The following is a 113,572-nucleotide window of genomic DNA, read 5'->3' on the forward strand; positions in this document are numbered from 1 at the left end:
GTCGGCGGCGGAGGCGTCACCGGCGGGGGCGTCACCGGCGGAGGCGTGACCGGCGGGGGCGGGCAGTTGGGCGGGGGCGGAGGGGGCGGGCAGTTCTGAGGCGGTGGCGGCGGGCAGTTCGGGGGCGGGGGAGGGGGGCAGTTCGGCGGCGGTGGCGGCGGCGGCGGTGGCGGCGGGCTGTCCGCGGCCGGGGGCGGCGGCAGCTGCACCACCGGGACCGGCGTCATACCGGTTCCGCATTCGTTCCCCGCGCTGGTGTTCCCGACCGTCACCACGCCCGCGGTGATGCCGCAGAGTTCGAGCGGCAGGTCCGTCGGGAGCTGGCCGACGTTGCCGGTCAGCAGGCCGGGCTCGTCGCTGGTGAGGGCGCTGGACCGGGTGCCCGGCGCGCCGCCGGACTCGTTGGCGCACACGTTCCCGGCGGCCGGGTTGCCGACGCCGACCACGTCGGCGGTGATCCCGCAGAGCTCGGTCGGGATGTTGATCGGCACCTGGGCGACGTTGCCGGAGGCCACGCCCGCGTTGCCGTGGGCGATGCCGCGCGCCGCGGCCCCGCCGGCGGTGTGGTTCACACACAGGTTGCCCAGCGCCGGGTTGCCGGCACCGATCACGTCGAGCGTGTCGCCGCAGACGTCGAGCGGGGCCTGGACCGGCACCTGCACGATGTTGCCGTCGGCCAGGCCGCTGGAGTCGGCGGTGCTCGCGCCGGCGCCCGCGCCCACGTTCGGGCCGGAGGCCGTCGCCGGGCCGCCGTTGACGCAGGCGTTGCCTGCGGCCGGGTTGCCGAAGCCGACCACGTTCGCGGTCACGCCGCAGACGTTCAGCGGCACGTCCAGGGGCGCCTGGACGATGTTCCCGTTCCCGATGCCGTCGGCGTTCGCGGTGTGGGCCAGCGCCGTGGAGGACGTGGCCGGTCCCTCGTTCGCGCAGAGGATGCCCTCGACGCCGTTGTCGGCGCCGGCCACGGTGACGCTGTCGCCGCAGACGTTGGCCGGGATGGTGACCGGGACCTGCACGACGTTGTCGTTCAGGGCGCCGGGGGAGTTGGCGGCCACGCCGACCGCCGAGGTGGTGGTGCCGCCGCTCCCGGGGCCGTTGACGCAGGTGTCGCCGAGCGCGCCGTTGGCGCCGCCGAGCACGGTCACGGCCACACCGCAGACGTTCAGCGGCGCGTGGATCGGGACTTCCAGGACGTTGCCGGTCAGCACGCCGCCGCCGTCGTCGGTCACGCCGACGGCGTCGACGCTGCCCGGGGCCAGGGCCGGTGCGCCCGGCGCCGGCGGCAGCATCGGCGCGGCGGCATGCGTGGTGCCGTGCTGCGGTGCGCTGCGCTGCGGTGCGGCGGCATGCGTGGTGCCGTGCTGCGTCGCGAGGTGCTGGGCCGCGGGGTGCTGCGTGGTGCTGTGCTGCATCGCGGGGTGCTGCGTGGTGCCGTGCTGCGGTGCGGCGTGCTGCGTCGTGCCGTGCTGTGTCGCACCGTGCTGCGTCGCGGCGGCGGGCCGGGCGGCGGGCGGGGCGGCATGCCGGCCCGACTGCTCCTGGGGCGCCTTGTGCTTGCCGCTGTACGGCTGGTCGACCTGCGGGCTGCTGACCGAGATGGGCGCGGGGTGCGCCGCCTGGTGGGAGGAGCCTTGGTGGTGCTGGCTTCTCTGGCCGGCGGCGTCCTGGTGCTCGGGGTGGTGCACCGCCGAGAGCGCAGGCGCGGCTCCGGTGATCAGCAGGCCGCCGGTCGCGACCGCGAGCGCGAGTCCGCGCTTGGTCACGTCGTGCATGCCAGACCTCATTCTTCATCGGAACGGGTTCAGGAGAACCCGGGGGAACGACGGGCGGCTGCGGGCGCCGACGGCGACAAGGCCCGTCACCGCCGAGAACGGCCCCGGGGCCGCCGCGTCACGCCGGACTCCCCCGTGCGGATGAATAGTCGTTATATGCGATGAATCACCCGGGATTGCTGAAGACGCGCAGGTCACCGCCGTCACCGGGGGCGGGTTGTGGACGCCCGGCGGGGGACGGGAGAATCCCCTGCATGACGGCTGATCCGACTAACGACCCGGCGGCGATCCGCGAGCGCGCCCTCAGCGCCGCGGTCGAGGCCAAGAGCGCCCTGTTCGCCCTCGGCGGCGATTACATGTCCTCCCAGGCGGCCCGCGTCGCCGCGAAGGACCTGGGGATGAAGGGCTGGCCGTTCTACTTCGGCGGCCGGGTCGGGGTGCTCGGGTCGGTGCCGCCGGAGGTGGTCCACGCCATCGTCGGGTTCTACCCGCTGGAGCACGTGGTCGCGAGCTGGGACGTGGCGCGGGACCCGCGCCAGAGCCCGCCGCTGGAGCGGATCGTCGACCGGTACCGGGACCTGCAGCGCAAGTGGGCCGACGAGTTCCTCGCACCGCTGCCGGAGACCGACGCCGACGAGCTGGCCGACCTGCTGCGGGCCGTCGCGACCAGCTCCGAGACCGGGCTCTCGCCGCTGGCCGCGGCCTGGGGCGCGATGCCGGAGCCGATCGCGCCGCGGCACCGGGTCGTGCACTGGTCGCACGTCATGCGCGAGCAGCGCGGCGGCCTGCACATCGCGGCGGTGCAGATGGCCGGGCTGAACCCGCTGGAAGCGATCGTCACCGGGCCGCTGGCCGAGGGCGGGGCGCGCTTCTTCCGCTGGTCCGAGCCCTATCCGCAGCCGGACGACGCGATGCGCCTGTTCCGCGAGGAGGCCGAGGAGATCACCGACGAGCTCGCCTCGCGGGCCTACCGCGGCCTGACCGAGGCGCAGGCCGAGCGGCTGGTCGCGCTGCTCGCCCGGGCCCAGGAGGCGGCCTCCGGGGGCGGCGGCGTGCCGCTGCTGCTGGCGGAGAAGCGGGCCGAGAAGGAGAAGGCGGCCGCCGGGGCCTGAGCGCCCGGACCGCGCCGACGGGTCGGCGCGACCGCGTCGGTGCGGCTCCGCTCGGCGGTATCGGGCCGGCGCGGCGGTACCGGCGCCGACAGCTCAGCGCGGGTTCTGCCAGGGGCCGTCGGGGTGCAGCTCCGGCGGCAGCCACAGCTGCGGCTGCACCGTCCGGCACCGCAGGCCGCAGCCCGGCTGCCAGGGGAAGAGTCCGTGGCTGTCCGGCCACACCAGCTGCACGAACGGCGGCACCGCGCCGCGGTAGAACCCGACCGCGAACCCGAACAGCGTCGGGTACCAGCCCGGATGCACCCGCTTGGCGACCACCGGCTGCGCGTCCAGGATGCCGTCGACCTCGATGTCCAGCCCGAACGGCTTGTTGTCGCGGATCAGCCGCCCGGCCCGGTTCACCCGCTGCTGCATGTCCGGCAGCAGCAGCCCGAACAGCGAGACCTCGGGCGCGCGGTAGCTGTGCCACAGGCCGACCGAGAACGCCCAGCCCGGGGTCCGGGTGCCGGGCATGATCCCGATCGAGGTCCAGCCGGTGCGCCGGACGTGCGCGGCGGCCTCGCCGAACCAGCCCGGGACCAGCGCGCGCACCGAGTCCTCGGGCTCGTCGTCGAGGGAGTCCTCGTCGCCGAACGCCTCGTTCTCGGCGACGGTCAGGGTCTGGCTGACCGCCGTCTCGCTGTCGCAGATGACGCAGTGGCACGGCGGGATGTCAGCCGTGATCCGCCGGCGTTCCTCGGGATCGCCGGCCGGTTCCGCGCCGCCGTTGTGGGCAGGACTGTCCGCCATGATGCTCACGATATGCGATGAGTGCATGAGAGTACCTATCCAGGACGCCCGCGGTTCACCTTTCGGCCGAAACCAAACCGTACGGTGCGCGCCTGATCACCCTGGGTGTGCCGACCGGGTGGCCCCGCTCACGCGCCGCCGAGCGTCACGATCGCGTCGGTCAGGAAGCCGGCCACCAGACCCAGCAGGATCCCGTAGGAGGTGAGCTCCTTCAGCCCGGTCCGGCGGGCCACCGCCAACAGCTCGATCACCACATAGAGGATCGAGCCGGCGGCCAGCGCCAGGAACGCGACCGAGACCGCCGCGGACGTGAACTGCTCGCCGACCAGCGTCCCGACGAACGTCGGCCCGCCCCCGATCAGCCCCAGCACGCCCAGATAGCCCCACGACGGCCGCTCGCCGGACGCCGCCATCGGCGCCACGATCCCGAAGCCCTCGGTGGCGTTGTGCAGCCCGAACCCGATGATCAGCAGCACCGCCAGGGTGAGCTCGCCCCCGGCCGCCGAGTTCCCGATCGCCAGCCCCTCGGCGAAGTTGTGCAACCCGATCCCGATCGCGATCAGCATCGGCAGGCTCGCCAGCCGCGCCACGAACGGCCCCCGGCCGCCCGCGTCCAGCTCCGCCGCCGCGGCCGCCCCCGGCCCCTTCGACACCCGCTTGGCCACCCAGCGGTCGAAGCGCGTCAGCCCGCACAGCGCGATCCCCAGGCCGGCCGCCAGCAGCAGTCCGTACCCGATCGCCGAACCGACGCGGTGCGGCTGCTCGCTCAGCGCCGAGTCCACCGGCTCCCACGCATGGCTCAGGACGTCGAACAGCAGGAACAGCAGAATCCCGATGGCGACCGCGTTCAGCAGCGCGCGCAAGCGGGGCAGCGGCGCTCGCAGCCGTCCCAACGGGAGCCCTAGATAGATCGTGAAGCCTGCGATCGCGCCAAGGATCGCGATCTGGGTCGAGGACATGGCAGCACCTGGATTCTGGTCGGACCGGCCCCGTGACGATTGATGAGGTTAGCCTTACCTGCCTTGCTGCCACAAGGGTGCCCAGTGGGGTGCGGTCTTATGCGTGCTTCGCCGAGTTTTGGCGACTGGCCCGCGCGGCGCGGCGTGGGGCGGCGCGGCGTGGGGCTCGGGCCGCGCCGCTCCTGGCTTCAGGCCGCCGGCAGCCCCGCCGCGACGGCGAACCCCGGCCAGAACGCGTCGGCCAGCAGAGCCGCGGTCTCCCGGGGCCGGATGCCCGCGCCCTCCCGCAGCCGCCAGCGCGCGACCCGCTCGCTCGCGCCGATCAGGCCGTGGGCGTAGACCGCGACGCGCTCCGGGGAGGCCGACGGCAGCCACCGGCTCAGCGCCGACTGGATCAGCAGCGTCTGCTGCCCCCGGATGGCCTCGATCGCCTCCTCGGCCGGGCCGGCGATGATCACCGACTCGTTCAGCAGCACCGCCCAGGCCCGGCCGTGGCGGTCCGCGAAGTCGAAGTACGCCTCCAGCCCGGCCTCCAGCACCGCGCGCGGGCCGTCCGCCTCGGCCTTGGCCACCGCTTCCAGCGTCGCGGTGTGCAGATCCGCCCGGATCCGGGCGACGCAGGCCAGCAGCAGGCCCTCCTTGGACGTGAAGTACTCGTAGAGCATCGGCTTGGAGACGCCGACGCGCAGCGACACCTCGTCCATGGACGTGGCCTGGAACCCGCGCTCGGCGAAGACCTCCTCGGCGGCGGCCAGGATCTGCTGCTCGCGTTCGGCGCGCGGCATGCGTTTGCGGCGCGGGGCGGGGCCGACATCTGTCATGTCCCGGGACTCTATCGACTTCGGTACCTACTCTCAGTAGGCTACCGGCCGGTAGCTGGTTGGGGCTGGTCCGGACCGAGGGCAGGGGAGCATGGCCGATCCGCGATTCCACATCGTCGTCGCCTTCGACGGCGCCGAACTCCACGTCGAGGAGGACGGCGCGGCCGACGCGCCGGTGACCGTCGTGCTGGCGCACGGCTGGACGCTGTCCGTCCGGGCCTGGCGGGCCCAGGCCGCGGCGCTCGCGGCGACCGGTCAGGTCCGGGTCCTGCGCTACGACCAGCGCGGCCACGGGTTCTCCACGCAGGGCGGCGCGTGGTTGGAGGGCGTCACCGGCGCCGCCGCCGACCGCTTCGGCCCCGGGCCCTCGGTCGACCAGCTCGGCCGCGACCTGGCCGCGGTCCTGGACGGGCTGGTGCCGTCCGGGCCGGTGGTGCTGGCCGGGCACTCCATGGGCGGCATGACGATCATGGCGCTGGCCGACCAGCGGCCCGACCTGTTCGGGGGCAGAGTGGTGGGTGTGCTGCTCACGAACACCAGCAGCGGCGGCCTGGACCGGCTGACCCTCGGCTTCCCGCAGTTCGTCGCCAAACCCGTCCGCGGTTCGCTGATCAAGACGATGCGCCGGATCGCCGCCCGGCCCGGCAAGGCCGACGCGGTGCGGGCCAAGCAGGCCACGAGCAGCCGGCTCGCGGTCGCCCAGACCCGCTGGCTGCTGTTCGGCCGCCGCGCGCCCCGGGCCGCGATCGTGGAGTGCAACGAGATCGTCAAGGCCTGCCCGAGCGCGACGCTCGCCGGCTTCTTCCCGGCGCTGCTGGCCCACGACAAGCGCGCGGCGCTGAAGGCACTCGGCGGCGCCGAGGTCGAGGTGGTGGCGTCGTCCCGGGACCGGCTGACGCCGGCCGGCCACTCCCGCAAGCTCGCCGGCGCCATCCCCGGCGCCCGCCTCACGGTCGTCGCCGGCACCGGGCACATGCTGCCGATGGAACGGCCGGAGGCGGTCACCGAGCGGCTGACCCGGCTGGTGGCCGCGGCCGCCGCGCGGACCGAGGGCGCGGCATGACCCGCGTCCCCGAGGACCGCGATCCGATGGACCTGTCGGAGGCCCCGATCACCGGCGGGCATCCGGCGCGCGAACTCCCGGCGAATACGAGGTTTGTCATCGTCGGCTCCGGATTCGCGGGGCTCTGCATGGCGATCAAGCTGAAGCAGGCCGGGCACCACGACTTCGTGATCCTGGAGAAAGGCGACGACGTCGGCGGAACCTGGCGGGAGAACACCTATCCGGGCGCGGCCTGCGACATCCAGTCCCACCTTTACTCGTTCTCGTTCGAGCTGAATCCGAAATGGAGCCGGATGTTCGCCCGGCAGCCGGAGATTCTCGATTATCTCCGGCATTGCGTGCGCGAATACGAGCTCGAAGACCACCTGTATTTCGGCGTGCGGTTCGACAGCGGCACGTGGGACGACGCCGCGCGCCGGTGGCGGGTGAAGCTCGGCGGGGCCGGCGTCGGGGGCGGCACTGGCACCGGCACCGGCACTGGTAACGGGACCGGGACCGGGACCGGCACCACAGAGCTCACCGCGGACTTCGTGGTCCTCGGCATGGGGCCGCTGCACCGCCCGCTGCTGCCGAACGTGCCGGGCATCGCGGATTTCCAAGGCCCGTCCTGGCATTCCGCCGAGTGGCGCCACGACGTCGACCTGACCGGCAAGCGGGTCGCGGTGATCGGCACCGGCGCCTCGGCGATCCAGTTCGTGCCGCGGGTGGCCGAGCAGGCCGCGCAGGTGGTGCTGTTCCAGCGCACCCCGGCCTGGATCATGCCCAAGCGCGACCGGCACATCTCCGGCCCGACCAAGGCGCTGTACCGCAACCTTCCCGGCTTCCAGCGGGCTCATCGGACCCTGATCTACTGGACCGCGGAGTCCCGGGCCATGGGCTTCGTGAACCCGAAGTTCATGAAGGTCGCCGAGGGTGTGGCCAACGCCCATCGCAAACGCCAGGTCCGCGACCCCGACCTGGCCCGCCGGCTCAAGCCGGACTACACGATGGGCTGCAAGCGGGTCCTGATCTCCAACGACTTCTACCCGGCCCTGGGCCGGGACCACGTGACCCTCGTCGACCAGGGCGTGAAGGAGATCCGCGGGAACTCGGTGGTCGCCGCCGACGGCACCGAGCACGAGGTCGACGTCATCATCTACGGCACCGGCTTCCACGTCACCGACGCCTTCGACGCGATCGACATGGTCGGACCGGCCGGCCGCAGCCTCAAGCAGGACTGGTCCGGCGGGCTGGCCGCCTACTACGGCATGACCGTCGCCGGATTCCCCAACATGTTCATCCTGGTCGGCCCGAACACCGGCCTGGGCCACAATTCCATCGTCTTCATGATCGAGGCGCAGACCGCCTATCTGATGAAGCTGCTCGCTCTGGCCCGGGAGCGAGGGGCCGCCACGGTGGCGCCGACCGAGCGGGCCCAGCGCCGGTTCAACGAGGGCATCCACCGCGCCCTGGCCACCCAGGTGTGGAGCGCCGGCGGCTGTCAGAGCTGGTACCTCGACGAGAACGGCCGCAACACGACGATCTGGCCGGGCTTCACGTGGCGGTATTGGAGCCGCACACGGAAGCCCGACCAGAGCGCTTACTGCTTCGAACGCTGAGCTGCCACCCGATCGCGGGATCGACCGGGCGGCCAGCCATGTCCGCTCTTAGGCCGCCAGCCGGTCACCGGTGGTGACGAGCACTGCCAGCACCGTCCGGGACGGGATGGACAGCTTGGCGAAGATGCGAGACAGATGGGCTTCGACTGTCTTGGTCGACAGGCCGAGGGCCCGCGCGATCTGCCGGTTGGTCCGGCCATCGCGCACCAGCCGGGCGATTTCCATCTCGCGTGCGGTGAGTCGGTCCAGCGAGCCGGAACGCTGCTGTCCAACAGTCATGGTGCTCATTCCCTGTTCCCCCCAGGTGTTCGTTGTGATGGAACCACCGTAGAAGGCAAGACGGTGGTTTCGCGTCGGTAGAACCACGTACTCGACAGGCGTATTCGGGGGTTCATTCCCTCTGGCCTGCGAGCAACGTCGCCAGCTGCACCCGGTTGGCCACACCGAGCTTGGCCAGGATGCGCTGGACGTGTGTGTCGACCGTCCGCTCGGAGATCACCAGGTCCTCGGCGATCCGGCGGTTGGTCCGGCCCAGGGCGACATGGCCGGCGATCTCCTGCTCGCGCGGCGTCAGCGCCCCCAGGGCGGCGGAGGGCGCCTTGGCACCCGGCGCCGCGATGATGTGGTCGGAGCGGGCTGTCAGGCCCGTGTCCGGCTGGCGTCCCGGGAGTTCCGGGCGTGCCGGACCGTCGTCGGGGCGTGCCGGACTGTCGTCGCGGCGCACCGGACCGTCGTCGCGGCGCACCCTGCCGTCCGGGCGTGCCGGATCGTCCGGGCGCTCGCGGCGGTCCCGGGACTCGGGGGCGTCCCGGTGGTCGTGGCGGGCCCGGTGTCCGGGGCGGTCCGGAGGTCCGGGCTCCAAGCGGTCGTGGCTTCCGGCGCGTGGGGCTGCGACGGGGATCACGACGGTCTCGGAGGCGGACGCTCCCGGTCGGCCCGGGGGCCCGGGTAAGCCCGGCGGGTCCGGCGGATCGGGGGGACCCGGTGGCGGACCCGGTGGGCCTAAGAGCCCGTTCGGCGGGCCCGACCGGGCCCAGGCCTCCGGGGCCGCCCGGGCCCGCGCGGCCGGGGAGTCGGCGGCGTTGTAGGCGCTGTGCGCGCCGTCGGTCCCGAACGGGCAGTCCGGCTCCCAGCACTCGTCGCCCAGCCGCACCTGGTCCGACAGCGCCCGCGCCATCTGGTCCCAGGTGAGCTTGCTGCCGGTCCGCACCGCGGCGCCGTAGGCGTCGTCGCCGAGGCGGGACCGGACCTGCGCGGCGGCCTGCGCGATCTGCTCGGCGAACACCGCCAGCGGACCGCTGCCGATCCCGGCGTAGGCGGCCTCGCACTTGCCGATCAGCATCGCGGCCACCCGCGCGTCCTCGTCCCAGCGCAGATGCGCCAGCAGCCGGGTGGACAGCGCCAGCAGCCGGCCGTAGCGGTCGCCGACGTCCTGGAAGTCCTGGTAGGCCGCGTTCAGGGTGCTGATGGTCTCCTGCGCCCGCTCGCCGCCGAGCTCGCTGAAGGACATCATCACCCGCAGGTAGGCCAGCAGTCGGCGGTCGCCGGTGCCGGAGGTCAGGCGCCAGGAGTGCGCCACCCGCTCCGGGTCCGGCTCGCCGTCGTGCAGCAGCACCGGCATGTGGCTGGCGAACGCCTGCTGCCACAGGCTGCCGCTGCGCCGCGCGGTGTGCTGGGCGCGGTCGGCCAGCTCGGCGGTGTCGCCCTCGGGGTCCCCGATCATCAGGGTGTTGACGGCGAGGATGCGCAGCGCGTAGGCCTCGGTGGTCGGGTCGTCGCACAGCTGGGCCAGCCGCACCGCCTCGCGCAGCGCGTGCATCGCCTCGAAGCCCTTGCCCTGCAGCTCCAGCAGCGCGCCCAGGCCCAGCACCACCCGGGCCCGGGTGACCGACGGCGCGGTGAGCCCGGCCCGGTCGGCGTGCGCCAGCGCCCCGCGGGCGAACCGCACCCCCTCGCCGAGGTGACAGCGGCAGCAGTAGAAGTCCCACAGCGCCGCGGCCAGCCGCAGGCCCTCGGCGGCCAGGTCCGGGTCGGCCAGGAACCAGCGGCCGGCGGTGCGGATGTTGTTGATCTCGACGTCCAGCACGTGGAACGCCTGGGCCTGCCCGGGGCCGTAGAACCGGGGGTTCAGCCGCTCGGCCAGCTCCAGGAAGTAGGCGGCGTGCCGCTCCCGCAGCTCCGCGGTGCGGCCGGAGCGCTCCAGCTCGTCGGCGGCGTAGGCGCGCAGCGTCTCCAGCATCGAGTAGCGCTGCCCGTCCGGCGTCGGCTCGACCGCCACCAGGGACTTGTCGACCAGCCGGGTCAGCGCGTCCACCGCGCGCGGGCCGATGGTGCCCTTGGCGGCGTCCAGGCTCCAGCCGCCGGAGAACACCGACAGCCCGGCGAACAGCTCCTGCTCCTCGGCGGTGAGCAGCTGGTGGCTCCACTCCACCGAGGTGCGCAGGGTACGGTGCCGGGTCTCGGCGAACCGGAACGGCCCGGACAGCAGCGCGAACCGGTCGGACAGCCGGGCCTCGATCTCCTCCACGCTCAGCGCCCGGACCCGGGCCGCGGCCAGCTCCAGCGCCAGCGGGATGCCGTCCAGCCGGCGGCAGATCGAGGCCACGGTGCGGGCGTTGGCGTCGGTGAGGCGGAAGCCGCCGGCGGCCTGCTTGGCGCGCAGCGTGAACAGCCGCACGGCGCCGAACTGCGCGGCCCACTCGGCGTCCCGGACCGGGACCGGCTCCGTGGCGTCCCCGGGGCGCTCGGCGGTGCGGTTGGCGGCGCGGTCGTCGCGGTCGGCGGCGCGGTCGTCGCCGGCCCGGCGGACCGTGGCCGGATGGCTCAGCGGCGGCACCGTCCACACCGTCTCGCCGGGCACGCCGAGCGGCTCGCGGCTGGTGGCCAGCACGGTGAGCCGGCGGCAGCCGGTCAGCAGGCGCAGCGCCAGCCCGGCGGCCGCCTCCAGTCGGTGCTCGCAGTTGTCGAGCACCAGGATCAGCCCACGACGACGGAGCACCTCGACGAGGTGCTTCTCGGCGGCGGCGGTGTCGTCGCCGACCCCTTCCAGCCCGGAGAGGTCCAGCGCCGCCGCCACCGCGCGGGCCACGTCGACCCCGGCGGCCAGCTCGGCCAGCGGGACGAACACGGCGCCGTCGGTGAGTTCCGGATCCGGGTCGGGGTTCGGCGAGCCGTCGACGCCCAGTGCGGCGGCGGCAGCGGCGATCGCCAGCCGGGTCTTACCGATCCCGCCCGGCCCGGTGAGTGTGATGAGTCGCGACGTGCGCAGCAGACTTCGCACCTCGTCGATCTCTGATTCCCGATCGACCAGTTCCGACACAGGGGTCGGCAGGCCAATTCCCCCATCCTGGCCCATGGACTGAACTATAGGGTGGCGGATCTGGGCGCGATAGTGGTTCTCCCACTTTCAACAAGGTGAAGTTGTGGAACTCACTGCCGAAGACGCGCCGGAAGCGGTTACGACTACGTCAATGTAGGGAGACGGGCACATTCCGTGCACATCGAAACTCGCCGGGATGTCGTAGGACGTCTTGCCGGCCAGCGGGTAGCTGGTGCTCTGCGCACCCGCCGAGCCGGACGAGCCCGAACCCTGAGAACCCCCCATGGTGACGGTGACCGTGACCGGGCCCGTCCCCTTGGTGACGACATGGATGTGCGCCGTGTAATTGTAGGAACCGACCTGGTCCGGGGCCAGCGATGAAACACTCAGGGAGCTGATACCGCTGCCGCCTCCGGCCGGGGCCGCGTGCGAGGACGGCGGCGCGGCGGGGGACGACGGCGGGGCCGCCGCAGACTTGCTGGTGGTGCTCGGCGGCGCGGCGGTCGTGGACGGCGGCGGAGCCGGGGTGCTGGACGGCACGCTGGTCGACGGGGCCGCGGGCGTGTCGGTCGCGGTCGGCGCGGTCACCGCGCCGGCGCCGACCGAACTCGGGCTCGCCGAGGGGCTCGGCGAGGTCGCGCCGGCGCCGGGAGCGGCCCCGGCCCTGACCGTGCTGGAGGCCGTGCTGGGCGGCGGCGAGGCCGTGGTGCCCGAGCCCTTCTGGTTGGCGGCGTAGACCACGAGCACGCAGCCGGCGGCGACCAGCACCGCGCCGGCGGCGTAGCGCACGATGCGCGCGCGGTCGACCGGCTCGGCCGGAGGGTTCGAGGTGAAGATCGGCGGAGGCCGGTCGTCGCCGGGTTGGAAGTGCTCGAACTCGTCGGGCTCGGTGCTGGCCGTCAGGCGCGCCGGGACGGACGCGGCGGCGCCGGCGCCGATCCCGGCTCCGATCCCGGCGGCGGCCGCGGCACTGCGACGGGAGGCCGGCGCTTCGAGCCCGACGGACCGGCGCGGCTCGTCGCGGAAGAGGGCCCGGGTACTGGCCGCCAGGTCCTCCTCGGGGAGCAGCGGCGCGATGTGGGTGGAGTCGGCATCGTCGGTGAGGCGGTCGGCGACCGGGGCCGGCTTGGGAACCGATCTGGGCGCCGGCTTTGGAGTGGGTCTCGGCGCGGGCTTCGGCGCGGGCCGGGGGACGGGCTTCGGGCCCGAGTTCGGCGGCGTCCGCGGGATGAAGAGGAGATCGGCGCCCGGGTCCTCGGGAGGGGTGCGGTCGGAAGCGGTCTGGTCCACCGGCCCCGGGTTCGGGGGAGTGCGCGGGACCTGCGTGGGCTGTGTCGGCTGCGTTGGCTGCGTCGGCTGGGCCGTCTGGACTGTCGGGCCGGTGAACGGCGGAATCCGCGGGACGCGCGGCGCCTCGCTGTGCGCGGTCTCGTGCTCGACGTCTTCGAAGTCGATCGGCCCAGTCGTCAGCCCAGTGATCGGCCCAGCGATCGGCGGGGTCCGAGGGACTTGAGGAGCGGCAGGCTGATCGGCGCCGGAGTCTCGGATCTCAGGGACCTCAGGCACATCGAAGGCATTGAAAGCCGTCGGCCCGCCGACCGGCCCAGTGATCGGCGGCGTCCTGGGGACGTGGGTCTCGCCCGGATCGCCGAGGAACGGGTCGCTCTCGAAGTCGTCGAAGGTGTCGAAGGTGTCCGGACCGGTGAACGGAGGCGTGTGCGGCACCCCGAGGTAGTCGTCCCGCTCCACCGGCGCGATGTGCGTCTCGTCGGGCGCACCGTACGAAGGACTGTCGTCGAAAGTCCCCTGAGCCGGATCCGGGTCGTAGGGCGGCGGCAGCGGAGCCGATCGCCCGCCAAGATCCGCGAAGCCGATATTCGTCGCGTCGCCCTCGCCGTCGCCGCGAGCCTGGCCAAGACCGATGTGCGTCGCGTCGGCGTCGTTGTGAGCCCCGCCGGTGTAGTCGTCGAAGGTGCCCGAACCAGTGCCCGAGCCAGTGCCCGGCTCTGCCTGGTCCTCCTCGCGCGGTCCGGCCCCGGCGCCCATCAAACTCGCCGCCGCACCCGCTCCCGCCGCACCCGCTCCCGCCGCACCCGATCCGGCCTCCACGGCCGCCGCCCCACCGCCACGGATCGGCATGATGCGCGCAGTGCGCTCACCCCGACCCTTGCCGCGGGCATGCCGCGCGGACCGTGCGTCGGACGCGTCGTTCTCGACCCTCTCGGCCTTCTCGACCCTCTCGACTTTCTCAGCCTTCTCAGTCTCCGGCACCGCGCCCGCGGCGCTCGTCGCCGTCTCGTCGCTGGAAGCGGTTTCTGTCGCGTCGCCGGGCCCGGAGCCCTCGAAGCCCGCCGCGGCGGCGTCCGTCGCCGCCTCGGTGTGCCCCTCCGCGGCGTTGTCGTCCGCTTCGGGATCGGGCGTCTTGCCCCGCCGTAGCTGCGTCACGGAGGCCATGCGGGTCGCCGGGGGCGCGCCCTGCACCATCTCCAGGGTGCGCACGCGCTGGGCGTCCAGGCGCTTGACCCAGTCCGCGTAGCCGTCCGCCGACCACGAGGGCCAGGACTGCGCCGACTTCCCCTCCAGCCGCGGCAGCCACCACGAGGCGAAGTACTGGGCGTCCACCGCCAGCTGTTCCACCGCCGGCAGCCAGTCCAGATCGCGCCGCCGGCCGCCGCGCGGGGCCTGCGCCAGCTTGGACAGCACCGGACGCAGCCGCACCGCCAGATCCCTGGCCTCGCGCGCGGTCTGCGTCGCCTCCTGCGGGTTGTCGGCCGGGTGCCACTCGGTGCCGGCCAGGATGCCGGTCACCAGGGTCCGCGTGCCGCCCCGCCTCCGTTCGTCTCCCCTGTCAGGCATGCCAACGAACGTATCCGTTATGGATGTTCGCGTACAGATACCCGACTGTGAACCTTGAGACGGTTTAGGCAGCCCGCTCAGGCAGCCCGCTCCGGGGCCTAGTGGCCCGGTTCGGAGATTCGTCGCCACCTGCTTACCGGCGGCCGGCCAGGTGTGGTGATGCGAATCGGTTCAGACGCCGCGCTGGGCGTGCCGGGCGTGCAGTGTCATCCTGGTTGGCTGGTGCTGCGCGACCGGTGCGTCCAGCGTGGATGGCTGGGCCGATTCGCGCGGCGAATCTCCGAACCGGGCCACTAGAAATCCTTGATGAGCTTGGCCAGCGCCTCGGCGGTCAGGGCCGGGGTCAGCGCGGTGACGCTGATCCGCTCGATCACCTGCAGGTAGACGTCCACGTCGTCGCGCTTGTCCAGGTACAGCGCCCCGGCCAGGTGCTCCAGGTAGACCACGTCCGGCAGGTCCGGCTCGGCGAACCGCAGGATCGTGAAGGCTCCGGCCTCGGCGGCGTGCGCGCCGGACTGGAACGGCAGCACCTGCACCGTGACGTTGGGCCGGTCCATCATCTCCAGCAGGTGCGAGAGCTGTTGCCGCATGATCTCCGGGTTGCCGACCGGGCGGCGCAGCGCCGCCTCGTCGACCACGGCCCACAGCCGCGGCGCCTCCTGCTCGCGCAGCAGCACGTTCTGCCGCTCCATCCGGACCTGGACCCGGCGCTCGGAGTCGCTGTCGAAGACCCCGCGCCCGGCCATCACCGCCCGCATGTAGTCGGCGGTCTGGAGCAGGCCGGGTATGTACTGCACCTCGTAGGTGCGGATCAGCGAGGCCGACTCCTCCAGCCCGATGTAGCCGGCGAACCAGCTGGGCAGGACGTCGTGGTAGCCGTGCCACCAGGTGGTGGCGTTCGCCGCCTTGGCCATCGACAGGAACGGTTCGCGGGCCGCCGGATCGGTGACGCCGTACAGCGACAGCAGGTCCTCCACGTCGCGCATCTTGAACCCGACGCGACCCAGCTCCAGGCGGCTGATCTTGGACTCCGAGGACCGGATCTCCCAGCCCGCGGTCTCCCGCGAGATGCCCGCCGCCTCGCGCAGCCGGCGCAGTTGCGAGCCGAGCATGATCCGGCGCACCGTGGCGCCGCCCGCACGGGTCGGCTCCGGCTCCGAATCGGTGGTGTGGGGCCCACTCATCGCTTTCCTCGCTCCTTCTCCGGCCCCGGCCCGCGAACGCGTGCCGGGCGGTGGATCAGCTGCCGATTGTGCCACTTGGCCGTCCGCTTGTGAACACCGCAGGCCCCGGTCGCCCCGGCCGTCGGGGCCCCCGGCGCACCCGGCAGGGTCCTGAGTCGTTTCGTCAAAGTCTTTGCCCATCCGAGACCCTGCGCGCGCCTTCCACGCTGTAGCATGCACGTGCATCCGCTACTTGCATAGGAAAACTCTGCGATTGCACGTGCCGCCGCGCATGCGGCGGTGCCCGAGGGGGAAGACCCGATGGTCGCGTCCAGCTACTCCTACTCCCTGCTCCATGCCGACCTGCCGGTCTGCATCGGATACCAGGCCGTGGGGCGCAGCGCCTCGACGCGCCACTGTGTGCTCCCGGCCCGGGCCGAATCGGTCTCGGCGGCCCGGCGGTTCGTCCGGGACGTCGCCGAGGACTGGCGCGGCGAACCGGGACGATTCAACACTCTACTGGAGAATCTGGGCATCGTGGTCTCGGAGCTCGTGACCAACGCCCTGGTGCACGCCTATGAAGCGGTGCGGCCCGATCGCGGCCACCTCGGCGCGCATCCGGAGGCCGACCTGATATCGCTGTGCCTGGTGCACGAACCCTGCGACATGGGTGCCGGCGAATCAGGGGTGGAACGAGTGCTGTTCGCCGTCGCCGATCCCTCGGCCGCCTCGCCGGTGGCACCGAACCCGGCGCGGGCGGCCGACGGTTTATGGGGGCTCGACGAGTCCGGCCGGGGCATGTACTTGGTGGAGGCGCTGGCCGACGACTGGGGCTGGCGCCGTTTCCGTGCCCCGGGGGCGGCCGAGCCCTCGGGCAAAGTGGTGTGGGCCTTGTTCGAGCTTGCTTGCTGAGACGGCTCCGTCCGGCTTGAGGGACCCGGATCCGCTTGAGGCGGCCCGGATCTGCTTGAGGCGGCGCCGGCCGCGAGTCCTCCCCGCGCCGGTTTCCCGGCTTTCCGGCGGTGGACCGTAACCGCTTACCGTGTCTCTCCTCACACCGGGTCCGCACCCGGTCACGTCCGGCGTCGGCCGATTTGGTTGCCGGTCTCAGGGCACGGATTCATATCGATCCGGTATCGATGCCGCCGCGAACGCATGCCTTGGAACTGCGGGGAGAACCTTTACCCGCTCTTTGAACGTTTCACACGCGAAACCTCTGCGCGTGCGGCTGCCAGACCGCTAGCATCCGTTTACTGCCATGCATCAGCGAGTGCTGATTCAAACGCGGATGCACGTGCATTGGATCAAACCCTTCCCACCGTACATGTAAGGGGAAACCGAGAATGAGCGAGTTCGAGCCGTACAACGGCATGCCGGCCGCCCGGGTCGAAGCCGGTTGGCGCAAGAGCAGCTACTCCAACTCGCAGGGCAACTGCGTCGAGTTCGCGGCCCTGGCCGACGGCTCGGTCGCGGTGCGCAACTCCCGCGACCCCCAGGGCCCGGCCCTGGTCTACACCCGCGCGGAGATCGAGGCCCTGATCAGCGGCGTCAAGGACGGCGAGTTCGACGACCTGGCCCGCTGAACAGGTCTGGAGCCGACTGCTCCCAATAGTGGTGCCCGCTGGCACCCGGCCCGCCGGATCCTCTTGGCCCGCGCCCCGCGCGGCGCGATGATGCAGGGATGGCTGGTCGGAGTGCGAGCGGTGAGGAAACCCTGACGGCCGCCGAGATCTCGGCGGCCGTTCGGCATGAGCGGCGGGAGCTGCGGGAGCAGCGGGAATCGGGCGGTGCGGACAGCGCCGGTGGTGCGGACAGCTCCAGCCGTGAGGACAGCGCCGACCGTGAAGACAGCGCAAGCCGTGCGGACAGCGTCGGCGGTGAGGATTCCCGCGACGGGGCGCGCGGCGTGGCGGCCGGTACGGCGGCCGTCACTGTGCGCGGCGTCGTCCAGGAGGCGCTGGACCGGATCGCCGCCGCGGACCCCCGGATCGGGGCGTTCCGCAAGGTCCGGCGGGACGCGGCGCTGGCCGAGGCCGACGCCCTGGCCGCCCGGTCCGATCTGTTCGGCCTGCCGCTGGCCGGCGTCCCGATCGCGGTCAAGGACAACGTCGCGGTCGCCGGCGAGCAGTGCCGCCACGGCTCGGCCGCCACCGCCGACCGGCCGCCGGAGCCCGAGGACCATCCCGTCGTGGCCCGGCTGCGGGCCGCCGGCGCGATCGTGGTCGGGCTCACCCACACCCCGGAGCTGTCGCTGGTCGGCATGACCGACAGCGCGCTCGGCCTGGTCCGCAACCCCTGGGAGCTGACGCGCACGGCCGGCGGGTCCTCCGGCGGCGCGGCCGCCGCGGTCGCCGCCGGCCTGGTCCCGGTCGCGCACGGCAACGACGGCCTCGGCTCGATCCGCGGTCCGGCGGCCTGCTGCGGCGTCTTCGGCTTCAAACCGGGATACGGGACGGTTCCCGCGCTGCTCGGACGCGACGCGTGGTGGGGCCTGGCCGAGAACGGTGTTCTCGCGACCACCGTCCGGGACGCGGCGCTGGTCCTGGCCGTGATGGCCGACGACCCGGAGCTGGCCGGGGCGGCCGGCGGCCACCCCACCGGACTGCGGATCGCGGTCTCGACGGCGCCCCCGTCGCCGGGCTACCGCGTCGACCGCGAGCACCGCCGCGCCGTGGAGGACCTGGCCGGGGCCTTGGAATCGGCCGGCCATCAGATCGTCGAGGCGCCGCGCTATCCGGCCTACGTGGGCCCGGGCGCGGCGTTGACCTGGCTCGCCGCGGCCGCGCAGGAGGCCGAGGCCCACGACCGCCGGGCCTTGGAGCGCCGGACGCGGTCGCTGGCCTCCGCCGGACAGGCCCTGTCCCGGGTCGGGCTGACCGGTGCCTGGGCCCGCCGGCGGTGGCGGGCCACGGGAGCCGAGCGGTTCTTCGGCACGGCGGATGTGGTGATGACCCCCACGTTGCTGCGGCCCCCGCCGGCCGCGCTGCGGTGGGGACGGCGCGGCCTGGTGCGGAACTTCGCGGCCAACACGGCGTACGCCGGGCTCTGCCCGCCGTGGAACCTGGCGGGCTGGCCGGCGATGAGCGTCCCGGCCGGGACGCACAGCTGCGGCACGCCGATCGGTGCGCAATTCGCCGCGCGGCCGGGGCGGGAGGCGTTGCTGCTGGGGCTGGCGGCGCATATCGAGGCGCTGCGGCCGTGGCCGCGGACGGCGCCCGTGCGGCGCACACCGTGACACACACGGTGACGCGCCGCGTGACGCGCCGCGTGACGCACGCGATCACGGTCGTGACCTGAGCGGTCACTGAACCCCGATAGACTTGACCGCATCATGGAGCAGCCTGCCGACACCGTTCTTGTCATCGACTTCGGGGCCCAGTACGCGCAGCTCATCGCGCGCCGGGTCCGCGAAGCCCACGTCTACAGCGAGATCGTGCCGCACACCGCGACGGTGGCCGAGATCCTCGCCAAGAAGCCCAAGGCGGTGATCCTCTCGGGCGGGCCGTCGTCGGTCTACGCCGAGGGCGCGCCGAACGTCGGCGCGGAGCTGTTCCGCGCCGGGGTGCCGACGCTCGGCATCTGTTACGGCTTCCAGGCGATGGCCCGGGCCCTGGGCGGCGTGGTCGACAAGACCGGCGGCCGGGAGTACGGACGCACCCAGCTGGAGGTGAGCGACACCGACTCCACGCTGTTCACCGGTTCCGCCGCCGAGCAGCCGGTGTGGATGTCGCACGGCGACGCGGTCGTGGCCGCGCCGGAGGGCTTCAAGGTCACCGGCACCACCGCCAAGACCCCGGTCGCGGCCTTCGAGGACGACGAGCGCCGCCTCTACGGCGTCCAGCACCACCCCGAGGTGCTGCACTCGCAGTTCGGGCAGCTGCTGCTGGAGAACTTCCTCTACAAGGGCGCCCGGATCGAGCCGAACTGGACCACCGGCAACATCGTCGAGGAGCAGGTCGAGTCGATCCGCGAGCGGGTCGGCACCAAGCGCGCGATTTGCGGGCTGTCCGGCGGCGTGGACTCGGCGGTCGCGGCCGCGATCGTGCAGAAGGCCGTCGGCTCCCAGCTCACCTGCGTGTTCGTCGACCACGGGCTGCTGCGCCAGGGCGAGGCCGAGCAGGTCGAGAAGGACTTCGTCGCCGCCACCGGCGTGCAGCTGAAGGTGGTCGACGCCGAGGAGCGCTTCCTGTCGGCGCTGGCCGGGGTCAGCGACCCGGAGGAGAAGCGCAAGATCATCGGCCGGGAGTTCATCCGGGTCTTCGAGCAGGCCGAGCGCGAGATCGTCGCCGAGTCCGCCGACGCCGGCGAGCCGGTGCGCTTCCTGGTGCAGGGCACGCTCTACCCGGACGTCGTGGAGTCCGGCGGCGGCACCGGCGCGGCCAACATCAAGAGCCACCACAACGTCGGCGGGCTGCCCGACGACCTGCAGTTCGAGCTGATCGAGCCGCTGCGCAAGCTGTTCAAGGACGAGGTCCGCCAGGTCGGCCGGGAGCTGGGGCTGCCGGAGGCGATCGTCGGCCGCCAGCCGTTCCCGGGCCCGGGCCTGGGCATCCGGATCGTCGGCGAGGTCACCAAGGAGCGCCTGGACCTGCTGCGCGAGGCCGACGCCATCGCCCGCGAGGAGCTCACCGCGGCCGGCCTGGACCAGGAGATCTGGCAGTGCCCGGTGGTGCTGCTGGCCGACGTCCGCTCGGTGGGCGTGCAGGGCGACGGCCGGACCTACGGGCACCCGATCGTGCTCCGCCCGGTCTCCAGCGAGGACGCGATGACCGCCGACTGGTCCCGCCTGCCGTACGAGGTCCTGGCCCGCATCTCCACGCGGATCACCAACGAGGTCGCCGACGTCAACCGGGTGGTGCTGGACGTGACCAGCAAGCCGCCGGGGACGATCGAGTGGGAGTAGGCGCGCCGATCGCGGTGACGCTGTGACGGCGGCCGCCTGACGACGCCGCGAGGGCCGGGTCTTCGGACCCGGCCCTTCGCTGTGCGGTGTGCGGTGTGCGGTATGCGGTGTTCGGGCTCTGCGTATTCGGCAGGCCTGGCTGCGGGGCTTGTTCGGGCTGTGCGGCCTGCTCGGCCTACTCGGCCTCGAACTCCAGCGCCTCGCGCAGCTTGCGGTTGACGTGCTTGAGGCGGTCGATGGTCCGGTGCGCCTCGCGCAGCTCGTAGCGCAGCCGGATGATCTCCTCGAACGCCGCGAAGTCGGCGACCGGCACGGTGGCCTCGATCTCCTCGGCGTACTCCGGCTCCGGCGGCGTCGGGATCGCGAGTTCGGCGGGCGGCGCGACGGCGCCCTGGGGGTCGGCGGTCCAGGAGCTCTGCGCGGCCTCGGATTCCGGGGTGCGGCGCACGAACTCGTGGATGACGGCGCCGACCGGCTCGGGCTCCGGTGCGGATTCGGGTTCTATCTCGGAGTCGAGCTCGGTGTCGGTGTCGGACTCTGTCTCGGGCTCGGTTGCGAGTGCGGCGTTCGGCTGCGCGACGGCGATCGGCTGCGCGGCGATCGGCTGTGCGGCAGCCATCGACTGTGCCGCCACCGACTGTGCAGCATTCGACTGTGCAGCATTCGACTGTGCAGCATTCGACTGTGCAGCATTCGACTGTGCGGCAGCCGCCGGCGCGGCTACCGGCACCTCAGTATTCGGCACCGCAGCATTCAGCACCTCAGCATTCGGCTCCGCGTCGGCCACTGCCTCTGCGGCCGCTGCCGTCGGATCCGCCTGCCCCTCGCCGCTCAGGACCGGCTCCTCGCCCCCCAGCAACGGCTCCTCGTCGTCGGCGACCCCCACCGCCGGCCAGGCCTCGGCCACCGCCTCGGCGGCCGGCCACTGCCGGGTCACCAGCTCGCTCGGCTGCTCGTCGGCCAGGTCCTCCTCCGACTCCCGCATCATCGCCGCGGTCCAGCCCGCGGCCTCGCACGCCGCGTCGCGGAACTCCCGCAGCTGCCGCAGCATCCCCTCGCTGGAGGGGAACAGCCGCCGGGCCTGCACGACGTTCGTCACCGCCAGCGGAGCGGCCTGCATCGTGTCGCCGAGCTCGGAGTAGGCCTGCGCCAGTTTGATCCGCGCCATCAGCACGTCCCGCGGCCCGGAGCCGATGCCCTGCTCGGCCCGCTCCAGATCGGCGATCAGGCCGCTGATCCACTGCTGCGGGTCGGCGTCGAGGTACTCCTCGACCGGCTCGCGGTCGTCGTCGTCCGGATCCGCGGTCGCGCCCAGGCCGTCGTCGGAGTCCAGCGAGTCGTCGGAGTTCTTGGCGGCGCCGTCAGCGAGCCCGGCCCCGTTCGAGGCCGCCGAGGCCGAGCTCCTCGGGGCCGCCGGCACCGCGCCGTCCCCCGCCTCGGACCGCTCGAACCACGGCTCGTCCGCGCCGGGCCGGGCCTGCGCCGTCCCGGCCCCCGTCCCGGCCGCGCCGTCCGCCCCGGTCTCCCGACTGACTCCGTACTCTGACATACATCCCCCTGACAACGTCGAAGGGCGCCGACGTGGAAGTCGGCGCCCCGCGGTTGGCTCGCGGCCCGGTCGCTATGGCCGGACGATCTTTGCGATCGGCATCGAGGTCACCGACGCGTACTGCACCACCGTGCCACTGTACGGGGCGTGGATGATGCTGCCGCCGCCCACGTATATCCCCACGTGGTGCATGCTGCCGTAGTAGATCACCAGGTCGCCCGGCTGGATGTCCTTCATGCTCACGGCCGGGAACTCGTAGGCCTGGTCGGACGACCCGTGCGACATCGACACGCCGGCCGCGGCCCAGGCCGCCATCGTCAGGCCGGAGCAGTCGAAGCTGCGCGGGCCGGCGGCGCCGTAGACGTAGGGCTTGCCGATCTGGGCCTTGGCGAAGTTGACGGCGATCTGCGCGCGGGCGTTCGGCGCCGGCGGCAGGTTCACGGCCGGCGGCTTCACCTGCTGCGTGGTCTGCTGCTTCTGCTGCGTGTCGTACTGCTGGCGCTGCGCCTTGGTCAAGGTGTTCAGCAGGTCCTGCGCCTGCTTCTCCTTGGCGTTGACGTCCGCCATGTTCTGGGCCATCAGGTCGCGGGTCTTCTGCAGCTGCGCCAGGTCGGTCGAGGCCTCGGCCTTGTCCTGGTCCAGCTGGCGTTTGATCTCCTGGGCCGACTTCATCGAGTCCGAGGACTTGTCGGTCACCTCGCTCATCGCCGTGGCCTGCTGCAGGAAGGTGTCGGGGGACACCGAGAGCATCAACTGCAGCGAGCTGTCCACGCCGCCGGCCCGGTACTGCGCGGCCGCCAGGCTCCCCAGAGCGGACTGCGCCGTGGTCAGCTGCGTCTGCTCGGCGGTGATCCGCGCCTGGATCTGGTCGACCTTGTGCTGAAGAGTGGCAAGGTCCCCGGAGGCCTTGTCGTACGCCTCGGATGCCGCCTCGGCCTGCTCGTGCAGGTCCTTGACCTTGTTCTGAACGTCGTTCAGATTCGCGGTCGGGTCGGCGTGAGCAAACCCGGGCACCAGGGCTATGGAACCGACCGTAGCGCTCGCCAGCGTCACCGCGGTACGGGTCGCGGTGATGGTTTTCTTGGACGCGCGATGGGTGGTCACGGTTTTGTGAGACGCCACGAGGGCGGCACTCCTCTTCTTCTCGCGGCCGCCTACCGGGTTAGCTGTCGGGTTCGGGCTGAGAAGCGTGCCCTACGGCGCCGCGAGGGGGGTACGCGGCGGACCGATTCACCCCTGGCCCCAATGGATGCGGGCCGGTGGGACTTGTGGGTCCCCGGCTCCGGGTCCACGGTCTCCGCCTCGGCTGCTGTGAGCCTCCAGCCGCGGACACCGCTTCGCCAGACTCGGCGGTGAACCCCCGCCACCGTCCGGGTGGGTGGTGTGTGTACGAAGGTCCGGCCGTAACCATAGCGAGATCTCGAACGACAAAACGGACCGCTCCAGCGCGCTATACCAGGATTTTACCTTCGCTCGGGTTTAGTGGTCCTGGTTGGGCAGCCGGTGTCCGGATTCGTACTGGGCCGTGTGGACGTTTTGAAGCGACAGGCTGTCGGCAAAGCGGCCCGTGATCGTAGGATGCGGGCGTGAAAGTACTGCAAGAGTGCCTGTTGGTCCTGCATTTCGTCGGCCTCGCGTCGTTGCTCGGCGGCTTCCTGACGCAGATGTCCGCGCCGGTCAAGCGGATCGTGCCGGCGATGCTGCACGGCGTGGCGACGATGCTGGTCACCGGCCTGGCTTTGTATGTGGTGGACAAGAACGGACTGCACCACGAACCGCCCTCGGCGAAGATGGCGGTCAAACTCATTGTCCTGGTGGTGATCTCGGCACTGGTGTGGACCCAGCGGGCCAAGGAGGAGATCGACAAGGGCGTCTACTTCGCCATCGGCGGTCTGACGCTGGCGAACATCGTCATCGCCGTGTTCTGGCACTGACGGCCGCACGCATACGGAGCTGCGTAGAGGCGAGAGGGCGGCGGGCAACCCCTTGACAGGGTCTGCCCACCGCCCTTTTGAGTTCCCTGCGACCGGGGCTCCGCCGGACTGCCGGCCGATGCTCCAGCGGCACGTCGAGCGGGGCTCAAGCCGGTATTTGAGGGGTGTTTGAGGGGTGTCTTGGCGACGTCTTGGCGACACCCGAAGCGGTGACCGATCTATTCGATGGCCCGACGCTGTGGCGTCAATGGCCCGACCCTGTGGCGCGACCGATCGACCCGGTCGCGCCCTGGCTCACTTGCTCACTCGCCTGCTTGCTTACTTGCTCACGCCGAGGTCGCCAGCGGCCGCGTCGGCCACTCCGGCTCCGCGTACGACTTCTCCCCGCGCCGCTCCCGGTACGCGGCCCGGTCGGCCTCCTGCTCGGCCTTCCACCGCGCCTGCGCCTCGTGCAGCCGCACCGCGTCCAGCGTCCCGACCGCGGCGTAGCTCGCCCCGATCACCTGCGCCAGGTTCAGCGCGGCCAGCGCGTCGGCGGCGGCGTCGTGCGCGTGGGTGATGGTGACCCCGTAGAACTGGCACTGCGCCTCCAGCGTGCGGGCGCCCCGCCGGAACTTGTCCATCTGCCGGTCGATGACCAGCGGGTCGATCACCGGTGCGACCGGCGCCCGGGCGGCCAGCGGCGTCAGCCCGTGCCGGGCCAGCTCGGCCTCCAGCAGCGTCAGGTCGTAGGGGGCGTTGAAGACCACCAGCGGCGTGCCGGCCCGCAGCTCGGCGGCCAGGGTGTCGGCGATCTGGTCGAGAGTCTCGCGCGGGGCGGTGCCGTGCGCGCGGGCGTACTCGGTGGTGATGCCGTGGATCGCGGTGGCCTCGGCCGGGATCTCGACGCCGGGGTCGATGAGGAAGCGCTTCTCGGTGCCGTCGGAGGCCACCAGCGCCGCCGAGACGATGCGCACGGTCCGCGGGTCCCGGCCGGTGGTCTCGGTGTCGAACCCGGCCAGCCGGCGGCGGTGCCAGCCGTCGTGCGCGCCGCGCTGCGGGGGGACCGGGGCCGGTCCGTGGCCGGCGCCGTGACCCGAGCTGTGACCCGAGCCCTGACCCGCGCCGTGCCCCGCGCCCTGGCCCGGCGCGGCTCCCGGCCCGGCCGCGCCCTCGGCCGCCGGCCGTTCCGGCTTCCACTCCGGTGCGCACTCGTGGTGATAGGTCTGCCACGCGCCGTCCACATTGGCGCGTGTCCCGGCCTCTGCCGCCACCAGCCCCTTGCACGCGGCGCACGTGCCCGCGTACTTGTTGACCAGAGTCACTGTGCTGTTCTCCCTCACCTCGTATTGACTCCATCGTGGCGCACCGTACTGACAACATTCCTCGGACTCGGGAGTCCGCCACGTCAGCGGCTACCCTGGTGGACTACGGCGGTTATCAATCCGCCCGATCTGTTGATTTCCGCGCGAAGGATGAATACGACGTGTTCGACACGCTCTCCGATCGGTTGTCCGCGACCTTCAAGAACCTGCGCGGCAAGGGTCGGCTCTCCCAGCAGGACATCGACGACACGCTGCGCGAGATCCGCCGCGCGCTGCTGGAGGCCGACGTCTCGCTCCAGGCCGTCCGCCCCTTCGTCGCCGCGGTCCGGGCACGGGCCGAGGGCGCCGAGGTCTCCAAGGCGCTGAACCCGGCGCAACAGATCGTCAAGATCGTCAACGAGGAGCTCGTCGGGATCCTCGGCGGCGAGACCCGGCGGCTGCGCTTCGCCAAGAACCCGCCGACCGTGATCATGCTGGCCGGTCTGCAGGGTGCCGGTAAGACCACGCTGGCCGGCAAGCTGGCGCGCTGGCTCAAGACCGAGGGCCACACCCCGATCCTGGTGGCCGCCGACCTGCAGCGCCCGAACGCCGTGACCCAGCTCCAGGTGGTCGGCGAGCGGGCCGGCGTGCCGGTGTTCGCCCCGGAGCCGGGCAACGGCGTCGGCGACCCGGTCAAGGTGGCCAAGGACTCCGTCGACTTCGCCAAGACGAAGATGCACGACGTGGTGATCGTCGACACCGCCGGCCGGCTGGGCATCGACGCCGAGCTGATGCAGCAGGCCGCCGACATCCGGGACGCGGTCCGCCCCGACGAGATCCTGTTCGTGCTCGACGCGATGATCGGCCAGAACGCGGTGGAGACCGCGCTGGCCTTCCAGGACGGCGTCGGCTTCGACGGCGTGGTGCTGACCAAGCTCGACGGCGACGCCCGCGGCGGCGCGGCGCTGTCGGTCCGGGAGGTCACCGGCAAGCCGGTGATGTTCGCCTCCTCCGGGGAGAAGCTGGAGGACTTCGACGTCTTCCACCCCGAGCGGATGGCCGGCCGCATCCTCGACATGGGCGACATGCTCAGCCTGATCGAGCAGGCCGAGAAGGCGTTCGACGCCCGCGAGGCCGAGGACATGGCCATCAAGCTGGCCCGCAACGAGTTCACGCTGGACGACTTCCTGCGGCAGATGGAGCAGCTGAAGAAGCTGGGCTCCATGAAGAAGCTGATGGGCATGCTGCCGGGCATGGCCGACGTGAAGCAGCAGCTCAACGAGATCGACGACAAGGACGTCGACCGGATCGCGGCCATCATCAAGTCGATGACCCCGGGCGAGCGCGACGACGTCAAGATCATCAACGGCTCCCGGCGGCAGCGCATCGCCAAGGGCTCGGGCACCACGGTGCAGGAGGTCAACAACCTCATCGAGCGCTTCCTGGAAGCCAAGAAGATGATGTCGCAGATGGCCCGCGGCGGGATGCCCGGCATGCCGGGCCTGCCCGGCGTCGGCGCCCTGGGCGGCACCAAGCGCAAGTCGGCCAAGGCCAAGGCGGCGGACAAGGCCTCCAAGTCCAAGGGCCGCTCGCGTTCGGGCAACCCGGCCAAGGCCAAGGCCGAGGAGGCGGCGCGGCAGGCCCGCAAGGACGGCAACGGCTCGGCGTTCGGCGACGACGGCGGCCAGTTCGAACTGCCGGCCGAGTTCAAGAACCTGCTGCCTCCGCAGTAGTACCGGGAGTACCGGTAGCACCGGTAGCACCGGCAGCACCGGCAGCACCGGCAGCACCGGTCATACCGGCCGGAGGCCGCGGACCGGAGGGCTCGGACCGGAGGCCGCGGACCCGCCCCGGCAGCACCCGGCCCGGGGTGCGCCGGGGCGGTCCAACCAGCCCCGACGGTCTGGCACAATGGAAGCTTGTACCGGTCGCGCATGGCCCTCTCTCCTGCGCTAAGCCGTGTCCATCCGGCTGCTGCCGATGCCATGTCCCCACGTGGCGGCGCGGCGGCACCACCCGCAGTCGACAAAAAGCAGGAGACACCACACCGTGGCAGTCAAGATCAAGCTCAAGCGCCTGGGCAAGATCCGGAACCCGCAGTACCGGATCATCGTGGCCGACGCCCGCACCAAGCGGGACGGCCGCGCGATCGAGGAGATCGGCAAGTACCACCCGAAGGAGGACCCCTCGTACATCGAGGTCGTCTCCGAGCGGGCGCAGTACTGGCTGGGCGTCGGCGCGCAGCCGACCGAGGCCGTCGAGGCGATCCTGAAGATCACCGGCGACTGGCAGAAGTTCAAGGGCCTGGACGCTCCGGCGCCGATGAAGGTCGCCGCGGCCAAGACGGACCGCAAGGCCGTGTTCGAGGCCGCCGCCAAGGAGGCCGCGGACGAGCCCAAGGCCGGCGCGACCACGCCGAAGAAGAAGGCCGAGAAGAAGGCCGAAGAGACCCCGGCGACCGAGGCTCCGGTGGAGACCCCGGCCCCGGCCGTCGAGGCTGAGATCGCTTCCGAGGGCTGAGCATGCTGGAAGAGGCCCTGGAGCACCTGGTCAAGGGCATCGTCGAGCACCCCGATGAGGTCCGGGTCCGCGAGCGCGACCAGCGCCGCGGCAAGGTCCTGGAAGTCCGGGTGCATCCGGACGACCTGGGCAAGGTCATCGGCCGCGGCGGGCGCACCGCCCGCGCGCTGCGCACCGTGATGGCCGCGCTCGGCGGCCGGTCGCTGCGCGTCGACCTGGTCGAGGCGGCCGGCTACCGGTGAGCCCCGAAACCGAGAACGACCCGGCCGGCCGGCCCGAGGCGCTGCGCCTCGTGGTCGGCCGGATCGGCCGGGCGCACGGGATCCGCGGCCAGGCCACGATCGAGGTCCGCACCGACGATCCCGACCTGCGCTTCGCGCGCGGCGCGCGGCTGCTGACCGAGCCCGCCGAGCGCGGGCCGCTGGTGGTGACCGACGCCAAGTTCCACAACGGCATCCTGCTGCTGTCCTTCGAGGGCGTGGCCGACCGCGACGCGGTCGAGGCGCTGCGCAACACCGTCCTGGTGGTCGAGGCCGATCCGGACGAGAGCCCGCAGGACCCCGAGGAGTTCTACGACCACCAGCTGGTCGGGCTGGCCGTGGAGCTGGCCGACGGCTCGGTGCTCGGCGAGATCGCCGATCTGCTGCACCTGCCGGGGCAGGACGTGCTGGCCGTGAAGCGGCCCGACGGCCCCGAGGTGCTGATCCCGTTCATCAAGCAGTTCGTCCCGGTCGTGGACGTCGCCGGCGGCCGCGTGGTCGCCGATCCACCCGCCGGGCTGCTGGACCTGGACAGCGTCGAGTAGCCGGGCCGGATCCGCCATGCGCATCGACATCGTCACCATCTTCCCGGAGTACCTGGCGCCGCTGGACGTCTCGCTGATCGGCAAGGCGGCGGCCGCCGGGATCCTGGACATCCGCGTCCACGAGCTGCGGACCTGGACCCACGACCGGCACAACACCGTGGACGACTCGCCGTGCGGCGGCGGGCCGGGCATGGTGATGAAGCCTGAGCCCTGGTGGGAGGCGCTGACCGGGCTGGTCCCGCCGGGGACCGAGGCCGGGACCCGGCTGATCGTGCCGACGCCGTCCGGGCGCCCGTTCACCCAGCGCGTGGCCGAGGACCTGGCCACCGCCTCGCACCTGGTGTTCGCCCCGGCCCGCTACGAGGGCATCGACCGCCGGTTCGTCGAGGCGGCGGCCGAGCGGATGCCGGTGGAGGAGCTGTCCATCGGTGACTACGTGCTGGCCGGCGGCGAGGTCGCGGTGCTGGTGATGGTCGAGGCGGTGGGCCGGCTGCTGCCCGGAGTGCTGGGCAACGCCGAGTCGGCCAAGGACGACTCCTTCGGCCACGCCTCCGAGGGCGGCATGGCCGGCCTGCTGGAGGGTCCGGTCTACACCAAGCCCGCCACCTGGGACGGCCGCGAGGTCCCGCCGGTGCTGCTGTCCGGCAACCACGCGGTGATCGCCCGCTGGCGCCGGGACGAGGCGCTGCGGCGGACCGCGGCGATGCGTCCGGACCTGATCGAGGGGCTGGATCCCGACGCCCTGGACAAGAAGGACCGGGCTCGGCTGGCGGCTTTGGGCTGGTCGGCGGGCCCGGGCGGATTTCGTTTCGACCCGGACGCTGTGGCAGACTAGGCCGGTACTGCTTGAGCAGGTGCCGCTTTTCGTGAGCGCATCGCCTGCCCCGCCGGACGCGCCCTGCCACAGGGGGACCCGCCCACGGCGTCTCAAGCCCATCGTAGGTTCACCACGAAGCCGTGGCCGACCTGTGGCGTCCACGAGGAGAGACCATGGACAAGCTGTCCATCATCGACGAGCTGTCGATGCGCATCGACGTCCCGGACTTCCGTCCCGGTGACACCGTCAACGTGCACGTCAAGGTCGTCGAGGGCAACCGCTCCCGCATCCAGCAGTTCAAGGGCGTCGTCATCCGCCGCCAGGGCTCGGGCGTGCGCGAGACCTTCACCGTCCGCAAGGTCAGCTTCAGCGTCGGCGTGGAGCGCACGTTCCCGCTGCACACCCCGATCATCGAGAAGATCGAGGTCGTGACCCGCGGCGACGTCCGCCGGGCGAAGCTGTACTACCTGCGCGACCTGCGCGGCAAGAAGGCGAAGATCAAGGAGAAGCGCGAGTCGGTCGCCGGCCACTGAGCCGGGTCCGCCCGCCGCGTCCGCTCCCAGCCCAGGCCGTACCCTTTCTCAGGGTACGGCCTGGTGCCGTTTACACAATCCTCAGGCTCGTCCGATAACTTTGATGCGCTGGGGAACTGCTGTTCCCGTCCTGCTGTAGCCAACCGGGTCGCTAGGCCCCTCGACGACGAACGGGCAAGGGTGCGGCCGGTGGCCAGAGGGCGCAGGCGCCGGCTCAAACCGGTGAAGTTGTGGAAGGAACTGCCGATCCTGTTCGGCGTGGCCCTCCTGCTGGCGCTGGTGATCAAGACGTTCATGGTGCAGGCGTACTTCATCCCGTCGCAGTCGATGCAGCACACCATCGAACCCGGGGACCGGGTGCTGGTGAACAAGCTGACCCCGTGGTTCGGCTGGACCCCGCAGCGCGGGCAGATCGTGGTCTTCAAGGATCCCGGCGGCTGGCTGGACCCGTCGCAGGTGAAGAAGGACAACGCGGTGGTGGGCGCGATCAAGACCGCCTTCACCTGGGTCGGGCTGCTGCCGGCCGGCAACGAGCAGGACCTGATCAAGCGGGTGGCCGGGGTGCCGGGCGACGTCATCGAGTGCAAGGGCGCCGGCAGTCCGGTGACGGTCAACGGCGTGGCGCTGGACGAGCGCACCTACCTCTACAAGGACGCCGGCGGGCGCCTGGACGACCCCTCGCAGGCCGCGTTCGGCCCGATCACGGTGCAGCCGCGCACGATCTTCGTGCTCGGCGACCACCGCAGCGACTCCGGGGACTCCCGGGTGCACCTCCAGGAGAAGTCTCAGGGGCTGGTGCCCTACGGCAACGTTCAGGGCCACGCCTTCGTGCGCATCTGGCCCTTGACCCGCATGGGCGGGCTGGGCACGCCTTCCACGTTCTCCTTGAACCATCCCGCGCAGGCGCTGCGGGGCGCCGCGGCGGCGCCGCCGGTGCTGTGGGGGTTCACCCTCGCGGTGCCGCTGCGGGCCGGATGGCTGCGCCGCCTGCGCCGACGGGGGACGTCGCTGCCGGCGGTCGGCCGCGCGGTGGTTCTTCCGGCCCCCGGAGGCGTAACCAATCGGCTGCGGAGGCGGTTGGGTACGGAGCGGCCGGTTGGCTGAACCGAACGTGCGAGGCACTGCGAAGGGAACAGCGACATGGACCGGGCAGCGAAGCGGAGCGGGCCTGGCAGGTCAGCGGAAGGGCAGACTGTGACAGTGGACGAGAGCTCCGAGACGGCCGAGACGGCCGGGCGCGGCGAGGGGATGGTCCCGCGTCCCGACCAGGCGGCGCACGACCAGTCCGGGACGTTCGGGGAGCCGGGGAGGTCCGGCAGGTCCGGGAGGTCGGAGAACGGAGAGTCCTGGAACGGGGCGCGGGGTTCCTCCGTCTCCGCGGATTCCGAGGATGCTTCGGGTTCGTCGGATACCTCGGGTTCCTTCGATTCCTCCGATTTCTCCGATTCCTCGGGTTCCTCGGGTTCCTCGGACGAGCCGGTGGTCGGACCGCCGCGGCCGCCGGCGCCGCGCGCGTGGTGGCAGTGGCTCTACGCGCCGTTCGTCGCGGTCTGGCGCTTCGCCTTCCCGAAGAAGCCGCGCCCGTTCATCGTCGAACTGCCGTTCCTGTTGGCGATCGCGCTGGTGCTGGCCTTCGTCATCAAGACCTTCCTGGTGCAGGCGTTCGTCATCCCCTCCGGCTCGATGCAGCAGACGCTGGAGATCAACGACCGGGTGCTGGTCAACCGGTTCTCGAACTGGATGGGCCACGAGCCCAACCGCGGCGACATCGTGGTCTTCCAGGACCCGGGCGGCTGGCTGGAGTCCGAGCCGGTGAAGCCGAAGAACCTGGTCAGCAAGACCCTGACCGCGATCGGGCTGCTGCCCGAGGACAACGGCGACCTGATCAAGCGGGTCATCGGCGTCGGCGGCGACCACGTCGAGAGCAAGGGCAACGGCCAGCCGGTCACCGTCAACGGCGTGCCGCTGAAGGAGGACGGCTACCTCTACCCGAGCAACCTGCCCTCGATGGAGCCGTTCTCGGTGGACGTCCCCAAGGACCACATCTGGGTCATGGGCGACCACCGCGAGGTCTCGGTCGACTCCCGCGCCCACATCAAGGGCCCGACCGGCGGCTTCGTGCCGGTCGGCAACGTGGTCGGGATCGCGGTGCTGAAGGTGTGGCCGCCGGACCACTTCGGGACCCTGCCGGTGCCGTCGACGTTCAAGCAGAGCTTCCAGGCCCTGGCCGCGCCCGGCGCCGTGCCGGCCACCGCGGTCGCGCTCGCCATCCCGGTGACGATCGTCCGGCGGCGCCGCAAGCTGCGCAAGCTCGAGGCGCTGGACGCACTAGGGCTGTAGTACCACCACCTCGCCGACCACTGCGTTTCCGCAGGCCGGGGCGGTCGCGGCAGGGACTTCCTGACGCGGCCGCCATTGTCGTCCCCGGGCAGTTGTACGTTAGAGACGATGACCACCACGCCGACATCCACGCTGCCGCGCGGCGTAGCCATCCGCTCCGATGCGGGCATCTACGGCTACGAGCGCGCCCTGGCCCGCGCCGGGCTGTCCCCGGTCGCCGGAGCCGACGAGGCCGGTCGCGGCGCCTGCGCCGGCCCGCTGGTGGCGGCGGCCGTGATCCTGCGCCCGGGCATGTCGGGCCGGATCGCCGAGCTGTCCGACTCCAAGCTGCTCACCGAGAAGGCGCGCGACCGCGTCCGCATAGAGATCGAGCGGCGCGCGCTGTCCTATGCCTGGGTCGCCATACCGCCGGCCGAGGTGGACCGCCGGGGCCTGCATCATGCGAACATCGAAGCGTTGCGGCGGGCCGTGGCCCGGCTCGACGTCGCCCCCGCCTACGTGCTCTCGGACGGGTTCCGGGTGGACGGCCTGCCCTGCCCCAGCCTGGCCATGTGGAAAGGGGACCAGGTGGCGGCCTGCGTGGCGGCCGCGTCGGTGCTGGCCAAGACCGTCCGGGACGCGATGATGACGGAATTGGCCCGAGAACACCCGCATTATGGTTTCGAGATCCACAAGGGGTACTCGACGCCGGCCCACCAGGCGGCGCTTGAGGAGTACGGGCCATGTCCGGAGCACCGGTTCACATATGCCAACGTGGCGAACGTTTCCCCGCGTTGTGGGTGACAATGACTGTGATTGAAGACCGACCAAGGGGAGCGTGGGCATGAGCGCTGAAGACCTCGAGAAGTACGAGACCGAGATGGAGCTTCAGCTCTATCGCGAGTACCGCGACGTGGTCGGCCTGTTCAAGTACGTGGTCGAGACCGAACGGCGCTTCTACCTGACCAACCAGGTGGACCTCGCGGTGCGCTCCGCGGACGGCGAGGTGTACTTCGAGGTGACGATGGCCGACGCCTGGGTCTGGGACATGTACCGGCCGGCGCGGTTCGTGAAGAACGTCAAGGTCGTCACGTTCAAGGACGTGAACGTCGAGGAGCTGGCCAAGAGCGACCTCGAAGTCCCGACCGACTGACTTGCGCCCCTGGGCCCCACCCAGGCTCGGCGGCGACCATCCAATCCACCCGGCGACACCAACGCCCGTCACGCGGGGCCACTAGGCCACCCGAGTGACGGGCGTCCCTCTTTCCCCCCACTTATCCACAGCCTCCCCATTCCTCCTGGCCCCCTCCCGCCCCGCTGCGCGAACCTCGATCCGTCAGCCCCGCCACCGGGGAAGCCGAACAATCGGGAGGAGCGCACCATGGCCGGCACGGTCCCACCCCTGAGCCCGCCCCCGAGGCCGCCGCTGAACCCGGCCCTGAGCCCGGCCCTGAGCCCGGTCCTGAGTCCGCCGCCGAGCTCACCCCTGAGTCCGCCCATGGGGGTCGAGCACTACCTCACACAGTTCCCCTCACCCGTCGACCACAGCACGCTCTCCCCGAGCCGCCTCGGCCGCGAAGGCGAGCACCTCGCCGCCTCCTACCTCACCGCCTGCGGCTACCGCGTCGTCGACCGCAACTGGCGCTGGCGCGGGCCCGACGTCCGCGGCGAGCTCGACATCGTCGCCGTCGCCGCCGACCTGCTGGTCACCGTCGAGGTCAAGACCCGCCGCGACGGCACCGGCGGCCGCCCCTTCGACGCCGTCACCGAGGCCAAGCGCACCCGCCTGTGGAAACTCACCAACCGCTGGCTCGCCGAACACCGCCTCGACCCGGCCCTGCGCCACCATCTGCCGCGCGGCGTCCGCGGCATCCGCCTGGACGTCATCGGCCTCCTCTTCCCCGCCGACGGCCGCACCGAACCCGCCATCGACCACCTCCAGGCGGTCTGACATGCCGGCCCTGCACCCGCCCGCCCGCGCTCGCGGCCCGGTCCACGTGCCCGCTCTCGACCCTGCGCTTGAGCACCTCGACAGGACCCAGCACCCCGACACCGGCCAGCACTCTGCCGTCGCTCAGCACCCCGACACCGCCCTCCCCGGCTGGTTCCTCGCCCCCCGCCTGCGCGCCCACACCCCCGGCCCCCGTCGCATCGCGACCCTGCCCACCTGCTCCGGCCGCTGCACCGTCACCGACCTCGACGCCGAACGCGCCACCGACCACGGCCGCGTCGCCCAGGCCTTCATCGCCGCCGCCCTCCGCCTGCTCGCCTCCCGGGAGCGGCCGTGAGCGTCGCCCGCACCCACTCCGTGGCCCTCAACGGCACCCAGGGCGTCGTCGTCGAGGTCGAGGTCAACGTCACCCGCGGCGCGTCCCGGACCCAGATCCTCGGCCTGCGCGACACCGTCCTGTCCGAATGCCGCGACCGCGCCCGGGCCGCCACCCACAACTCCCAGTACCGCTGGCCCGACGGCAACGTCATCGTCGGCATGTCCCCGGCCTGGGTCCGCAAGGAAGGCTCGGCCTTCGACCTCGCCGTCGCCACCGCCGCCCTCGCCGCCGAGGGCACCATCAGCCCGCTGGCCCTCCACGACACCTTCTTCTTCGCCGAACTCTGCCTCGACGGCCGCCTGCGCCCGGTCCGCGGCGTCCTGCCCGCCGCCCTCGCCGCCAGCCGCCTGGGCCTGGCACGCGCCGTCGTCGCCGAACCCAACGCCCTGGAAGCGGCCCAGATATCCGGCCTGGAAGTCCACGGCATGCGCTCCCTGTCCCAGGTCGTGGCCCTGCTCCAGGGCACCGAGATCCCCGACGCCGAACCGCTGCCCCAGGACACCGGCCCCCGCACCGGCCCCACCCGCCGCCCGGGCCCGCTCCCCGACCTCGCCGACGTCATCGGCCAGTACGAAGCCCGCCAGGCCCTCGAAGTCTCCGCCGCCGGCGGCCACCACCTCCTGCTCGCCGGCGCGCCCGGCGCCGGCAAGACCCTGCTGGCCGAGCGCCTCCCCTCGATCCTGCCGCCGCTGGACCAGCAAGCCGCCCTCGAAGTCTCGGCGCTCCACTCCATCGCCGGCACCCTGCCCCGCGACCGCCCGCTGATCACCGACCCGCCCTACCAGAGCGTCCACCACACCTGCACCGTCGCCGGCATGGTCGGCGGCGGCAGCACCCGCATCCTGCCCGGCGCCATCAGCCGCGCCCACCGCGGCGTCCTGTTCGCCGACGAGATCGCCGAAATGCAGCGCACCGTCCTGGAAGCCCTGCGCGAACCCCTGGAAGCCGGCGAGATCGTCATCGCCCGCGCCTCCGGCACCGTCGTCTTCCCGGCCCGCTTCCTCCTGGTCGCCGCCATGAACCCCTGCCCCTGCGGCCGCGCCGGCACCGCCGGAGGCAACTGCACCTGCTCGCCCGAGACCCGCCGCCGCTACACCCAGAAACTCTCCGGCCCCTTCCTCGACCGCATGGACCTCCGCCTCGCCATCCACCCCGTCGGCCGCGCCGAGATGTTCACCGCCACCGCCGGCGAACCCAGCACCTCCGTCCGCGACCGCGTCCTGGAAGCCCGCGCCCGCGCCACCCACCGCTTCGCCGACCACCCCTGGTCCACCAACGCCCAAATCCCCGGCAACGCCCTCCGCTCCGACTTCGCCCCGGCCCCCGACAGCCTCACCGACCTCGAATCCCGCTACCAATCCGGCACCCTCACCGCCCGCGGCTACGACCGCCTCCTCCGCGTCGCTTGGACCCTCGCCGACCTCACCGCCCGCCCCCGCCCCGGCCCCGAAGAAGTCGGCATCGCCCTCGCCTTCCGCCAGGGCCTCCCCGGCCAACTGGCGACCTGACACGCCCCCGGACCTCCCTGACCCCCGACCGCCCCCGCCCCACTTCCACCCCGTCCCCGCCCAGACCCCGGAGCCACCATGAACATCCTCGCCACCCGTCCCGCCACCCCGCCGAGCCCCGACCTGTCGACCACCGTCCAGCTCTCCACCCTCAACGACGCTCCCAAAGCCCACAACGACCCCCCTGGAGCCCCACCACCCGCCACCACCGCGAGGCCGGCATCCGCCGCACCGCCAGAAGCTTCTCTTGCCACCGACGCGACCTCGCCCGCAACTACGAACGCCAGCGCTGTTGCTTTGCTCTCCACGGCTGCCGGGCCTGCCACCTCGCCCCTTACCGACGCACCAACCACCTCGCGCGCCATTTCCCCCCGCGCCACCGCCCTCTCCAGCAACCCAGCCTTCGCGACCCTGATCGTTTCGCGCCTTGCCGCCGCAGCCGAACTCGCCGCGCTCCCCACCGACTCACCCTCCGCGCTGCTCACTGACTCTCCCTCCGCGCTGCCCACCGACTCACCCTCCGCGCCGCCTCATGTCACCAACGCCACCACGCCTGCTGCGCTGCTTCCCGTCGCAGCCTCCCCGCCAGCTCCACCTGCTTCAGACATTTCAACGCTGCCAACATCGCCATCCGCCGCCCCCGCCACGCCGCCGCTCGCCTTGCGGTTCACGACACGCCCGGCCGCCATGGCCTGGGCCGCATCGTCTGCCCTGACCGCACCCCACATCGCGCGCCACGCCGCCTCCACCACCAGCCCCCCAACCTCACCGCTGCCCGCGCCCGACTCCCCATCGGCCACCTCGGAGGCCGCTCCCACCAACCCGGCGCCCCCCGAGGCCGAGCTGCCTCATCAGGCGGCCACCGCCGTCGACCCCACTGCCGCTGACCAGCTGAAACCCGCCATCATCCGTCGCATTCCCGAACCGGTGCTGGCCACCGACTCCCCACAGGACCCCGTCCTCGCCGACCGCAACGCCCGCCTGGTCCTCCACCACGCGGCCGAGCCCGGCGACCCCCTCCTCTGCCGCCTGGTCGAGCGCTTCGGCGCGGTGGCCGTCGCCACCGCGATGCTGGCCGGCAGCGCCGCCGACCTCCTCTCCTCCCACGACGTGGAGTTCGCCGCCGACCGCGTGAGCCTGCTCGAACGTGCCCACACGCTCCAGACCCGCTGCTACCGCGCCGATCCGGATGCCGACCTCGCCGCCGCGCGCAAGATCGGCGCTCGCTACGTCATCCCCGCTGACCCCGACTGGCCGTCGGCGCTCGCCGATCTCGGCGATTCCGTCCCGCTGGGGCTGTGGCTCCTCGGCGACGCCGACCTGGCCGCCGCCTCCACGCGCGGCGTGTCCATCGTCGGCGCGCGGATCGCCACCGGCTACGGCACGCACGTGGCCAGCGAAATGGCCGCCGGCCTCGCCGACCGTGGCTGGGCCGTGATCTCCGGCGCTGCCCGGGGCATCGACGGCGCGGCCCACCGTGGGGCGCTCGCTGCCCACGGCACCACGGTCGCTGTGCTGGCCTGCGGCATCGACCTCGTCTACCCCCGTGGTCACGAGGCCCTGATCGGGGCGATTGCCGCCGATGGCCTCGTCGTCTCCGAGCTGCCGCCCGGTACCAACGTCAGCCGTTTCCGCTTCCTGGACCGCAACCGCGTGATCGCCGCGCTCGGACGCGGCACGGTGGTCGTCGAGGCGGCGTCGCGCAGCGGTTCGCTGGTCACCGCGCGTCTCGCCGACGAGTTGGGGCGTCCGGTGCTGGCCATGCCTGGTCCGGTGACGTCAGAGGCATCGGAGGGCACGCATCAGCTGATCCGCGACGGAGCACTGCTTGTCACCCGCGCCGCCGAAGTGGTCGAACACCTCGGCGAGTTGGGTGTGGACCTGGCTGAGCAGGGCAGCTGGGATCGCTCCTCGTCGCGCCGCCCCCGGGACGCCCTGAGCCCGGTCGACGCCCGGGTGCTGGACGCGCTGCCGCCTGAGGGGCGCGATGCGCTCGACACCGTCGAAGCCGCCCTGGCCGCAGGGCTCGAACCCCGTGTTGTCCACGCTGCGCTCGGCCGACTGTCGGCCTCCGGTTGGGCCCTGCGGGACGAGAAGGGGTGGTCTGCCCGTCGGCGCCCCTGAGTGACTCAGTATGCGAAAGGCCGCGCTGTCCCTTCTCTGAACCGCTCTGTCCCGCCCACGCCGCGCCGCGCCCGGTACGGATTCTGTACATCGTTTCCGTGACCTGGCGTGGTCCGGGATCCCGACGGAGTTTTCCCGGCTCGCCGACCTGCTTGCCGAGCGTCATCCGACGTAGGCTGGTGGGGTGGACGACGCGTACCGGGCGGCCCTGGACCGCTTTGAGGACGATCTGCGGGCGCGCCGGTTGTCCCCGCACACGGTGCGTGGGTATCTGGCCGACGTCGCTGACCTGTTCGCGTTCGCCGAACGTGCGGGCGTGAGCGTGGTCGGGGGTGCGAGCGAGGGCGATGGCGCGAGTCAGGGCCAGGGTCAGGGCGCGGATGCGGATGCGGATGCGGATGCGGACGAGTTGGCTGGGCGAGACGTATCGAGCGTTGGCAGTCCGGGCGGCATAGGGCTCGACGTCGCAAGGTCCTGGCTCGCCGAGTCGGCCGCCGCCGGTACCGCCCGGGCGACGCTCGCCCGCCGCACGGCGGCGGTGCGGGCGTGGGGACGCCACGCGTCGGTCCCTAGCCTCGCTCGCCTGGCCACGCCGAAACCACGCTCGCCATTGCCGGCGGTGCTGTCCCAACGTCAGATGTCGGATGCCCTCAGCTCCGCGGCCAGTGCGGCGGTCGGCGCCGACCCCTTGGCCCTCCGGGACCTGGCCATCCTGGAGTTCCTGTATGCGACGGCCGCCCGCGTGTCGGAGCTGTGCGCTCTGGATGTGGGCGACCTCGACTTCGAGCGTCGTACTGCCCGCCTCGCCGGCAAGGGTGGTCGTGATCGGGTGGTGCCGTTCGGCGTGCCCGCCGACCGCGCCTTGCGGGCGTGGCTCAACGAGAATGCGCGCGGTGCTGTGCTTGCTGGGCGGGTGGGTGGGGGAGGGGGAAACCAGAAGACTGTCACCAGCGCCGCCACAAGCGACGCCCGCTCCGCCGCGCCCACCGCCACCCCGGTCCCGGCGGCCCTCTTCCTCGGCGCTCGCGGCTCCCGCATCGACCCCGCGGTGGTCCGCCGAGTCGTCCATCGCCGCCTCCGCGCCACCCCCAACACCCCGGACACCGGTCCCCACGGTTTCCGCCACACCGCCGCGACTCACCTGATCGAGGGGGGCGCGGATCTTCGTGACGTTCAAGAGCTCCTCGGTCACGCTACGCTCGCAACAACCCAGATCTACACCCATGTGACGGCAGAGCGGATCAAGGCACGGTATGCCCAGTCCCACCCGCGGGCGTGAGGACAGCGTCCTCGACCAGGCTCCCGCAGCGGCCCCCGACGTCGCCGAGGCGGCGCCCCCGGTCGCGGCTGCGCCGAGGCCCCGCGCGGCGGAGCCGGAGACGGGTGTGGTCGGCATTCCGAGGCATCGGGAGGGTGGTGGCGCGGGGGGCGGTGGCGCTGCTGGAGCTGGCGGCGGCAGCGGTGGCGGCGGTGGCGGCGTAGGCCAGGGCGGCGCTGGCGGTTGTGGAGTAGGCGAGAGCGGCGCTGGCGGTGGTGGCGCTGGTGACGCCGCTTCGCTTGGCCATGCAGTCGCTCGTGCCACGCTTGCGGATGTGAATGGTGCGGCTCCTGCTGCTGATGCTTCTGGTCTGCCGGTCGCTGGTGACGCTGACACTGCGGGTTCTGGTCTACGCGCTGCCGCCGCCGCTGCTGGCCCGCCGGCCGCCCCCCAACCGCCGCGCCCAGTCGACACGCCGCTCGACATCCTCTGGGACGACTTCAAGCGCACCGGCGACCTGAACCTCCGCGAGCGTCTGATCCTCCACTACTCGCCGCTCGTCAAGTACGTCGCCGGCCGCGTGCGTGTCGGCCTGCCCGGCGCGCTGGACTCCGCCGACTTCGTTTCGTCCGGCATCTTCGGGCTCATCGACGCGATCGAGCGGTTCGAGCCGCATCGGCATGTGAAGTTCGAGACGTACGCCATCGCGCGGATTCGGGGCGCGATCATCGACGAGCTGCGGGCGTTGGACTGGATTCCGCGGTCGTTGCGGCAGAAGGCGCGGGAGATCGAGCAGGCTTCGGTGCGGTTGGAGCAGGAGTTCGGGCGGACGCCCAGTGAGGTGGAGATCGCGCGGGAGTTGGGGATCGGGCTGGGGGAGCTGCGGGGGATCTTCAGCAAGTTGTCGTTGGTGAACGTGGCCGCGTTGGATGAGTTGTTGGCGTTGCCGACGCAGTCCGGGGACCGGATTCCGCTCATGGAGACGCTGGAGGACGGCGACGCGCCGGATCCTGTGGCGTTGTTCGAGGGCAAGGAGACGCGGGCGCTGTTGGCGCGGGCGGTGAACTCGCTGCCGGATCGGGACAAGACGGTGGTCACGCTCTACTACTTCGAGGGTATGACGTTGGCACAGATCGGTGAGGTGTTGGGGGTGAGTGAGAGTCGGGTGTGTCAGATTCACACCAAGGCTGTGCTGACGTTGCGGGGGAAGTTGTCCGCGAAGGAGTGAGGGTGGGGAGTCCAGGCATGGAGGACTTCACGCTGGGAGGGCCTTGAGCCGGGAGGGCCGCGACGACCTCAAGCCGCGAGGACCTCAACCGGACGGTTTTCAGGTCCCGCTTGTGGAGGAAGGTGTCCAGAAGGCACCTTAGTGCGCATGCCGAGGATCCGTGCCGCCACTGTTGTCGAGCATCGGGAGATGCAACGCCGCGCTTTGTTGGAGGCGGCGCGGGATCTGGTGGCTGCTGATGGGGTCGGTGCGTTGACGTTTCCGGCGCTGGCGAAGGCTACGGGGCTGGCGCGGTCGAGCGTCTATGAGTACTTCAAGTCGCGGGCCGATGTGATCGAGGCGCTGGTCGCGCATGAGTTCCCGGCGTGGATCGGCGAGGTGCGGGCCGCGATGGCGGCTGAGAGTACGGCGGAGCGGCAGTTGGCGGCGTATGTACGGCGGCAGTTGGGGCTGGTGTCGGAGCCGGGGCATCGTGCGCTGCTCGCGTTGTCGGGGCAGGAGCTGGACGGGGAGGCCCGGGATCGGATTCGGGCTGCGCATGGGTGGCTGCTTGATTTGGGGATCGGGGTGTTGCGGGCGCTGGGGCATCCGGAGCCGCGGTTGGCCGCGTCGCTGGTGCAGGGGACGGTTGATGCCGCGGCGAAGCGGATTTCGATGGGGGCGGATCCTGCGGAGGTTACGGAGACGGCGGTTTCGATGGTTTTGTTCGGGGGGTTGGGGTCGGCGCGGAGGCATACGCAGGCTATGAGTGCGCAGGCGGGGCAGATGCGGCCGCAGCCGGGGGGGACTACGCGGCAGCGGGCGAAGCCGGTTTCTTAGGGGTGGGGGGGTGGGGGGTGGATGGGTAGTTGGGGTGGGTGGGTGGTTGGGGTGGTTGGTTGGGATGTTTTTGGTTTTTTTGGGGTTTTTGGGTGCGGTTGGCGATGGGGTTGAAGGCTTTTTTTGACGACCTTCGGCCACAGTGCTGACTGGTCTGTTGCGGTCCTCGGGTGGGTGGTGCTGTCAGGCTCCGAGAACTGTTGCGCTGTGGGTGGAACCCAAGATCAAAAGCCAAAACAAGGGCCAAAGGCCAGATCAAAGTCAACTGCGCCTCCGGCGGCCCCTCCGGGGAGGACCTCGCTCTGGAAAGAGTGGGGCCCGCGCTGTGATCCCACCTTTGGTCGGTGGTTCCGGTTTCGGTTCCGGTCTTTCCGTCGCATCGTCGCCTGAAGGAATCACACCGCCCAGGCGGTATCAAGGCGACCCTTCAGGCTTGTGCCCCGGCTGAGGCGAGCCTTGACACCGCCTGGGCGGCGCGATTGGCTGCGCCCGCCGAAGCGACGGAAAGACCGGAACCGAAGACCTAACTTTTGGGCAAAGCAAAAACCGGGGCGGCCGGTCGCGAAGCTGGTGCGGCGATGCTGGCCGCTGGCGGTCGAGCGGCTGGTCACTTTGGTGGTGGCGATATGGCTGGCCGGTGGCGGTTGCGGTCGGCGATCATGCGCGACGGTGCTGGCCGAGTTCGGTCTCTTCATACAACCCCCCAATTCCCCCAACCGCATGACCTCCCCGCTCTCGCCCATGACACGCCCGCCCGCCACCCGCCATCCTGGCTCGATGCGCCTCATCAAGACCCTGGCGCCCGCCGCCGCCATCGCCGGCCTCTCGCTCGTTCTCCCGGCCCTGGTGCACTCCGGGCCGCGCCCCTCACTCGCCCTAGCCCCCGCTGCTGCGGCGACGCCTGGTGGTGCTGGTGTGTGGACCTGGCCTCTTGTTCCGCCGGTGGGGGCGTCCAGGCCTGTTGTGGTGCGGGGGTTCGAGCCGCCTGCTGAGCGGTGGCGGAGTGGGCATCGGGGGGTGGATCTGCTGGGGGGTGGTGGGCAGGAGGTGGTGGCGGCTGGGGCTGGGGTTGTTAGTTTTGCTGGTTCTTTGTTCGGGCGGGGGGTTGTTGCTGTGGAGCATGGTGGTGGGCGGGGTGGGCTTCGTACTACTTATGAGCCGGTTGATCCTGTGGTGCGGGTGGGGGAGCGGGTGCGGGGTGGGCAGGTGATCGGTCATTTGGTTGGTTCCGGGGTCAGTCATTGTGCTCCGCGGGTGTGTTTGCATTGGGGGTTGGTGCGGGGGGTCGGGCATGGGGTGCGGTATCTCGATCCGGGGGTGTTGGTGGGGCGGGGGGTGGTGCGGTTGTTGCCGGTGTGGGGGGTGGGGTAGGTGCTGACCCGCAAGGGTTAGTGGGCGGGCGGGGGGCTTTTGTCGGATTTAGCGTCTATCGCAGGTCGGAGAACCGGCTGGTGGTTGCGAGAGATGGGGTTGAGTCGATGAGCCTGGGCAAGAAGCTGGAGCGGTTGGACGCCAAGATGGACGCGGTGCTGATGCATCCGACTGCTCCGGCGTATCCGAATGCCGATCGGTTGGAGATCACCTATCCCGGGGACGACGCGGTGTGGAGTCCGGCGGAGGAGATCGATGTCACCTGGGATCTGCTCGGGGAGGTCAGTCAGCCGTTGGAGGTCTCGTTGGTGCGGCAGACCGGGGATCAGTCGGGGGCGAATTTTGGGCAGTTGGCGTTCTTCCTGTTGGCTTCGGGGATCGATCCGGGGAAGAAGCGGGTCACCATCGCGGTGCCGGATGTGCCGCCGGGGGCCGATTACGCCATCAGCATCTCCAATGGGGATCCGTTGACGGTGTACAGCCAGGCGATCACCATCGCCGAGTCCGCGTAGGCGGCGGCCGGCGTCACGGTCTGTGTCCACTCGGTTCCTGGCCGCGTGGGGAAACTCGTCCCCGCGGCCAGGTAGACTCTTTCCAGCAGCCGGAGGCCTCTTCGGCTGACTTCGCGTGTCCGGCAGTCTTCCAGCCGTCAGGCCGGTCGACCTCGCGGCGCCTCGGTCCGCCTTCTTCAGCGCAAGCGTGGCAGAGCGGTACAGCGTCGTGGTTCCCCTCGTCGCGTGGGGGTCGGTCACCAGGGACAACCGAGAACCGATCAAGGAGGACACGGCATGGCCGTCGTCACGATGCGCCAGCTCTTGGAGAGTGGCGTGCACTTCGGGCACCAGACCCGGCGCTGGAACCCGAAGATGAAGCGTTTCATCCTCACTGAGCGCAACAGCATCTACATCATCGACCTGCAGCAGTCGCTGTCGTACATCGACCGCGCCTACGAGTTCATCAAGCAGACCGTCGCGCACGGCGGCACGGTGATGTTCATCGGCACCAAGAAGCAGGCTCAGGAGGCCATCTCCGAGCAGGCGACGCGCGTGGGCATGCCCTACGTGAACCACCGCTGGCTGGGCGGCATGCTGACCAACTTCAGCACCGTCCACAAGCGCATCCAGCGGCTGCGCGAGCTGGAGGAGATCGACTTCGACGACGTCGCGTCCTCCGGTATGACCAAGAAGGAACTGCTGGTCATGCGCCGCGAGAAGGAGAAGCTGGAGCGCACCCTGGGCGGCATCCGGGACATGTCCCGCGTTCCGTCGGCGGTGTGGATCGTGGACACCAAGAAGGAGCACATCGCTGTCGGTGAGGCGCGCAAGCTGCGCATCCCGGTGGTGGCGATCCTCGACACGAACTGCGACCCGGACGAGGTCGACTACAAGATCCCGGGCAACGACGACGCGATCCGCTCCGTCGCCCTGCTGACCCGCGTGGTCGCCGACGCCGTCGCCGAGGGCCTGATGGCCCGCGCCGGCAGCAAGTCCGGCGACGGCGAGCAGGCCGGCGCCGTGGCCGTCGACGAGCCGCTGGCCGACTGGGAGCGCGACCTGCTGGCCGTGGACGACGCCAAGGCCGCCGAGGTCACCGAGGTTGCCGAGGTCGCCGAGCCGGCCGAGGCCGTGCAGGCTCCGGTCGCCGAGGCCGCTGCCGAGCCGGTCGCCGAGGCTGCCGCCGAGCCGGTCGTCGAGGTCGTCGAGGTCGTCGAGGTCGCCGAGGTCGTGGAGGCCCCGGTCGCCGAGGCCGCCGCTCCGGCCGAGGGCGAGCAGGCCTAGTCCGCTCTCCCGAGGTCAACCGAGGTTGAACTCAGCCGTGGGATGCCGGGCGGCCGCCCCGCCCGGCGTCCCCGCCGATCCACTCCTTAAGGACTAACAATGGCGAACTACACCGCCGCCGACGTCAAGAAGCTTCGCGAGTTGACCGCCGCCGGCATGATGGACTGCAAGAAGGCGCTCGAGGAGACCGACGGCGACATCGAGAAGGCCGTCGAGTTCCTGCGCGTCAAGGGCCTCAAGGGCGTCACCAAGCGGGAGGGCCGCTCGGCCTCCAACGGCTTGGTCACGGCCGCGGTCGACGGGGTGTCCGGCACCCTGATCGAGCTGAACTGCGAGACCGACTTCGTCGCCAAGGGCGAGGCCTTCCAGACCGTCGCGGCCACCGTGCTCGCGCACGTCGTGAACGCCAAGCCGGCCGACGTGGACGCGCTGCTGGCCTCCGAGCTGGAGCCCGGCAAGACCGTCCAGAGCTTCCTGGACGAGGCCAACGCCACCCTCGGCGAGAAGATCGAGCTGCGCCGCTTCGCGCAGTACCACGAGGGTTTCGTCGCCTCCTACCTGCACAAGACCTCCCCGGACATCCCGGCCCAGATCGGCGTCCTGGTCGAGCTGGACAAGGAGAACGCCGAGGTCGCCAAGGACGTCGCGCAGCACATCGCCGCGTTCTCGCCGTCCTACCTGACCCGCGACGAGGTCCCGGCCGAGGTCGTGGAGACCGAGAAGCGCCTGGCCGAGGAGACCTCCCGCGAGGAGGGCAAGCCCGAGGCCGCGCTGCCGCGGATCGTCGAGGGCCGGGTGAACGGCTTCTTCAAGGAGAACGTCGTCCTGGAGCAGGCCTTCGCCAAGGACCCGAAGAAGACCGTCAAGGCGATCCTCGACGAGGCGGGCGTTTCCCTCAAGCGTTTCGCTCGTTTCCGCGTCGGTGGCTGACCCGGACCTGAAAAACTAAAGAGCACCAAATAGCTACGTCTGAAGGAGCCGCTGCTGTGAAGGAAGCCAATAAGGAAACCGACACGGCGGCGGTTCCTTCGCGTGACGAGAAGAACCGCAGAGTCCTCCTCAAACTCTCCGGCGAAGTGTTCGGCGGCGGGCAGATCGGGGTGGACCCGGAGGTCGTCAAGAGCCTGGCCAAGGAGATCGCCGACGTCGTCTCCGAGGGCGGCGTCGAGGTCGCGGTGGTGGTCGGCGGCGGGAACTTCTTCCGCGGCGCCGAGCTGTCGCAGCACGGCATGGAGCGCTCCCGCGCCGACTACATGGGCATGCTCGGCACCGTCATGAACTGCCTGGCGCTCCAGGACTTCCTGGAGAAGCTCGGCATCCCCACCCGGGTGCAGAGCGCGATCACGATGAGCCAGGTCGCCGAGCCCTACATCCCGCGCCGGGCGGTCCGGCACCTGGAGAAGGGCCGCGTCGTCATCTTCGGCGCCGGCGCCGGCATGCCGTTCTTCTCCACCGACACCACCGCCGCGCAGCGGGCGCTGGAGATCCAGGCCGAGAGCGTGCTGATGGCCAAGCAGGGCACGGACGGCGTCTACGACTCCGACCCGAACAAGAACCCGGACGCCGTCAAGTACGACACGCTGTCCTACGACGAGTTCCTGGCGCGCAACCTGAAGATCGCGGACGCCACGTCGGTGTCGCTGTGCCGGGACAACGGGATGCCCATCGTGGTGTTCGGCCTGCAGCCGGGCAACATCGCGCGCGCCATCCGCGGCGAGAAGCTCGGCACCGTCATCGGCCCGGCGCACTAGCGCCCGGTGTGTTCGAACTGATACGTGCCGGCCGAAACGCACTAAGCTGCGCTTGAGCTTTGTATTGAACACGGCAGAGCGCGAAGACTTCTAGGGAGCCCCCAAGTGATCGATGAGACCCTCCTCGAGGCCGAGGAGAAGATGGACAAGGCCGTCGAGGTCGCCAAGGAGGATCTGTCGGGGGTCCGCACCGGCCGTGCCAACCCGGCGATGTTCAACAAGCTGACCGCGGAGTACTACGGCACGCCCACTCCGATCAGCCAGATGGCGTCGTTCCAGGTCCAGGACGCGCGCATGGTGGTCATCTCCCCGTACGACAAGTCGGCCCTGGGCGCCATCGAGCGCTCGATCCGCGACTCCGACCTCGGCGTGAACCCGAGCTCGGACGGCGTCGTGCTCCGCGTGGTGTTCCCGCAGCTGACCGAGGAGCGCCGCAAGGAGTACATCAAGGTCGCGCGCGGCAAGGGCGAGGACGCGAAGATCTCCATCCGCAACATCCGCCGCCACGCCAAGGAGTCCCTGGACAAGCTGGCCAAGGACGGCGACGCCGGCGAGGACGACGTGCGCCGCGCCGAGAAGCACCTCGACGAGCTCACGCAGAAGCACACCGCCCAGATCGACGACCTGCTCAAGCACAAGGAAGCCGAGCTGCTGGAGGTCTGAGCGGCGGCGGGCGCGGCGACGCGGCGCCTGCCACGGGCCGGCGGCGGCTATGATCGCTGCCGGTCCGTCGCGTTTTCGAACAGTGCCCCAACGCGTGGTGGACGGCTCATCCACAAACGGGGTCGACTAGGGGATCGGTGCGGGCCATGGCATCCACGCAGACCAGGCGCGGCGAGTCGCCGCGCACGCCCGGCGGCGGGCCCGGCGGCGGCGCGTCCGGCGGCCCCGGCGGGGGGTCCGGCGCCCCGAACGCCAAGCCCAAGGGCCGGGCCGGACGCAACCTGCCGGCCGCCATCGGCGTCGGCGTCGCCCTGGGCGCGCTGCTGCTCGGCACGCTGTTCGTGCGCGGCGCGTTCGCCGTCGTGGTGGCGATCGCCGTCGGCCTGGGCGTCCGCGAGCTGGCGCAGGCGATGGCCCACAAGGACGTGCGGGTGCCCTGGGTCCCGGTCGCGGTCGGCGGCCTGGGCATGATCGTGGCCTCCTGGTTCGGCGGCCCGACCGCGATGGTCGCGGTGCTGGCGATGACCGCGCTGGCGACCCTGGTCTGGCGGATGGCCGAGGGCGCCGAGGGCTTCGTGCGGGACGCCACCGCCGGCCTGTTCACCCTGGTCTACCTGCCGATGCTGGCCTCGTTCGCGGTGCTGATGCTGGCCCAGGACGCCGGCTACAAGCGCGTGATCCTGTTCCTGACGCTGCCCATCGCCAACGACACCGGCGGCTACGCGACCGGCGTGTTCTTCGGCAAGCACAAGCTGGCGCCGAGGATCTCCCCCGGGAAGACCTGGGAGGGCCTGGTCGGCTCGCTGATCGTGACCGCGGTGGTGGCCGCGGTCGGCATCACCACGATGCTGGACGGCAAGGCCTGGCAGGGCGTCGCGCTCGGCGCGGCGGCGGTGGCCTCGGCGACCCTGGGCGACCTGATCGAGTCCGTGATCAAGCGCGACCTCGGGATCAAGGACATGGGGAACCTGCTCCCCGGCCACGGCGGCATCATGGACCGGCTGGACTCGATGCTGGCCACGGCCCCGGTGGCGTGGCTGCTGCTCAGCGCGTTCCTCGGCTGGAAGTAGCGCGCGCAGCGCCACGGAACAGCGCTTAAAAGCTGGTAGTACTGAGCGGTGCCGAGCCAGGCCTGGCTGCTTGGGGAGCTGCCTGATCTGCGAAGCCGGCCAGCTCCGCGGCGAGCACCTCCGCCACGAACCGCTCCGGATTGTCCAGCATCATGTTGTGCCCGCAGTCCGGCACCGCGAGGACCCGCACCCCGGCCGCGATCAGCGCGTCCGCCCCCAGAAGCGGCCCGTCAGAGGCCGGATACAGGTAGGTCCTGGGCGCTGTGAGCTCCTTGAGGATCTCGCGCCCTTCGAACTTCGCCAGGTTCTCCGCGCTCCGATACAGCGCCACCGGCCCGGCCAGCCGCATCGTCGAGGCCCACGTCGGCCCGACGCGCTCCAAGGTCTCCGCGTAGCCGCCGCCTCGCAGGAAGACCGTCTCCCCGTACCGGGCGATCTGCGCGGACCCGGGCGTGGGCACCTCCGGCGCCGGATCGAGGTTGGAGTCCACCAGCACCAGGCTCGCGACCAGCTCCGGATGCCGCCGCGCCAGCAGCGTCGCGATCGACCCTCCCATGCTGTGCGCGATGATCTGCGCGCCGGCGACCTCGGCGGTCCGCAGCGCGGAAGCCACCCAGTCGGCGTGTTCCTCCAGCGTGTATCCGGCGTCCTCCGGGCGGTCGCTGACGCCGTGGCCCAGCAGGTCCAGCAGCAGCGAGCGCCTTCCGCGCAGCGCGTCGCAGGTGGCGACCTCGGCGTAGTAGTGGGCCGAGCTCGATCCGAGTCCGTGGAGGTAGACGCGGGTCGGAGCGGATCCCGGCAGCTCGACCCAGCGGATCGAGGAGCCCGGGCGGACCTCGGCGGCGTGCAGCGTCATGGCGTACCCTCCCGTCTGGATACCTCGCCTCCGAGGTATCGCGGCGCGAGAAACATACCTCGCCTCCGAGGTATCCTCAACCCGTGTTGGAGTTCGCGATCCTCGGTTTCCTCGCCGACGCCCGGCTGCACGGCTACGAGCTGCGCAATCGGCTCGCCGCCCTGACCGGCCACATCCGCCCGATCGCCGACGGCACGCTGTATCCGGCGATCAAGCGCCTGGAGAAGGCCGGGTTCGTGACCAAGGACCTGGAGCCGGGAATCGTCTTCGCGCCGCGCCACATGCTGACGCTGACCGATACGGGCCGCGCCGAGCTGCTGCGCCTGTTACGGGACCCGAAGGACGTCTCCATCACCGACGAGAACCAGTGGTTCTGCGTGCTGGCGTTCCTGCGCCTGCTCGACGACCCGGCGGCCCAGGCCGCCGTCCTCAAACGCCGCCTGGAGTTCCTGACCACCCCGGCGAGCTTCTTCTACGACGGCGACCGGCCGCTGAGCGCGGAGGACGTCGACGATCCCTTCCGCCGCGGCATGCTCGAAATCGCGCGTGTGACCAGTCGCACCGAATTGGAGTGGCTGCGGCGCACTATCGAGGAGCTCGGGGAGCGCGAAGATAAGAGTGACCAGCCAACCGTGCGAGACTAGTAACACTATGTCTGCCGAAGCCCCTGAAACCCCGTTGGTCGACGTCGAGATCGCGCCGAAGCCGCCCCGCCCCGGTGAGCTCACCTTCACCGCTCCGCGCCGCGGCAAGCCGCCGCGCCATCTCGCCGACCTCACCTCGGCCGAGCGCAAGGCCGCGCTGACCGAGCTCGGCCACCAGGGCTTCCGCGCCGCGCAGATCTCCCAGCACTACTTCGGCCACCTGGCCGACGACCCGGCGGACTGGACCGACGTCCCGGCCGCCAAGCGCGAGGAACTGGCCGGCATCCTGACGCCGCGGCTGCTCACGCCGATCAAGGTGCAGACCGCCGACGCCGGCACCACGCGCAAGACCCTGTGGCGGCTGTTCGACGGCGCCACGGTCGAGTCGGTGCTGATGCGCTACCGCGACCGCACCACGATGTGCGTCTCCTCGCAGGCCGGCTGCGGCATGAACTGCCCGTTCTGCGCCACCGGCCAGGCCGGGCTGACCCGCAACATGTCCACCGGCGAGATCGTCGAGCAGGTCGTCGCCGGCGCCCGGACGATGGCCCGCGGCGACGTGCCCGGCGGCCCGGGCCGGGTCTCCAACGTGGTGTTCATGGGCATGGGCGAGCCGCTGGCCAACTACAAGGCCGTGATCGGCGCCGTGCGGCGGCTGACCGAGCCGGTGCCGGACGGCCTGGGCCTGTCCGCACGGCACATCACCGTCTCCACCGTCGGGCTGGTCCCGGCCATCGAGAAGCTCACCGAGGAGCGGATCCCGGTCACCCTCGCGGTGTCCCTGCACGCCCCGGACGACGAGCTGCGCGACACCCTGGTGCCGGTCAACACCCGGTGGAAGGTCGCCGAGGTGCTGGACGCCGCCTGGCGCTACGCCGCCACCACCAAGCGCCGGGTCTCGATCGAGTACGCGCTGATCAAGGACATCAACGACCAGGCCTGGCGCGCCGACCGGCTGGGCCGGATGCTGCGCAACAAGCTGGTGCACGTGAACCTGATCCCGCTGAACCCGACGCCGGGCTCGAAGTGGACCGCCTCCCGTCCGCAGGACGAGGCCGAGTTCGTGCGGCGCCTGGAGGACTGGGGCGTCCCGGTCACCGTGCGCGACACCCGCGGCCGGGACATCGACGGGGCTTGCGGTCAGCTCGCCGCGGCTGTGAAGTAGGGGCGGTACACCGCTTTATACGGGGAGGCCCCATGCCGCCGGCAGGATTCCATCACGTCGAGATCTGGGTGGCGGACCTGGCGTTGGTCGAGCCGTCCTGGAAATGGCTGTTCGGCGAGCTGGGCTGGGAGCCGTACCAGAACTGGCCGGAGGGCCGCAGCTGGCGGATCGGCGACTCCTACCTGGTGGTCGAGCAGTCCTCGGCGGTGCGGCCCGGACTGCCCTACGACCGCATGCGCCCGGGCCTGAACCACCTGGCCGTGCACGCCCCGGACCGCGCGGCCGTGGACCGGGTCCACCGGGTCGGCCCGCAGCACGGCTGGCGCCGCCTGTTCGCCTCGGCGTATCCGCACGCCGGAGGGACCGCGCACTACGCCGCCTACCTGGTCGACGCCGCCGGTTTCGAGGTCGAGATCGTCGCCCCGGCCGGCGACGAAGTCACAGAGGGCTGATTTGTCCTAACCTGGAGATCGTGTCCGCCGCCGTGTCCCAGGCCGACGCCGGCCTTCCCGTGCCGGCGCCGGAATCCCTGCTCTCGCCCCGGTATCTGGCCCTCACCCTCGGCATCGTCTCCTCGGTCCTGCTGACCGCGTTCGAGATGCTCGCGGTGTACGCCGCGCTGCCGGTCGCGGTCGACGCCGTGCACGGCACCGCCGCGCTCCCGTTCTGCTTCAGCGCTTTCACCACCGCCGGCCTGGTCGGCATGGTGGTCTCCGGCGTGCGCTCCGACACCGCCGGCCCGGCCCTGCCCTTCCTCGGCGGCACCACGGTCTTCGGGATCGGGCTGCTCGTCGCCGGGACCGCCGGCACCATGGCGCAACTGGTCGCCGGCCGCGCGATCCAGGGCTTCGGCTCCGGCCTGGTGCTGGTCGCGCTCTACGTCATCGTCGGCCGCGCCTATCCCGAACGGCTGCGGGCCGCGGCCTTCGCGATGATGGCCTCGCTGTGGGTGCTGCCCTCGGTGGTCGGACCGGTCGTCGCCGGGATCCTGACCGAGCGGGCCTCGTGGCGGTGGGTCTTCCTCGGCGCGGCGCTGCTGGTGCCGCTGCCCGTCGCGCTGATGGCCGGACCGGTGCGCCGGCTCACCGGATCCGTTGCGGGGCCCCGGGATCGGGAGGTCGGCGCGCGCCGCCTGGTCTGGTTCGCGGTGCTCGCGGCGGCCGGCGCCGGGCTGGTCCAGTACGCCGGCCAGCGCCTCGATCCGCTCGGGCTCGTGGTGGCCGTGGCCGGTGTCATGCTTCTGATACCCAGCGTCCCGAAGCTGCTGCCGAAGGGCACGCTCCGCATCGCCCGCGGGCTGCCGGCCGTGATCGTGCTGCACGGCCTCATCGGCGGCGCCTACTTCGGGGCCGAGAGCTACGTCACCGCGATGCTGGAGGACGAGCGGGGCCTGTCGCCGACCGTCGCGGGCCTGACGATGGTCGGCGTGACGTTCAGCTGGACGGTGATGTCCCAGGCCACGGCTCGCGAATGGCTGCCGTGGTCGCGCGCGGGGATGATGCGGGTCGGGCCGTTCGTCGTGGTCACGGCGATCGCGGTGGTCGCGTCGGCGGTGCTGCTGCCGGAGCCGGCGGCGGTGGTCACGGCCGGGTTCCTGGTCGGCGGCTTCGGGATGGGGATGGTCTTCCCGACGTTGAACCTGTTGCTGCTCCACTACTCGCCGCCGGAGAGTCAGGGTTCGAGTTCCTCGGCGATGCAGATCTGCGACAGCCTCGGAGCCATCGCCCTCACCGGCGGGTCCGGCATGGTCTTCCACGCGTTGCACCACGCCGGCCGGGGGAATCAGGGTTTGTATCTGCTGGTGTTCGCGATGATGGCGGTGGCCGCGGTCGCCACCGCCGTCATCGCACCTCGGGTCGGTGCCCAGGTGCTCAGCGCCTGAGGAGCAGTGCCCGGCGCCAGGGACCCGGCCCTCGGCGGCGCCGGTCAGGCGTCGCGTCGCTCGAACATGATCGCTCCGATGACCAGCAGCACCAGGACCTCCAGGAGGAACACCGCGAAGCCGGTCCACGGCGCGAACGACTTGTCCGCGTTGCGGGTCGACTCGCCGAACTGGGTGATCACGCTGCCGGCGTTGCCCGGCATCACCTTGAACAGCCAGCGGCCGATCGAGCCGGGGATCAGCTGCACCAGGCCGCCGATGATGAAGATCAGGGCCAGGCCGATGGTGATGGCGCCGGCGGTGTGGCGCAGCAGGAAGCCCAGGGCCAGGCCGAACACCGACAAGCCGGCCAGATACAGGGCGCTGCCGAAGATCGCGCGGGTGACGCCCGGATCGGACAGCTTCACGCCGACGTGTTTGGCTTCGAGCGGGATGTTGCCCAGATAGAAGCAGGCGAACGCGGTCGCCAGCCCCACCACGAAGACGATGACGGCCAGCAGGATCGCCTTGGCCACCAGGATCTCCACCCGGCGCGGCATCGCGGTCAGCGTGGTGCGGATGCCGCCGGTGGTGTATTCGGCGCTGATGGCCATGACGCCCAGCACGTAGGCGGCGATCTGGCCGACGAAGGCCAGGCCCAGCATGACGATGTCGCCCGCGGCGTCCGGGTTGCCGGCCGCCTTGTCCTTGGCGTACTGGTCGGCGGCGGCCAGGCAGATCAGGAAGCTGACAGCGGCCGAGCCGGCGAACAGGGTGATCAGGGTCCAGAAGGTGGAGCGGACGGTGCGCAGCTTCATCCACTCGCTGGACAGCACGTTGCCGAAGCCGGCGCGGCCCAGCGGGGCGGTGGCGGTGGCGGTGGTCATCGGCGGGCCTCCCCGGCGGAGGGGTCGGTCGGTCCGGTTTGGCTGCTCGCACCGGACGAGCCGCTCGGGCTGCTCGCGCCGGTCGGGCTGCTCGGGCCGGTCGTACCGGCAGTGCCGGTTCCGCGGTTCCAGCCCGGTCCGCCGGTCGGATCCGTCAGCCCGTCCAGTCCGGCGTGGTACTCCACGCTGTCCGCGGTCATGCTCATGAACGCCTCCTCCAGGGACGGCTGGACCACCGCCAGCTCGTGCAGCCACAGCCCGTTCCGGCCCGCCAGGTCGCCGATCGCGTCCGAGGTGGCGTCGAAGACCCGCAGCGCGCCGTCGTCGTCGGGCAGCGCCTCCACCCGCCAGCCGCCGCCGACCATCAGCTCCTGCAGCTTGCCGATGTGCGGGGACCGGACGCGGACGTGCGTGGTCGCGTTCTGGGCGATGAACTCCCGCATCGTGGTGTCGGCCTTGATCTGCCCGCGCCCGATGACGATCACCCGGTCCGCGGTCAGCGCCATCTCGCTCATCAGGTGGCTGGAGACGAACACTGTGCGGCCCTGCGCGGCCAGCGACTTCATCAGGTTCCGGACCCACAGGATGCCCTCCGGGTCCAGGCCGTTGACCGGCTCGTCGAACAGCAGCGTCCCGGGGTCGCCGAGCAGCGCCGCGGCGATGCCCAGCCGCTGCCCCATGCCCAGCGAGAAGTTCTTCGAGCGCTTCTTCGCCACCTGCTCCAGGCCGACCAGCGCGATGACCTCGTCGACCCGCTTGAGCGGGATGCCGTTCGACTTGGCCAGGCAGGCCAGGTGGTTGTAGGCGGAGCGGCCGCCGTGCACGGCCTTGGCGTCCAGCAGCGCGCCGACCTCCCGCAGCGGCACCGGCAGCTGCCGGTACGGCTTGCCGTCCACGGTGACCGCGCCCTCGGTCGGATGGTCCAGCCCCAGGATCATCCGCATCGTGGTGGACTTGCCGGCGCCGTTCGGCCCGAGGAACCCGGTGACGGTCCCGGCCTCCACGGTGAACTCGGCGTGGTCGACGGCGACCCGGTCGCCGTACCGCTTGGTGAGCCCTACAGCCCGGATCATGCGCTGCTCCTCGCGCTCAGGCGGCGCCCGGCCGCGGCGGCCACTCGGCGGCCGAGCCGCCGGAGCCGCTCCCGGTGGACGATGGCGGCCTGGACCGCGGCCAGCACCAGCACGGCGGCCAGGACGGTGGGCAGCACGGTCGACCACAGGCCGCTCCAGGCGTCGGCCGGGGCCTGGGCGAGGCGGGCCCCCTGCCGGCCCGATGGCAGGCCCGATGGCGGGCTCGATGGCGTCGCGGCGACGAGCGGCACGGCGGCGGTGACGAGCGCGGCCAGGCAGGCGGCGCCGAGCGCCGGGGCGCCGAACCACGACCGGCGGACCACGAGCGCCGCGACGATGCCCATGACGACCGGTGCGAGAGCCTGCGTGCCGGTCCGGCCGAGCGCGGCGGACCCGACGATCCCGACCAGCGCGCCGAGCCCGGTGGCGCACAACGGCCCGGCCGCCTGAATGACGGCCGTGTCGGCGCGGCGCGCGCCAGCGGCGGCCAGTGCCTCCCGCCGGGCGTCGAGACCGTCGAGGTGGTGCCGGATCAACGCCGCGAGCGCCAGCAGCGCCGGAACCATCACCAGTGCGCCCCCGAGCGGCCACGCGGCGGCCGCCGAGGTCACCACCATGCCGCCGACGACCAGGTGCTCGCGGCGCGGCGCGGCCCGCAGCAGGGTGGCGGCGATGCGGACGCGGTAGTCGAAGCGGGTGATCGGGGTGACGGAGGGCATGCTCATCGCGCCTCCTCGTTCGCGCCGGTCCCGGACTTCGAAGCTTCGGAAGCGAAGGCCTGCGTCTGTCGGCGGAGCATGCTCACCGTCCACGCTCCGAGCCCGAGCCGACCGGTGTGCCGCGGTGCTCGCTGCGCGCGTGCCGTCCGATGCGGTGCGGCATGGCGCGGGCGGCGTGGCCGAACAGTGAGATCGGTTCGGGGGCCGGCTGGAGCGCGGGTTCCCGCACCGGCTCGGCGGTCGGCTCCGTGCTGGGTTCGGTAACCGCTTCTGCAACCGCTTCAGCGCCGCCGACCTTCACCGCGATCCGCCGGTCCGCCCACGCCACAACGTCCGCGTCGTCCGAGGCCACCACGATCGTCAGGCCGTGCGTCCCGCACGCCGCGCGCAGGATCCGCAGCAGGTGGAACCGCTCGGAGCTGCTCAGTCCCTCGGTCGGGTCCTCGGCCAGCAGGATCGCCGGTTCCAGGACCAGCGCGCGGGCCAGCGCCACCCGGCGCATCTCGGCCAGGTCCAGGTCGGCGACGCGCAGTTCGGCGCAGGCGATCACGTCCAGGCGCTCCAGCCAGCGCAGCGCGCGGCGGCGGGCCTCCTGCCGGCCCAGCCCGGTCAGCAGCAGCGGCAGTGCGACGTTCTCCGCCACCGTCAGCTCCGGCAGCAGCTTGCCCACGCGCGGGGCGACGGCGCAGCGGCTGTGGGCGTAGCGCAGGCGGGCGGCGGGGCGCTGGGTGTGCAGCGGCTCGCCCTTGAGCCACAGCCCGCCCGGCCAGGCCGGGTCGGCGCCGGACAGCGCGCGCAGGAACGCTTCGTCGCAGGCCGCGCTGAGGGCCACGATCTCGCCTTCGCCGACAGCGAGGCAGACCTCGTCGGGCCCGAAGTCGCGGGCCAGCAGGATCGGGTTGTCGGACGGGATGCTCACGAGCACCCGTGTGCCCTGAAGGGCGCAACGGACTAACCAACGTTGCGCCGGACGTGCGAACGGCCGGCGGCCCGGTCCTGGTCCCGGGCCCCGAGCCGCTAGATCCCGTAGAAGACCCCGGTGAGTTTTTCCGACTCGTCCCACAACCGGGCCGCGACCTGCGGGTCCTGGGCCAGTCGGCTGGGCTGGACGAGTTCGGGGCAGCCCCGGCTCTCGAAGAGGGACGGCGAGCCGTAGTACTGGCCGCCGACCGCGTCCGGCGCGACCGCCGCACGCACTTCGGCCAGCGCGCCGATCGCGGGTTTCTGGGCCATCAGCGGGTTCGCGACATGCATCAGCGCTTTGCGCCACCCGGTCGGCCCGGCGAACTGCAGGTTCGTGTTCGAGTATCCGGGGTGCGCCATGAGCGAGCGCACCGGCGAGCCGGCCGCGGTCAGCCGCCGCTGGAGTTCGAATCCGAACAACAGGTTCGCGACCTTCGACTGCGCGTAGGCGGCGGTGGGGGAGTAGCCCTTGGCGTGCATCAGGTCGTCGAAATCGATCTTCCCCTGCTTGTGGAACGTCGAGGAGACGGTGACCACCCGCGGGTCGTCGCCGGCCGCCAGCAGGTCCAGCAGCAGCCCGGTGAGCGCGAAGTGCCCCAAGTGGTTGGTGCCGAACTGCATCTCGAAGCCCTGCTTGGTCGTGCGCTGCGGCGTCATCATCACGCCCGCGTTGTTGATCAGCACGTCCAGCCGCGTCGCGTCGTTGCGCAGTCCCTCGGCGAAGGCGCGCACCGACTCCAGGTCGGCCAGATCCAGAATCCGCAGTTCCAGCGAGGCTCCGGGCACGTCCTGGCCGATCCGCGCGAGCGCCGCCTCGCCCTTGAGCCGGTCGCGCGAGGTCATCACGACGTGCGCGCCGCGCGCCGCCAGCATCCGGGTGCTCTCCAGCCCCAGCCCGCTGTTCGCGCCGGTGACGACATACGTCCTCCCGGTCAGATCCGGTATGGCTTCAGCGGTCCACTTGCCCATGACGTCCTCCGGTGGTCGGCATCCCTTCCCTGCACACGATGCCGTACATGACACTGAGTGTCAATCGCGGCGCGCAGGCGCTGATACCGTGGCAGTGTGCGGCGCAGAACGGAACCCCAAGGCCTGACACTGGCTGAGCGCAAACGCCAGCTGGTCCGCGACGAGCTCGGCGACGCCGCGCTGCGGCTGCTCGCCGTGCGGGGCTTCGAGGAGACCACCGTCGACCAGCTCGCGGCCGCCGCCGGCGTCAGCCGCCGCACCTTCTTCCGGTACTTCGCCTCGAAGGAGGACGTGGTCATCTCCTTCCTCAGCCTGCTCGGCGACGAGATCGTGGCCGAGGTCGAGGCCCGTCCCGCCGCCGAGCCGCCGGCCGTCGCGATCCGCGAGGCGGTCAAGGCCGTCGCCGCGGAGCACTTCGTCGACAACCGCGAGAAGGCCGTGGCGCTGATTCGCCACACCCTGGAAATCCCGGCCCTGCGAGCCCGGTTCGCCGAGCGCCAGGACCTGCTCCGCGACGACGTCGCCGAGGCCCTCGCCCGGCGCCTGGACCTGCCCGGGCCGACGCCGCGCCTGCAGTTCACGGCGGGTCTGGGCCTGCTGGCCTTCGCCGGCGCGCTCAAGCACTGGGCCGAGGGCGGGGGCCTGGAAAACCCCGTCCTGATCCTGGACGCGAGCTTCGACGAGGCTGGCAAAGCTTTCGTGCTTTGATATACATTCCCCCGGTGCATGGCTACGGTTCATGACGACCGAGGGGGGCACATGGAATTCGCGGACTGGGTGGTCTCAGGGCTCGAACAGCTCCGGGCCGGACAGCTGCCCGGCGGGCAGGGGCTCTACCAGGCGGTGGCGTCCGGGCTGCCCGACACCACGGCGCTCGACGCGTTCATGAACGGCGGCGACGACACGGCACGCGCCGCGCTGGTGCAGGCCATCGCGCAGGCGGTCGCCGTGAACCCGGCCTTCGAGCAGCAGCTGCGCCAGGCCGCCGCGAGCAGCCAAAGCGCTCAAGGCGTCCAGAGCCCCGGCTACGGCGCCGCCGGCAAGCCGCCGTTCCTCAAGACCACCAACGGGATCCTGGTGGCGGTCGCGGCCGGCGTCATCGTGATCGGCGGCGGCGTGGGGCTGGGCCTCGGCCTGTCCGGCGGCGGCAGCCTGGGCGGCGCCTTGAAGGGCACGTGGAACTGCACGACCGTCGCGCACTCGGCGGACGAGGGCGACCAGCCCGGCGCCGGTACCCTCACCGTCGGCGACAGCACGTGGAAGGTCACCGGCAAGGACGGCCAGGGTCCGGGCGGCACCTGGAAGCAGGACGGCGGCAAGGTGATGCTGACCGAGGACGACGAGCCGGGGGTCACGGCCACGATCAACGGAGTGCCGACCGGCACCGGATCGGTCGACACCCAGCTGTCGTCCGACCAGTCCAGCCGGTTCGCGGTCCATCTGAAGGGCTCGATCTCGTCGTCCACGATCGACCTCGTCGCGGCGCAGGGTACCGACACCATCAAGATCAGCTGCAAGAAGTAGCGCCGGCCCGGGCCGGCGGCCTCGGCCGGGCCGGATCCGAAGCCTGATTCAGTGCCCGAGGAACCGCCCGAACACCTTCGCCCGCACCGACGGCCGCCCGGTCCGCGCCTCCTCGGCGTCGGCCGCGTCCATCGTCCGCAGCCCGAGGTTGGCGCCGATCCAGCGCAGCGGCTCCGGCTCCCAGCGGCGGGACCGGTGGTTCACCCACGGCAGCCGCGTGAGCTCGGTGTCGTGCCCGACGAGCAGGTCGGCCAGCGTGCGCCCGGCCAGGTTCGTGGCGCCGACGCCGTCGCCGACGTAGCCGCCGGCCCAGGCCAGCCGCCGCTCCGGGTCGTAGCCGACCGAGGCGAACCAGTCGCGCGGCACGCCGAGCGCGCCACCCCACGCGTGCGTGAACCGGATGTTCTTCAGCACCGGGAACAGCTCTATCAATGTGCGCCGGATTTCGGTGTGCACACGCGAGTCCCGATCGAAGCGCGGCTCGATCCGCGATCCGAAGTGATACGGCGCGCCCCGGCCGCCGAAGGCCAGACGGCCGTCTGCCGTGCGCTGGCCGTAGATGATCAGGTGCCGGAAGTCCGAGAACGTCTGCCGCTGCGCCAAACCGATCTGTTCCCAGACCTCGTCGGACAGCGGCTCGGTGGCCACCATCAGCGAATACACCGGTGCCAGGTCGCGGTCGAAGCCCTCGATCGAGGACGTGTAGCCCTCGGTCGCGCGCACCACCTTGTCGGCGGTGACGTGCGCACCTTGCGCGGTGCTCACGACACCGTCGGCGATCGCCGTGACAGCCGTGCCCTCGTAGATCGTGACGCCGAGCCCCTCCACGACCTCCGCGAGGCCGCGGGCGAGCAGGGCGGGCTGGATCGCCGCGCAGTGCGGCGTGTAGGTGGCGCCGAGGACGTTGGTCGCGCCGACCATCCGGGTCGCCTCGACGCGATTCAGCAGCCTGATGTCCTCTTCGCCGAAGCCGTACGACCGCTCCTCGGCGACCGCCGCCTTCGCCCGCTCGTACTGCACCTGCGTCCGGGCCAGCACCACGGTGCCGCCCTTGGCCCAGTGGCAGTCGATGCCCTCCGCGGCCACGACCCGGCCGACCTCGTCGACGGTGTCGTTCATCGCGCGCTGCAAGGCGATCGCTCGTTCCCGGCCGTTCTTGGCCCCGGCGGCCTTCGCCACCGACGCCACCTTCGCCAGCGACGACGGGAACAGCGCCGAGCACCATCCGCCGTTGCGTCCCGACGCGCCGAAGCCCGCGAACTCCTTCTCCAGCACCACGATCCGCAGCGACGGATCGGCCTTCGCCAGGTAGTACGCGGTCCACAGGCCGGTGTATCCGGCCCCGACGATCGCGACGTCGGCGTCGAGGTCGCGGTCCAGCGGCGCCCGCGCCCCGGATGCGGACGCGGACCCGGACCCGGGCTCGGACGCGGACCCGGATCCGGAACTGGCTCCGTCTCCGGCCCCGCTCCCCGCCGCGGCACCCGCCGCCTGGTCCAGCCACAGCGACAGCTTCCCGTTCACCTGGCTCATCGGCGCCAGGTCCGAACCGAGGCCGGCACGTCGATCCCCGGCGCGAGATCCGCCGCCGGCACCGGGTCGCAGTACACCTCGTGCAGCGGCACCACGCCCGCCCACACCGGGGAGTCCAGGTCGTCCGGATCGTCGGTGGGGCCGCCGTCGGAGATCTTCACCGACGCCTCGGTCAGCGGCAGCGCCAGCACCACCGTCGCGGCGAGCTCCTTGCGCTTGGGCGCCCGCAGCTCCTTCCACCGCCCCGGCATCAGGTGCTCGGTGATCAGCTCCAGGGCCCGCTCCTTCTCGCCCTCGGGCACCATCCGGCACGACCCCAGCACCATCGCGCCGCGGTACTGCATGGAGGACTCGAACGCCGAGCGGGCCACGACGAGCCCGTCGAGCAGGGTCACGGTCAGGCACGTCGGCGCGCCCTCGGCCAGGCCGCGGAACAGCCGCGAGCCGGTGGAGCCGTGGAACAGCACCCGCTCGCCGTCGCGGGCGTAGGCCACCGGCAGGATGTAGGGCTGGGCCGCGCCGTTCGGACCGGAGCTGTCGGTGACCGCGACGTGCGCGACCAGGCCGGCGTCCAGCACCGCGTGCAGCGCGGCGCGGTCGGTGGCGGCCTTCTCCGGGAGGCGGCGCAGCCGGGTGCGGGCGGTGGAGCCCAGCGGCTCGGCGACGGGCTGGTTCATCGGTTATCAGGGCCTTCGGGTCGGGGTCGGAAACGGCGCCCGCGGACCGGGGTCCGGGGGCGCCGCGTACCGCCGGCGGAGTTACAGGCGGGTCCAGGCCTCGGTGAGCACCGAGCGCAGCGTCTGCTCGATCTCGTCGAACTCGGACTGCCCGATGATCAGCGGCGGCGCCAGCTGCACCACCGGGTCGCCCCGGTCGTCGGCCCGACAGTACAGGCCCGCGTCGTACAGCGCCTTGGACAGGAAGCCGCGCAGCAGCCGCTCGGACTCGTCGTCGTCGAAGGTCTGCTTGGTGTCCTTGTCCTTGACGAGTTCGATGCCGTAGAAGTACCCGTCGCCCCGGACGTCGCCGACGATCGGCAGGTCCTTGAGCTTGTCCAGGGTGGACCGGAACGCGCCCTCGTTGTCCAGCACGTGCTGGTTCAGGCCCTCGCGCTCGAACAGGTCGAGGTTCGCCATCGCCACCGCCGCCGAGACCGGGTGGCCGCCGAAGGTGTAGCCGTGCGGGAAGTAGTTGGTGCCCTCGTAGAACGGCGCCGCGATCCGGTCGGAGACGATGGCCGCGCCGATCGGGGAGTAGCCCGAGGTCATGCCCTTGGCGCAGGTGATGATGTCCGGCACGTAGCCGAACTTGTCGCAGGCGAACATCGTGCCCAGCCGGCCGAACGCGCAGATCACCTCGTCGGAGACCAGCAGCACGTCGTGCCGGTCGCAGATCTCGCGCAGGCGCTGGAAGTACCCGGGCGGCGGCGGGAAGCAGCCGCCGGAGTTCTGCACCGGCTCGACGAACACCGCGGCCACGGTGTCCGCGCCCTCGGCCAGGATCATCGACTCCACCTGGTCGGCGCACCAGCGGCCGAAGGCCTCCAGGTCCTCGCCCAGGGCCGGTACGCCGGTGATCTCCGCGGCCCGGTAGAAGTTGGTGTTCGGGACCTTGAACGCCCCGGGCACCAGCGGCTCGAAGTACTTCTTGGCGTCCGGGATGCCGGTGATGGACAGCGCGCCGTGCGGGGTGCCGTGGTAGGCGATGGCCCGCGAGATGACCTTGTGCTTCATCGGCTTGCCGACCAGCTTGAAGTACTGCTTGGCGAGCTTCCAGGCGGTCTCCACGGCCTCGCCGCCGCCGGTGGTGAAGAAGACCTTGTTCAGGTCGCCGGGGGCGTAGTCGGCCAGCCGGTCGGCCAGCTCGATGGCCTGCGGGTGCGCGTAGCTCCACAGCGGGAAGAAGGCCAGCTCCTGCGCCTGCTTGTAGGCGGCCTCGGCGAGTTCCACCCGGCCGTGCCCGGCCTGCACCACGAACAGGCCGGCCAGGCCGTCCAGGTAGCTCTTGCCGGCGCGGTCGAAGATGCGGGCGCCCTCGCCCCGGACGATGGTCGGTACCGGGTTGTCCCGGTAGCCCGACATCCGGGTGAAGTGCATCCACAGATGGTCGTAGGCGGCCTGGTCCAGGCTGTCTGTGCTCATTGCTGCTTCCTCAGCTGATGGGGGATCGTTCGGGGACGGGCCCGGTGGAGCGCCGTTCTTACCGCTACAGGGCGCCCCAGGTGTAAGTTTGTTTGCGAAGCTTCAGATAGACGAAAGATTCCGTGGAGCGCACCTGCGGCAGGCTCCGGATCCGCTTATTGATGATCTCCAGGAGGTGGTCGTCGTCCGCGCAGACCACCTCCACCAGCAGGTCGAAGGACCCGGCGGTCATCACCACGTAGTCCACCTCCGCCATGGCGGCCAAAGCGTCGGCCACCGGCTCCAGGTCGCCCTCGGCGCGGATGCCGATCATGGCCTGCCGGTGGAAGCCGACCGTCAGCGGGTCGGTGACCGCCACGATCTGCATTACACCGGCGTCGATCAGTTTCTGCACCCGCTGGCGCACGGCGGCCTCGCTGAGGCCCACCGCGCGGCCGATGGTGGCGTAGGCGCGGCGGCCGTCCTGCTGCAGCTGCTCGATGATCGCCTTCGACAGCGGGTCCAGGTGGAAGGCGGCCCCGGAGTTGGTTCGGTCCGCCCGGTCGGTCCTGTCGGTCACAGGTGGGATTGTGGCAACCGGAACGGTATCTTGGCAAGGCTTCAGCGATGGAATCCGTACGCGAACGCGTTTTTGGGAACTGAATCCATCGTCAGCACCGGGGTCGGCGTGTAGGCTCGAAGGGCGGGGGACCACCGTCGCAGGCGGCCGTCCCGCTCGTATCGAGCCTGGCCCGGCGCGCACCGTGCTGTGGGTACGAAACATGTCAGATGCCGCGACGAGGAGGTCGCGGCGGCACAAGGGAGCAACTCCGTGGAACCCCGTCAGCTGCGCAACTACGTGGGCGGCAAGCCGGCCGGCACCGTGTCCGGCCGGACCAGCCCGATCATCGACCCGGTCACCGAGCAGGTGATCGCGCACGCCCCGGTCTCCGAGGCCGCCGACGTCGACGCCGCCATGAAGGCCGCGGCCGACGCCTTCCCGGGCTGGCGCGACACCACGCCGGCCGAACGGCAGCGGCTGCTGCTGAAGGTCGCCGACGCCATCGAGGCGCGCGCCGAGGACCTCGTCGCCGCCGAGTCCCTGAACACCGGCAAGCCGCTGGGGCTCACCGCCTCCGAGGAACTGCCCCCGATGGTCGACCAGATCCGCTTCTTCGCCGGCGCCGCCCGGATGCTCGACGGCGCCGCCTCCGGCGAGTACCTGGCCGGGCACACCTCCTGGGTCCGGCGCGAGCCGGTGGGGGTGTGCGCGCAGGTCGCGCCCTGGAACTATCCGGCGATGATGGCGGTGTGGAAGTTCGCCCCGGCGATCGCCGCCGGCAACACCGTGGTGCTCAAGCCCTCCGACACCACCCCGGTCTCCACGCTGCTGATGGCCGAGATCATCGGCGAGATCCTGCCGGCCGGCGTGTTCAACGTGATCTGCGGCGACCGCGACACCGGCCGGGCCATGGTCGAGCACCGGACCCCGGCGATGGCCTCCATCACCGGTTCGGTGCGGGCCGGCATGGAGGTGGCCAGGAGCGCCGCCGCCGACGTCAAGCGGGTGCACCTGGAGCTCGGCGGCAAGGCGCCGGTCATCGTCTACGCCGACGCCGACCTCGACGCCGCGGTCGAGGGCATCTCGGTCGCCGGGTACTTCAACGCCGGACAGGACTGCACCGCCGCCACCCGCGTGCTGGTGGAGGACTCGGTGCACGACGCGTTCGTGGCCAAGCTGGCCGAGGCCGCGCGCAACACCAAGACCGGCAAGCCCGATGACGAGGACGTGCTCTACGGGCCGCTGAACAACGCCAACCAGCTGCGCCACGTCACCGGCTTCATCGAGCGGCTCCCGGCGCACGCCACGATCGAGGCCGGCGGCGCGCGGGTCGGCGACACCGGGTACTTCTTCGCCCCCACCGTGGTCTCCGGCCTGAAGCAGGACGACGAGATCGTCCAGAACGAGGTCTTCGGCCCGGTGATCACCGTGCAGCGGTTCTCCGGCGAGGAGCAGGCGCTGGCCTGGGCCAACGACGTCGAGTACGCGCTGGCGTCCTCGGTGTGGACCAAGGACCACGGCAAGGCGATGCGCGCGGCCCGGGCGCTGGACTTCGGATGCGTGTGGATCAACACCCACATCCCGCTGGTCGCCGAGATGCCGCACGGCGGGTTCAAGCACTCCGGCTACGGCAAGGACCTGTCGCTGTACGGCTTCGAGGACTACACCCGGATCAAGCACGTGATGAGCAACATCGAGGCCTGAGTCGCCCGGTCCGGAGGGCGGACGCGCGATCGCCGCCGGCGGGGCCCGGCCCGGAAATCCCGGGCCGGGCCCCGCCGCCGTCCCCGATGATGGTCGGCATGCGTGACGACGGCTCCGCCGAGCCCCATCCGACGAAGGTCCGGCCCGACGCGCGGGACCTGGCCGCCCTGTGCCCCCGGTCCCGGCCGGTGCCGCTCGGCGGCGGCGCCCACTTCGCGCGGCGCGCCCTCGTGATCAGGGGCCTGATGGCCGGCTCGCTGGACGCCGCCGACGCGGTGCTGCTGACGCGTCCGGCCGCTGAGCTGCTCGGCCTGCTGGTCCCGATCGACGGGCTGGCCGAGCAGTACCTGGGGGGCCGGCAGCCCGCCGGGCTGGCGATCACGGCGAGCGATTTCGAGACCTGCCGGCGCGCACTGCTCGCGGTGGTCGCCGGGATCCTGGACCGGTGGTTCGGCGAGGACCCGGAGCTGTGGCTCGCGGCGATCGCGCGCGCCGGCTCCTGGGGCGGCACGGTGCCCGCCCTGATCGAATCGGTCGCGCTGCACGAGGACCGCGGCGAGTACGACCGGATACCCGGACATGCCAAGGACGAGGGCCGCGCGCCGCGCTGGCCGCGCGGCATCGACGCGTCGGCGGTGCTGTTGGCGATGGCGCCGCCGACGCTGGTGGATCTGTTCCTGGACCAGTGCGCTTCCAGCGAGCCGTCACGGGGCATCCTGACCCGCGTCATGGACCGCGGCCCGATCGTGCCGAAGCTGGTCGCCTACGCGCTGGGCGGCGAGAAGTCCACACCGGCCATGCTCCAGGCCTACTTCCGCAACCCCGGCATGCTCGCCGCCGGACTGCGTGAACGAGTGCTGCGGAAACCGGCCGACGTCGAAGTGCTCCAGGAGGTCTATCTCGACAGCGCGGCCGACCGGACGCTCCGGGTCGGATGTGTGCGGCGCGCCGAGGCGGCCGGCGGCTTTGAGCCCGGGTTCCGCGACGGTCTGGTCCGTGGCCGGTTCCGCGACGGCTCGGTCAGCGGCGGCTCGGTCGGCGACGAGGACGACACCCGGCTGATGGAACCGCTGCTGGCGTCCGGCGATCCGGTCCTGGTGCACTGGCTGTTGAAGCGCCTCAACAGCCGGCTGTCGCTGCCGGCGCTCCGCTGGGCCGGGTACGCCACGCTGGCCCGCACCGCCGGACCAGAACCCGTGTGGGCGCTGGAGCAGGAGCGCGTCGGGCGGCTGGAGAAGATGGCCGGTCCGGTACGCGCCTCCATGGCGGACGGGGATATCGCGCCGATCCTGGCCGCCGCGGAGGCGGTACCGCTGACGATCGGGGTGCCGGGAACCGCTATGGAACTCGGCGCGCCGATGATCGAGCCCTGGCCATACACCGACCTGATCAGCGAGCATGTCGAAGGGAACCCGCGCCGTCTCAAGGCAGTCGCCCTGCTTCGGGACTGGGTGGATTAGAGCGCGCCGCGAAGGGCGAGGACAGAGGCGACCACTTAAGGGCGACTGAACGCGACTGCTCAGGTACTCGGGACTACTGCTGACGGCCGGAACCACGAATGCCGCCGGGATGAGGCCGCAGGACGCGAACCGACGGGACGGAGCTACGGATGGGCGGCATGGCGGTCCCATCGGCGGTCCGGCCATGACCGCTGCCGGTGCTGCTCGATTGCTGACCCTGCTGGCCTCGGCGCGCGCCGACGACGTCGTCCGGGTCCTGGCGCTGGTCGACGCGGCCGAACTCGCCGAGGGCGTCGTCGATCCGCGCGCCGAGCTGTGCCCGATCGTCGCCGAGCAGCTGGCGGCGCATCCCGCCGAACGCGTCGCGCGCGCCGTGGCCCGCCGGCTGGCATTCGGCGACGCGGCCGGACCGGCCCCGGACGCCAGCGGCGGCGTCACCCGGCTGCTGCGCGAACGGTTCGGCACCGAGGCGCGCGGCCGACGGCCGGTGGTGATGGCCGGCCGTGGTCGCAATATCCTGATGCACCCGGCGCCGGACCTCGCGACCGCCCGCAGCGCCTTCCACGACTACCTGCTGCCGCAGCCGTGGGTGCAGCCGGAGGTGACCCGCGCCGCGCCGAGCTACCGGGCGCTCCTGATCCGCGGCCTGGAACGCGGCAGCATCGACGCCGCCACCCTGGTCCGGGACGGCCAGCCGGGCGCGGCGATCGTCGAGCTGGCCGCCCACGACCGGACCGTCGGCCCCGACGGCCGCGTGGACCGGGCCCGCCGGGCGCGCGCCGATCTGGCGTGGGAGCTGCGGCGGCTGGTCGGCGAGGAACTCGGCGCGCAGGTCGGGCGCTGGCACCGGGTCCTGACCGGCGTGCAGGAGACGTTGCAGTCCTTCGGGCGGCTGGCCCACGAGCGCGTGTTCCTGCGCGGCGTCGACGTCTTCAGCCGCCGCGGCCTGTGGGACCGCTGGGTCGTCACCAACGCCCTGCTGTCCCTGGCGCCGCCGACGGTGGTCGCGCAGCTGCTGCGGGAGTCCGACGACTTCCCCTACGGCCCCTCCGCCGAGCACCCGCCGTCGCTGGCCACCATCAACCGCGACGACGACGCCGTGTTCGCCGTCGCGGTGGCGCACAACGCGCCGCTGCCGCGCGCCGTGGTCGACTTCGTGCTCACCGACGAGCCGAAGGCCGAGGCCCATCGGCACCTGCGCGACCGCCAACGCGAGGCGCTCGCCAGCAACCCGGCGACGCCCGACAGCGTCCTGCGAAGCCTGCTGGCGCCCGGCCTGGTCACCGGCGACCTGTGCCGCCGGGTGTTCCAGCGCCCGGACAGCGACGAGGCACTGTGCACCGCGATCTTCCGGATGGCGCCGTACCCGGAGTTCGACACCGAGTGGTACGCCTCCATGCTCTCCGCCCGGCCGACCCCCGCGCAGCTGGCGCCGCTGTGGAGCGCCACCGACGCGGAGTGGGTGCACGAGGCGGTCCGGCAGGCCGCGGTCCGCATCGAGGGCCCGGGCCTGCTGTCCTGCTACATCCGCCTCGCCGAGCTGGCCGGCCTGGAACCGGTATGGGCGCTGGAACTGGACCGGGTCGGCACCCTGGACCGGATGCACCCGGCAGTGCGGGCCTCGATGGCCGCGGCCGACGCCGCCCCGCTGATTACCGCCGCGCAATTCCCGCCGGATGACGCCCCGAAGCCGGTACCCGGCCGCCGGACCGACACGGTCGTGGACGATCCGCTGGCCTGGCCGCTGGAGGACGCCGTCCGCGCCACACTCGACGGCCGACCGGAACGCTGGCGCGCAGTAATCAATGCTCTGATGTCAGGGGCCGACGACCCGCTGCCCGACGTGGTGGCAGGTTGCGCGGCCGGCCTCTGATCGGCCAAGCTCGACCCGGCTCGGACGTAGCGCAGATGGTGGTCGCGCTCGGTCTCATAAACTGAGAGGACGCCGGTTCGAATCCGGCCGTTCGCGCCGCTCATCCCGGGTGTAGTGCAGTGGAAGTCACACCGGTTTGGCAAAAACTGGAAGACGTCGGTTCGAATCCGGCCGCCCGGGCTGTTAGCGGTGCGTCGCAAGCTACGTTGGTCCCCATCCCGGGTGTAGCGCAGATGGTGGTCGCGCTCGGTCTCCAAAATCGAGAGGACGCCGGTTCGAATCCGGCCGCCCGGGCCGCCTGAGTCTTGTGTCGCGGGCTACGGTTGACCCCATCCCGGGTGTAGTGCAGTGGAAGTCACGCCGCCCTTCCAAGGCGGAGGACGTCGGTTCGAATCCGGCCGCCCGGGACCCACCAGGTGTAGCGCAGAGGTAGTCGCGCCCGGACTGCGGATCCGTGGAGGACGCCGGTTCGAATCCGGCCGCCTGGTCTCTTTCGTCGCGCCCTGCGCCCCCGCCTTGCGCCTCGTGCGTCGCCGATCGCCGTGTCGTGCGGCGTCCGGTCCCGCGTGCCACGATGGTCGTCATGGTGAGCGAGCTGTGATGGCCGGATCCCCGTCGGCGGTGGCGGGCACGGTCCGTCTCGGCACCCCGGTCGGGCGCGGTGTCCTGGCCACCACCATCCTCGGCTCGGCGATGGCCTTTCTCGACGGCACCGTCGTTAACATCGCGCTGCCGGCCATCGGCAAGCAGTTCGGGGCCGCGCTGGCCGGCTTGCAGTGGACCGTCACCGGCTACACCCTCACCCTCGCCGCGTTCGTGCTCGTCGGGGGTTCGCTCGGCGACCGGTTCGGGCGGCGGCGGGTGTTCCTCATCGGCGTGGTCTGGTTCGCGCTGGCCTCGCTGGCCTGCGGGCTGGCGCCGAGCATCGGCTTCCTGGTGGCGTTCCGCGCGCTGCAAGGCGTCGGCAGCGCTCTGCTGACCCCCGGCGCGCTCGCGCTCATCCAGTCGGTGTTCCATCCCGACGACCGTGCCAAGGCGGTCGGCGCCTGGTCCGGGCTGGCCAGCATCGCCGGCGCCGCCGGGCCGCTGGTCGGCGGGTGGCTGATCGAGTACGCCTCCTGGCGGTGGATCTTCCTGATCAACCTGCCGCTGGCCGCCGCGGTCGTGGCTATCGCGCTGCGCTACGTCCCGGAGTCGCGCGAGACCACCACCGGGCACTTCGACGTGCCGGGGGCAGTGCTCGGCGCCGTGGGCCTGGCCGGCGTCACCTACGCGCTGGTGGAGGCCGGGGCCAAGGGGCTCGGGGCGCCCAGCGTGGTCCTGACCGGGCTGCTGGGCGTGGCCGGGTTGGTGGCCTTCGTGCTCGTCGAGCGCCGCTCGCCGGCGCCGATGATGCCGCTGTCGCTGTTCGGCTCGCGGGAGTTCAGCGCCGCCAACGCGCTGACCCTGACCGCCTACGGCGCGCTCGGCGCGGTGTTCTTCTTCTTCGCCACCTACCTCCAGGTGGTCGGCGGTTACAAGCCGTTGGCCGCCGGTCTGGCCTCGCTGCCGACCACGATCGTCATGATGCTGCTGTCCTCCCGGGTCGGCGGGCTGACCACCAAGATCGGCCCGCGCCGCCTGATGACCGCCGGCGGCGCGCTCACCGCGGTCGGCACCCTGATCCTGGCCACCGCCGGCCACCACCCGAACTACTGGGCCCACATCTTCCCGGCGCTGCTGGTGTTCTCCCTCGGCCTGGTGATGATCGCCGTGCCGGTGACGGTGACCGTCCTGAACTCCACCACCGTCGAGCGCGCGGGCATCGCCAGCGGCGTCAACAACGCGGTGGCGCGGGCCGCCGGGGCGCTGGCGGTCGCGGCGTTCCCGCTGCTGGTCGGGCTGAAGGGCGAGGGCTACGCCGACCCGGCGGAGCTGGAGCCGGCGTTCAGCAAGGCCATGATGCTCTCGGCGCTGCTGTTCGCGGTCTCCGGCGCGATCGCGTGGTTCGGGATCCGGGACCGCGTCGTGCAGCCCACGCCCGAGCACCCGGTCGAGGAGCCGCAGTGCCAGACGTGCCTGCCGATCGGCAGCCCGCCGATGGAGCCGCACCGGGACCGGGACGCGGACCGGCAGCGCGCGGGGGCCTGAGGCGCGCGCCGGACGCGGTTCAGCCTTCCGCCACCTGCTCGCGCGCCGGGGCCGCCCCCTGCTCCCGCGCCCGGGCCGCCTGCTGCTCCCGCGCCGCAGCCGCCCGCTCCCGCGCCGCGGCCACCAGTTCCCGCCCCAGAGCGGCCTCAGGCGACCCCAGGGCCTCGTACAGGGCCACGGACTCCTCCAGCGCCGCCAGCGCCTCAGCGGGCCGCTCACGGGCCGTCAGCACCCGCGCCAGGGCCCGCAGCGTCTCCGCCTCCGTGGGGCGGTCCCCGGCCTCCCGGGACGCCGCCAGCGCCAGCCGGAAGTCGTCCTCGGCCTCGGCCGTCCGGCCCAGATCCACGCAGACCTCGGCCCGGTTGAAGACGATGATCGCCTCGTAGCGGCGGTTCCCGGCGGCCTGCGCCGCGGCCTGGGCCTCGACATAGGTGGCGTGCGCCTCGTCGTTCCGCTTGGCCTCGTGCAGCAGCACGCCGTAGTTGCACAGCGAGGAGGCCAGGTTCTGCGGCAGGCCGACGTCGCGGAAGATCTCCAGGCTCTCCTTGATCACCGTCTCGGCGGTGGCCAGGTCGCCGAGCCGGCAGTGGCAGTCCCCGATGTTGCCCAGGATCGAGGCCACCTGCGGCCGGTTGCCCACCTCCTCGGCCAGCGCCAGCGCCTCGCGGTAGACCTCGATCGCCGCCTCGTACTCGCCGACGTCGAACCGCACCAGGCCCAGACCGTTCAGCAGCCGGCCCTCCGCCGCGCGGTCCTCCAGCCCGCGCGCACTGGCCAGGCCGGTCTCGTAGCCGGACCGCCAGCGGACCCAGTCCTTGCGCAGCTGGTAGCAGCCCAGCAGCGTGACCGGCAGCCGCAGCGCCACGGCGTGGTGGCCGGCCTCGGCGGCGGCGGCGATCACCGCGCCGAGGTTCTCGCGCTCGGCGTCGTACCAGGCCATGGCCTCCGGCGCGGTGGCGAAGAACGGCGGCTCCGGCTCGCCGGGGCGCGGCTCGACCGTCTCCAGCAGGCGGCGGGTCTCCACTGCGCGGGAGAGGTTCTCCACGGTGTGCAGGTACCAGGACAGCAGCCGGGCCAGCGCCTCGGCGCGCTCCGGCCCGGCCTCGTCGGCCCCGGCGCGCTCCAGGGCGTAGGCGTGCAGCAGGTCGTGCAGCTCGTAGCGATCGGCGGTGCGCTGCTCGACCAGGCTCTCGTCGAGCAGGACCTCCAGCATCGCGCGGGCGTCCGCCTCCGAGGTGCCGGCCAGCGCCGCGACCGCGCCGGCGGTGACGCCGCGTCCCGGGTGCAGGCTCAGCAGCCGGAACGCGCGCGCGGTGTGCGGCGGCAGGTCGCGGTAGGACAGCTCGAACACCGGGCGCAGCTCGCGGCCGCCGGCCCGGACCGCGTCCAGGCCGCTGTCCCGCAGGTACGCGGCCAGCCGGGCCAGGCCCCACGCCGGGCGCGAGCGCAGCCGGGCCGCGGCCAGCGAGACCGCCAGCGGCAGCAGCCCGCACCGGCGCACCACCTCCTCGGCGGCCTCCGGCTCGGCCACCACCCGCTCGGCCCCGACCACCCGGCCCAGCAGCTCCAGCGCCTCGCGCGGGGCGAAGACGTCGAGCCGGACCAGGTGCGCGCCGTCCAGCCCTGCCAGGTTGCGTCGGCTGGTGACCAGCACCAGGCAGCCCGGTCCGGCCGGCAGCAGGTCCGTGACCTGGGCCTCGTCGGCGGCGTTGTCCAGGACCAGCAGGGCCCGGCGGCCGGCGATCCGGTCGCGGAACATCGCCGCGCGCTCGGCGCGCCCGGCCGGGATCTGCCGGGCCGGGACCTCCAGCTGGCGCAGGAAGGAGTCCAGGACCTCGGCCGGGTCGGCGGGCGCGGCCTCGGCGTCGAAGCCGCGGAGGTTGACGTAGAGCTGGACGTCGGCGAAGCGGCCGGCGCGGACCAGCTCGTGGGCGGTGCGGATGGCGAGCTGGGTCTTGCCGACGCCGGCCATGCCCTCGATGGCGGCGACGACGACCCCGGAGGCGCCGCCGTCCACCGACTCGCCGGCCGGCTCGGCCCGCTCGGTCCGCTCGGCCCGCTCAGCCAACTCATCCCGCTCGGCCCGCTCGGCCCGCTCAGTCGGCTCGGCCCGCTCGGCCCAGGCCAGCAGCTCGGCCACCTGCTCGCGGCGGCCGGTGAAGGTGGCGAGCTCGGCCGGCAGCTGGCGGAACACGCCGGCCGCGCCGGCCGGCCGCTCGGCGGCGTGCGCCTGCACGCAGGCCGCGCGCCACAGCGGCACCTGCGACTCCGGCACGCCGAGCGCGAGCACGATCGCGGCCACGAGTTCCTGGTTCAGGCGGCGGCGGCTCGGGTCGAAGACGTCGCTGACCGTGGAGTGGGTGAGCTCCTGCGGCGGCCGCAGCAGCGGGCCGACCCGCTTGGCCAGCGTGCGAAACGACGGATTTCCGGCATGTGCTCGCAGCAGGCGGAGCTGTTCGATGAACTCCGCCAGTCCGGCGACTCCGGTCGGGTCCGGCGCCGTGGAGATCGCCGTGTCCGTCACCGTGCCCTCCTCCGTATCTCCTCCGTACGCCGCTCACCGCAGAAGCCGCAGGTCTGAGGCCTGCGGAACGAGTGTACGGAGTTGTACGGGATTCTCGCTTCCGTGTCCGGCAATGCCTAATCTCGACCATGCGAGCCGAGAAGTTCGCAACGGATGTGCGGCGGTGCCCGGCTGCGTGGGGCGGAGTCCGGGCCCCGCCGCCACTGTCCAACGGGTGGTTGTGACGCTCGGTCGTGTCGCGTCTTGCGGAACTCGTGGGGGGTTCCGCAAGGCGCGTTGACGTTTCTCCGGCAGCGGTTCCCGCAGTCCCGCCGCCGGTCAAGCGGAGTGCCCCGGTCGTCGAAGGACGGCCGGGGCACTTGTCTGTGCGCGGGGCGGGCGGCGGCCCGCTCGCGCGGGCCGCCGGAAGGCTAGGCCTCCCCGCCGGTCGGGCCGGCGCCCGCGGCCCGCACGTCGTGCAGCTGGTACTTGCGGATCGCCTCGGCCGGCGCCTCGCGCTTGACCTCGCCGCGCTTGGCCAACTGCTGAAGGACCGCGGTCACCACCGACTCGGCGTCGATGTGGAAGAACCGCCGGGCCGCGCCGCGGGTGTCGGCGAAGCCGAAGCCGTCGGCCCCCAGCGAGCTGTAGCGCTGCGGGGAGACCGCGTCGCCGGGCACCCACTGGGCGATCTGGTCCGGAACCGCGCGCATCCAGTCCGACACCGCCACGATCGGGCCCTCGGTGCTCCCGAGCGTCCGGGTGACGTACGGTACTCGGGCCTCCTCCTCCGGGTAGAGCAGGGCGCGCTCGTCGGCGGCCAGCGCGTCCCGGCGCAGCTCGGTCCAGGAGGTCGCGGACCACACGTCGGCGGCCACGCCCCACTCCTCGGCCAGCAGCCGCTGCGCCTTCAGCGCCCAGGTGACGCCGACGCCGGAGGCCAGGATCTGCGCCTTCGGACGGTCGGCCGGGCCCTCGGGGGCCGCCTGGTAGCGGTACAGGCCCTTGAGGATGCCCTCGGGGTCCACGCCGGCCGGCTCGGCCGGCTGCTGGTACGGCTCGTTGTAGACGGTCATGTAGTAGAACACGTCTTCGCCGTGCGGGTGCTGCTCGGAGGACCCGTACATGCGGCGCAGACCGTCCTGCACGATGTGGCTGATCTCGAAGGCGAACGCCGGGTCGTAGGCCACCACGGCCGGGTTCGTCGAGGCGATCAGGTGCGAGTGCCCGTCGGCGTGCTGCAGGCCCTCGCCGGTCAGCGTGGTGCGGCCGGCCGTGGCGCCCAGGACGAAACCGCGGCCGAGCTGGTCGGACATCTGCCAGAACTGGTCGCCGGTGCGCTGGAAGCCGAACATCGAGTAGAAGATGTAGACCGGGATCGTGGCCTCGCCGTGCGTGGCGTACGCGGTGCCGGCGGCGACCAGGGACGCCGTCGAGCCGGCCTCGCTGATCCCCTCGTGCAGGATCTGGCCCTGCGTCGACTCCTTGTACGACAGCAGCAGGTCGCGGTCCACGGCCTCGTAGGTCTGCCCGTGCGGCGAGTAGATCTTCGCGGTCGGGAACAGCGAGTCCATGCCGAACGTGCGGGCCTCGTCCGGGATGATCGGCACGAACCGGGCGCCGATGTTCTTGTCCCGCATCAGGTCCTTCAGCAGCCGGACGAAGGCCATGGTGGTGGCCAGCTCCTGCTTGCCCGAGCCCTTCTTGAGCTGCCCGTAGACGTCGTCGCCGGGCAGGATCAGCGGCTTGGAGCGGATCTGCCGGCGCGGCAGGTACCCGCCGAGCGCGGCCCGGCGCTCCTGCATGTACTGGATCTCCGGGGAGTTCTCGCCCGGGTGGAAGTACGGCGGCAGGTCCGCCTCCAGCTGGGCGTCGGTGATCGGCAGGTGCAGCCGGTCCCGGAACGCCTTCAGCTCGGCCTTGGTGAGCTTCTTCATCTGGTGCGTGGCGTTGCGCGCCTCGAAGTGCTCGCCCAGCGTCCAGCCCTTGATGGTGTGGGCCAGGATCACCGTCGGCTGGCCGGTGTGCTCGCGCGCCGCCTTGAACGCCGCGTACACCTTGCGGTAGTCGTGGCCGCCGCGGGAGAGCAGGCGCAGGTCGTCGTCGGACATCCCGGCGACCATCTTGCGCAGCCGGGCGTCGTCGCCGAAGAAGTGCTCCCGGATGTAGGAGCCGGTCTCCACCGAGTAGGTCTGGAACTGGCCGTCCGGGGTCGTGTTCATCTTGTTGACCAGGGCGCCGTCGGTGTCCTGGGCCAGCAGCTGGTCCCAGTCCCGGCCCCAGATCACCTTGATGACGTTCCAGCCGGCGCCGCGGAAGGTGGACTCCAGCTCCTGGATGATCTTGCCGTTGCCGCGCACCGGGCCGTCCAGGCGCTGCAGGTTGCAGTTGATCACGAAGGTCAGGTTGTCCAGCTCCTCGCGGGCGGCCAGGCCGATCGCGCCGAGCGACTCCGGCTCGTCGGTCTCGCCGTCGCCGAGGAAGGCCCAGACATGGCTGCGCGAGGTGTCCGCGATGCCCCGGGAGTACAGGTACTTGTTGAACCGGGCCTGGTAGATCGCGCCGATCGGGCCCAGGCCCATCGAGACGGTCGGGAACTCCCAGAAGTCCGGCATCAGGCGCGGGTGCGGGTAGGACGGCAGCCCGAACGGCGCCTGCGAGACCTCCTGGCGGAAGCCGTCCAGGTGCTGCTCGGTGAGCCGGCCCTCCAGGAACGCGCGCGCGTACACGCCCGGGGAGGCGTGGCCCTGGATGTAGATCTGGTCGCCGGACTCGCCGTGGTCCTTGCCGCGGAAGAAGTGGTTGAAGCCGACCTCGTAGAGCGAGGCCGCCGAGGCATACGTGGCGATGTGGCCGCCGACGCCCAGCCCCGGCCGGTTGGCCCGGGACACCATGATGGCGGCGTTCCAGCGGATGAACGCCCGGATCCGGCGCTCGATGTCCTCATCGCCCGGGAACCACGGCTCGGCTTCCGGCGGGATGGTGTTGATGTAGTCCGTGGAGCGCAGGCCAGGCACGCCGACCTGTTTCGCGCGGGCTTCCTGGAGCAGGCGCAGCATCAGGTACCGCGCACGCTGGCGGCCCTGCTCGTTGACGACCGAGTCCAAGGACTCGATCCACTCAGCCGTCTCGTTGGGGTCCACGTCCGGCAGCTGAGTGGGCAGGCCGTCACTGATGATCGGGAAACGCTCTTGTCCGGGTGCCACGTTCGTCCTTCAACCTAGACATCGATCTTGTAGATCTTCTCGGTCTTATCGTCCACCATCTTCTGACGTGCAGGCAGTGGGCGTCACATCTACTGGGTGGTAACCAGGATAAATGCGTGCAGGAGGGTGGTCCGACACCGGTTCCGGGAGCCGGAATCGCGCCCGCCGCACCCCGCGCGCACCTGGTCCGATCCGGGCGCCGGCGCCCGGGACCGGCGCGTTCGCGGCCCGGTCCGGCGGGGTGGAGCGGGGCTCGCGGCGACACCCCGCCGGACTCGCCGCCCAACGGGTAGTTGCGTCTTGGGCTTTCGGCGTATGGACTAGGGGAATGCAGAACGACATGAAGGAGGACAGTTCCGTGGGCGCGGTCGCGGACTCGGTTCCGGCCGCCGCCAACCCGCTGGCGGCGCGTCTGGGCTTCCAGGCGGGCGAAGTGGTGCAGGAGCTCGGCTGGGACGAGGACTGCGACGAGGAACTGCGTCAGGCCGTCATGGAGGCGATCGGCGCGGACCTGGTCGACGAGGACTTCGAGGACGTGGTGGACGCCGTCGTGCTCTGGCACCGCGAGGACGACGGCGACCTGGTGGACAACCTGGTCGACGCCCTGACCTCGCTGGCCGACGGCGGGCGGATCTGGCTGTTCACGCCCAAGGCCGGGCGCCAGGGCCACGTCGAGCCCAGCGAGATCGGCGAGGCCGCCCCGACCGCGGGGCTGACGGCGGCCTCCAGCATCAGCGCCGGCACGGACTGGAACGGCACGCGCCTGGTCGGGCCGAAGGCCGGGGCCAAGGCGGCGAAGTCGGCGGGGCGGGTCAAGGCCGACGGCGCGTCCCGGTAGCGCCGATGTCCTCCGATTCCGGGCCGCCGGCCGGCGGCCCATCTCCCCGTCCATCGACCGGCGGGTTGTCCGTCGGCCTGTCCGCCGGACCGGCCATCGGGCCGTCCGTCCGATCGTCCATCATCAGCCCGTCCATCGGCCGGTTCCTCGGGCGGTTCGTCGGGCCGTCCATCAGCCGGTCCATCAGACCGTCCATCGGACTGTCCATCAGCCGGTCCCTCGGACCGTCCGGTGAGTCGACCGTCCTGGCCCTCCCCTCCCTGGTCGCCGCACGTGGCGGCTCGGAGGGCGCCACGAATGGCGCAGCGGCGGTCGTCGCGGGCGGTTCGGTGGCGCACGCGCCGCCGGCGTCCTCGTCTCCGCCGACGGTGACCGCGGTGGCCATGGTGACCAGAGCGGCGGCTGCGACGTCCGGGGCGGCCGTACCGCCCGGGGTGTCGGCGCCGCCGGGCTCGGCCGGACCGCCCGGCCGGCCGGCGTCCCAGGTCGAGGCCGAACAGCCGCCGGTGCCCGCCGTCGGCGACCAGGCCCCGGACTTCACCCTCACCGACCAGCACGGGCAGACCGTCGCCCTCGCGGACTTCCGCGGGGAGCGCGCGGTGTTGCTGGTCTTCTATCCGTTCGCCTTCTCCCGGGTGTGCGGCTCGGAGTTGCAGGCGATCCACGAGAGCGTCGAGGACTTCCAGAACGAGCGGGTGCAGGTCCTCGCGGTGTCGTGCGACGCGCTGTACTCGCTGCGCGCGTACGCCGACGAGGCCGGCTTCGGCTTCCCGCTGCTCGCCGACCACTGGCCGCACGGCGCCGCGGCGCGTGCGTACGGGGTGTTCGACGAGGGGCGCGGTTGCGCCGTCCGAGGGACGTTCCTCATCGACCGTGCGGGCGCGGTGCGCTGGACCGTGGTGAACGGCCTGGCGGACGCGCGCTCCCTGGACGACTACCGTGCCGCGCTGGCCGCGGCCGGCGTCTGACGATCCACTTTCCGGCCCTTCCAGAACCTGTATAGGACCCACGCCATGCCCTGCCACCGCTGCGGCGCCCGCCAGACCGACCCGGTCAAGGGGGCGTCGCCGTGGCGGCGGGGTGTGCGTGCGGGGGAGCAGGTGCTGGTCTGCCCGCAGTGCCAGAGCGGCCGGGACTGGACCGCGGACCTGGCGCACTGCGCCGAATGCGGCTCGGCACGGCTGGTGCGGATGCTGGGCAGCACGCAGTGCAAGGACTGCGGCGCCGAGGACAGCGTCCGGCCGGAGCAGGCGCCCGCCGATCCCGGAACCACCCCCGACGCACCGGCCACCCCCGCCGGCAGCGCCGCCGCCTCCCTGTCGGACGACGTCCGGGCCGCCCTGGAACGTCATTTCCGAGACAGGAACGACTGAGAGTTCCCTGTCGGGCCCGCTGGGTAGCACACTGGAGTCGACACACAGGGAAATCAGACAACTTCATCACGCAGGGGGTTCCGCGATGCGCCTGAACCGCATGATCATCAGGGCGTCCGACGACGGTGAGGGGGGCAACCGCGTCGAGAAGATGACGGCCACCCGCCCCGTCCAGTCGCTGACGAGCCGAGGAGCCGCCGCCGGGACGCTCCGCGTCAACCTCATCTGGGACCAGCTCCCGATGATCCCCACCCCCCGCCCCACCGCCGGCCTGAAGCTGTCCTCCCGCCGCCTGGAGCCCCCGCCGATCAGCCACGGCCGCCTCGTCGACCTCGACCTGGGCTGCCTCTACGAGTTCACCGCCGGCCAGCGCGGCGTCGTCCAGGCCCTGGGCCACCGCCGCGGCGACTTCGAAAGGCCGCCCTACATCCGCCTGGACCAGGACGACCGCAGCGGCAGCGCGATCGGCGAGAACCTCTTCATCAACCTCGACCACGCCGACGAGCTCAGCCGCGTCCTGGTCTTCGTCTTCGCCTACCAGGGCGCCTTCGACGGCGCCAACGCCAAGGTCACCTTCCACCCGGCCACCGGCAACCCCCTGGAAGTGAAGCTGGAGAACCCCATCCCCCAGGCCAAGGCCTGCGCGGTCGCCCTCCTCCTGCGCCACGGCCCCGACCTGGTCCTGCAACGCGAAGTCCAGTACACGACCGGATTCCAGAGCGAACTGGACCGCATGTACGGCTGGGGCATGCGCTGGCAGGACGGACAACCGAAGGGCCTGGGCTGACACCCTCAAAGAACGCTGGCCGCGCACCCCGTCCGGGTCGGGTACTCTTGCCCTCTTGAAGGACGGCCAGCCGTCCCTCTGGGGCGCATAGCTCAGTGGAAGAGCACTCGGTTTACACCCGAGCGGTCGGCAGTTCGAACCTGTCTGCGCCCACTGCCGCAAGTTCAGCGAGAAGCGCCATCGCGAGGTGTCAAACCCTCCAGAAGTTCTCGTACCGCGCCACGGCGAAAATCCTTGCTTGAACGTCTGGGCTGAGAACCTGCGGCATGGACTGGAACAGCCGCTCTATGCGTTTGCCGGGCGTGATCAGGACGTCGGCGGGTGCCGCTTTCACGTCGAGGGAGTCCATGCCGACGAAGGCGACCAGGCCTCGGACGTGGATCGGTCGGCCGCAGGCCGCGCTGAGGCGCTTTGTCGCGGACGCTGCCTCGTGGCGGCTGTTGCGGACGTAGGGGTGGAGGTGGCCGTTGACTCGGGTGAAGTCGCCGTTGACGGTGATTCGGGCGCGGGGGTGGTGCTTCGTGTTGATGGTGAAGACGCCGGCGGGGCCGATGAGGATGTGGTCGATGTCCGCGCCGCTTTTGAGGGTCACCGAGTGCAGGACGTTCCAGCCGCGGGCGTTGAGCAGGTCGAGGCGGTGGCCGACGAGGCGTTCGCCGGCGGCGCCGACTTCCCAGGATGTCGCTTCGGTTCTGATGCCGAGGACTTTGGCCGCGAGGCGTTGGAAGCGGCCCGGGGACAGTTCGGCGGCGCGTTCGGCGATGGCCGCGCCGGCGGAGTTGGTTGTCAGGTCTCTGTCCGGGGGTGGGGGCGTGGCTTCGATCACGTGGGCGAGTGCCGGGATCTCGCCGCTGAGGAAGGGCGAGAGTGCGTCCAGGGCGGCGTATCGCAGGGTCGGGTCGTCGATGTGGAGTTCGCTGGTCTGGCGATCGTAGTAGCCGACGTTTGCCTGTGTTTGCGCGTCGGTGATGTAGAGCCGGTCCTTCCCATAGCGCTTCCAGGCCTTGACGGTCAGTTCCCCCATGCTTCCCCCTGCGCTTGGCCGACTTGGTGGACGCGATTGACGCGATCGACGCGATCGACGCGATCGACTCGGGCAGCGTAGGACGGAAGATCCATGATCGGTTTGAGCCGGGCGGGATAATGAACGCGGCCCGACCACCGGAAGTGGAGTCCGGCGGTCGGGCCTTTGTCGTGCTCGGTGTGCGGTCAGTGGATTTCGGTCCAGTAGACGTTCTCGGCGCCCGGGGCGGGATCGGTGGCGGTGAGGGAGAAGCGGGGGCCGTTGGTGATGCGGAAGGCGATGCCGAGGTGGTCGGTTTCGGGGGTGGGGGAGATGGTGGCGGGGTCGAGGTTCAGGGTGGTGGCCAGGGCCTGGGCGGTCGGGGCGGTGAGGGTGAAGGTCACCGGGTTGGAGCCCTGGCGGCCGGTGCCGGGGTCGGTGAAGTCGAACGTCGCCGGGACGTTCGTGCCCGGTGCGTAGGTGGTCAGGAGGCTGCCGTCGGGGGTCGCGACGGGTGGGCGGGCGGTGGCGGACTTGGTGCCGAGCGTGCCGCCGGCCTTGAGGGTGCGCACGGTCGGTGCCTCGACCAGCAGGAGCGTGAAGGCGCCGTCGGGGGTGCGCTGGGCCCACAGGAAGCCGGACTGCGGGCTGTAGAAGCCGGGGCCGATCTGGGCGGACAGCTGGTCCGCGCCGCTGCCCTTCGGGCCGTGGAAGACGACCGCGCGCAGGCCCGGGCCGCAGACGTCGTCGTTCGGCGGGTCGACGAAGACCACGGCGATGCGCAGGGCCGCGTTCTCGCCCGCGTAGGCGAGCTTGGCGTTCCTGCCGCCGGTGAGCGAGGTGGCGCGTTGCAGCAGTGCGCTCGTGAGCGCCGCGTCGGCGGCGAGGGGGCCGCGGGCCGGCCATGCGAAGTTCTTGGCCGTCATCACCGGTGTGGCGGTGGGGTCGCAGCCGTGGACCACGCTCCCGTCGTTCGGTTCGGTCGACTGCGCGCTGGTCGGCGCTGAGCCAGTGCTCTGGGAAGAGGCTGGTGGCGAGGAGGGGAGCGATCGCGGTGGGGTCGGCGTGGCGGTGCCGGACGGGCTGCTCACTCCGTTCACGACCACGCCCGGGCCGCCGCTGGTGCCCTGATTGCCGGCCGGCGTCCGCGTTCCCCACACCACGCCGCCGGTCACCATCACTGCCGCGACGGCCACGCCGCTCAGCGACGCTTTCCGGCGGCGCGCGCCCGCGTGCCGTAGGTGCTCCCGCGTGATCCCGACCGGGTCCGGGTGGTCCGGATGCCGGTGCGCGCGGTGGCGGAGCATGCTGGAGATCTCGTCCCCGAAGCCGCTCTCATCATCTGTCATGGAAGGCTCCTGTCTTGGTCGATGGCGATGACGGCCGCGCGTTCGACGGCGGCGCGACTGGCCGCGCGTCCGGCCGCGCGTCCTCGGAGAGCAGCTCCCGCATCCGCGCCAGGCCGCGCGAGGCCTGGCTCTTGACCGTCCCGAGCGACCGGCCCAGCATCGCCGCGGTCTCGGCCTCGGTGAGGTCCTCGTAGTAGCGCAGCACGATCACCGTCCGCATGCCGGTCGGCAGCCGGGCCAGCGCCCGCCACAGCGCGTCGTCGCGGTCGACGGCGGCGTGCGCGTCGCGCTCGTCCGCGCGCTCCGGCAGCTGCCAGGCGACCTGCGTGCGGTGCCGCAGGGCCCGCCGCCACCAGGAATTCGCCAGGTTCACGACGATGCGCCGGACGTAGACCTCCGGCTGCTCCGCCGCCCGGATGCGGCCCCAGTTCCGGTAGGTCCGGATCAGCGCGTCCTGCACGAAGTCCTCGGCGAGCCCGTGGTCCCCGGTCAGCAGGTACGCGGTGCGGACCAGACGGCCGCGCCGGGTCGCGACGAACTCCCAGAACCGCCGCTCCTCATCGTCGGTGAGCGCCATTCGGCGGCACCCCGCTCTCCCTTCCTCGTGGCCCGCACGCCGCCGGGACCGGCGGCGCACACTCGGTAGAGCCTCCGAGCCGGGGGAAAGTTGAGAGCAGTCGCGATTATTCTTCTGCGAGCCGCTCGGAGCCGCTCCGGGCGGCGCGCGGCGGAGCGGCTCCGGCCCAGCGGACCGCCGCTCGGTTACGGTGGTCGCATGCTGGTGACCAACCATGTGTTGTCGGGGGCGGTCATCGGCGCCGCCGCGAAACGGCCGCTGCCCGCGTTCCTGATCGGCGTGGCCTCGCACTTCGTACTGGACGCGCTGCCGCACTGGGGCAAGTGGGACAGCGACGAGCGGTTCTTCCGCATCGCGGTGGCCGACGGGCTCACGGGCCTGACGGCGATGGGCCTGGCGACGCGGGCCGCGCTGAAATCGGGCTCGGCGGCGACGCCCGGTCCGGGGCGTTCCGACCGGCCGGGCGGATTCGCGGTCTCAGTGCTCGCCGGAATGGCCGGAGCCGCTCTGCCCGACCTGGACAAGCCCTCGTCGATGCTGTTCGGGCACCAGCTGTGGCCCACCGTCGTGTGCCGTTTCCACGGCCGCATCCAGAACGAGGCGCCGAACCGGTTCGTGTCCCACGAACTCGTCGCCGCCGCCGGCTTCGCGCTGACGGCGGGCGCGCTGATCCGGCGGCGCGCCGCACGCTGATTCGTCCCGGCTCGGAGAGTCAGCCCAGAAAGTCAGCCCGGAGAATCAGCCCAGATAGTCAGTCCGGAAAAGCCGTGCTCTCGCTTCCCAGCGGCGCCGGCAGCACCACCGTCGCCGCGAGGTCGACGAACTCCGGTGGCGTCTCCGGCTCCGGCAGACTCACGCTCGCCGAGAACGGAGCCGGTCTCGGTTTCCGCGGCACCCGCGCGCCGGACGAGCCACCCCGTCCCGGATACACCTGGATCCCATTGACCGGATCCGGCACGGCGTCCAGGGCCGCCTTGACCAGCGGCGCGTCCCGGAACGCTGAGAATCCCCCGACCGTCGCCAGGTCGGGGAAGCACAGCTCGAGCACCACGCCCCAGGGGCGTTCCACCCAGGCCCAGTCCTCCGCGCCGGACTCCAGCGCGGTGCGGATCAGGTCCCTGCTGTGCGTGTCCTTCCACGAGGCGGCGGAGAATTCGCCGTCCGCGACCTCGATCGACCACCATTCACCCACCCGGCCACGGTATGTCGGGCGTGCGGCGAAAAGAAGGGCCGGCCGGCAACCGCCGTTCGCTGAGGGCGAACAACGGCTCACATCGCGCCACCCGCGCCCGAAGCCGCCATGACCGCGGCGAACACGTCGGCCAGCGGCTCGATGTCGGCCAGGTCCAGATTCGAGATCGTGATCCGCACCCCCGGCGGTGTCCCGACCCGGAACCACGCCCCCGGTGCCACCGCCCACCCGGCCGCCAGCAGCCCGCTGACCATCACCGCCTCGTCGGCCACCGGAATCCATACGTTGATGCCGCTGGCGCCCCGCGCGGCGATCCCGCGCGCGCCCAGCGCCGCGATCAACGCCTCGCGCCGCTCGGTGTAGGTCCGGGCCGCCTCGGCGATCTGCGCCTCGACCCCCTCGTCCGTCCACAGCCGGTGCACCTGGTCCTGGAGCAGCTGGCTGACCCAGCCGGCGCCGAGCCGCAGCCGGCCGGCGACCCGCGCCGCCGTCGTGGCGTCGGCGGCGGTGACCGCGCAGCGCAGATCCGGGCCGTAGGCCTTGGAGAGCGAGCGGATGTGGGCCCAGTGCTCCGTCGCCCCGGCCAGGGTGTTCAGGCGGAGGTGCGGAGTGATGTCCGCGCCGTGGTCGTCCTCGATCAGCAGCACGTCGGGATGCCCGGCCAGCAGGTTCCGCAGCGCCGCCGCGCGCTCGGCGGTCACCACGGCGCCGGTCGGGTTCTGGGCGCGGGACGTGATGATCACCGCGCGGACGCCCCGTTTCAGCGCCGCCGCCAGGCTCTGCGGCATCATGCCTTCTTCGTCGATCGGCACCGGCACGGCGGTCAGCCCCATCGCCGGCAGCAGGTGGTAGACCGCGCCCCAGCCCGGGTCCTCCACCGCGACCGAGTCCCCGGTGCGCAGGTGCGCGGACAGCACGCGGTCGATGGCGTCACCGGCGCCGAAGGCCAGCATCACGTGCTCGGCCGGGATGCGGTCGGCGGTGAAGCGGGCCCGGGCCGTCGTCAGCAGCTCCGGCAGGATCGGGTCGCCCTTGTACAGCCGCTGCGAGATGCCGCGCGGGAACACCAGCTCCGGCAGCAGCCGACGGTCCGGGTTGCCGTTGACCAGGTCGATCGCGTCGGCGGGGAGCGGGAAACCGAGGTTGCGCGGGGCGGTCGCGGGCCGCTCGCGGACTCGCGTCCCGCGTCGGCCGGCGGTCTCCACGGCGCCGCGGTCGCGCAGCAGGCGATAGGCGGCCGAGACGGTGTTGGGGTTGACCGCGAGCTCGGCGGCGAGGTCCCGGATCGGGGGCAGGGCCTGGCCCGGGGCCAGCTGCCCGGCGGCGATGCCGGCCTCGATGGACGCCGCGATCTGGCTGGCGCCGCGTCCGGAGATTTTGTACGCTGCCCCCGAAGTCGTTTGAACTACCACAGCCTCTAGTTTGCACTAGGACGAAAAATGACGCAAGCGACCGCGACGACCGAGACAACCGCGACCACCGAGCCCGCGACGGACGCCGAGACCGACGCCTGCCTGCTCGGCCACCGCTCCGCCGCCGGCTCCTACCCCCAGACCGCGCGGACCACCGCCACCCGTTACCAGAACCGCGTCGACTACGACCGGGCCGCCGTCCACGCGGTCCTCGACGAGGCGCTCGTCTGCCACCTGGCCTTCGTCCTGGACGACGCTCCCGTGGTGCTCCCGACCGTCCACGCGCGGCGCGGCGACCGCCTCTACGTCCACGGCTCGACGGGCGGCCGGATGGCCGGTCTGGACGGCCAGCGCGTCGGCGTCACCGTCACCCTGATCGACGGCCTGATCCTCGCCCGCAGCTGGATGCACCACTCGATGGCCTTCCGCAGCGTCGTGGTGCACGGCCGGGCGCGGGTCGTCGCCGACCACACCGAGCGCCTGGAGGCCATGCGGGCGCTGATCGAGCACATCGCGCCCGGCCGGTCCGAGGAGTCGCGCGAACCCACCCGCAAGGAACTGGCCGCCACCGCGATCCTGGCCGTGGACCTGGAGGAGGTGTCGCTGAAGGCGCGCGGGCAGCACGTCGCCGACGACGAGGCCGACCTGCTGCTGTCGCACTGGGCCGGGGCGATCCCGCTGACGCTGACCGCGGGCGCGGCGAACCCGGCCCCCGACCTGCTGGAGGGCATCGCGACGCCGGAGTACGCGCAGCGGTACGCCCGGCCGTTCGAGTGCGGATACGGGCACTGAGGCGCAGCCGGGGCCGGCTGCCCCGGGTGCCGCCGCTCAGAGATACCGCCGCTTAGAGATGCTGCCGCTTAGAGATGCTGCGGCTCAGTGATGCCGCCGCTCAGACCCGCTGGATGATCGTCGCGATCCCCAGCGCCCCGCCCTGGCACATGGTGAGCAGCGCGAACTCCTTGTCGGAGCGCTCCAGCTCGTGCAACGCCGTGGTGAACAGGCGCGCGCCGGTCGCGCCGACCGGGTGCCCGATGGCCAGCGCGCCGCCGTTGACGTTGACCTTGTCCAGGTCGACGCGGTGCGTGCGGGCCCAGGCCAGGACCACCGAGGCGAAGGCCTCGTTGATCTCGAACAGGTCGATGTCGGCGACGGTCATGCCGGCCTTGGCCAGCACCGCGGTGGTCGCCGGGATCGGGCCGTCGAGGTGGTAGTACGGGTCCGAGCCGACCATGACCTGCGCGACGATGCGGGCCCGGGGCCGCAGGCCGAGGGCCAGGGCCGTGCTCTCGGACGCCCACAGCACGGCGGCGGCGCCGTCGGAGATCTGCGAGGCCGTGCCGGCGGTGTGGATGCCGTCGGGGAGCACCGGCTTCAGCGCGGCCAGGCCCTCGCGGGTGGTGTCGCGCAGGCCCTGGTCGCGGGTCACGACGCGCCACATGCCGTGTTCGTCGCGCTCCTGCTCGGTGGTCGGCACCTGGACCTCGAACACCTCGCGGTCGAAGCGGCCCTCCTCCCAGGCCTGCTTGGCACGGGCCTGCGACAGCACCCCGAGGCCGTCGACGTCCTCGCGGGTGATGCCGTGCTTGCGGGCGATCCGCTCGGCGGCCTCGAACTGGTTGGGCATGTCCAGGCTCCACTCGTCCGGCTGCGGGCGGCCGAACCCGGACTTGGCGTTGGCGCCGAGCGGGACCCGGGACATCGCCTCCACGCCGCAGCCGATGCCGATGTCGACGGTACCGCCGGCGACCATCGAGGAAATGAGGTTGTTCGCCTGCTGCGAGGAGCCGCACTGGCAGTCGACGGTGGTGGCGGCGGTGGAGTAGGGCAGGCCCATGGCCAGCCACGCGGTGCGGGCGACGTTGAAGCCCTGCTCGCCGGCCTGGGTGACGCAGCCCCCGACGATCTGTTCCACCGCGTCGGCCGGCACCCCGGTGCGCTTGAGCAGCTCGCGGTAGGTCTCGCCGAGCAGGTAGGCCGGGTGCAGCGTGGCCAGCGCGCCGTTGCGCTTGCCGATCGGGGTGCGGACCGCCTCGACGATGACGGCTTCGGACATGGGCGGCCTCCTGCGCGACGGCGGCCGGCGGGCCGGGGGACTCGGCCGCCGAAACTGATACAGGTTCTAGTTTTGCGAACCTAACAGCAATCCCGCGACAAGGGAACGGGCCGCCGGAAGGGGAACCCTCCGGCGGCCCGGTGTCGAGGAATCCGCGGACGCGCGCGGTGCGGGTCGTCAGTGGCAGCAGGCGCCTCCGCACGCGCAGGAGCTGCCGCTCTGGCAGCCGCACTTGCACCCGCCGCCACAGCTGCAACTGCCCGCCTCGGCCTCGAGGACGACGATCGGCAGCGCCCGGCTCTCGGCGGGCGTGGGCGGGGGGCTCTCAACGGTCGGATGCACGGTGTCCGGGAGTGACTTCGCCATGGCGCCTCCTTCGCTGGCGGCGGTCCGGGCGGTGCGACGGGGATCCTCCCCAAGGCCGCCGATGCCGCCGTTTCCAGTCAAAAGGGAGATCCCGCCCGGGTCAATGGGGCGGGGGGAGACGCCACCCGGAGCGCCACGGGGCGCGGGGGCGGGAGGCCGGACGCGGGGCGGGTCGACGCACCCTGGGTCGCCACGCACGGCGGCGGCCGCCGCACTAGGCTCGGAAGCATGTCCGAGCTGATCTTGCTGCGCCATGGCCAGACCGAGTGGAGCCGCGACGGCCGCCACACCGGACTGACCGACCTGCCCCTGACCACCGCCGGCGAGGACCAGGCCCGCGCCGCCGCGAAACTCCTGGCCGGCAAGACCTTCGGCGCGGTCTACAGCAGTCCCCTGACCCGCGCGGTCCGCACCGCCGACCTGGCCGGCCTCACCGGTGTGACCGTGGACCCCGACCTGCGGGAATGGGACTACGGCGGCTACGAGGGCGTGACCACCGAGGAGATCCACCGGACCCGCCCCGGCTGGTACCTGTGGGACGACGGCATCGTCCCCGGCGACGCCGACCACCCCGGCGAGACCGTCGAGCAGGTCGGCGCGCGCGTGGACCGCGTGCTCGCCCGGGTCCGGCCGGTGCTGGCCGACGGCGAGGGCCAGGACGTGTGCCTGATCGCGCACGGGCACGTGCTGCGGATCCTGTGCGCCCGCTGGCTCGGCCTGCCCGCGGAGGGCGGCCGGTTCTTCCGGCTGGACACGGCGACCGTGTCGCGCCTCGGCTTCGAGCACGCGCGCCCGGTGGTCGACGGACTGAATCAGCAGGGGTAGCCGACAAGCGCAGGAGCCTGAAGACAAGAAAAGCGTGAAAGCCCGGGGCCGGAAGCCCGGGGCCGGAAGCCCGGGGCCGGAAGCCCGGGGCCGGAAGCCCGAGCTCGAGCCCGAACCAGACCCCGAAGCCCCTACTTCTTCCGCGCCGTGGCCATCACCGCGAGCTCCCGCAGCACCTCGCGCGCCTCGTCGGCGATCGGCGCGGCGTCGGCGGCGGCCGTCGCCTCCAGGGTGAGGGCCGTGATCCGGGTCTCGACGTCGTCGAGCGCGCCGGTGTCGCGGATGATGTCCTGCAGCTCGGCGACGCCCGCGGCGTCGAGGTCGGGGTTCCCCAGCTCCGCGCGCAGGGTCTTGATCGTCGCCGGGCTGTCGGCGCGCGCCGCGGCCAGTGCCACCAGCAGCGTCTGCTTGCCCTCGCGCAGGTCGTCGCCGGCCGGCTTGCCGGTGGCCGCCGGGTCGCCGAAGACGCCGAGGACGTCGTCGCGGAGCTGGAAGGCCTCGCCGAGGGGGAGGCCGTAGGCCGAGTAGGCGGCGATCACGTCGGGCGTGGCGCCCGCCAGCATCGCGCCGACGTGCAGCGGGCGCTCGATCGTGTACTTCGCGGACTTGAAGCGGATCACCGTCTGCGCCCGCTGCGCGGCGCGCTCCGGCTCGTCGAGTCCGTGGGCCTGGGCCAGCACGTCCAGGTACTGGCCGGCCATCACCTCGGTGCGCATCACGTCGTAGTACGGACGGGCCGCGGCGGTCCGCTCGGGCGGCAGGCCGTTGCCCGCGAACATCTCGTCGCACCAGGTCAGGCACACGTCGCCGAGCAGGATCGCGGCCGCCGCGCCGAACCGGGTGTCCGATCCCTCCCACGCCGCCTCGCGGTGCGCGGCGGCGAACCGGCGGTGGATGGCCGGCATGCCCCGGCGGGTGTCGGAGCCGTCCATGTAGTCGTCGTGGATCAGGGCCGAGGCCTGGAGCAGCTCCAGCGAGGCCGCGGCGCGCACCGCGCCGGCCTCCAGCTCCGGGTCCAGCTCCGCCCCGTCCCGGCCGGCCACGCCGCGCCAGCCCCAGTAGCAGAATCCCGGCCGCATCAGCTTGCCGCCGTCGAGGAATTCCCGCAGCGCGGTCGGCAGCGGCGCCAGCTCCGGGGACATGGCGATCAGCGCCGCGCCCTGGCGATCCAGGAACTCCGCCAGGGCGGCGTCGACTCGGGTGCGCAGGTCGTGGCGGTCCAGGGGATTCACGGGAACAACCATACGGGTCGTGTCTCGCGGCTCGGGACGTTAGTCGTGCTCCGTTACAACCGGGGCCCGGCTCGTTACGGTGGATACATGGCACTGGGACTCCCCTCCGTGCGGCCGGACCGTGCCGCCACCGTCCGCGAGCTGCTCTCCCGCGGGGAGCGCTCCTACTCGTTCGAGTTCTTCCCGCCCCGTGACGACGTCCAGGAGCAGCAGCTCTGGCGGGCGCTCCGGCGCCTGGAGGGCTACTCGCCGACGTTCGTCTCGGTGACCTACGGCGCCGGCGGGACCACCCGGGTGAAGACGGTGGAGACGACCGAGCGCATCGCCTCGGACACCACGCTGACCCCGGTGGGACACCTCACCGCCGTCAACCACTCGGTGGCCGAGCTGCGGCACGTCATCGGCCAGTACGCCGACGCCGGCGTGCGCAACATCCTGGCGCTGCGGGGCGACCCGCCGGGCGATCCGCTGGGGGAGTGGACCGCGCACCCGGAGGGGCTGTCCTACGCCGGCGACCTCGTGGACCTGGTGCGTGAGTCCGGCGACTTCTGCGTCGGCGTCGCAGCATTTCCGGAGATGCACCCGCGCTCCCCGGACTGGGACACGGACATCGCGCGCTTCGTCGACAAGTGTCGCCGCGGCGCCGATTTCGCGATCACGCAGATGTTCTTCCTCACCGACGACTACCTGCGCCTGCGGGACCGGGTCGCGGCCGCCGGCTGCGACGTGCCGATCCTGCCGGGCGTGATGCCCGTGACCAACGTCGCGCAGATCAAGCGGATCACCGGCCTCACCGGGCAGGCGTTCCCGGCCGAGCTGGAGAGCGCGCTGCTGGCGGTCGAGGGCGACAAGGCGGCGGTCCGGGAGGTCGGGGTGCAGTGGACGACCCGGATGTGCGAGCGGCTGCTTGCCGAGGGCGTGCCGGGGCTGCACTTCATCACGCTGAACATGTCGACGGCGACGCTGGAGATCTACCGCAACCTGGGGCTGGACCGGCGGCATGAGGCGGCGCGCGAGCCCGCGAGCCGGCGTGCCGCGGGGCTGCCGCTGTCGGCCTGAGGCTGCTCCTGCGTGGGGCCTCACGGCTTCCTGCGATTTCATTCAGGCTGCGTACAGCTGTGTCCCGGCTTCATCCGGGCTGCTCCCGGTCCAGTCAGCCGCGATGTCACCTTGTCTGATGAACGACGCCCGATCGCGTCACGCGGCGCTGCCGACGTGTGCCAGCCTGCGATGAACCAACGCATGGGGGGCGAGAAGGAGGCACGCACATGCAACCGCTGGCAGTCCGATACGCGGTGCCGATGGACCTGGCGGCGGTCCACGCCGTCATCCATTCGGCCTACCGCCACTACCTCACCCGGATCGGCGCCCGGCCCGCGCCGCTCGACGCCGACTACCCGCACCTGATGCGCCGCGGCTGCCTGTTCGTCGTCGGCAGCCCGGCGGTCGCCACCATCACCCTCACCCCCGAGGACGGCTGGCTCCACCTCGACAACCTGGCCGTCGCCCCCGACCGCCAGGGCCAGGGCCTGGGCCGCCGCATCCTGGCCTTCGCCGAGGAGCACGCGCGCCGGCTCTGGTTCCCCGAGCTGCGGCTGCTGACCCACTCGATGATGTGGGAGAACCAGCGGATGTACGCCTCCGCCGGCTACCAGGAGTACGGCCGCACCGAGCTGGCCCCGGAACGCCAGCTGATCCACTACCGCAAGGCCGTCGGCGGCTGGGACTTCTCCGGCCCGACCTACCTGCCGACCGCCACGGCCCTGCTGGCCGGGGCGCGATAGCCGCCGCACAGTCCCCACCTGCGGCGCTACCATCAGCCGTCATGGTGTTCATGCGCGAGGAACCGGTCGGCGACATAGGCCGGCCCGACCCGTTCCCGGGGCGAGGACGAAGAGGCCCGGCGCCGATCGGAACGGTCGCGGCGCTCGTCCTCACCGGCCTGGTCCTCCTCGGCGGCGGCTGGCTGTTCAGCACGCTGGTGGTCCACCGCGACTGGACGATCTACCCGCTGCTGACGCTGACGTTCTTCTCCAGCAGGTTCCTGCTCAAAGAGGTCGCGCTGCGCAACTCGGATTGGCGGGGCTGGGGTCGGCCGATGCTCGGCGCGCTGGCCACCGGCGCGGCGGCGGGCTACCCGGTGTGGGCCGAGGTGCGGGACCGGGTGTCCGTGAACACCCAGCAGCTGCTCTGGGCGGGCGTCGGGCTGGTCGTCGCGGGTCCGGCGTTCCTGCTGCTGACCCGGTGGGGTCGCGGGCCGCTGCGGGTCCGGGGCTCCCAGCGGCTGAGCGTGACGCGCGAGAGCGCGATCCTGGCCGTGACCACGATCGCGCTGTTCCCGCTCCAGTACGGGGGCGGGGTCGCCGCCGACGCCACCGGCGAGGACTGGTTCGGGATCGGGGGTGTGATCTGCGCGGTGCTGCTGGGCATCGCCCGGCTGAAGTTGATCCAGCGCCGAGCACCCTTCGGAGGACAGCTGGTCTCCGCGCTCGCCTTCGCGCTCGGGGTGATTGTCGCCTTCGCCACGACCTTCGACGAGGACTCCACGCTCAACTCCTCGCTCAGCGTCTCGGCCGGGGTGCTCGTCGGCGGGATGTTCTACCTGGCGGCGATCGCGGTGCTGGTGCGGTTCTACGGGTGGCGGCGGCCGGGGGCGGGTGCGAAGCGGCCCGGTGGGTTTGAGGTGCCGTGGCTGTGAGGTGCGGCGTTGAGAGCGCGGCTGAGCGGCTGAGCTTGTGGGGCGGCTGAGCCGCTGAGCCGCTGAGCCGCTGAGCTGCTGAGCCGCAGAGCTGCTGAGTCGCTGAAACGTCAGCGGAACAGCCTGCTCCCGACCATCTGGACCTCGCCGCTTTCGCGAGCCGCCGCCTGTGCCTGCGCCGCAGCCCCGGCCGCGCGGTTGGCCGCCGCGTCGGCGATCGGGCCGGCCGGCTTCGCTCCGGACCCGTAGCCGGTCCCGGTCCGTACCGGGGCCCGCCGCGCCTGGTGCGTCGCCCGGCCCGGGACCGGCGTCGCGGTCGCTGTGAACGCCGCCAGCAGCCGCCGCGCGGTGTCGGTGAACGAATGCAGTATTGAATTCTCCGTGTCGCTCACCGCATACCGGCTGCCGAGCCCGGCGGGCGCGGGCGTCCCGGCCCGCTCCCGCGGCCAGAGCGAACCGTCCAGGAACTCGATGGCGTGCCGGCCGTCGACCGATGCCACGCGGCCTCCGGCGCGCCGGACAGCGCGGACCAGGCCCGACTCGCCCTGCGCGTCGTGGGCCGCGTTGCAGTGCCCGCCGACCCGCCAGTACATCTCGGTGTCCACCGCCAGTAGCCGTGCCGACGTCGACCGGCTCGGCCCCACCGGCGGCTGCGCCGGCCGGGTGCGGCGGTGCGCCTCGGCGACCACCAGGTCCAGCTGGTGCGGACCGCGCAGCGCCGCCACCGCGGACGCGATCGCCCCCGGCGCCAGCGCCAGTCCCGGGTCGACGAAGACCATGGTGCGCCCCCGGGCCGCCACCGCCAGCTGCTCGCAGGCGTGCGCGTGCGCGCACCAGCCGACCGGCGCCGGCGCCCCGACCAGCAGCCGCAGGCGCGGGTCGTCCAGCGCGGCGCGCAGCACCAGACGCCGCGTCAGGTCGGTCGAACCGGCGTCCAGGAACACCACGTCCAGCTTCGGCACCCGGGTCTGGGCCAGCAGCGCGCGGACGCAGCGCAGCACCCGGCGCTCGTCGTTCAGCAGCGGGACGAGGACGGTGACGGCCTCGCCGGCGGGCGGCGGGTCGGCGGACAGCGGTTCGGAGGACAGCACGGACGACACGGAGTGCGCGATCACCGGATGTCGATTTCGTCCCACGGCAAAAAGCATCCGGCGCGCAGCCCATGATCGCAGTGCGGCACGGAGAGTTCTGCGCCGTCAGGGTGACCGGGCCCGGAAACCGGGGCGAGGCACACGGGTGTCGGGCTGGGTGTTCGGGCTGAGGGTTCGGGCTGAGCATTCTGGCTGGACTTTCGGGCCGAGGGGCGGGACCCGCGCCCCCACAGACGCGGACCCCGCCAAGGCCGACAGGCCTTCCCTACCCCCACTTGGCACCCCCACCGGGTGCGCTGGCGGCGTGTCGACACGACCAGCCAGTCATCCCTATAGACGTTCGAGAGGTGCCGTTCGGTTGCAACCCGACCCACTTCCGCATGTTGCGATCCGATAACGCGCGTCTGACGCGTGCCTCCCGGAGGCGGACGCCGTGGCCTGCGCGAGTACTCATCCCGGAGCTGAGTACGAATACCCATGAGGAGTGTCAGTCCCATGCGCCACACTTACTGACGGCACGCGAGGGCCGCGCCACTGCGGGGTGTGTCGGGGAGACACGGCCCGGCCGCGCGATGCCGAAATGGGGGAAGACCCGGTCCCGTTTGATGGGGCACCGCCGACACGGGGCGGCGGAGCTTCGTGAAGCGGGACCGGATCGGGCTGCCTGGTGATTGCGCCCTTAGCCTGCCTTCCGGCCGTTCGCGTTGAGGGGGTACCCCTCCGCCATTCACTGTATTTCCGCAGGTCGTGACCCTATTGGTGGCCCTAGCCGGAATGCGGCTTCACTCATTTGAGCGAGTCTTGACCTGTTTCCGTTGAGCCGCGGACCCGCCGGGGGGTAGCCTGACTCCAGTCGAACAAAGATTCGATGACGGTCCGACGCCCGGGGCGGTCGGCTTGTCGGCGGCCCGCGGGAGGGGAAGCCCGGGGCCCGCCGTGGCCGGCCCGGGTGTTCGGACACTGAGGTGGCGGCGTTTACGGAGGCTGCGATGAGTGCGAATGGGATGGGTGCCGCTGTGAGCACCGAGGACGAACAGATCGACGTGCTGCGACGGCATGGTGAGCCGGCGCATTTCATCTGGCGCGGCAAGCTCTACCGCGTGCGCCAGGTCCTTTCGCACTGGATCCAGGTGGGATCCGACAGCGGCGAGCTTCCCTCCGTGCTCCTGCGGACCGATCGGCGCCTCGGGACCTTCGAGACCCTGGTCTTCGGCCGGGACCGGGAGGTCGAGCGGGAGCTGTGGAGCGTGCGCGCCAGCGTCGGGCGGGACGGGCAGGTGGACGTGTTCCAGCTCTGCCACGACGTCTCCGGCGGCGGCTGGCTGCTCGTCGCCGAATCGCTGAGCCCCCTGCCACGACAGGTGGGCCGGGTCCTGCGGTTCCCCGAGAGCTGACCACCGGACGACGGCGCCCGCGGTTCATGCGAATTTCCGCGCGTGAACACGTGTTTTTTGTCAGTGCCGCCTGTCACTGTGGAAGAGACATGCTGCGAGTCGTGTCCGACATGTCATCAGTGATTGGGAGGGAATCATGCCCGCCGCGACGAAGACGCTCAAAAGCACGGACACGGGACCGATAGCCGGGTCTCGGGCTCATCCCCCGCCGCTGCCCCCGATGGGCTCCGGCGGCCACCGGCGCGGCCCCGCGTCCCGCTCCGCCCGCGACCTGTTCGACCAGGCCGTGCACGAGCTGGCCGAAGCCGTCACCAACTCCCATCCCTACGACCGCTACTGCGGCGCCCACATGGCGGCGCTGCACGCCTCGGCGGCCGTGGTCACCGCGCGCGCGGTGCCGTCCGCCCCGGGCCGCGGCCGCCCGCGCAGCGTCTGGGACCTGCTCTACCGCGAGGCGCCGGAGCTGGCCGACTGGGCCGCCTACTTCGCCTCCGGCGCCACCCGCCGGGCCGCCGCGCAGGCCGGGCTGCCGAACGCGGTGACCGACGCCGAAGCCGCCGAGCTGGCGCGCGAGGCCGAGGTGTACCTCGGGGTGGTCGCGCAGTTGCTGGGGCTGCCGTTCCAGGACGGGCTGCCGCTGGGCAGCGGCGAGCAGGCGGCGAGCTGAATGCGCACTCCGGCCTCGGCGCGCGCGTCACGCGTCCCGACCCTCGGCGACCGACTTCTTGGCGACCGACTTCTCGGCGGCCGGACCGCCGGCCCCACCTCGGCCTGGGGCGTGACCACGATGTGATCCACGATCACTAAAGTCCCCGGCCATGGACATAGCGCACGGGGCGGGGCTGTTCGCGGCCGCGGCGGGAGCCGGGGGAGTGGACGCGATCGTGGGCGGCGGCGGCCTGATCATGCTGCCGAGCCTGCTCGTGGCGTTCCCGACACTGCCGGCGGCGACCGCGCTCGGCACCAACAAGCTGGTCGGCATATCCGGAACCAGCACCGCGGCCCTCACCTACACCCGGCGCACCCCGGTCGACAAGCGCGTCGTGCTGCCCGCCGCCGCACTGGCGGTCCTGTGCGCGGGCCTGGGCGCGCTGTCGGCCTCGGCACTGCCCACGCACGTGTTCCGTCCGGTGGTGATGGTGCTGCTGACCACCGTGGCGCTGTTCGTCGTCTTCCGCCCGGCCTTCGGGACCGAGAACTCGACGCTCCAGGCCGGCCCGCGCCGCCGCGCGGCCACGACGCTGCTCGCCGGCGGCGTGATCGGCTTCTACGACGGCATCTTCGGCCCCGGTACCGGCACCTTCCTCATCATCTGCTTCACCATCGGCCTGTACACCGAGTTCGTCGCGAGCTCGGCGATGGCCAAGGTGGTCAACACCGGGACCAACCTCGGGGCGCTGCTGGTGTTCGCGGTCGAGGGGCACGTCATGTGGCTCCTCGGCGCCGGGATGGCGGTGTGCAACATCGGCGGGGCGCGGCTGGGCTCGGGGCTGGCGCTCAAGCGCGGGGCCGGGTTCGTGCGGGTGGTCCTGCTGGTGGTGGTGGCGGTGATGGTGACGAAGATGGGCTACGACCAGTTCGGGTAGCGGCTGAGCGGCTGAGCGGCTGAGCGGCTGAGCAGGCGAGCGGACGGGCGGCTTAGCGGGCGGGCGGCTGAGCAGGCGGGCGAGCGAGCGGGCGCGAGCCGCCGCCCCTCACCCCCGCAACCGCAGACCCGAGGGCGTGGACCGGAACCCGGCGGCGGCGAGGGCCTGCGTGAGCGCCGAGTTGCGGCCGGTGTTGAGGACGTCCTCGCCGTCGGTCTTGGAGACAGTGAGCTTGCCGAGCCACCCGTCGCGCACCGTGAGAGCGAGCGCGTCGGCCGCCGACTGCAGCGTGGCCGGGTCGTCGGTCCAGGACAGCAGCGTGCGGCCGCCGCGCTCGACATAGAGCGTCAGGGCGCCGTTGACCAGCACCACCAGGGCGCCGGCCTTGCGACCCGGCTTGTGGGCCGTCGGCAGGACGCCGTCCTCGTTGACCGGCCGCGCCGGCCACGGGAGCGCGGCGCCGTAGGCGTTGGCCGGGTCGGTGGCGGCGAGGACCAGGGCGCCGATGTGCTCGGGGGTCTTGGCGGGGCGGTGCGGCGTGTAGTCGTGGGGCACGCCCATGAGCTTGTGGACGTCCGAGGTCAGGGCCGGGGCCGCCGCTTCGCGCTCGTGGGACTCCAGGTTCTCCAGCGTCGCGGCCAGCGCACGGAGCCGGTCCACGGCGCCCTCGGCGGCGAACTGGGCCGCGCCGAGGCCCTCCACGAAGTAGCCGCGCCGGGACCGGCCGGCTTCCTCGTAGGCGGACAGGACCGAGTAGACGCCCGCGTAGCCGCCGGGGATGCGCTCGTTCATCACCGAGCCGCGCGTCACCACGCCGTAGCGGTCGAGGAGCACCTCGCCCAGCAGATGCGCCCGCCGCGTGGGGTCGGCGACCCGGGGCTCCAGGCGCGACCAGCGGCCGGCGCCGGAAGGGCTGATCGCGGCTTGGGCCTTCTGGTCCGCGGAGACGGCCGCGACGCCGAGGCGGGCATAGCGGCCGCGCGGCGTGGGGCGCCGCGTCTTGTGCGCACTCTTGCCGGAGCCCAGCAGGCCGCGCAGCGGCGCCAGGGTGTCGTTGGTGATGTAGCCCGCCCACAGCAGGTCCCACAGGCCCGCCAGGACGTCCGCCGAGGTGAACTCCTCCCCGACGCGGGCCACGATGCCGCGCAGGAACAGCGCCGCGTCCTCGCCGAGCGCCTCCAGGATGGCGCGGTGCACCGGCGCCGGGTCCAGGGCCTCCGAGGGCTCGGCCAGCAGCAGCGGTGCCAGCTCCGCCGGGCACAGGGTGACCCAGCCGTCGTCCCCGGCCAGCGAGCCCGCGCCGGCCCACACCACCTCGCCGGAGGACGTCAGCTCGTCCAGCATCGTGGGCGAGTAGTCCGCGACCCGGGAGGGCAGGATCAGGCGCTCCAGGGCCGAGGCCGGCACCACGGCCCCGGCCAGCTGCTCCACCACCCGCAGCACGCCGTCCACGCCCCGCAGCGGGGACGCCGCGGCGCGCCCGACCGACTGCCAGGCCGGCAGCAGCAGCGCCAGCGACTGCGGCGCGACCGGCTCGGCCTCCTTGCGCAGCGCCGCCATCGTGCGGCGCCGCACCCGGCGCAGCACCTCGGCGTCGCACCACTCCGTGCCGCTCCCGCCCGGCCGGAACTCCCCGGACAGCACCCGGCCGGCCGCGGCCAGCCGCTCCAGCGCGGCGATGACCGACGAGGCCGGGATGCCGAACCGGGTCGCCGGCTCGATGGCGTTGAACGGCCCGTGTGTGCGCGCGTACCGCGCGACCAGGTCCCCGAGCGGGTCGGCGACCACGGCGGTGAACGCCTCGGGGATGCCGACCGGCAGCGGCACGCCCAGCGCGTCCTGGAGCCGCCCGGCGTCCTCGATCGCGGCCCACCGCTCCTGCCCGGCGATCCGCACCCGGATGACGCGGCGCGCCCCCTCCAGATCCACCAGCCACGACGCCTCGATCCCGCGTGCGGCGGCCTCGGCCGTCGACAGCGGTCCGAGCAGCCGCAGCAGGTCCGCGGCGTCCTCGGCGTCGCGGGCCCGCCGGGTCGGCGTCAGGTACTGGAGCTCCTCCTCCAGCGCCGCCAGGATCTCCGGGTCCAGCAGGTCCCGCAGCCCGGTCTGCCCCAGCAGCTCGGCGAGCAGCGCCGGATCCAGTGACAGCGCGGCGGCCCGCCGCTCGGCCAGCGGCGAGTCGCCCTCGTACATGAACTGCGCGATGTACCCGAACAGCAGCGAGCGCGCGAACGGCGACGGCTGCGCGGTCTCGACCTCGACGATCCGCACCTTGCGCGCCTCGATGTCGCGGCAGAGCTCGATCAGGCCCGGCACGTCGTACACGTCCTGCAGCACCTCGCGCACGGCCTCCAGCACGATCGGGAAGCTCGCGTGCTTGGCCGCCACCGACAGCAGCTGCGCCGACCGCTGCCGCTGCTGCCACAGCGGCGTGCGCTTGCCCGGACGCGTGCGCGGCAGCAGCAGCGCGCGCCCCGCGCACTCCCGGAACCGGGACGCGAACAGCGCCGACCCGCCGATCTCCCCGGTGACGATCTCCTCGATCTCGTCGGAGCCGAACAGCAGCCCCAGGCTCTCGGTCGTGGGGTCGGCGGCGTCGGTGTCCGGCAGCCGCAGCACGATGCCGTCGTCGGCGTGCATCACCTGCGCGTCCAGCCCGTAGCGTTCGCGCAGCCGGGTGCCGATGGCCAGCGCCCACGGCGCGTGCACCTGCGCGCCGAACGGCGAGTGGACCAGGATCTTCCAGTCGCCCAGCTCGTCGCGGGTGCGCTCGACCACGATCGTGCGGTCGTCCGGGACCCGGCCGGTGGCCTGCTTCTGCTCGCGCAGGTAGGACAGCAGGTTGTCGGCGGCCCACTCGTCCAGGCCGGAGGCCGCCAGCCGGGCCTTGGCCGCCGGCTCGTCGGTCCGGCCCAGCTCCCGCAGGAACCCGCCGAGCGCTCGCCCCAGCTCCAGCGGCCGGCCCAGCGCGTCGCCGTGCCAGAACGGCAGCTTGCCCGGCATCCCCGGCGCCGGGGAGACGATCACCCGGTCGTGGGTGATGTCCTCGATCCGCCACGACGACGAGCCCAGGGTGAACACGTCGCCGACCCGCGACTCGTAGACCATCTCCTCGTCCAGCTCACCGACCCGCTTGGCGCCGATCTCGGCCCCGGCCAGGAACACCCCGAAGTAGCCGCGGTCCGGGATGGTGCCGCCGGACGTCACGGCCAGCCGCTGCGCCCCCGGGCGCGCCGACAGCCGGCCCTCGACCCGGTCCCAGACGATGCGCGGCTTCAGCTCCGCGAACTCGTCCGAGGGATACCGCCCGGACAGCAGGTCGAGCACCGACTCGTAGGCCGAGTCCGGCAGCGCCGAGAACGGCATCGAGCGCCGGACCAGGGCGATCAGGTCGTCGGCGGCCCAGTCCTCGACCGCGACCATCGCGATGATCTGCTGCGCCAGCACGTCCAGCGGGTTGCGGACCACCTTCAGCGCCTCGATCGAGCCGCTGACCATCCGCTCGGCCACCACCGCGGACTGCACCAGGTCGCCCCGGTATTTGGGGAAGATCACGCCGCGCGAGACCGCGCCGACCTGGTGCCCGGCCCGGCCGACGCGCTGGAGCCCGGCCGCCACCGACGGCGGCGACTCGACCTGCACCACCAGGTCGACGGCGCCCATGTCGATGCCCAGCTCCAGGCTGGAGGTGGCGACCACGGCGGGCAGGTTCCCGGCCTTCAGCGCCTCCTCGATGTCGGCCCGCTGCTCCTTGGACACCGAGCCGTGGTGCGCGCGGGCCAGCACCGGCGGCGCCCCGGCCACCGACCCGGCCTGCGCCATCAGCTCCGCCGGGGCGGACAGCGCCTGCCCGATCGGGAGCGGCGCGTCCAGGACCCCGCCGGTGACCCGCTCCCAGTGCGCCTCGTTCAGCTTGCCGGTCAGCCGCTCGGCCAGCCGCCGCGAGTTGGTGAACACGATGGTCGACCGGTGCTGCTCGATCAGCGCGGCCACCGCCGCCTCGACGTGCGGCCACACCGACGCCGTGCGCCGCCCGGCCTGGTCGGCGGCCACCCGCTCGCCGTCGTCGGTGTCCAGCGCGCCCATGTCCTCGACCGGCACCGACACCTTGATGTCGAAGGTCTTCACGATCTTCGGCGCCACGATCTCCACCGGGTGCGGGCCGCCCAGGAACTGCGCGACCGTCTCGGCCGGGCGCACCGTCGCCGACAGCCCGATCCGCCGCGCCGGCCGCTCCAGCAGCGCGTCCAGCCGCTCCAGGGACACCGCCAGGTGCGAGCCGCGCTTGGTCCCGGCCACCGCGTGCACCTCGTCGATGATCACCGTCTCCACGCCGCGCAGCGACTCGCGCGCCGCCGAGGTCAGCAGCAGGAACAGCGACTCGGGGGTGGTGATCAGGATGTCGGAGGGCTTGGAAACGAACCGGCGGCGCTGGTCGGCCGGGGTGTCGCCGGAGCGGACCGCGATGTCGACGTCCGGTTCGGGCAGGCCCAGGCGGGCCGCGGCCTGCTTCAGACCGGCCAGCGGCGCGCGGAGGTTGCGCTCGACGTCCACGGCCAGGGCCTTCAGCGGCGAGACGTAGACCACGCGGCAGCGCCGCTTGGCGTCGGTCGGCGGCGGCCCGAAGGCCAGGCGGTCCAGGGCGGCCAGGAACGCGGCGAGCGTCTTGCCGGACCCGGTCGGGGCCACGACCAGGGCGTTCTTCTCCGCGGCGACCGCGTTCCAGGCTCCGGCCTGGGCGGCCGTGGGGTCCGCGAAGGCGGCAGTGAACCAGGCCTTGGTGGCCGGGTGGAAATGATCCAGTGCCGCGGACGTTTTCATACGATCCATACTGCCTTGCTGGTCTGACAGACTTGATCCCATGCAGCTTCAGGACTTCTGGGAGCGGATGCGGGAGGAGTTCGGCCCGCTTTCCGACTCGTTCGCCCGCGACCACGTGATGAGCGAACTGGGCGGCCGGACCGTGATGGAGGCCCTGCGGGACGGGCTGGACACCAAGGCGGTGTGGGCCGCCGTGGCGCGGGACCGGGAACTGTCGGTCTAGCGGTCCGGTCCGGACGCGCCGGCCATGGCCGGAATCGTCACTTCCTCCGCCCGGGCGCCCCTTCCGGAGCGGTAAGGATCCCCGCTACGTTCCACGTGTGACCGCAGCGACCGCCCGAATACCCGCCGACCCGGCCGTCCGGGCCCGGGACGTCCAGCGCCGTACCGTCCGGGTCCTGATGGCCAGCCAGGTCCTCGGCGGCATCGGGTCCTCGACCGGCTTCTCGCTGTCCACGCTGCTGGCCAAGGAGCTCACCGGCAACGCCGCGCTGGCCGGCCTGACCGGGACCTTCACCTCCCTGGGCGCCGCCTTCGCCGCGATCCCCCTGTCGCGCGTCATGGCCGCCCGCGGGCGCCGCCCCGGCCTGGTGCTCGGCTACTCCACGGCGATCGCCGGCACGGCGGTGATCGTCCTGGCCGCGCGGCTCCAGGCCTTCTGGCTCCTGCTGCTGGGCATGGCCCTGTTCGGCTGGGCCTCCGCCGTGAACCTCCAGGCCCGGTACGCCGGCACCGACCTGGCGCCCGCCGAGCGGCGCGGCCGCGCGCTGTCGGTGGTGATCTGGGCGGTCACCATCGGCTCGATCCTCGGCCCGAACCTGGCCCGCCCGGCCGAGGGCACCGCGCGGGCGCTCGGCCTGCCGCCGCTGGCCGGGGCCTTCCTGTGGTCCGGGTTCGCGATGGCCGGCGCGGCGCTGGTGCTCGGGCTGCTGCTGCGGCCCGATCCGCTGCTGGTCGCGCGGGAGCTGCGCGGCGAGGACGCCGCGGCGCCGAGGAAGCTGTCGCTGAAGGAGTCGTTCGCGGTGATCGGCGAGTCGCCGTACGCCGTGCTCGCGATCGCGGTCGTCGCCGTCTCGCACACCGTCATGGTCTCGGTGATGTCCATGACCCCGGTCCACATGAACTCCGACGGGATGTCGGTGACCGTCATCGGCGTCGTGCTGTCGGTGCACATCGCCGGGATGTACGCGTTCTCCCCGTTGGTCGGGGCCGCGGTGGACCGGATCGGCCGGATCCCGGTGCTCGGCGCGGGGATGGCGATCCTGGCGGTCGCCTGCCTGATCGTCGGCACCGCCCCGATGGGCTCCAGGACGCACATGGTCGTCGGCCTGCTGCTGCTCGGCGTCGGCTGGTCCTGCGGCGTGGTGGCCGGGTCGACGCTGCTCACCGAGTCCACCCCGGACCTGGTCCGGCCCTCGGTGCAGGGGGCCAGCGACTTCGTGATGCAGGGTTCGTCGGCCGGCGGCGCGGCGCTGGCCGGGCTGGTGGTCGGGACCCTGGGCTACTCCTGGCTGGCGGGTCTGGCGGTGGCGCTGCTGTCCCCGGTCGCGGTGCTCGTGGTGGTGACCGTTATGCGCCAAGGCGGACGTTCGGCACGGGAAGACCCCGCGCCCCAGGTACCGTGAGAGCAGTCGGACGAGGCGGCGGGTGCCTGCGACAGCTTTTGTCAGTGGCGTCCTCTACCTTCAGGACAGTCAGACGCGGAGCACGCAAGAACCCTTAAGGCAGGCATCCATGGCGGCATCGGCCACCGATCGCGAGAAGGCGCTCGACGCCGCCCTCGCCCAGATCGAGCGCAACTTCGGCAAGGGCTCGGTGATGCGCCTGGGTGCGCGCTCGGCCCAGCCGATCGACATCATCCCCACCGGCTCGATCGCGCTGGACGTGGCGCTCGGCATCGGCGGCCTCCCGCGCGGCCGGATCGTCGAGGTCTACGGTCCGGAGTCCTCCGGCAAGACCACGATCGCGCTGCACGCGGTCGCCAACGCGCAGGCCCGCGGCGGCCAGGCGGCGTTCATCGACGCCGAGCACGCGCTGGACCCGGAGTACGCCAAGAACCTCGGCGTGGACACCGAGGGGCTGCTGATCTCCCAGCCGGACACCGGCGAGCAGGCGCTGGAGATCGCCGACACCCTGATCCGCTCCGGGGCGCTGGACATCATCGTCATCGACTCGGTCGCGGCCCTGGTGCCCAGGGCCGAGATCGAGGGCGAGATGGGCGACTCGCACGTGGGTCTGCAGGCCCGGCTGATGAGCCAGGCGCTGCGCAAGCTCACCGGGGTGATCAGCCAGACCAACACCACCGTGATCTTCATCAACCAGCTGCGCGAGAAGGTCGGCGTGATGTTCGGCTCGCCGGAGACCACCACCGGCGGCCGCGCGCTGAAGTTCTACGCCTCGGTGCGCCTGGACGTGCGCCGGATCGAGACGCTGAAGGACGGCACGGAGGCGGTCGCGAACCGCACCCGGGTGAAGGTCGTGAAGAACAAGGTGGCCCCGCCGTTCAAGCAGGCCGAGTTCGACGTCGTCTTCGGCTCCGGCATCTCGCGCGAGGGCTCGCTAATCGACATGGGCGTCGAGCACGGCTTCGTGAAGAAGGCCGGTGCCTGGTTCACGTACTCCGAGGGCCAGCTCGGACAGGGCCGGGAGAACGCCCGCCGGTTCCTGAAGGAGAACCCGGACGTCGCCGACGGCCTGGAGAAGCTGATCAAGGAGAAGCTGGGCATCGGGCCGAAGGTGGCCGAGGACCCGGCGGCGGAGGGCGGGGCCGACGCCGCCCCGGCCGCCGAGGCCGAGTCGACCGGGGGCGGGGCCATCCCGAAGCCGGTGAAGGCGGCCCGGGGACGCAAGACCGCGGCGGCGGCGGCCGGTTCGGAGGAGTAGCCAGGTGAGCGCCGGTTGGGGCCGGTCCCAGGATGAGGGAGCCGGTCCCGACTGGTTCGCCGCGGCGGGCGAGGAGCCGGCCGCGGCTCCGGCGTGGGCCGAGGCGGGGCCGGTGGCGGCGGCCGAGCTGCCCGGCGCCCCGAAAGCTCAAGTCCGCGAAGCTCAAGCGGGGACGGCACAGCCCGAGAAGGCTCAGCCCAAGACAGCACAGTCCGAGACGGCCCAGTCCAAGACGGCCCAGGCCAGGAACGCACAGCCCAAGACGGCCCAGGCCAAGAAAGCACAGGCCAGGAAGCAGTCCTCGGGCTGGTCCTCCCGTCGTAAGGACCGTGACACCGGCGGCGGGGACGCCGACTCCGACCGGCCCAAGCCGCCGCAGTCGCGCGAGAAGCTCGAACAGCGGGCGAAGAACATCCTGCTGTACCACCTCGGACGTCAGATGCAGACCCGCTCGCAGCTGGCCGACCGGCTCCGCAAGAAGGAGATCCCGGACGACATCGCCGAGGCGGTCCTCGACCGCTTCGAGGAATTGCAGCTGCTCGACGACGCCAGCTACGCCGAGACCTTCGTCCGGTCCCGGCATTCGGAGCGCGGGCTGGCCAAACGCGCCCTCGGGTACGAGCTGCGGCGCCGGGGCGTCGACGACGACACCGCGGCCGAGGCGCTGTCCACGCTGGACGAGGACCAGGAGGCCGCGACCGCTCGCCGCCTGGTCGATGCCCGCTTGCGGGCCACTCGAGGGCTGGACCCGCAGGTTCGGACGCGAAGGCTGGTCGGGATGCTGGCGCGCAAGGGCTATTCGTCGGCGGTGGCGTTCCGCGCGGTGAAGGAGGCGCTGGCCGAGGAGGGTCAGGACCTGGACGTCGAGCCGCCCGACTTCGACTGACGCGCGGCGGCGTCCGGCGTCCACGTCCAGGCTGATTCGATGTCTGACTCGGCGAGCGAGTCGGCGGGCGGCCCCGCCACGGCCCGATCGAGGGCGGATTCGAGACCCGGACCGACCGGATTCGTTTCCGGCGCCGTTGCCACTCCTTCCAGTGCTTTCATCGAATTTTCGCGGCGACACCAACGGTTGTCGACCACACTCCTCCTTGACCGTATTGTTACCTCGCCCTAACCTCGCACTCAGTGAGGGATCATCGAAGGATCACTCAAGCGCGCTGGGAGCGAACTAAATGGTCGGCCTATTGATCGCGATCGCAGCGGTGGTCGCGGCGTGCGTCGGCCTGCTCGTGGGGTTGAACGTCGGGGGGTCCCGCCGGATCAACAACCTGAAGAAAAGCGCGTACGAGGACTTCGACAAGCAGCTCGCCGAGCTCGCGCAGCGGGCCCAGGCCCGGGAGAGCGAGCACGCCGCCGCGGTCGTCGCCGCCCAGCGCGACCTGGGCGCCGTGCACCGCGAGGCGGCCGAGGCGCGCAAGCAGGCCGACGTGCAGGCGGTGCGGATCCGCGAGCAGGCGGCCTCGGCCGCCGCCGTCGAGATGGACCGGGCGCGGCGGATCCGCGACGAGGCCGAGGCCGAGACCCGGGTGCTCAAGGACGAGATCCGCGAGCTGCGGCTGGACCTGGAGCGGCGCGAGGCCCGCCAGGCCGAGCGCGAGGAGCGGCTGGACGCCGACCTGCGCCGCACCGCCGAGAAGGAGCGCGAGCTCGCGGCCACCGACGTCGAACTGGAGCGGAAGAAGGCCGAGCTGGCGACGCTGGAGGACGAGCGGCGCGCGGTGCTGGAGCGGGCGGCGGCGCTGTCCTCGGCGGAGGCCAAGACCGAGCTGGTGAAGTCGATCGAGAACCAGGCCAAGCGCGAGGCCGCGGTGCTGATCCGGCAGATCGAGCAGGAGGCCCGCGACGAGGGCGACAAGCGGGCGCGCAAGACCGTGGCCCTGGCGATCCAGCGGGTGGCCAGCGAGCAGACGGCGGAGTCCGTGGTCAGCGTCCTGCACCTGCCCAGCGACGACATGAAGGGCCGCATCATCGGCCGCGAGGGCCGCAACATCCGCGCCTACGAGTCGATCACCGGCGTCAACCTGATCATCGACGACTCCCCGGAGGCGGTGCTGCTCTCCTGCTTCGACCCGGTCCGCCGCGAGGTCGGCCGCCTGACGCTGGAGGAGCTGGTCCTCGACGGCCGGATCCACCCGCACCGCATCGAGGAGATCTACGAGCGCTCCAAGGCCAAGGTGGAGCAGATGTGCGTGCGCTCCGGCGAGGACGCGCTGATGGAGCTCGGCATCACCGACATGCACCCCGAGCTCATCGCCCTGCTGGGCAAGCTCCGCTACCGCACCTCCTACGGGCAGAACGTCCTCAAGCACCTGGTGGAGTCCGCGCACCTGGCCAGCATCATGGCCAGCGAACTGCGCCTGGACCCGGTGCTCCTCAAGCGCTGCACCGTCCTGCACGACATCGGCAAGGCCCTGACCCACGAGGTCGAGGGCAGCCACGCCCTGATCGGCGCCGAGATCGCCCGCAAGTACGGCGAGCACGACGACGTGGTCCACGCGATCGAGGCACACCACAACGAGGTCGAGGTCCGCACGGTCGAGGCGGTCCTGACCCAGGCCGCCGACGCGATCAGCGGCGGCCGCCCCGGCGCCCGGCGCGAGTCGCTGGAGGCCTACGTGAAGCGCCTGGAGCGCCTGGAGCAGATCGCCGCCGACCACGAGGGCGTGGAGAAGGTCTTCGCGATGCAGGCCGGCCGCGAGATCCGGGTGATGGTGGTCCCCGACGCCGTGGACGACATCCAGGCCCAGGTCATCGCGCGCGACATCGCGAAGCAGGTGGAGGAGGAGCTGACCTACCCGGGCCAGATCCGGATCACGGTGGTGCGGGAGTCGCGGGCTACCGAGTACGCGCGGTGAGGTCGGCGGGGGGCCGCAAGTATCAGAGCTCTGGCCAGGCCGCCAGCGTGGCGAAGTCGTCGTCGGTCAAGCCGATACGGGGATCGACCCAGTGCAGCAGCGCCGGTCCGGAGTGATGGGACCGGACCCAAGCGATGTCGGTCGCGGTGATCTGGTCGTCGACCCAGGCGAAGGGGCGGCCGCGGGCCCAGGCCACTATCTGCGGTGTCTTCCAAAAGAGTCCGCCGGTGGAGGTCCGGGCTTCGCTGTCCTTGGCCCACTCGATCACCGGTAGAGGCGGCAGTCCCAGCACCGGTCCGACGTAGTCGTTCGCCTCGTGCTCCCACGACGTCGCCCACACCAGCTCGAACGGGAGCGCCGTCAGCGCCGGCCCGTGGTCGGGGTTGAGCCAGACCCGCAGAGGCTTGAGGCGTCGCGGCAACTCGCCGAGCATGGCCAGTCGCCGGCTCTCGGCCGCCACCCAGCTCGGCACCATCCACCGATGCGTCGTGTACCCCCGCGGGCGCCGGGTCGCCTTCGCCGCGTACGGGTTCAGCGGGCCGTCGACGTCAACGAGCAGGCTCGGCCGGGCCACGGACGCTCCTTACGCGCGGGCGCAGCCACCACATCGTCCAGAGGATGAGGATCGCGACCGCGAGGAGGATGAGCAGGTAGACCGGGATGCCGATGATCGTCAGGAGTTCATCGCGGTATTCCACCGGGTGTTGGATCCAGTCCGATTTGGCCTGGGCGAACTGGTAGTCCTGGGTTATCTGCGCGGGTTTGCCGAAGTAGTTGTCGAAGACGGTGAGGAACATCTTTCCGGCGGCCAGGCCGGCCAGGGCCTTGCCGGTGTGGGAGGGGTCGAGCCAGTCGCCGAAGGACGAGGTCGAGGGCAGGGTGGCGATCGGGGCCTTGGCGGCGTCCATGCGGTGCGGCGCCAGCATCGCCACTTCGACGCGCTGCGGGGTCGTGGCGCCGGCGGACAGGCGCATCGGGTAGACCGGGTCGGTGGTGGCGAAGGTGATGCGGATCGGGTCCAGGGTGCCGTTCAGGTTGGCCGTGGAGCCGGAGGCCAGGCGGATCGCGACGAACTGCCAGCCCTGGGACGTGTAGGCGGCGAGGCGGTCGGCGGTGTTGGGCTTGAGCGTGAAGCCGTGCTCGGCCAGCCAGCCGGTGAGCGCGGACGGGTCGGAGGCGGCCAGGTTGGCGACCTCGAAGTCGCCGATGCGCTGGTCGCCGAGGACGAGCACCGAGCCGGCGGCCCCGCCCGGGGCGGCGCCGCTGCCCCCGCCGTCGTCGGAGCCGGACAGGTCCAGGTGCGGCCACAGGTGGTGGCGGATCTCGGTGCGGGGCAGTTCGGCGTCGGACAGGTCGTCGAACAGGTCCTGGGAGGCGAGCGTCGCCTTCGCCGGCCCCGGCACGGGCATCACCCATGCGGCGTCGGTGGCGTCGCTGTGCACCGCGAAGCGCATCACGACGTCCTCCGTCGTCCCGTCGAAGCGCAGCAGCGCCTGCTCCTGGGCGACGTTGGCCGTCCCGTTCGCGCCCGGTATGTACGCCCCGCACCCGCAGGCCCAGGCCGGGTCCGCCACCGCGACGCCCTGGAGCGTGCCGGCCGCCAGCGCCACGGTCACGGCTTTCGCCACCCATTTACGCATGCTGAATCCTCCCCGTGTGATGTGCTCCTGGGACCTCGAACCCCATGAGATCCCTGAGACCCCCCGATCCCCGCGCCACCGTACCGGTCCACGACGAAGCGCCGCGACCCGGGTCTCGGGTCGCGGCGCTTCGGATTGTGAGATCACGCCCGGCGCAGTGATGGTGCGCCGGCCGCGCCCGGTACAACCGGCTCAGGCAGCCTGCTTCTTCCCGGGGGCGACGAAGTGGACTGTGAGAGCCGTCACCACCAGCAGCACCGCCAGGCCGATCAGCCCCGCGTGCATCCCGGCGGCGAAGTCGCGGCCCGCCACCAGGGCGCCGATCACCGCCACCGACAGGGCCCCGCCGACCTGCCGGGAGGTGTTGACGATCCCGGCCGCGGTGCCGGCCCGGTCGGCCGGGACGCTGCTCATCACCAGGATGGTCAGCGCCGGGACCACGAACGCCCCGGCGAAGGACACCGGCACCAGCAGCAGCACCAGCGCCCAGGCCGGCAGCCCCGGCCGGACCGCCAGCAGCACCAGCATCGCCGCGCCGGTGCCGACCAGGCCGATGGTCATCGACACCCGGGCGCCGATCCGGGCCACCATCCGGGCCGCGACCGTCAGGTTCACCACCGTCACCACCGCGGTGATCGGCGCGAACAGCAGGCCGGTGACGGTCGGCGACTTGTGCTCCACCTGCTGGAAGTACAGGCTCATGACGAAGATGACGCCGTAGAAGGCCGCGTTCACCGCGAAGCCGGCCACCGCCGCCAGCGACATCGCCGGAGAGCGGAACAGGGCCAGCGGCACCATCGGCCGGGTCTGCCGCTTCTCGGCCACCGCGAACACCACGGCAGCGACCGCCGCCGCGCCGAACGCGGCCAGCACCGACGCGGAGCCGAAGCCCTGGGAGCCGCCCTCGATGAAGCCGTAGGTCAGCCCGGCCAGCGCCACCACCGAGGACAGCAGTCCGGCCACGTCGAAGTGGGCCCCCGCGCCCACCCCGGCGCCCGCGCCCGCCCCGGCACCGGACCGCGAAGCCCGCGCCGTCTTGGCCGTCCCGGCCAGCAGCGCCAGCGCCAGCACCCCGGCCGGCAGGTTCAGGAAGAAGATCCAGCGCCAGTTCGCCGCCGCCGTGATCAGCCCGCCGGCCACCGGGCCGGCCGCCGCGGCCGCCGATCCGGCCGCCGTCCACAGCGCGATCGCCTTGTTCCGCGCCACCGGGTCCGGGAACGCCTGCCGGACCAGGGCCAGCGAGGCTGGCAGCATCACCGAGGCCGCCGCGCCCTGCACCAGCCGGGCCCCGACCAGCAGCGCCAGCGACGGCGCCAGGCCGCAGGCCATCGAGGCCAGCGTGAACCCGACGAGTCCCAGGCCGTAGGCGGCCTTGGCGCCGATCCGGTCGGCCAGCGCCCCGGCCGACAGCATCAGGGCGGCGAACGCCAGCGTGTATCCGTCGATCACCCACTGCGCGCCGGACAGCCCGCCGGCCAGGCTGCGGTTGATCGCCGGCAGCGCCACGTTGACCACCATGGCGTCGAGCCCGACCAGGAAGAAGCCGAAGACAGAGGCCGCCAGCACGCGCTTGGCTCCGGCGACGGTGGCGGGGGCGGCGGGGGCGGCGGGAGCGACGGGAACCACGGGGGCGGCGGGAGCGACGGCGGCGGGAGCGGCGGGAGCGCCGGCCGAAGCCGCGCCCGTTCCAGTGGCGGATGCGGTCCCGGCGGAGCTCGTGGCCCGCGGCCGGATCGCGGCGGTGGAAGCTGTCATGCAGGTAACTCTCGTCCTGCTCGCGACGGCTATACAGACCGTGGCGAGCCGGGGAGCGCTGTACCGGGGTGCGATGCACCCCCTCACAATCGGCGCAGGGCCTTTACGCTGGCAGTATGACGAACGGCAGCGAGTTGGGGATCTTCCTGAAGGCGCGGCGGGCGCGGCTCCGCCCCGAGGACGTCGGCCTGCCGGGCGGTGTCGGCATCCGCCGAACCCCCGGACTGCGCCGGGAGGAGGTTGCGATCCTGGCCGGCGTGAGCGTCGACTACTACACCCGCCTGGAGCGCGGCAAGGAGACCAACCCGAGCCCGGCGGTGCTGGACTCGCTGGCCCGCATCCTGCGCCTGAACCGGGACGAGCACCAGTACCTGCGCGACATCACCGACGGCGCCGCCAGCCCGGTCCGGCAGCACGATCGCCGCAGCCGCACTCGCGAGGTGCGCGAGGGCCCGCTGGTGATGCTGGAAGCGCTGCGCCCGAACCCGGGCTACGTGGTCAGCCGCACCAACGACGTGCTGGCCGCCAACCCCGCGGGCCTGGCGCTGTTCCCGGGGCTCCTGGACTGGCCGGCCAAGCAGCGGAACATCTCCCGCTACGTCTTCCTGCACCCGGCCGCCAGGGACCTCTACCCGGAGTGGGACAAGCTGGTCCCGAAGTCGGTGGCGTTCCTGCGGGCCCGGGCCGGCGCCGACCCGGACGACCCGGAGCTGGTACGCCTGATCGGCGAGCTGGTGGTCAAGAGCAAGGAGTTCGCGCACCTGTGGGAGCGCTACGACCTGTGCAACGTGGGTCAGGGCACGAAGGCCTTCCAGCACCCGGACGTGGGCGCGATGACCCTGGACTACGAGGCGATGGAGCTGTCGAACACCGGCGGCCAGCGGATGGTCGTGTACTACACCGTGCCCGGCACGCCGGACCACGACGCCGTCACGCTACTCGACATGATCGGATCGGGCATGTTCGCGAGCGGCGTGGACGGCCTGCAGCGCCTCGTTCAGCGCGCCGATGGAGATCTTGTGGAAAGCCGGGACGGGTCCGGGATGCCCGACGAGGAAGAACGCTGACCTGATGGTGTGGCGCAGGATGCGCCACGCCGAGTGGAACAGGAACAGCGCCAGCGGTATCTCCGCCGCCACGGCCGACAGCACCGAGGCGGCCTCGTCCGGCGTGCCCCAGTCCAGGACGATGTCGAACCAGGCGTCGCACAGCAGCAGCGTGCCGGTGAAGATGCACGCGACCACCACGACCTGCCGCCGCCGCCACGCCGCCCAGGTGGTGACCAGCAGCCCGGCCACCAGCAGCAGGTCGAAGCCGACCCAGGCCGCCGCCCAGGCCTTGGCCGGATGGTGGTCGGGCAGGTCCACCGCCAGGTAGGCGATCCAGGGGATCATGACCGCGCAGCCGCCGGTGACCACGGTGAGGAAGAACTGGCGGAGATGTCGCAGCCGGGGGTCGTTCAGGGAGGGCAGGCCGAGTGCTTGCAGCTCGTCGTGGTCCATGAAACCGATGGTCGCACGGCGTTGATAACGGTTGGATCACGGGGTGGAACCCCCTTCGAGTTGGCGCGTCATTCAGGGTGAGAGCTTGAAAACGTGATCAATCGGAGGGTTCGCTCATGGCTGGGCAGATACGGAAGAACTGGGCACGCGCGGCGATGTGCGCGGCGGCGCTGGCGGCTCCGCTGGCGGTGAGCGGATGCGCGAGCCAGGCGGGTTCGGCCTCGGGCTCGACCGCCGGGGCGCAGGCCGGGCCTTCGAGTTCTGCGACGACCGGCACCGGTGGTGCGCCGAGCAGCGCCGCGACGACCACCGCCTCGGCCTCGGCCACGGCGACCGCAACTGCGACCGCCACTGCCTCCGCCTCGTCCGCGCCCTCCTCCGCGGCCGCCCCCGCCGCCCTCAACGCGACCGGCGGCACCGGCGTGGTCGTCGCCGACGGCTCCGCCAAGGTCCTGATGAACGGCAAGGCCGTCGACTTCGGCACCGAGGTGCACGACCCGGCGTTCTCGCCGGACGGCAAGCACGTCGCCTTCATCGACGGCGGCGGCAATCTGGTGGTGGCGAACGCCGACGGCAGCGGCCGCACCGAGGTCGCCAAGAACCCCGGCGGCCAGCGGTGGTCGCACCCGACCTGGCAGGCCACCCCCGCCGACCAGTACCGGCCGGCGCGCGACAACCTGTTCTTCGCCTCGACCGCCGGCGGCACGACGCTGTGGCAGGTGGTGGCCACCGCGCACGACGGCAAGCCGCAGCAGCTCGGCCTCGGCAGCTTCTCCGGCGAGGGCGAGAACCCGCCGCCGATGACCGGCAACCAGTGGCCGGCCGGCGCCGGGCGGTTCGGCGCCGCCGTATACGAGCACGACAACGGGTCCTCCTCGGACCTGTTCATCCGCGACGACTACCTGCGGCAGCAGGGCGGTCTGTCGATCAAGGACGCCGCGCAGCCGGCCTACACGCTGGTCGGCGGCTCCTCCTCGGACGACCCGAAGCCCGAGGTGGTGTTCGTGCGCACGGTGCGGGGCCACCAGCACGTGTTCGTCAGCTCCCTGGAGACCGCGACCGGCGGCCAGGCGTCGACGCCGAAGGACCTGACCCCGAACGCCACGGCCGACTGCACCATGCCGGCGGTGTCCGCGGACGGCAAGACCGTCGCCTACTCCACGCCGGCCGGGGTCTTCACGGTCTCCGCCGACGGTTCCGGCACCGCGAAGCAGATCACGAACACTCCCGGGTTCCCGGCCTTCCGCCCGGCCTTCTGACCCTCCCTCTGTCCTGCTCCCACCCCGCTCCGGTCCGGCTTCCGGATCTTCGGGACCGAACGTCGCACGAGGTTGATAACGTTCGGGGCCATCGGGGGGATCTTCCTGGCGCACTGCGCCGCGGAGGATAAGGACAACCAATCGGGAGCAGGGGGAAGGACGGCCATGGCCGGACGGGGTAAGAAGCAGTGGGCCAGAGCTGCGATATGTGCCACGGCGCTGGTGACGCCGCTGGCGGTGGGCGGTTGCGCGAGCCAGGCCGGCGGGGCCGGTCCGCTCGGCGCGGGGAAGTCGAGCACGGCGGCCGGGGAGTCGGCGGGGGCGGGGACCGGGGACGGATCCGTGCCGGAGAGCGCGGCGTCCTCGTCGGGCGGTGCGAAGCCGTCGGACGCGAAGGCTTCGGCCAGTGCGTCGTCCAAGGGCGGAGCGGCGAGCGGGGACAGCATCCCGGGACTGACTCTCTCCGGTGCTGATGACACCAAAATCCTGATCAACGGCAAGGCCGTCGACTTCGGCATGCCCGTCTACGACCACACCTGGTCGCCGGACGGCAAGAAGGTCGCCTTCATCGACGACAAGAGCAACCTCTGGGTCGCCAACGCGGACGGCAGCGGGAAGACCGAGGTCGCGAAGAACACCACGGAAGACAAGTGGGCGCACCCGACCTGGCAGGTCGCGAAGGCGGACCCGCAGAGCGGGGTGGGCGCGAAGAACAACCTGATCTTCTACTCCACGGCCGGCAACGACACGTTGTGGACCGTCCCGGCCACCGCGAAGAACGGCAAGCCGCAGCTGCTCTCCCTCGGCGCCTACGCCGAGGACGGCGCGGTGCCGCCGCCGAAGGACGGGAACATGTGGCCTTCGGCGGCCGGGCAGTTCGGCAGCTCGGTCTACCAGCACGACAACGGCAAGGACTTCGACATCTACGTGCGTGACGACTACCTGCGGCAGCAGGGGGACCTGGCGTTCCAGCACGGCGAGCAGCCCGACTTGGTGATGGTCGGCGGGTCGGCGACCACTGACCCGGACCCGGAGGTGGTGTTTCTGCGCGAGGTGGGCGGCAGCCAGCACGTCTTCCTCGTCTCGCTGCGCGCGTCCGACGGCGGGAGCGGGAGCCTGCCGAAGGCGAAGGATCTGACGCCCGACCTGAAGACCGGCGCCGCCACTCCGGCGCTGTCGCCGGACGGGAAGACGGTTGTCTACTCGTCGGAGTCCGGTGTCTACGCGATCTCGGTCGACGGGTCGTGGAAGCCGAAGAAGCTGATGGACGGTCCGGGGCTGCCGGTGTTCCGGCCTGGTTCGTAGCGG

Annotated in this window: 98 protein-coding genes, 6 tRNA genes, 1 pseudogene and 1 riboswitch; of the genes and pseudogenes, 69 read left to right on the forward strand and 36 right to left on the reverse strand. The window is 72.0% G+C overall.

Going from position 1 to position 113,572, the window contains the following annotated elements; translation table 11 throughout:
* Positions 1-1,772, reverse strand: a 1,772-nt coding sequence (locus ABD481_RS24625; protein WP_344668118.1) for a chaplin family protein, incomplete at its 3' end; no start/stop codon positions are given.
* A gap of 254 nt (positions 1,773-2,026) precedes the next feature.
* On the opposite strand from ABD481_RS24625, the gene ABD481_RS24630 reads away from it, so the two are divergent.
* Positions 2,027-2,884, forward strand: coding sequence for an SCO6745 family protein (locus tag ABD481_RS24630; protein WP_344668119.1), 858 nt, complete (start codon positions 2,027-2,029; stop codon positions 2,882-2,884).
* 93 nt (positions 2,885-2,977) lie between these two features.
* Here ABD481_RS24630 and ABD481_RS24635 read toward each other — a convergent pair whose 3' ends face one another.
* From ABD481_RS24635 to ABD481_RS24645, 3 genes are all read right to left on the reverse strand, one after another.
* Positions 2,978-3,673, reverse strand: a complete 696-nt coding sequence (locus ABD481_RS24635) for a DUF4262 domain-containing protein (RefSeq protein ID WP_344668120.1) — start codon at positions 3,671-3,673, stop codon at positions 2,978-2,980.
* Between the two features lie 128 nt (positions 3,674-3,801).
* Positions 3,802-4,632, reverse strand: a complete 831-nt coding sequence (locus tag ABD481_RS24640; protein ID WP_344668121.1) for a ZIP family metal transporter — start codon at positions 4,630-4,632, stop codon at positions 3,802-3,804.
* Positions 4,633-4,820: 188 nt separating this feature from the next.
* Positions 4,821-5,453, reverse strand: a complete 633-nt coding sequence (locus ABD481_RS24645) for a TetR/AcrR family transcriptional regulator (protein ID WP_344668122.1) — start codon at positions 5,451-5,453, stop codon at positions 4,821-4,823.
* 91 nt (positions 5,454-5,544) lie between these two features.
* Here ABD481_RS24645 and ABD481_RS24650 point away from each other — a divergent pair, with 91 nt between their 5' ends.
* The gene (locus ABD481_RS24650) at positions 5,545-6,516 is read left to right on the forward strand and encodes an alpha/beta fold hydrolase (protein WP_344668123.1); all 972 of its coding nucleotides are present in this window, start codon (positions 5,545-5,547) and stop codon (positions 6,514-6,516) included.
* Positions 6,513-8,114, forward strand: a complete 1,602-nt coding sequence (locus ABD481_RS24655) for a flavin-containing monooxygenase (RefSeq protein ID WP_344668124.1) — start codon at positions 6,513-6,515, stop codon at positions 8,112-8,114. The genes ABD481_RS24650 and ABD481_RS24655 overlap by 4 nt, the downstream gene beginning before the upstream one ends.
* 48 nt (positions 8,115-8,162) lie before the next feature.
* Here ABD481_RS24655 and ABD481_RS24660 read toward each other — a convergent pair whose 3' ends face one another.
* From ABD481_RS24660 to ABD481_RS24675, 4 genes are all read right to left on the reverse strand, one after another.
* Positions 8,163-8,402: a helix-turn-helix domain-containing protein gene (locus ABD481_RS24660; RefSeq protein ID WP_344668125.1), complete on the reverse strand. Its 240-nt coding sequence runs from the start codon at positions 8,400-8,402 to the stop codon at positions 8,163-8,165.
* Between the two features lie 103 nt (positions 8,403-8,505).
* Entirely contained in the window at positions 8,506-11,469 is a 2,964-nt protein-coding gene (locus tag ABD481_RS24665; protein ID WP_344668126.1) for a LuxR C-terminal-related transcriptional regulator, read from the reverse strand.
* Positions 11,470-11,520: 51 nt separating this feature from the next.
* On the reverse strand, positions 11,521-14,289 hold the full coding sequence (locus ABD481_RS24670; protein ID WP_344668127.1) for a hypothetical protein: 2,769 nt from the start codon (positions 14,287-14,289) through the stop codon (positions 11,521-11,523).
* Between the two features lie 293 nt (positions 14,290-14,582).
* Positions 14,583-15,473, reverse strand: a complete 891-nt coding sequence (locus ABD481_RS24675) for a helix-turn-helix domain-containing protein (protein ID WP_344668128.1) — start codon at positions 15,471-15,473, stop codon at positions 14,583-14,585.
* Between the two features lie 279 nt (positions 15,474-15,752).
* Between ABD481_RS24675 and ABD481_RS24680 the strand changes: the two genes are divergently transcribed.
* The 4 genes from ABD481_RS24680 to guaA all read left to right on the forward strand — a co-directional run bounded on the left by ABD481_RS24680 (position 15,753) and on the right by guaA (position 20,355).
* On the forward strand, positions 15,753-16,364 hold the full coding sequence (locus ABD481_RS24680) for an ATP-binding protein (protein WP_344668129.1): 612 nt from the start codon (positions 15,753-15,755) through the stop codon (positions 16,362-16,364).
* 431 nt (positions 16,365-16,795) lie between these two features.
* Entirely contained in the window at positions 16,796-17,035 is a 240-nt protein-coding gene (locus tag ABD481_RS24685; protein WP_344668130.1) for a DUF397 domain-containing protein, read from the forward strand.
* A gap of 98 nt (positions 17,036-17,133) precedes the next feature.
* Positions 17,134-18,687 carry an amidase gene (locus ABD481_RS24690; protein ID WP_344668131.1) on the forward strand — a complete coding sequence of 518 codons (1,554 nt, stop codon included), beginning with the start codon at positions 17,134-17,136 and terminating at the stop codon, positions 18,685-18,687.
* 96 nt (positions 18,688-18,783) lie between these two features.
* On the forward strand, positions 18,784-20,355 hold the full coding sequence (guaA, locus tag ABD481_RS24695) for a glutamine-hydrolyzing GMP synthase (RefSeq protein ID WP_344668132.1): 1,572 nt from the start codon (positions 18,784-18,786) through the stop codon (positions 20,353-20,355).
* Between the two features lie 175 nt (positions 20,356-20,530).
* Here guaA and ABD481_RS24700 read toward each other — a convergent pair whose 3' ends face one another.
* Positions 20,531-21,904, reverse strand: coding sequence for a hypothetical protein (locus ABD481_RS24700; protein WP_344668133.1), 1,374 nt, complete (start codon positions 21,902-21,904; stop codon positions 20,531-20,533).
* A gap of 72 nt (positions 21,905-21,976) precedes the next feature.
* Complete coding sequence (locus ABD481_RS24705; protein WP_344668134.1) at positions 21,977-23,026, reverse strand: C40 family peptidase; 1,050 nt, start codon at positions 23,024-23,026, stop codon at positions 21,977-21,979.
* A 14-nt stretch (positions 23,027-23,040) separates the two neighbouring features.
* A riboswitch (cyclic di-AMP (ydaO/yuaA leader) is annotated at positions 23,041-23,222 on the reverse strand.
* A gap of 268 nt (positions 23,223-23,490) precedes the next feature.
* Between ABD481_RS24705 and ABD481_RS24710 the strand changes: the two genes are divergently transcribed.
* Positions 23,491-23,838, forward strand: a complete 348-nt coding sequence (locus ABD481_RS24710; protein WP_344668135.1) for a hypothetical protein — start codon at positions 23,491-23,493, stop codon at positions 23,836-23,838.
* Between the two features lie 326 nt (positions 23,839-24,164).
* Here ABD481_RS24710 and ABD481_RS24715 read toward each other — a convergent pair whose 3' ends face one another.
* Positions 24,165-25,142, reverse strand: a complete 978-nt coding sequence (locus tag ABD481_RS24715) for an exonuclease domain-containing protein (RefSeq protein ID WP_344668136.1) — start codon at positions 25,140-25,142, stop codon at positions 24,165-24,167.
* Between the two features lie 161 nt (positions 25,143-25,303).
* Here ABD481_RS24715 and ffh point away from each other — a divergent pair, with 161 nt between their 5' ends.
* The 15 genes from ffh to ABD481_RS24790 all read left to right on the forward strand — a co-directional run bounded on the left by ffh (position 25,304) and on the right by ABD481_RS24790 (position 39,356).
* Positions 25,304-26,854: a signal recognition particle protein gene (gene ffh, locus ABD481_RS24720; RefSeq protein ID WP_344668137.1), complete on the forward strand. Its 1,551-nt coding sequence runs from the start codon at positions 25,304-25,306 to the stop codon at positions 26,852-26,854.
* A 316-nt stretch (positions 26,855-27,170) separates the two neighbouring features.
* Positions 27,171-27,641, forward strand: a complete 471-nt coding sequence (rpsP, locus tag ABD481_RS24725; protein WP_344668138.1) for a 30S ribosomal protein S16 — start codon at positions 27,171-27,173, stop codon at positions 27,639-27,641.
* A 2-nt stretch (positions 27,642-27,643) separates the two neighbouring features.
* The gene (locus tag ABD481_RS24730) at positions 27,644-27,883 is read left to right on the forward strand and encodes an RNA-binding protein (RefSeq protein ID WP_012785728.1); all 240 of its coding nucleotides are present in this window, start codon (positions 27,644-27,646) and stop codon (positions 27,881-27,883) included.
* Positions 27,880-28,446, forward strand: coding sequence for a ribosome maturation factor RimM (gene rimM / locus ABD481_RS24735; RefSeq protein WP_344668139.1), 567 nt, complete (start codon positions 27,880-27,882; stop codon positions 28,444-28,446). Before ABD481_RS24730 ends, rimM begins: the two co-directional genes overlap by 4 nt.
* A gap of 16 nt (positions 28,447-28,462) precedes the next feature.
* On the forward strand, positions 28,463-29,281 hold the full coding sequence (gene trmD, locus ABD481_RS24740; RefSeq protein WP_344668140.1) for a tRNA (guanosine(37)-N1)-methyltransferase TrmD: 819 nt from the start codon (positions 28,463-28,465) through the stop codon (positions 29,279-29,281).
* Positions 29,282-29,436: 155 nt separating this feature from the next.
* The gene (rplS, locus tag ABD481_RS24745; RefSeq protein ID WP_344668141.1) at positions 29,437-29,796 is read left to right on the forward strand and encodes a 50S ribosomal protein L19; all 360 of its coding nucleotides are present in this window, start codon (positions 29,437-29,439) and stop codon (positions 29,794-29,796) included.
* Positions 29,797-30,018: 222 nt separating this feature from the next.
* Positions 30,019-30,900, forward strand: coding sequence for a signal peptidase I (lepB, locus tag ABD481_RS24750; RefSeq protein ID WP_344668142.1), 882 nt, complete (start codon positions 30,019-30,021; stop codon positions 30,898-30,900).
* 96 nt (positions 30,901-30,996) lie between these two features.
* Complete coding sequence (lepB, locus tag ABD481_RS24755; protein ID WP_344668143.1) at positions 30,997-32,136, forward strand: signal peptidase I; 1,140 nt, start codon at positions 30,997-30,999, stop codon at positions 32,134-32,136.
* 108 nt (positions 32,137-32,244) lie between these two features.
* On the forward strand, positions 32,245-32,919 hold the full coding sequence (locus ABD481_RS24760; RefSeq protein ID WP_344668144.1) for a ribonuclease HII: 675 nt from the start codon (positions 32,245-32,247) through the stop codon (positions 32,917-32,919).
* Between the two features lie 40 nt (positions 32,920-32,959).
* Positions 32,960-33,268: a DUF2469 domain-containing protein gene (locus tag ABD481_RS24765; protein ID WP_012785735.1), complete on the forward strand. Its 309-nt coding sequence runs from the start codon at positions 32,960-32,962 to the stop codon at positions 33,266-33,268.
* Between the two features lie 228 nt (positions 33,269-33,496).
* On the forward strand, positions 33,497-34,066 hold the full coding sequence (locus ABD481_RS24770) for a YraN family protein (RefSeq protein ID WP_344668145.1): 570 nt from the start codon (positions 33,497-33,499) through the stop codon (positions 34,064-34,066).
* 1 nt (position 34,067) lies between these two features.
* A complete protein-coding gene (locus ABD481_RS24775) occupies positions 34,068-34,403 on the forward strand; it encodes a hypothetical protein (protein WP_344668146.1) in 336 nt (111 codons plus the stop codon).
* Positions 34,400-35,953, forward strand: coding sequence for a YifB family Mg chelatase-like AAA ATPase (locus tag ABD481_RS24780; RefSeq protein WP_344668147.1), 1,554 nt, complete (start codon positions 34,400-34,402; stop codon positions 35,951-35,953). The genes ABD481_RS24775 and ABD481_RS24780 overlap by 4 nt, the downstream gene beginning before the upstream one ends.
* A 78-nt stretch (positions 35,954-36,031) precedes the next feature.
* Positions 36,032-38,077 carry a DNA-processing protein DprA gene (dprA, locus tag ABD481_RS24785; protein ID WP_344668148.1) on the forward strand — a complete coding sequence of 682 codons (2,046 nt, stop codon included), beginning with the start codon at positions 36,032-36,034 and terminating at the stop codon, positions 38,075-38,077.
* 208 nt (positions 38,078-38,285) lie between these two features.
* A complete protein-coding gene (locus ABD481_RS24790; RefSeq protein ID WP_425559280.1) occupies positions 38,286-39,356 on the forward strand; it encodes a tyrosine-type recombinase/integrase in 1,071 nt (356 codons plus the stop codon).
* Here ABD481_RS24790 and ABD481_RS24795 read toward each other — a convergent pair.
* Positions 39,319-39,642, reverse strand: a complete 324-nt coding sequence (locus ABD481_RS24795; protein ID WP_344668150.1) for a hypothetical protein — start codon at positions 39,640-39,642, stop codon at positions 39,319-39,321. The genes ABD481_RS24790 and ABD481_RS24795 overlap by 38 nt on opposite strands.
* A 63-nt stretch (positions 39,643-39,705) precedes the next feature.
* On the opposite strand from ABD481_RS24795, the gene whiG reads away from it, so the two are divergent.
* The 9 genes and pseudogenes from whiG (at position 39,706) to ABD481_RS24840 (ending at position 48,015) form a co-directional block, all read left to right on the forward strand.
* Positions 39,706-40,563 (forward strand): RNA polymerase sigma factor WhiG, encoded by an 858-nt coding sequence (whiG, locus tag ABD481_RS24800; RefSeq protein WP_344668221.1) that lies wholly within the window; start codon positions 39,706-39,708, stop codon positions 40,561-40,563.
* A 147-nt stretch (positions 40,564-40,710) separates the two neighbouring features.
* A pseudogene (locus ABD481_RS24805) lies at positions 40,711-41,283 on the forward strand (TetR/AcrR family transcriptional regulator); the annotation flags it as partial.
* Between the two features lie 876 nt (positions 41,284-42,159).
* The gene (locus ABD481_RS24810; protein ID WP_344668151.1) at positions 42,160-42,753 is read left to right on the forward strand and encodes a peptidoglycan DD-metalloendopeptidase family protein; all 594 of its coding nucleotides are present in this window, start codon (positions 42,160-42,162) and stop codon (positions 42,751-42,753) included.
* A gap of 107 nt (positions 42,754-42,860) precedes the next feature.
* Positions 42,861-43,265: a GPI anchored serine-threonine rich family protein gene (locus ABD481_RS24815; protein WP_344668152.1), complete on the forward strand. Its 405-nt coding sequence runs from the start codon at positions 42,861-42,863 to the stop codon at positions 43,263-43,265.
* A gap of 276 nt (positions 43,266-43,541) precedes the next feature.
* Positions 43,542-44,531 (forward strand): 30S ribosomal protein S2, encoded by a 990-nt coding sequence (gene rpsB, locus ABD481_RS24820; protein ID WP_344668153.1) that lies wholly within the window; start codon positions 43,542-43,544, stop codon positions 44,529-44,531.
* A 99-nt stretch (positions 44,532-44,630) separates the two neighbouring features.
* Positions 44,631-45,461 carry a translation elongation factor Ts gene (tsf, locus tag ABD481_RS24825; protein WP_344668154.1) on the forward strand — a complete coding sequence of 277 codons (831 nt, stop codon included), beginning with the start codon at positions 44,631-44,633 and terminating at the stop codon, positions 45,459-45,461.
* 56 nt (positions 45,462-45,517) lie between these two features.
* Positions 45,518-46,282 (forward strand): UMP kinase, encoded by a 765-nt coding sequence (pyrH, locus tag ABD481_RS24830; protein WP_344668155.1) that lies wholly within the window; start codon positions 45,518-45,520, stop codon positions 46,280-46,282.
* Positions 46,283-46,387: 105 nt separating this feature from the next.
* A complete protein-coding gene (frr, locus tag ABD481_RS24835; RefSeq protein ID WP_344668156.1) occupies positions 46,388-46,945 on the forward strand; it encodes a ribosome recycling factor in 558 nt (185 codons plus the stop codon).
* A gap of 146 nt (positions 46,946-47,091) precedes the next feature.
* Positions 47,092-48,015 (forward strand): phosphatidate cytidylyltransferase, encoded by a 924-nt coding sequence (locus ABD481_RS24840; RefSeq protein WP_344668157.1) that lies wholly within the window; start codon positions 47,092-47,094, stop codon positions 48,013-48,015.
* A gap of 25 nt (positions 48,016-48,040) precedes the next feature.
* On the opposite strand, the gene ABD481_RS24845 is transcribed toward ABD481_RS24840, so the two are convergent.
* Positions 48,041-48,871, reverse strand: coding sequence for an alpha/beta fold hydrolase (locus tag ABD481_RS24845; RefSeq protein WP_344668158.1), 831 nt, complete (start codon positions 48,869-48,871; stop codon positions 48,041-48,043).
* Positions 48,872-48,954: 83 nt separating this feature from the next.
* Here ABD481_RS24845 and ABD481_RS24850 point away from each other — a divergent pair, with 83 nt between their 5' ends.
* From ABD481_RS24850 to ABD481_RS24865, 4 genes are read left to right on the forward strand one after another with little or no spacing between them, the layout of a single operon-like run.
* Positions 48,955-49,515, forward strand: coding sequence for a PadR family transcriptional regulator (locus ABD481_RS24850; RefSeq protein ID WP_344668159.1), 561 nt, complete (start codon positions 48,955-48,957; stop codon positions 49,513-49,515).
* A 7-nt stretch (positions 49,516-49,522) separates the two neighbouring features.
* A complete protein-coding gene (gene rlmN / locus ABD481_RS24855) occupies positions 49,523-50,680 on the forward strand; it encodes a dual-specificity RNA methyltransferase RlmN (RefSeq protein ID WP_344668160.1) in 1,158 nt (385 codons plus the stop codon).
* 32 nt (positions 50,681-50,712) lie between these two features.
* Positions 50,713-51,132, forward strand: a complete 420-nt coding sequence (locus ABD481_RS24860; RefSeq protein WP_344668161.1) for a VOC family protein — start codon at positions 50,713-50,715, stop codon at positions 51,130-51,132.
* Positions 51,133-51,152: 20 nt separating this feature from the next.
* The gene (locus tag ABD481_RS24865) at positions 51,153-52,562 is read left to right on the forward strand and encodes an MFS transporter (RefSeq protein WP_344668162.1); all 1,410 of its coding nucleotides are present in this window, start codon (positions 51,153-51,155) and stop codon (positions 52,560-52,562) included.
* 44 nt (positions 52,563-52,606) lie between these two features.
* Here ABD481_RS24865 and ABD481_RS24870 read toward each other — a convergent pair whose 3' ends face one another.
* From ABD481_RS24870 to ABD481_RS24890, 5 genes are all read right to left on the reverse strand, one after another.
* Positions 52,607-53,428, reverse strand: a complete 822-nt coding sequence (locus tag ABD481_RS24870) for an ABC transporter permease subunit (protein WP_344668163.1) — start codon at positions 53,426-53,428, stop codon at positions 52,607-52,609.
* Entirely contained in the window at positions 53,425-54,501 is a 1,077-nt protein-coding gene (locus ABD481_RS24875; protein ID WP_344668164.1) for an ABC transporter ATP-binding protein, read from the reverse strand. Before ABD481_RS24875 ends, ABD481_RS24870 begins: the two co-directional genes overlap by 4 nt.
* Positions 54,498-55,226, reverse strand: a complete 729-nt coding sequence (locus ABD481_RS24880; RefSeq protein WP_344668165.1) for a hypothetical protein — start codon at positions 55,224-55,226, stop codon at positions 54,498-54,500. Before ABD481_RS24880 ends, ABD481_RS24875 begins: the two co-directional genes overlap by 4 nt.
* 76 nt (positions 55,227-55,302) lie before the next feature.
* Complete coding sequence (locus ABD481_RS24885) at positions 55,303-56,139, reverse strand: ATP-binding cassette domain-containing protein (protein WP_344668166.1); 837 nt, start codon at positions 56,137-56,139, stop codon at positions 55,303-55,305.
* A gap of 98 nt (positions 56,140-56,237) precedes the next feature.
* Positions 56,238-57,152: an oxidoreductase gene (locus ABD481_RS24890; RefSeq protein ID WP_344668167.1), complete on the reverse strand. Its 915-nt coding sequence runs from the start codon at positions 57,150-57,152 to the stop codon at positions 56,238-56,240.
* A gap of 96 nt (positions 57,153-57,248) precedes the next feature.
* Here ABD481_RS24890 and ABD481_RS24895 point away from each other — a divergent pair, with 96 nt between their 5' ends.
* Positions 57,249-57,860: a TetR family transcriptional regulator gene (locus ABD481_RS24895; RefSeq protein ID WP_344668168.1), complete on the forward strand. Its 612-nt coding sequence runs from the start codon at positions 57,249-57,251 to the stop codon at positions 57,858-57,860.
* A gap of 51 nt (positions 57,861-57,911) precedes the next feature.
* Positions 57,912-58,676: a hypothetical protein gene (locus ABD481_RS24900; protein ID WP_344668169.1), complete on the forward strand. Its 765-nt coding sequence runs from the start codon at positions 57,912-57,914 to the stop codon at positions 58,674-58,676.
* A gap of 48 nt (positions 58,677-58,724) precedes the next feature.
* On the opposite strand, the gene ABD481_RS24905 is transcribed toward ABD481_RS24900, so the two are convergent.
* From ABD481_RS24905 to ABD481_RS24920, 4 genes are all read right to left on the reverse strand, one after another.
* Positions 58,725-60,209 (reverse strand): NAD(P)/FAD-dependent oxidoreductase, encoded by a 1,485-nt coding sequence (locus ABD481_RS24905; protein WP_344668170.1) that lies wholly within the window; start codon positions 60,207-60,209, stop codon positions 58,725-58,727.
* Entirely contained in the window at positions 60,206-60,886 is a 681-nt protein-coding gene (locus ABD481_RS24910) for a pyridoxamine 5'-phosphate oxidase family protein (protein WP_344668171.1), read from the reverse strand. The genes ABD481_RS24905 and ABD481_RS24910 overlap by 4 nt, the downstream gene beginning before the upstream one ends.
* A gap of 81 nt (positions 60,887-60,967) precedes the next feature.
* Positions 60,968-62,350 carry an aspartate aminotransferase family protein gene (locus tag ABD481_RS24915; protein ID WP_344668172.1) on the reverse strand — a complete coding sequence of 461 codons (1,383 nt, stop codon included), beginning with the start codon at positions 62,348-62,350 and terminating at the stop codon, positions 60,968-60,970.
* 64 nt (positions 62,351-62,414) lie between these two features.
* Positions 62,415-62,909, reverse strand: a complete 495-nt coding sequence (locus ABD481_RS24920; RefSeq protein ID WP_344668173.1) for an Lrp/AsnC family transcriptional regulator — start codon at positions 62,907-62,909, stop codon at positions 62,415-62,417.
* 252 nt (positions 62,910-63,161) lie between these two features.
* Between ABD481_RS24920 and ABD481_RS24925 the strand changes: the two genes are divergently transcribed.
* The 9 genes from ABD481_RS24925 (at position 63,162) to ABD481_RS24965 (ending at position 70,058) form a co-directional block, all read left to right on the forward strand.
* Positions 63,162-64,595 carry a gamma-aminobutyraldehyde dehydrogenase gene (locus tag ABD481_RS24925; protein ID WP_344668174.1) on the forward strand — a complete coding sequence of 478 codons (1,434 nt, stop codon included), beginning with the start codon at positions 63,162-63,164 and terminating at the stop codon, positions 64,593-64,595.
* 98 nt (positions 64,596-64,693) lie between these two features.
* Complete coding sequence (locus tag ABD481_RS24930; RefSeq protein ID WP_344668175.1) at positions 64,694-66,055, forward strand: hypothetical protein; 1,362 nt, start codon at positions 64,694-64,696, stop codon at positions 66,053-66,055.
* A gap of 184 nt (positions 66,056-66,239) precedes the next feature.
* On the forward strand, positions 66,240-67,928 hold the full coding sequence (locus tag ABD481_RS24935; protein ID WP_344668176.1) for a hypothetical protein: 1,689 nt from the start codon (positions 66,240-66,242) through the stop codon (positions 67,926-67,928).
* A 20-nt stretch (positions 67,929-67,948) separates the two neighbouring features.
* A tRNA-Met gene (locus tag ABD481_RS24940) sits at positions 67,949-68,024 on the forward strand.
* Positions 68,025-68,033: 9 nt separating this feature from the next.
* Positions 68,034-68,108: transfer RNA gene (locus ABD481_RS24945), tRNA-OTHER, on the forward strand.
* Between the two features lie 38 nt (positions 68,109-68,146).
* Positions 68,147-68,222, forward strand: a tRNA-Trp gene (locus ABD481_RS24950).
* A gap of 40 nt (positions 68,223-68,262) precedes the next feature.
* Positions 68,263-68,335: transfer RNA gene (locus ABD481_RS24955), tRNA-Gly, on the forward strand.
* Between the two features lie 5 nt (positions 68,336-68,340).
* Positions 68,341-68,416 (forward strand) — tRNA-Arg (locus tag ABD481_RS24960).
* Positions 68,417-68,528: 112 nt separating this feature from the next.
* Positions 68,529-70,058 carry an MFS transporter gene (locus ABD481_RS24965; protein ID WP_344668177.1) on the forward strand — a complete coding sequence of 510 codons (1,530 nt, stop codon included), beginning with the start codon at positions 68,529-68,531 and terminating at the stop codon, positions 70,056-70,058.
* A gap of 19 nt (positions 70,059-70,077) precedes the next feature.
* Here ABD481_RS24965 and ABD481_RS24970 read toward each other — a convergent pair whose 3' ends face one another.
* Both ABD481_RS24970 and aceE read right to left on the reverse strand, forming a co-directional pair.
* The gene (locus tag ABD481_RS24970; protein ID WP_344668178.1) at positions 70,078-72,582 is read right to left on the reverse strand and encodes an ATP-binding protein; all 2,505 of its coding nucleotides are present in this window, start codon (positions 72,580-72,582) and stop codon (positions 70,078-70,080) included.
* A gap of 410 nt (positions 72,583-72,992) precedes the next feature.
* On the reverse strand, positions 72,993-75,767 hold the full coding sequence (aceE, locus tag ABD481_RS24975; protein WP_344668179.1) for a pyruvate dehydrogenase (acetyl-transferring), homodimeric type: 2,775 nt from the start codon (positions 75,765-75,767) through the stop codon (positions 72,993-72,995).
* Positions 75,768-76,095: 328 nt separating this feature from the next.
* Between aceE and ABD481_RS24980 the strand changes: the two genes are divergently transcribed.
* The 5 genes from ABD481_RS24980 to ABD481_RS25000 all read left to right on the forward strand — a co-directional run bounded on the left by ABD481_RS24980 (position 76,096) and on the right by ABD481_RS25000 (position 78,918).
* Positions 76,096-76,605 carry a DUF3052 domain-containing protein gene (locus tag ABD481_RS24980; protein ID WP_425559276.1) on the forward strand — a complete coding sequence of 170 codons (510 nt, stop codon included), beginning with the start codon at positions 76,096-76,098 and terminating at the stop codon, positions 76,603-76,605.
* Positions 76,606-77,111: 506 nt separating this feature from the next.
* Positions 77,112-77,573, forward strand: a complete 462-nt coding sequence (locus ABD481_RS24985; RefSeq protein WP_344668223.1) for a peroxiredoxin — start codon at positions 77,112-77,114, stop codon at positions 77,571-77,573.
* A gap of 45 nt (positions 77,574-77,618) precedes the next feature.
* Positions 77,619-77,978 carry a P-loop NTPase family protein gene (locus ABD481_RS24990; RefSeq protein ID WP_344668180.1) on the forward strand — a complete coding sequence of 120 codons (360 nt, stop codon included), beginning with the start codon at positions 77,619-77,621 and terminating at the stop codon, positions 77,976-77,978.
* An 85-nt stretch (positions 77,979-78,063) separates the two neighbouring features.
* Positions 78,064-78,765 (forward strand): Tellurium resistance, encoded by a 702-nt coding sequence (locus ABD481_RS24995; RefSeq protein ID WP_344668181.1) that lies wholly within the window; start codon positions 78,064-78,066, stop codon positions 78,763-78,765.
* Between the two features lie 81 nt (positions 78,766-78,846).
* Positions 78,847-78,918, forward strand: a tRNA-Val gene (locus ABD481_RS25000).
* A 37-nt stretch (positions 78,919-78,955) separates the two neighbouring features.
* Here the strand turns inward: ABD481_RS25000 and ABD481_RS25005 are convergent.
* The 3 genes from ABD481_RS25005 to ABD481_RS25015 form a co-directional block, all read right to left on the reverse strand.
* Positions 78,956-79,789: a nuclease-related domain-containing protein gene (locus ABD481_RS25005; protein WP_344668182.1), complete on the reverse strand. Its 834-nt coding sequence runs from the start codon at positions 79,787-79,789 to the stop codon at positions 78,956-78,958.
* A gap of 185 nt (positions 79,790-79,974) precedes the next feature.
* The gene (locus ABD481_RS25010; RefSeq protein ID WP_344668183.1) at positions 79,975-81,117 is read right to left on the reverse strand and encodes a hypothetical protein; all 1,143 of its coding nucleotides are present in this window, start codon (positions 81,115-81,117) and stop codon (positions 79,975-79,977) included.
* On the reverse strand, positions 81,107-81,694 hold the full coding sequence (locus ABD481_RS25015) for a SigE family RNA polymerase sigma factor (protein ID WP_344668184.1): 588 nt from the start codon (positions 81,692-81,694) through the stop codon (positions 81,107-81,109). Before ABD481_RS25015 ends, ABD481_RS25010 begins: the two co-directional genes overlap by 11 nt.
* 198 nt (positions 81,695-81,892) lie before the next feature.
* Between ABD481_RS25015 and ABD481_RS25020 the strand changes: the two genes are divergently transcribed.
* Positions 81,893-82,387, forward strand: coding sequence for a hypothetical protein (locus tag ABD481_RS25020; protein ID WP_344668185.1), 495 nt, complete (start codon positions 81,893-81,895; stop codon positions 82,385-82,387).
* A 58-nt stretch (positions 82,388-82,445) separates the two neighbouring features.
* On the opposite strand, the gene ABD481_RS25025 is transcribed toward ABD481_RS25020, so the two are convergent.
* Both ABD481_RS25025 and ABD481_RS25030 read right to left on the reverse strand, forming a co-directional pair.
* Complete coding sequence (locus tag ABD481_RS25025) at positions 82,446-82,886, reverse strand: hypothetical protein (RefSeq protein ID WP_344668186.1); 441 nt, start codon at positions 82,884-82,886, stop codon at positions 82,446-82,448.
* Between the two features lie 77 nt (positions 82,887-82,963).
* Positions 82,964-84,298: an aminotransferase class I/II-fold pyridoxal phosphate-dependent enzyme gene (locus tag ABD481_RS25030; protein WP_344668187.1), complete on the reverse strand. Its 1,335-nt coding sequence runs from the start codon at positions 84,296-84,298 to the stop codon at positions 82,964-82,966.
* Positions 84,299-84,325: 27 nt separating this feature from the next.
* On the opposite strand from ABD481_RS25030, the gene ABD481_RS25035 reads away from it, so the two are divergent.
* A complete protein-coding gene (locus ABD481_RS25035) occupies positions 84,326-85,090 on the forward strand; it encodes a pyridoxamine 5'-phosphate oxidase family protein (protein ID WP_344668188.1) in 765 nt (254 codons plus the stop codon).
* Between the two features lie 100 nt (positions 85,091-85,190).
* On the opposite strand, the gene ABD481_RS25040 is transcribed toward ABD481_RS25035, so the two are convergent.
* Positions 85,191-86,354: a steroid 3-ketoacyl-CoA thiolase gene (locus ABD481_RS25040; protein ID WP_344668189.1), complete on the reverse strand. Its 1,164-nt coding sequence runs from the start codon at positions 86,352-86,354 to the stop codon at positions 85,191-85,193.
* A 594-nt stretch (positions 86,355-86,948) separates the two neighbouring features.
* On the opposite strand from ABD481_RS25040, the gene ABD481_RS25045 reads away from it, so the two are divergent.
* Positions 86,949-87,545, forward strand: coding sequence for a histidine phosphatase family protein (locus tag ABD481_RS25045; protein WP_344668190.1), 597 nt, complete (start codon positions 86,949-86,951; stop codon positions 87,543-87,545).
* 131 nt (positions 87,546-87,676) lie between these two features.
* Here the strand turns inward: ABD481_RS25045 and ABD481_RS25050 are convergent, their stop codons facing one another.
* Positions 87,677-88,789 carry a polyprenyl synthetase family protein gene (locus tag ABD481_RS25050; RefSeq protein WP_344668191.1) on the reverse strand — a complete coding sequence of 371 codons (1,113 nt, stop codon included), beginning with the start codon at positions 88,787-88,789 and terminating at the stop codon, positions 87,677-87,679.
* A 75-nt stretch (positions 88,790-88,864) separates the two neighbouring features.
* On the opposite strand from ABD481_RS25050, the gene metF reads away from it, so the two are divergent.
* The 3 genes from metF (at position 88,865) to ABD481_RS25065 (ending at position 91,475) form a co-directional block, all read left to right on the forward strand.
* On the forward strand, positions 88,865-89,836 hold the full coding sequence (gene metF, locus ABD481_RS25055; RefSeq protein ID WP_344668192.1) for a methylenetetrahydrofolate reductase [NAD(P)H]: 972 nt from the start codon (positions 88,865-88,867) through the stop codon (positions 89,834-89,836).
* Positions 89,837-90,045: 209 nt separating this feature from the next.
* Positions 90,046-90,561 carry a GNAT family N-acetyltransferase gene (locus tag ABD481_RS25060; protein ID WP_344668193.1) on the forward strand — a complete coding sequence of 172 codons (516 nt, stop codon included), beginning with the start codon at positions 90,046-90,048 and terminating at the stop codon, positions 90,559-90,561.
* A 41-nt stretch (positions 90,562-90,602) separates the two neighbouring features.
* The gene (locus ABD481_RS25065) at positions 90,603-91,475 is read left to right on the forward strand and encodes a hypothetical protein (protein WP_344668194.1); all 873 of its coding nucleotides are present in this window, start codon (positions 90,603-90,605) and stop codon (positions 91,473-91,475) included.
* A 110-nt stretch (positions 91,476-91,585) separates the two neighbouring features.
* Here ABD481_RS25065 and ABD481_RS25070 read toward each other — a convergent pair whose 3' ends face one another.
* The gene (locus tag ABD481_RS25070; RefSeq protein WP_344668195.1) at positions 91,586-92,611 is read right to left on the reverse strand and encodes a glycosyltransferase family 2 protein; all 1,026 of its coding nucleotides are present in this window, start codon (positions 92,609-92,611) and stop codon (positions 91,586-91,588) included.
* A 944-nt stretch (positions 92,612-93,555) separates the two neighbouring features.
* Between ABD481_RS25070 and ABD481_RS25075 the strand changes: the two genes are divergently transcribed.
* The 3 genes from ABD481_RS25075 to ABD481_RS25085 all read left to right on the forward strand — a co-directional run bounded on the left by ABD481_RS25075 (position 93,556) and on the right by ABD481_RS25085 (position 95,546).
* Positions 93,556-93,960, forward strand: a complete 405-nt coding sequence (locus ABD481_RS25075; RefSeq protein ID WP_344668196.1) for a DUF6504 family protein — start codon at positions 93,556-93,558, stop codon at positions 93,958-93,960.
* Positions 93,961-94,096: 136 nt separating this feature from the next.
* Positions 94,097-94,627, forward strand: a complete 531-nt coding sequence (locus ABD481_RS25080) for an SAV_6107 family HEPN domain-containing protein (protein ID WP_344668197.1) — start codon at positions 94,097-94,099, stop codon at positions 94,625-94,627.
* 151 nt (positions 94,628-94,778) lie between these two features.
* Positions 94,779-95,546 (forward strand): TSUP family transporter, encoded by a 768-nt coding sequence (locus tag ABD481_RS25085; protein WP_344668198.1) that lies wholly within the window; start codon positions 94,779-94,781, stop codon positions 95,544-95,546.
* A gap of 108 nt (positions 95,547-95,654) precedes the next feature.
* Here ABD481_RS25085 and ABD481_RS25090 read toward each other — a convergent pair whose 3' ends face one another.
* Positions 95,655-100,376 (reverse strand): ATP-dependent helicase, encoded by a 4,722-nt coding sequence (locus ABD481_RS25090; protein WP_425559277.1) that lies wholly within the window; start codon positions 100,374-100,376, stop codon positions 95,655-95,657.
* A gap of 31 nt (positions 100,377-100,407) precedes the next feature.
* Here ABD481_RS25090 and ABD481_RS25095 point away from each other — a divergent pair, with 31 nt between their 5' ends.
* The 5 genes from ABD481_RS25095 to rny all read left to right on the forward strand — a co-directional run bounded on the left by ABD481_RS25095 (position 100,408) and on the right by rny (position 106,108).
* Positions 100,408-100,590: a DUF3046 domain-containing protein gene (locus ABD481_RS25095; RefSeq protein ID WP_344668200.1), complete on the forward strand. Its 183-nt coding sequence runs from the start codon at positions 100,408-100,410 to the stop codon at positions 100,588-100,590.
* Between the two features lie 97 nt (positions 100,591-100,687).
* Positions 100,688-101,992: an MFS transporter gene (locus tag ABD481_RS25100; protein ID WP_344668201.1), complete on the forward strand. Its 1,305-nt coding sequence runs from the start codon at positions 100,688-100,690 to the stop codon at positions 101,990-101,992.
* Positions 101,993-102,101: 109 nt separating this feature from the next.
* A complete protein-coding gene (gene recA, locus ABD481_RS25105) occupies positions 102,102-103,250 on the forward strand; it encodes a recombinase RecA (protein WP_344668202.1) in 1,149 nt (382 codons plus the stop codon).
* A 4-nt stretch (positions 103,251-103,254) separates the two neighbouring features.
* Positions 103,255-104,136: a regulatory protein RecX gene (locus ABD481_RS25110; protein WP_344668203.1), complete on the forward strand. Its 882-nt coding sequence runs from the start codon at positions 103,255-103,257 to the stop codon at positions 104,134-104,136.
* Between the two features lie 289 nt (positions 104,137-104,425).
* Entirely contained in the window at positions 104,426-106,108 is a 1,683-nt protein-coding gene (gene rny, locus ABD481_RS25115; protein WP_344668204.1) for a ribonuclease Y, read from the forward strand.
* A gap of 22 nt (positions 106,109-106,130) precedes the next feature.
* On the opposite strand, the gene ABD481_RS25120 is transcribed toward rny, so the two are convergent.
* The 3 genes from ABD481_RS25120 to ABD481_RS25130 all read right to left on the reverse strand — a co-directional run bounded on the left by ABD481_RS25120 (position 106,131) and on the right by ABD481_RS25130 (position 109,503).
* Positions 106,131-106,682 carry a hypothetical protein gene (locus ABD481_RS25120; protein WP_344668205.1) on the reverse strand — a complete coding sequence of 184 codons (552 nt, stop codon included), beginning with the start codon at positions 106,680-106,682 and terminating at the stop codon, positions 106,131-106,133.
* The gene (locus tag ABD481_RS25125; protein ID WP_344668206.1) at positions 106,657-107,748 is read right to left on the reverse strand and encodes a DUF2330 domain-containing protein; all 1,092 of its coding nucleotides are present in this window, start codon (positions 107,746-107,748) and stop codon (positions 106,657-106,659) included. Before ABD481_RS25125 ends, ABD481_RS25120 begins: the two co-directional genes overlap by 26 nt.
* A 192-nt stretch (positions 107,749-107,940) precedes the next feature.
* Entirely contained in the window at positions 107,941-109,503 is a 1,563-nt protein-coding gene (locus tag ABD481_RS25130) for an MFS transporter (RefSeq protein WP_344668207.1), read from the reverse strand.
* 116 nt (positions 109,504-109,619) lie between these two features.
* Between ABD481_RS25130 and ABD481_RS25135 the strand changes: the two genes are divergently transcribed.
* The 3 genes from ABD481_RS25135 to ABD481_RS25145 all read left to right on the forward strand — a co-directional run bounded on the left by ABD481_RS25135 (position 109,620) and on the right by ABD481_RS25145 (position 113,569).
* Positions 109,620-110,570, forward strand: a complete 951-nt coding sequence (locus ABD481_RS25135) for a helix-turn-helix transcriptional regulator (RefSeq protein WP_344668208.1) — start codon at positions 109,620-109,622, stop codon at positions 110,568-110,570.
* Positions 110,571-111,121: 551 nt separating this feature from the next.
* Positions 111,122-112,264, forward strand: coding sequence for a TolB family protein (locus tag ABD481_RS25140; RefSeq protein WP_344668209.1), 1,143 nt, complete (start codon positions 111,122-111,124; stop codon positions 112,262-112,264).
* Positions 112,265-112,429: 165 nt separating this feature from the next.
* Positions 112,430-113,569 carry a TolB-like translocation protein gene (locus ABD481_RS25145; protein ID WP_344668210.1) on the forward strand — a complete coding sequence of 380 codons (1,140 nt, stop codon included), beginning with the start codon at positions 112,430-112,432 and terminating at the stop codon, positions 113,567-113,569.
* Positions 113,570-113,572: the final 3 nt, after the last annotated feature.

The organism is Catenulispora yoronensis (assembly GCF_039531695.1).
GTDB lineage: Bacteria > Actinomycetota > Actinomycetes > Streptomycetales > Catenulisporaceae > Catenulispora > Catenulispora yoronensis.

Bases quoted from the DNA above. Each gene is read 5' to 3' on its own strand.
- ABD481_RS24630 (WP_344668119.1), top strand. From the start codon at position 2,027: ATGACGGCTGATCCGACTAACGACCCGGCGGCGATCCGCGAGCGCGCC.
- ABD481_RS24635 (WP_344668120.1), bottom strand. From the start codon at position 3,673: ATGGCGGACAGTCCTGCCCACAACGGCGGCGCGGAACCGGCCGGCGAT.
- ABD481_RS24640 (WP_344668121.1), bottom strand. From the start codon at position 4,632: ATGTCCTCGACCCAGATCGCGATCCTTGGCGCGATCGCAGGCTTCACG.
- ABD481_RS24645 (WP_344668122.1), bottom strand. From the start codon at position 5,453: ATGACAGATGTCGGCCCCGCCCCGCGCCGCAAACGCATGCCGCGCGCC.
- ABD481_RS24650 (WP_344668123.1), top strand. From the start codon at position 5,545: ATGGCCGATCCGCGATTCCACATCGTCGTCGCCTTCGACGGCGCCGAA.
- ABD481_RS24655 (WP_344668124.1), top strand. From the start codon at position 6,513: ATGACCCGCGTCCCCGAGGACCGCGATCCGATGGACCTGTCGGAGGCC.
- ABD481_RS24660 (WP_344668125.1), bottom strand. From the start codon at position 8,402: ATGAGCACCATGACTGTTGGACAGCAGCGTTCCGGCTCGCTGGACCGA.
- ABD481_RS24665 (WP_344668126.1), bottom strand. From the start codon at position 11,469: ATGGGCCAGGATGGGGGAATTGGCCTGCCGACCCCTGTGTCGGAACTG.
- ABD481_RS24670 (WP_344668127.1), bottom strand. From the start codon at position 14,289: ATGCCTGACAGGGGAGACGAACGGAGGCGGGGCGGCACGCGGACCCTG.
- ABD481_RS24675 (WP_344668128.1), bottom strand. From the start codon at position 15,473: ATGAGTGGGCCCCACACCACCGATTCGGAGCCGGAGCCGACCCGTGCG.
- ABD481_RS24685 (WP_344668130.1), top strand. From the start codon at position 16,796: ATGAGCGAGTTCGAGCCGTACAACGGCATGCCGGCCGCCCGGGTCGAA.
- ABD481_RS24690 (WP_344668131.1), top strand. From the start codon at position 17,134: ATGGCTGGTCGGAGTGCGAGCGGTGAGGAAACCCTGACGGCCGCCGAG.
- guaA (WP_344668132.1), top strand. From the start codon at position 18,784: ATGGAGCAGCCTGCCGACACCGTTCTTGTCATCGACTTCGGGGCCCAG.
- ABD481_RS24700 (WP_344668133.1), bottom strand. From the start codon at position 21,904: ATGTCAGAGTACGGAGTCAGTCGGGAGACCGGGGCGGACGGCGCGGCC.
- ABD481_RS24730 (WP_012785728.1), top strand. From the start codon at position 27,644: ATGCTGGAAGAGGCCCTGGAGCACCTGGTCAAGGGCATCGTCGAGCAC.
- trmD (WP_344668140.1), top strand. From the start codon at position 28,463: ATGCGCATCGACATCGTCACCATCTTCCCGGAGTACCTGGCGCCGCTG.
- rplS (WP_344668141.1), top strand. From the start codon at position 29,437: ATGGACAAGCTGTCCATCATCGACGAGCTGTCGATGCGCATCGACGTC.
- ABD481_RS24760 (WP_344668144.1), top strand. From the start codon at position 32,245: ATGACCACCACGCCGACATCCACGCTGCCGCGCGGCGTAGCCATCCGC.
- ABD481_RS24765 (WP_012785735.1), top strand. From the start codon at position 32,960: ATGAGCGCTGAAGACCTCGAGAAGTACGAGACCGAGATGGAGCTTCAG.
- ABD481_RS24770 (WP_344668145.1), top strand. From the start codon at position 33,497: ATGGCCGGCACGGTCCCACCCCTGAGCCCGCCCCCGAGGCCGCCGCTG.
- ABD481_RS24775 (WP_344668146.1), top strand. From the start codon at position 34,068: ATGCCGGCCCTGCACCCGCCCGCCCGCGCTCGCGGCCCGGTCCACGTG.
- dprA (WP_344668148.1), top strand. From the start codon at position 36,032: ATGAACATCCTCGCCACCCGTCCCGCCACCCCGCCGAGCCCCGACCTG.
- ABD481_RS24795 (WP_344668150.1), bottom strand. From the start codon at position 39,642: ATGGCCAAGCGAAGCGGCGTCACCAGCGCCACCACCGCCAGCGCCGCT.
- ABD481_RS24810 (WP_344668151.1), top strand. From the start codon at position 42,160: ATGCGCCTCATCAAGACCCTGGCGCCCGCCGCCGCCATCGCCGGCCTC.
- ABD481_RS24815 (WP_344668152.1), top strand. From the start codon at position 42,861: ATGAGCCTGGGCAAGAAGCTGGAGCGGTTGGACGCCAAGATGGACGCG.
- rpsB (WP_344668153.1), top strand. From the start codon at position 43,542: ATGGCCGTCGTCACGATGCGCCAGCTCTTGGAGAGTGGCGTGCACTTC.
- tsf (WP_344668154.1), top strand. From the start codon at position 44,631: ATGGCGAACTACACCGCCGCCGACGTCAAGAAGCTTCGCGAGTTGACC.
- ABD481_RS24840 (WP_344668157.1), top strand. From the start codon at position 47,092: ATGGCATCCACGCAGACCAGGCGCGGCGAGTCGCCGCGCACGCCCGGC.
- ABD481_RS24845 (WP_344668158.1), bottom strand. From the start codon at position 48,871: ATGACGCTGCACGCCGCCGAGGTCCGCCCGGGCTCCTCGATCCGCTGG.
- rlmN (WP_344668160.1), top strand. From the start codon at position 49,523: ATGTCTGCCGAAGCCCCTGAAACCCCGTTGGTCGACGTCGAGATCGCG.
- ABD481_RS24860 (WP_344668161.1), top strand. From the start codon at position 50,713: ATGCCGCCGGCAGGATTCCATCACGTCGAGATCTGGGTGGCGGACCTG.
- ABD481_RS24870 (WP_344668163.1), bottom strand. From the start codon at position 53,428: ATGACCACCGCCACCGCCACCGCCCCGCTGGGCCGCGCCGGCTTCGGC.
- ABD481_RS24875 (WP_344668164.1), bottom strand. From the start codon at position 54,501: ATGATCCGGGCTGTAGGGCTCACCAAGCGGTACGGCGACCGGGTCGCC.
- ABD481_RS24880 (WP_344668165.1), bottom strand. From the start codon at position 55,226: ATGAGCATGCCCTCCGTCACCCCGATCACCCGCTTCGACTACCGCGTC.
- ABD481_RS24890 (WP_344668167.1), bottom strand. From the start codon at position 57,152: ATGGGCAAGTGGACCGCTGAAGCCATACCGGATCTGACCGGGAGGACG.
- ABD481_RS24900 (WP_344668169.1), top strand. From the start codon at position 57,912: ATGGAATTCGCGGACTGGGTGGTCTCAGGGCTCGAACAGCTCCGGGCC.
- ABD481_RS24905 (WP_344668170.1), bottom strand. From the start codon at position 60,209: ATGAGCCAGGTGAACGGGAAGCTGTCGCTGTGGCTGGACCAGGCGGCG.
- ABD481_RS24910 (WP_344668171.1), bottom strand. From the start codon at position 60,886: ATGAACCAGCCCGTCGCCGAGCCGCTGGGCTCCACCGCCCGCACCCGG.
- ABD481_RS24915 (WP_344668172.1), bottom strand. From the start codon at position 62,350: ATGAGCACAGACAGCCTGGACCAGGCCGCCTACGACCATCTGTGGATG.
- ABD481_RS24930 (WP_344668175.1), top strand. From the start codon at position 64,694: ATGCGTGACGACGGCTCCGCCGAGCCCCATCCGACGAAGGTCCGGCCC.
- ABD481_RS24935 (WP_344668176.1), top strand. From the start codon at position 66,240: ATGACCGCTGCCGGTGCTGCTCGATTGCTGACCCTGCTGGCCTCGGCG.
- ABD481_RS24965 (WP_344668177.1), top strand. From the start codon at position 68,529: ATGGCCGGATCCCCGTCGGCGGTGGCGGGCACGGTCCGTCTCGGCACC.
- ABD481_RS24980 (WP_425559276.1), top strand. From the start codon at position 76,096: ATGCAGAACGACATGAAGGAGGACAGTTCCGTGGGCGCGGTCGCGGAC.
- ABD481_RS24990 (WP_344668180.1), top strand. From the start codon at position 77,619: ATGCCCTGCCACCGCTGCGGCGCCCGCCAGACCGACCCGGTCAAGGGG.
- ABD481_RS24995 (WP_344668181.1), top strand. From the start codon at position 78,064: ATGCGCCTGAACCGCATGATCATCAGGGCGTCCGACGACGGTGAGGGG.
- ABD481_RS25005 (WP_344668182.1), bottom strand. From the start codon at position 79,789: ATGGGGGAACTGACCGTCAAGGCCTGGAAGCGCTATGGGAAGGACCGG.
- ABD481_RS25010 (WP_344668183.1), bottom strand. From the start codon at position 81,117: ATGACAGATGATGAGAGCGGCTTCGGGGACGAGATCTCCAGCATGCTC.
- ABD481_RS25015 (WP_344668184.1), bottom strand. From the start codon at position 81,694: ATGGCGCTCACCGACGATGAGGAGCGGCGGTTCTGGGAGTTCGTCGCG.
- ABD481_RS25020 (WP_344668185.1), top strand. From the start codon at position 81,893: ATGCTGGTGACCAACCATGTGTTGTCGGGGGCGGTCATCGGCGCCGCC.
- ABD481_RS25035 (WP_344668188.1), top strand. From the start codon at position 84,326: ATGACGCAAGCGACCGCGACGACCGAGACAACCGCGACCACCGAGCCC.
- ABD481_RS25040 (WP_344668189.1), bottom strand. From the start codon at position 86,354: ATGTCCGAAGCCGTCATCGTCGAGGCGGTCCGCACCCCGATCGGCAAG.
- ABD481_RS25045 (WP_344668190.1), top strand. From the start codon at position 86,949: ATGTCCGAGCTGATCTTGCTGCGCCATGGCCAGACCGAGTGGAGCCGC.
- ABD481_RS25050 (WP_344668191.1), bottom strand. From the start codon at position 88,789: ATGGTTGTTCCCGTGAATCCCCTGGACCGCCACGACCTGCGCACCCGA.
- metF (WP_344668192.1), top strand. From the start codon at position 88,865: ATGGCACTGGGACTCCCCTCCGTGCGGCCGGACCGTGCCGCCACCGTC.
- ABD481_RS25060 (WP_344668193.1), top strand. From the start codon at position 90,046: ATGCAACCGCTGGCAGTCCGATACGCGGTGCCGATGGACCTGGCGGCG.
- ABD481_RS25065 (WP_344668194.1), top strand. From the start codon at position 90,603: ATGGTGTTCATGCGCGAGGAACCGGTCGGCGACATAGGCCGGCCCGAC.
- ABD481_RS25075 (WP_344668196.1), top strand. From the start codon at position 93,556: ATGAGTGCGAATGGGATGGGTGCCGCTGTGAGCACCGAGGACGAACAG.
- ABD481_RS25080 (WP_344668197.1), top strand. From the start codon at position 94,097: ATGCCCGCCGCGACGAAGACGCTCAAAAGCACGGACACGGGACCGATA.
- ABD481_RS25085 (WP_344668198.1), top strand. From the start codon at position 94,779: ATGGACATAGCGCACGGGGCGGGGCTGTTCGCGGCCGCGGCGGGAGCC.
- ABD481_RS25090 (WP_425559277.1), bottom strand. From the start codon at position 100,376: ATGGATCGTATGAAAACGTCCGCGGCACTGGATCATTTCCACCCGGCC.
- ABD481_RS25095 (WP_344668200.1), top strand. From the start codon at position 100,408: ATGCAGCTTCAGGACTTCTGGGAGCGGATGCGGGAGGAGTTCGGCCCG.
- recA (WP_344668202.1), top strand. From the start codon at position 102,102: ATGGCGGCATCGGCCACCGATCGCGAGAAGGCGCTCGACGCCGCCCTC.
- rny (WP_344668204.1), top strand. From the start codon at position 104,426: ATGGTCGGCCTATTGATCGCGATCGCAGCGGTGGTCGCGGCGTGCGTC.
- ABD481_RS25125 (WP_344668206.1), bottom strand. From the start codon at position 107,748: ATGCGTAAATGGGTGGCGAAAGCCGTGACCGTGGCGCTGGCGGCCGGC.
- ABD481_RS25130 (WP_344668207.1), bottom strand. From the start codon at position 109,503: ATGACAGCTTCCACCGCCGCGATCCGGCCGCGGGCCACGAGCTCCGCC.
- ABD481_RS25135 (WP_344668208.1), top strand. From the start codon at position 109,620: ATGACGAACGGCAGCGAGTTGGGGATCTTCCTGAAGGCGCGGCGGGCG.
- ABD481_RS25140 (WP_344668209.1), top strand. From the start codon at position 111,122: ATGGCTGGGCAGATACGGAAGAACTGGGCACGCGCGGCGATGTGCGCG.
- ABD481_RS25145 (WP_344668210.1), top strand. From the start codon at position 112,430: ATGGCCGGACGGGGTAAGAAGCAGTGGGCCAGAGCTGCGATATGTGCC.